This window comes from Hungatella effluvii, from assembly GCF_003201875.1.
Classification (GTDB): domain Bacteria; phylum Bacillota; class Clostridia; order Lachnospirales; family Lachnospiraceae; genus Hungatella; species Hungatella effluvii.
Genome location: NZ_QJKD01000020.1, coordinates 1 through 108,274, shown reverse-complemented (window position 1 = coordinate 108,274; position 108,274 = coordinate 1). Strand labels below are relative to the sequence as shown.

82 protein-coding genes and 1 pseudogene are annotated in these 108,274 nt (G+C 48.5%); 20 read left to right on the top strand and 63 right to left on the bottom strand.

Annotated elements, in window-relative coordinates:
• The 8 genes from DFR60_RS26165 to DFR60_RS26115 all read right to left on the bottom strand — a co-directional run.
• Positions 1–6,458 (bottom strand): InlB B-repeat-containing protein (locus DFR60_RS26165; RefSeq protein WP_146218634.1); only part of this gene is annotated, 6,458 nt, incomplete at its 3' end.
• Positions 6,459–6,473: 15 nt separating this feature from the next.
• Positions 6,474–7,373, bottom strand: a complete 900-nt coding sequence (locus DFR60_RS26160) for a hypothetical protein (protein WP_243005187.1) — start codon at positions 7,371–7,373, stop codon at positions 6,474–6,476.
• A gap of 1,182 nt (positions 7,374–8,555) precedes the next feature.
• Positions 8,556–10,010 (bottom strand): IMP dehydrogenase, encoded by a 1,455-nt coding sequence (guaB, locus tag DFR60_RS26150; protein WP_025529642.1) that lies wholly within the window; start codon positions 10,008–10,010, stop codon positions 8,556–8,558.
• A gap of 517 nt (positions 10,011–10,527) precedes the next feature.
• The gene (locus DFR60_RS26140) at positions 10,528–11,385 is read right to left on the bottom strand and encodes a CPBP family intramembrane glutamic endopeptidase (protein ID WP_110325774.1); all 858 of its coding nucleotides are present in this window, start codon (positions 11,383–11,385) and stop codon (positions 10,528–10,530) included.
• Between the two features lie 634 nt (positions 11,386–12,019).
• Positions 12,020–13,018, bottom strand: a complete 999-nt coding sequence (locus DFR60_RS26130; protein WP_110325772.1) for a hypothetical protein — start codon at positions 13,016–13,018, stop codon at positions 12,020–12,022.
• A 617-nt stretch (positions 13,019–13,635) separates the two neighbouring features.
• Positions 13,636–14,145, bottom strand: coding sequence for a DUF6106 family protein (locus tag DFR60_RS26125; RefSeq protein WP_110325770.1), 510 nt, complete (start codon positions 14,143–14,145; stop codon positions 13,636–13,638).
• Positions 14,146–14,385: 240 nt separating this feature from the next.
• Positions 14,386–16,005, bottom strand: a complete 1,620-nt coding sequence (gene groL / locus DFR60_RS26120) for a chaperonin GroEL (protein ID WP_110325768.1) — start codon at positions 16,003–16,005, stop codon at positions 14,386–14,388.
• 71 nt (positions 16,006–16,076) lie between these two features.
• A complete protein-coding gene (locus tag DFR60_RS26115; RefSeq protein ID WP_110325766.1) occupies positions 16,077–16,367 on the bottom strand; it encodes a co-chaperone GroES in 291 nt (96 codons plus the stop codon).
• 265 nt (positions 16,368–16,632) lie between these two features.
• Here DFR60_RS26115 and DFR60_RS26110 point away from each other — a divergent pair, with 265 nt between their 5' ends.
• Positions 16,633–17,247, top strand: coding sequence for a hypothetical protein (locus tag DFR60_RS26110; protein WP_002602647.1), 615 nt, complete (start codon positions 16,633–16,635; stop codon positions 17,245–17,247).
• Positions 17,248–17,436: 189 nt separating this feature from the next.
• Here DFR60_RS26110 and DFR60_RS26105 read toward each other — a convergent pair whose 3' ends face one another.
• The 5 genes from DFR60_RS26105 to DFR60_RS26085 all read right to left on the bottom strand — a co-directional run bounded on the left by DFR60_RS26105 (position 17,437) and on the right by DFR60_RS26085 (position 23,369).
• Positions 17,437–18,966 (bottom strand): hypothetical protein, encoded by a 1,530-nt coding sequence (locus DFR60_RS26105; RefSeq protein WP_110325764.1) that lies wholly within the window; start codon positions 18,964–18,966, stop codon positions 17,437–17,439.
• A gap of 14 nt (positions 18,967–18,980) precedes the next feature.
• Complete coding sequence (locus DFR60_RS26100; protein WP_110325762.1) at positions 18,981–20,510, bottom strand: tripartite tricarboxylate transporter permease; 1,530 nt, start codon at positions 20,508–20,510, stop codon at positions 18,981–18,983.
• Between the two features lie 10 nt (positions 20,511–20,520).
• Entirely contained in the window at positions 20,521–20,964 is a 444-nt protein-coding gene (locus tag DFR60_RS26095) for a tripartite tricarboxylate transporter TctB family protein (protein WP_002602644.1), read from the bottom strand.
• A gap of 20 nt (positions 20,965–20,984) precedes the next feature.
• The gene (locus tag DFR60_RS26090) at positions 20,985–22,070 is read right to left on the bottom strand and encodes a tripartite tricarboxylate transporter substrate binding protein (RefSeq protein WP_110325760.1); all 1,086 of its coding nucleotides are present in this window, start codon (positions 22,068–22,070) and stop codon (positions 20,985–20,987) included.
• A 135-nt stretch (positions 22,071–22,205) separates the two neighbouring features.
• Positions 22,206–23,369, bottom strand: coding sequence for an ROK family transcriptional regulator (locus tag DFR60_RS26085; RefSeq protein WP_110325758.1), 1,164 nt, complete (start codon positions 23,367–23,369; stop codon positions 22,206–22,208).
• 417 nt (positions 23,370–23,786) lie between these two features.
• Here DFR60_RS26085 and DFR60_RS26080 point away from each other — a divergent pair, with 417 nt between their 5' ends.
• Positions 23,787–24,701, top strand: a complete 915-nt coding sequence (locus tag DFR60_RS26080) for an aldose 1-epimerase family protein (protein ID WP_110325756.1) — start codon at positions 23,787–23,789, stop codon at positions 24,699–24,701.
• Here DFR60_RS26080 and rhaD read toward each other — a convergent pair.
• From rhaD to rhaB, 4 genes are all read right to left on the bottom strand, one after another.
• Complete coding sequence (gene rhaD / locus DFR60_RS26075; protein WP_110325754.1) at positions 24,661–25,488, bottom strand: rhamnulose-1-phosphate aldolase; 828 nt, start codon at positions 25,486–25,488, stop codon at positions 24,661–24,663. The genes DFR60_RS26080 and rhaD overlap by 41 nt on opposite strands.
• Before the next feature lie 86 nt (positions 25,489–25,574).
• Complete coding sequence (locus DFR60_RS26070) at positions 25,575–26,825, bottom strand: L-rhamnose isomerase (protein WP_110325752.1); 1,251 nt, start codon at positions 26,823–26,825, stop codon at positions 25,575–25,577.
• Between the two features lie 40 nt (positions 26,826–26,865).
• Positions 26,866–27,180 (bottom strand): L-rhamnose mutarotase, encoded by a 315-nt coding sequence (gene rhaM / locus DFR60_RS26065; protein WP_110325750.1) that lies wholly within the window; start codon positions 27,178–27,180, stop codon positions 26,866–26,868.
• A 13-nt stretch (positions 27,181–27,193) separates the two neighbouring features.
• Entirely contained in the window at positions 27,194–28,648 is a 1,455-nt protein-coding gene (rhaB, locus tag DFR60_RS26060) for a rhamnulokinase (protein ID WP_110325748.1), read from the bottom strand.
• 172 nt (positions 28,649–28,820) lie between these two features.
• On the opposite strand from rhaB, the gene DFR60_RS26055 reads away from it, so the two are divergent.
• The 8 genes from DFR60_RS26055 (at position 28,821) to DFR60_RS26020 (ending at position 37,729) form a co-directional block, all read left to right on the top strand.
• Positions 28,821–30,515 (top strand): sensor histidine kinase, encoded by a 1,695-nt coding sequence (locus DFR60_RS26055; protein ID WP_110325746.1) that lies wholly within the window; start codon positions 28,821–28,823, stop codon positions 30,513–30,515.
• Between the two features lie 300 nt (positions 30,516–30,815).
• Positions 30,816–31,592 (top strand): response regulator transcription factor, encoded by a 777-nt coding sequence (locus DFR60_RS26050; RefSeq protein WP_110325744.1) that lies wholly within the window; start codon positions 30,816–30,818, stop codon positions 31,590–31,592.
• A 159-nt stretch (positions 31,593–31,751) separates the two neighbouring features.
• The gene (locus DFR60_RS26045) at positions 31,752–32,858 is read left to right on the top strand and encodes an ABC transporter substrate-binding protein (protein ID WP_110325742.1); all 1,107 of its coding nucleotides are present in this window, start codon (positions 31,752–31,754) and stop codon (positions 32,856–32,858) included.
• Positions 32,859–32,885: 27 nt separating this feature from the next.
• Positions 32,886–33,977 carry an ABC transporter ATP-binding protein gene (locus DFR60_RS26040; RefSeq protein ID WP_055653764.1) on the top strand — a complete coding sequence of 364 codons (1,092 nt, stop codon included), beginning with the start codon at positions 32,886–32,888 and terminating at the stop codon, positions 33,975–33,977.
• Positions 33,967–35,622 carry an ABC transporter permease gene (locus DFR60_RS26035; RefSeq protein ID WP_110325740.1) on the top strand — a complete coding sequence of 552 codons (1,656 nt, stop codon included), beginning with the start codon at positions 33,967–33,969 and terminating at the stop codon, positions 35,620–35,622. Before DFR60_RS26040 ends, DFR60_RS26035 begins: the two co-directional genes overlap by 11 nt.
• Positions 35,623–35,932: 310 nt before the next feature.
• Positions 35,933–36,292 (top strand): GntR family transcriptional regulator, encoded by a 360-nt coding sequence (locus DFR60_RS26030; protein ID WP_110325738.1) that lies wholly within the window; start codon positions 35,933–35,935, stop codon positions 36,290–36,292.
• Positions 36,293–36,348: 56 nt separating this feature from the next.
• On the top strand, positions 36,349–37,065 hold the full coding sequence (locus DFR60_RS26025; protein WP_243005186.1) for an ATP-binding cassette domain-containing protein: 717 nt from the start codon (positions 36,349–36,351) through the stop codon (positions 37,063–37,065).
• The gene (locus DFR60_RS26020) at positions 37,058–37,729 is read left to right on the top strand and encodes a hypothetical protein (RefSeq protein ID WP_110325736.1); all 672 of its coding nucleotides are present in this window, start codon (positions 37,058–37,060) and stop codon (positions 37,727–37,729) included. Before DFR60_RS26025 ends, DFR60_RS26020 begins: the two co-directional genes overlap by 8 nt.
• 48 nt (positions 37,730–37,777) lie before the next feature.
• On the opposite strand, the gene DFR60_RS26015 is transcribed toward DFR60_RS26020, so the two are convergent.
• The 8 genes from DFR60_RS26015 to DFR60_RS25980 all read right to left on the bottom strand — a co-directional run bounded on the left by DFR60_RS26015 (position 37,778) and on the right by DFR60_RS25980 (position 48,398).
• Positions 37,778–38,782 carry an AraC family transcriptional regulator gene (locus DFR60_RS26015; RefSeq protein ID WP_110325795.1) on the bottom strand — a complete coding sequence of 335 codons (1,005 nt, stop codon included), beginning with the start codon at positions 38,780–38,782 and terminating at the stop codon, positions 37,778–37,780.
• Positions 38,783–39,070: 288 nt separating this feature from the next.
• Positions 39,071–40,036, bottom strand: a complete 966-nt coding sequence (locus DFR60_RS26010) for an MORN repeat-containing protein (RefSeq protein WP_110325734.1) — start codon at positions 40,034–40,036, stop codon at positions 39,071–39,073.
• A gap of 3 nt (positions 40,037–40,039) precedes the next feature.
• Positions 40,040–41,500, bottom strand: coding sequence for a MocR-like pyridoxine biosynthesis transcription factor PdxR (gene pdxR, locus DFR60_RS26005; protein ID WP_110325732.1), 1,461 nt, complete (start codon positions 41,498–41,500; stop codon positions 40,040–40,042).
• Between the two features lie 251 nt (positions 41,501–41,751).
• Complete coding sequence (locus DFR60_RS26000) at positions 41,752–43,449, bottom strand: glutamine--tRNA ligase/YqeY domain fusion protein (RefSeq protein WP_110325729.1); 1,698 nt, start codon at positions 43,447–43,449, stop codon at positions 41,752–41,754.
• Between the two features lie 437 nt (positions 43,450–43,886).
• Complete coding sequence (locus tag DFR60_RS25995) at positions 43,887–44,168, bottom strand: GNAT family acetyltransferase (RefSeq protein ID WP_110325727.1); 282 nt, start codon at positions 44,166–44,168, stop codon at positions 43,887–43,889.
• 3 nt (positions 44,169–44,171) lie between these two features.
• On the bottom strand, positions 44,172–44,615 hold the full coding sequence (locus tag DFR60_RS25990; protein ID WP_110325725.1) for a MarR family winged helix-turn-helix transcriptional regulator: 444 nt from the start codon (positions 44,613–44,615) through the stop codon (positions 44,172–44,174).
• Positions 44,616–44,808: 193 nt separating this feature from the next.
• Positions 44,809–46,671 carry an ABC transporter ATP-binding protein gene (locus DFR60_RS25985; RefSeq protein WP_110325723.1) on the bottom strand — a complete coding sequence of 621 codons (1,863 nt, stop codon included), beginning with the start codon at positions 46,669–46,671 and terminating at the stop codon, positions 44,809–44,811.
• Positions 46,671–48,398, bottom strand: coding sequence for an ABC transporter ATP-binding protein (locus DFR60_RS25980; protein ID WP_110325721.1), 1,728 nt, complete (start codon positions 48,396–48,398; stop codon positions 46,671–46,673). The genes DFR60_RS25985 and DFR60_RS25980 overlap by 1 nt, the downstream gene beginning before the upstream one ends.
• A 242-nt stretch (positions 48,399–48,640) precedes the next feature.
• On the opposite strand from DFR60_RS25980, the gene guaA reads away from it, so the two are divergent.
• Positions 48,641–49,948 (top strand): glutamine-hydrolyzing GMP synthase, encoded by a 1,308-nt coding sequence (gene guaA / locus DFR60_RS25975; protein WP_110325719.1) that lies wholly within the window; start codon positions 48,641–48,643, stop codon positions 49,946–49,948.
• A 228-nt stretch (positions 49,949–50,176) separates the two neighbouring features.
• Here the strand turns inward: guaA and DFR60_RS25970 are convergent, their stop codons facing one another.
• The 5 genes from DFR60_RS25970 to DFR60_RS25945 all read right to left on the bottom strand — a co-directional run bounded on the left by DFR60_RS25970 (position 50,177) and on the right by DFR60_RS25945 (position 58,252).
• Complete coding sequence (locus tag DFR60_RS25970) at positions 50,177–51,916, bottom strand: L,D-transpeptidase family protein (RefSeq protein ID WP_110325717.1); 1,740 nt, start codon at positions 51,914–51,916, stop codon at positions 50,177–50,179.
• A gap of 668 nt (positions 51,917–52,584) precedes the next feature.
• On the bottom strand, positions 52,585–55,104 hold the full coding sequence (locus DFR60_RS25960; protein WP_167437738.1) for a histidine kinase N-terminal 7TM domain-containing diguanylate cyclase/phosphohydrolase: 2,520 nt from the start codon (positions 55,102–55,104) through the stop codon (positions 52,585–52,587).
• Positions 55,097–56,755: a GH3 family acyl-acid amido synthetase gene (locus DFR60_RS25955; RefSeq protein ID WP_110325715.1), complete on the bottom strand. Its 1,659-nt coding sequence runs from the start codon at positions 56,753–56,755 to the stop codon at positions 55,097–55,099. Before DFR60_RS25955 ends, DFR60_RS25960 begins: the two co-directional genes overlap by 8 nt.
• Entirely contained in the window at positions 56,745–57,335 is a 591-nt protein-coding gene (locus DFR60_RS25950; RefSeq protein ID WP_110325713.1) for a hypothetical protein, read from the bottom strand. The genes DFR60_RS25955 and DFR60_RS25950 overlap by 11 nt, the downstream gene beginning before the upstream one ends.
• Positions 57,332–58,252, bottom strand: coding sequence for a DegV family protein (locus DFR60_RS25945; protein ID WP_110325711.1), 921 nt, complete (start codon positions 58,250–58,252; stop codon positions 57,332–57,334). The genes DFR60_RS25950 and DFR60_RS25945 overlap by 4 nt, the downstream gene beginning before the upstream one ends.
• A 270-nt stretch (positions 58,253–58,522) precedes the next feature.
• On the opposite strand from DFR60_RS25945, the gene DFR60_RS25940 reads away from it, so the two are divergent.
• Positions 58,523–59,020, top strand: a complete 498-nt coding sequence (locus DFR60_RS25940; protein ID WP_110325790.1) for a hypothetical protein — start codon at positions 58,523–58,525, stop codon at positions 59,018–59,020.
• Between the two features lie 40 nt (positions 59,021–59,060).
• Here the strand turns inward: DFR60_RS25940 and DFR60_RS25935 are convergent, their stop codons facing one another.
• From DFR60_RS25935 to DFR60_RS25890, 10 genes are all read right to left on the bottom strand, one after another.
• Positions 59,061–59,588, bottom strand: coding sequence for a transcription repressor NadR (locus tag DFR60_RS25935; protein WP_110325709.1), 528 nt, complete (start codon positions 59,586–59,588; stop codon positions 59,061–59,063).
• Complete coding sequence (locus DFR60_RS25930; RefSeq protein WP_110325708.1) at positions 59,588–61,351, bottom strand: ABC transporter ATP-binding protein; 1,764 nt, start codon at positions 61,349–61,351, stop codon at positions 59,588–59,590. The genes DFR60_RS25935 and DFR60_RS25930 overlap by 1 nt, the downstream gene beginning before the upstream one ends.
• Positions 61,342–62,115, bottom strand: coding sequence for an energy-coupling factor transporter transmembrane component T family protein (locus tag DFR60_RS25925; RefSeq protein WP_110325706.1), 774 nt, complete (start codon positions 62,113–62,115; stop codon positions 61,342–61,344). Before DFR60_RS25925 ends, DFR60_RS25930 begins: the two co-directional genes overlap by 10 nt.
• Before the next feature lie 33 nt (positions 62,116–62,148).
• A complete protein-coding gene (locus DFR60_RS25920) occupies positions 62,149–62,751 on the bottom strand; it encodes an ECF transporter S component (RefSeq protein ID WP_110325704.1) in 603 nt (200 codons plus the stop codon).
• Positions 62,744–63,508, bottom strand: coding sequence for a nucleoside phosphorylase (locus DFR60_RS25915; RefSeq protein WP_110325788.1), 765 nt, complete (start codon positions 63,506–63,508; stop codon positions 62,744–62,746). Before DFR60_RS25915 ends, DFR60_RS25920 begins: the two co-directional genes overlap by 8 nt.
• A gap of 308 nt (positions 63,509–63,816) precedes the next feature.
• On the bottom strand, positions 63,817–65,217 hold the full coding sequence (locus tag DFR60_RS25910; protein WP_110325702.1) for a L,D-transpeptidase family protein: 1,401 nt from the start codon (positions 65,215–65,217) through the stop codon (positions 63,817–63,819).
• Between the two features lie 148 nt (positions 65,218–65,365).
• Positions 65,366–66,913: a helix-turn-helix domain-containing protein gene (locus DFR60_RS25905; protein ID WP_167437737.1), complete on the bottom strand. Its 1,548-nt coding sequence runs from the start codon at positions 66,911–66,913 to the stop codon at positions 65,366–65,368.
• A gap of 361 nt (positions 66,914–67,274) precedes the next feature.
• Positions 67,275–67,973 (bottom strand): peptidylprolyl isomerase, encoded by a 699-nt coding sequence (locus tag DFR60_RS25900; protein ID WP_110325698.1) that lies wholly within the window; start codon positions 67,971–67,973, stop codon positions 67,275–67,277.
• A 92-nt stretch (positions 67,974–68,065) separates the two neighbouring features.
• Positions 68,066–69,088, bottom strand: a complete 1,023-nt coding sequence (locus DFR60_RS25895) for an aldo/keto reductase (RefSeq protein ID WP_110325696.1) — start codon at positions 69,086–69,088, stop codon at positions 68,066–68,068.
• Between the two features lie 104 nt (positions 69,089–69,192).
• Entirely contained in the window at positions 69,193–69,957 is a 765-nt protein-coding gene (locus DFR60_RS25890) for a Crp/Fnr family transcriptional regulator (protein ID WP_110325694.1), read from the bottom strand.
• 267 nt (positions 69,958–70,224) lie between these two features.
• On the opposite strand from DFR60_RS25890, the gene DFR60_RS25885 reads away from it, so the two are divergent.
• Genes DFR60_RS25885 through DFR60_RS25875 form a run of 3 tightly spaced genes read left to right on the top strand, consistent with a single transcriptional unit; the run spans position 70,225 to position 74,553 of the window.
• The gene (locus tag DFR60_RS25885) at positions 70,225–71,592 is read left to right on the top strand and encodes an MFS transporter (protein WP_110325692.1); all 1,368 of its coding nucleotides are present in this window, start codon (positions 70,225–70,227) and stop codon (positions 71,590–71,592) included.
• A 14-nt stretch (positions 71,593–71,606) separates the two neighbouring features.
• Entirely contained in the window at positions 71,607–73,184 is a 1,578-nt protein-coding gene (locus DFR60_RS25880; RefSeq protein WP_110325690.1) for a sulfatase family protein, read from the top strand.
• Complete coding sequence (locus tag DFR60_RS25875) at positions 73,177–74,553, top strand: sulfatase family protein (RefSeq protein WP_110325688.1); 1,377 nt, start codon at positions 73,177–73,179, stop codon at positions 74,551–74,553. Before DFR60_RS25880 ends, DFR60_RS25875 begins: the two co-directional genes overlap by 8 nt.
• 93 nt (positions 74,554–74,646) lie before the next feature.
• Here DFR60_RS25875 and DFR60_RS25870 read toward each other — a convergent pair whose 3' ends face one another.
• Entirely contained in the window at positions 74,647–77,148 is a 2,502-nt protein-coding gene (locus DFR60_RS25870; protein WP_110325686.1) for an FAD-dependent oxidoreductase, read from the bottom strand.
• A 79-nt stretch (positions 77,149–77,227) separates the two neighbouring features.
• Positions 77,228–78,127, bottom strand: a complete 900-nt coding sequence (locus DFR60_RS25865) for a DMT family transporter (protein WP_110325684.1) — start codon at positions 78,125–78,127, stop codon at positions 77,228–77,230.
• Positions 78,128–78,658: 531 nt separating this feature from the next.
• Between DFR60_RS25865 and DFR60_RS25860 the strand changes: the two genes are divergently transcribed.
• A complete protein-coding gene (locus DFR60_RS25860; protein ID WP_167437736.1) occupies positions 78,659–79,261 on the top strand; it encodes a nuclear transport factor 2 family protein in 603 nt (200 codons plus the stop codon).
• Between the two features lie 87 nt (positions 79,262–79,348).
• Positions 79,349–80,155: an alpha/beta hydrolase gene (locus DFR60_RS25855; protein ID WP_110325680.1), complete on the top strand. Its 807-nt coding sequence runs from the start codon at positions 79,349–79,351 to the stop codon at positions 80,153–80,155.
• A 236-nt stretch (positions 80,156–80,391) separates the two neighbouring features.
• Here the strand turns inward: DFR60_RS25855 and DFR60_RS25850 are convergent, their stop codons facing one another.
• A complete protein-coding gene (locus DFR60_RS25850; protein ID WP_110325678.1) occupies positions 80,392–80,862 on the bottom strand; it encodes a MarR family winged helix-turn-helix transcriptional regulator in 471 nt (156 codons plus the stop codon).
• Positions 80,863–81,043: 181 nt separating this feature from the next.
• Between DFR60_RS25850 and DFR60_RS25845 the strand changes: the two genes are divergently transcribed.
• The gene (locus DFR60_RS25845) at positions 81,044–82,360 is read left to right on the top strand and encodes a hypothetical protein (protein ID WP_243005185.1); all 1,317 of its coding nucleotides are present in this window, start codon (positions 81,044–81,046) and stop codon (positions 82,358–82,360) included.
• 445 nt (positions 82,361–82,805) lie between these two features.
• On the opposite strand, the gene DFR60_RS25840 is transcribed toward DFR60_RS25845, so the two are convergent.
• Positions 82,806–84,176, bottom strand: a complete 1,371-nt coding sequence (locus tag DFR60_RS25840; protein WP_110325676.1) for an MFS transporter — start codon at positions 84,174–84,176, stop codon at positions 82,806–82,808.
• A 12-nt stretch (positions 84,177–84,188) separates the two neighbouring features.
• On the bottom strand, positions 84,189–85,007 hold the full coding sequence (locus tag DFR60_RS25835) for an alpha/beta hydrolase (protein ID WP_110325674.1): 819 nt from the start codon (positions 85,005–85,007) through the stop codon (positions 84,189–84,191).
• A gap of 222 nt (positions 85,008–85,229) precedes the next feature.
• Between DFR60_RS25835 and DFR60_RS31535 the strand changes: the two genes are divergently transcribed.
• The gene (locus DFR60_RS31535) at positions 85,230–85,649 is read left to right on the top strand and encodes a YibE/F family protein (protein WP_167437735.1); all 420 of its coding nucleotides are present in this window, start codon (positions 85,230–85,232) and stop codon (positions 85,647–85,649) included.
• Positions 85,650–85,752: 103 nt separating this feature from the next.
• On the opposite strand, the gene DFR60_RS25825 is transcribed toward DFR60_RS31535, so the two are convergent.
• The 16 genes from DFR60_RS25825 to DFR60_RS25750 form a co-directional block, all read right to left on the bottom strand.
• The gene (locus tag DFR60_RS25825) at positions 85,753–86,793 is read right to left on the bottom strand and encodes an NAD(P)H-dependent amine dehydrogenase family protein (protein WP_110325786.1); all 1,041 of its coding nucleotides are present in this window, start codon (positions 86,791–86,793) and stop codon (positions 85,753–85,755) included.
• A gap of 320 nt (positions 86,794–87,113) precedes the next feature.
• Positions 87,114–87,968, bottom strand: a complete 855-nt coding sequence (locus DFR60_RS25820) for a MerR family transcriptional regulator (RefSeq protein WP_002602594.1) — start codon at positions 87,966–87,968, stop codon at positions 87,114–87,116.
• Positions 87,969–88,148: 180 nt separating this feature from the next.
• On the bottom strand, positions 88,149–89,894 hold the full coding sequence (gene rsgA, locus DFR60_RS25815; RefSeq protein WP_110325784.1) for a ribosome small subunit-dependent GTPase A: 1,746 nt from the start codon (positions 89,892–89,894) through the stop codon (positions 88,149–88,151).
• Positions 89,895–90,347: 453 nt separating this feature from the next.
• Entirely contained in the window at positions 90,348–91,775 is a 1,428-nt protein-coding gene (locus DFR60_RS25810; protein WP_110325672.1) for a deoxyguanosinetriphosphate triphosphohydrolase, read from the bottom strand.
• Positions 91,776–91,960: 185 nt separating this feature from the next.
• The gene (locus DFR60_RS25805; RefSeq protein WP_110325670.1) at positions 91,961–93,226 is read right to left on the bottom strand and encodes an MFS transporter; all 1,266 of its coding nucleotides are present in this window, start codon (positions 93,224–93,226) and stop codon (positions 91,961–91,963) included.
• Between the two features lie 9 nt (positions 93,227–93,235).
• Positions 93,236–94,186: a BadF/BadG/BcrA/BcrD ATPase family protein gene (locus tag DFR60_RS25800; RefSeq protein WP_110325668.1), complete on the bottom strand. Its 951-nt coding sequence runs from the start codon at positions 94,184–94,186 to the stop codon at positions 93,236–93,238.
• 9 nt (positions 94,187–94,195) lie between these two features.
• Positions 94,196–95,272 (bottom strand): SIS domain-containing protein, encoded by a 1,077-nt coding sequence (locus DFR60_RS25795; protein WP_110325666.1) that lies wholly within the window; start codon positions 95,270–95,272, stop codon positions 94,196–94,198.
• Between the two features lie 17 nt (positions 95,273–95,289).
• The gene (locus DFR60_RS31040) at positions 95,290–97,755 is read right to left on the bottom strand and encodes a helix-turn-helix transcriptional regulator (RefSeq protein ID WP_110325664.1); all 2,466 of its coding nucleotides are present in this window, start codon (positions 97,753–97,755) and stop codon (positions 95,290–95,292) included.
• Position 97,756: 1 nt separating this feature from the next.
• On the bottom strand, positions 97,757–99,496 hold the full coding sequence (locus tag DFR60_RS25785; protein WP_110325662.1) for a glycoside hydrolase family 9 protein: 1,740 nt from the start codon (positions 99,494–99,496) through the stop codon (positions 97,757–97,759).
• Between the two features lie 32 nt (positions 99,497–99,528).
• Positions 99,529–100,368, bottom strand: a complete 840-nt coding sequence (locus tag DFR60_RS25780; protein WP_002602584.1) for a carbohydrate ABC transporter permease — start codon at positions 100,366–100,368, stop codon at positions 99,529–99,531.
• Positions 100,369–100,379: 11 nt separating this feature from the next.
• Positions 100,380–101,246 (bottom strand): carbohydrate ABC transporter permease, encoded by an 867-nt coding sequence (locus DFR60_RS25775; RefSeq protein ID WP_002602583.1) that lies wholly within the window; start codon positions 101,244–101,246, stop codon positions 100,380–100,382.
• An 86-nt stretch (positions 101,247–101,332) separates the two neighbouring features.
• On the bottom strand, positions 101,333–102,694 hold the full coding sequence (locus tag DFR60_RS25770; RefSeq protein WP_110325782.1) for an ABC transporter substrate-binding protein: 1,362 nt from the start codon (positions 102,692–102,694) through the stop codon (positions 101,333–101,335).
• Between the two features lie 147 nt (positions 102,695–102,841).
• Positions 102,842–104,446, bottom strand: coding sequence for an FAD-dependent oxidoreductase (locus DFR60_RS25765; protein WP_110325660.1), 1,605 nt, complete (start codon positions 104,444–104,446; stop codon positions 102,842–102,844).
• Between the two features lie 467 nt (positions 104,447–104,913).
• Positions 104,914–105,384, bottom strand: a complete 471-nt coding sequence (locus DFR60_RS25760; protein WP_110325658.1) for a low molecular weight protein-tyrosine-phosphatase — start codon at positions 105,382–105,384, stop codon at positions 104,914–104,916.
• 239 nt (positions 105,385–105,623) lie between these two features.
• Positions 105,624–105,692 carry a hypothetical protein gene (locus tag DFR60_RS31035; protein WP_490393325.1) on the bottom strand — a complete coding sequence of 23 codons (69 nt, stop codon included), beginning with the start codon at positions 105,690–105,692 and terminating at the stop codon, positions 105,624–105,626.
• Positions 105,693–106,098: 406 nt separating this feature from the next.
• Positions 106,099–106,674, bottom strand: a complete 576-nt coding sequence (locus tag DFR60_RS25750; RefSeq protein WP_110325656.1) for a hypothetical protein — start codon at positions 106,672–106,674, stop codon at positions 106,099–106,101.
• 224 nt (positions 106,675–106,898) lie between these two features.
• On the opposite strand from DFR60_RS25750, the pseudogene DFR60_RS31530 reads away from it, so the two are divergent.
• Positions 106,899–106,979 (top strand): annotated as a pseudogene (locus tag DFR60_RS31530) (group II intron maturase-specific domain-containing protein); the annotation flags it as partial.
• 102 nt (positions 106,980–107,081) lie between these two features.
• Here the strand turns inward: DFR60_RS31530 and DFR60_RS25740 are convergent.
• Both DFR60_RS25740 and DFR60_RS25735 read right to left on the bottom strand, forming a co-directional pair.
• Entirely contained in the window at positions 107,082–107,300 is a 219-nt protein-coding gene (locus DFR60_RS25740) for a hypothetical protein (protein ID WP_110325652.1), read from the bottom strand.
• Positions 107,301–107,443: 143 nt separating this feature from the next.
• Positions 107,444–107,977 carry a hypothetical protein gene (locus DFR60_RS25735; protein ID WP_243005184.1) on the bottom strand — a complete coding sequence of 178 codons (534 nt, stop codon included), beginning with the start codon at positions 107,975–107,977 and terminating at the stop codon, positions 107,444–107,446.
• Positions 107,978–108,274: the final 297 nt, after the last annotated feature.

Here is a 108,274-nt window from a genome sequence, read left to right as displayed (position 1 = left end):
CTATAACCAGCTGGTACTTTACTGCTGTCCGCTACTGCTTTGACTACCGGATCTGCTACTAACACTTCCTGGTTCTCAAGCTTGTCAAATGCTGTGTTATTTCCATTTACATAGTACTCGACACTGTATTTCAGCTTCTGTGTTTCATCTACTCTGTAATATACCTTAATGACGTTAGCTGTCTCACTGATCGTTGTCGGCAGCTCCGGTAATACGCTGTCTCTTGTATAGCCGGCAGGTACCTTACTGCTGTCCGCTACTGCTTTGACTACCGGATCCGCTACCAGTACTTCCTGGTTCTCAAGCTTATCGAATGCTGTGTCATTTCCATTTACATAGTACTCAACACTGTATTTCAGCTTCTGCGTCTCGTCTACTTTGTAGTATACCCTGATAACGTTGTTGGAACTGCTGATCGCTGTTGGAAGCTTCGGAGATACATAATCTCTTGTATAACCAACCGGTACTTTACTGCTGTCCGCTACTGCTTTGACCGCAGGATCCGCTACCAACACTTCCTGATTCTCAAGTTTATCGAATGCTGTGTCATTTCCAGTTACATAATACTCGACACTGTATTTCAATTTCTGCGTCTCGTCTACTTTGTAGTATACACGTATAATGTTGTTGGAACTGCTTATCGTTACTGGCAGCTCCGGAGATACAGAATCTCTCATATAACCAGCCGGTACCTTACTGCTGTCCGCTACTGCTTTGACTACCGGATCGGCTACCAGTACTTCCTGGTTCTCAAGCTTATCAAACGCTTTGTCATTTCCAGTTACATAGTATTCGATACTGTATTTCAGTTTCTGCGTCTCATCTACTTTATAGTATACCCTGATGACGTTATTAGTCTTGCTGATTATTGTCGGCAGTTCCGGCGTTACAGAAGCTCTTTCGTAGCCTGCAGGCACCTTATTGCTGTCTGCTACTGCTTTGATCACAGGATTTGCTACAAGAACTGTCTGATTTCTAGCTACATCAAATGCTTCCATCTCACCAACAAGATAATACTCTATATCAAACTTCAATTTTTGAGTAGTATCAATACGGTAATATACTTTTATGATATTACTGCTTTCTGTTATCGTTGCCGGCAGTTCTGGAGATACAGAATCTCTTCTATAACCAGCCGGTACTTTACTGCTGTCCGCTACTGCTTTGACTACCGGATCCGCTACCAGCACTTCCTGGTTTTCAAGCTTATCGAACGCTGTGTCATTTCCATTTATATAGTATTCTACACTGTATTTCAGCTTCTGTGTTTCATCTACTCTATAATATACCTTAATGACATTAGCAGTTTCACTAATCGTTGCAGGCAGCTCCGGTAATACGCTGTCTCTTGTATAGCCGGCAGGTACCTTACTGCTGTCCGCTACTGCTTTGACTATTGGATCCGCTACCAGCACTTCCTGGTTCTCAAGCTTATCGAATGCTGTGTCATTTCCATTTACATAGTACTCAACACTGTATTTCAGCTTCTGCGTCTCGTCTACTTTGTAGTATACCTGGATGATGTTGTTAGAAACGCTAATCGTTGTCGGCAGTTCTGGCAATACGTGGTCTCTCGTATAGCCGGCAGGCACTTTACTGCTGTCCGCTACTACTTTAACTATTGGATCGGCTACCAGCACTTCCTGGTTCTCAAGCTTATCGAATGGTGTGTCATTTCCATTTACATAGTACTCAACACTGTATTTCAGCTTCTGTGTTTCATCTACTCTGTAATATACCTTGATGACATTAGCTGTCTCGCTGATCGTTGCAGGCAGCTCCGGTAATACGCTGTCTCTCGTATAACCGGCAGGCACTTTACTGCTGTCCGCTACCTCGCTGACTACCGGATCGGCAACCAATACTTCCTGATTATCCAGTTTATCAAAAGGTGTATCTTTTCCATCTATATAGTACTCAACGCTGTATTCTAGTTTTTGTGTCTCATCTACTTTATAATACACCTTAATAATATTATCTGTATCTGTGATTGTCATTTCACCATCGCTTACAGTCTGGCCGCCAAACTCTACCTTATCCAGAATATAACCACTTGGCTTATTATATGTTTTATTTACATCTGCATACTTAACTGTAGGAGAAGCAACAAGAACACTCTTATTCAGATTCCCTATTTCCTTATTCGGCTGTTCGCTCTTGTAGTATTTTATACTATAATTTAACTTCTGATTTACATCTACTGTCCACTCAGCCTTAAAGGAAAGATTTCCACGGGAACCTGTTTCAATTACTACATTTTTTGAGTCATACTCTCCACTTTCAATGCTTCCTTTAACCAATTTCCAGCCCATAAATGTATATCCAACACGGTCTGGATTTTTAAGAGTAAAGGAATTGGTACGAATACTGTATTTTGTAGGATTTGTATTGCCATTTTCCCAAACAATATCATTATAATCTACATTTTCATATGTAATTGTGTACTCATTTAAGGTCAAAGTAAACTTAATTATATTTTCACCTGTAGTTAACTTAACATTTTTGTACGCTTCCTTTACCTTATATCCAGTCAGCTGCTCTAAGTCAGTGTTCGGATAACAACGGAAAGAACTTAATTTCGATGCAATATTTGCTTCTTCGGCAACCATTTTATCTTCATACCAATACTGTACTGTATATCTCAATGATTCCGGACTTGAATAGATAAATCTTATAACATTTTTATTGGGATCGGCATCTAAGCTTATGGATGCTGTAGCCTTATCAACAATATAATCTTCATATCCAGCTATTGTTGGAACAATCGCATTGGCCTGAATTGTATCTCCTATGACTCCATTGCCCGTCACAGAATCCGCTACCGGATCACCTTCGATTGTAACGTATAATATCTGATAGCTGGTAGTTGAATGCATGCTCCAACCTGCATAAAGCTCAAAATCTGATTTCACTTTTCTCTGGAAATCATATCGCTGCGTACATGCTTCATCTATATACCAGCCAGTAAAGCTATAACCAGCTTTTTCTGGTGTGGAAATTGGCGAAACCAGCTCCCCGCTGTTTACTTCTACTGTATCTAATACCTCCTGACCATCTTTAAATGTCACATCATAAGCAGCATTGTTCCAGTGTGCATATAAAACGAGATTTCCTTTTGGCATGGAACCCGATGTATACTTTTCTGTAAAGCTGGAATCAATATACCACGCATCAAAAGTTGCATCTGACGTAGGCTTAACCGTCGGAGCTCCAAGATATTTGCTTATATCAGATTTATAAGGAATGTCTTTTTTTATGTTTTCATTCGTTCCATTTATAAGTGTCAAATCATATTTAGCACGTGTGTAATAAAACTTAGATGGGTTTTTAAATTTACGATTATAATCAAAGTCTATATTACTATAATACCGCTCATATCCATCAATAACGTAATACTCTTCATCCAAAGTTGGGCTCATAGTTGACGAAACATATATAGTGGTTTTTGTATAAAGTGAAAATTTATAGCCTTTATGCAAAGGATCAGATATATTACCAGATGGATCTTCTACATAATATTCAAGTACTCTTTCTGTATCCCCATCCTTATAATAATCAAGTACCTTTACTCCACCTTTAGTATAAGGCATGATATCCTGCAATCCTGTGTACTTACTTTCACTACGATTCCACAGCCAATAATGTCCGCCATAATTTTCCAACCACTGTTCTCTGATATTAGCCTGATATTTAGCACTTATATCTCGAGTATAACAAGTACTGTCATGCTGATGTTCAGTTAAACCACAAATTGTGTGTGACATATCATAGCAACTTTCGTCATGACTATGCCATCTATTACATGTACGTTCATAACAATTGCTTAATTTATGCGTGTGATTATTCTTCCTGCATAAAGTAGGAGATTTATCCTGGAACCTAATCGTATAAATATTTCTGGAATATCTTACAGTAACGATTGATGTCCCATCTGCCTTTAAAGCTTCACTTGTTGAATCCTTAAAAGTAAAGGCATTTTTCTCCAGTTCGCCCCAATTTGTTGGATTAGCAGTTTTTGCTGTTATCTGCACATTATCTCCTGTTTTACCAGTTTTTGCATCTGTACACAGCAGCGAATAATTGTTATCATCTGCATTTTCAATCAGATAAACCACCTTATACCCAACTGTTCCCGGATTCCATTTTGCATATAATATCGTATTATCTTCTAATATTATATTACCGGATACCCTGGTGCCCTGAGAGAAATTCTTATCTGTATACCAGCCATCAAACACATACCCAGCCTTGGTTGTGCTCTTCGCTACCGTCAGACTCTCTCCATACAATCCAGTCTGTCGTTCAACATATTCTCCGCCATCAGTACTATATGTCAGATCATATATATTTCGATCGTAGAAAATATCAACAATATTCTCTTCTGTAGCAGACAGTTCTTTCTGGCTAATTTGCTTCGGAGTAAAGCCTGTAACATTTTGGGCAACTGCCGCACTCAATTCTCCGGCTTTCCCTGATTTTGTTTCAGACTCTTTCACCTCATAAGATCCATCCAATTTCTGATAATTATGCCTTACCACATATTCAACTGTATCTGCCATATAAACAATTACAGCCAGGTATTCCTTATCTTCAGAGAGATTTGCTGTCAAAATATTTCCATCAAGGGTAATTCCAGATGCCGAATCCATCGTATCCAGTACCGGCTTATAACCATCTAAATCACCTAACTCATAGGTTAACTTATACTTCTTTGTGTTTTCATCATATAAAGCAGCTACACTCTCTGTATCCTTCGCAATCGTTCCGTTTTCATATACATATTTAATATTGACGACTGACTGGCCTACAGGTTTAATAACTGGGTCATCATCATCCAACTCTCCGACAAAAATAGATCTCAAATTCGCTCTGTTATCATAAATCCTGTATCCATCTGCAACTGCATACTCCAGAGTAATTTCAGCTTCAGTCCCTGATTTAAAAGCATCTTTTGTCAAAACTAAGCTCTGGCTAGTTAATACAATTCCCTCACGCTTGAATTCCAGTTTATCAGTATTATATTCTCCGTTGTCAAAATCATTATCAGTAATTGTTACAGTCTCTATTTTTTCATAATCAATCCAGTTATCACCATGAAGCCGATGAGTTACTGTAATTTGGTACTCATTCAGTGGTTGCTCAATATTTAAAGCATCCAGTGTAATAACATATGCCCTGGCATAAGAAGATTCATCCAAAATTACATTGCCATATACTTTCCCGTTTACTAAATTGGCTACGGAAGATGATTCCTTCGGATCTGACTTCCCGGAATTGCTGTATTCAGAGTTACTGGCAGTTGCCAGTGTAATTTTTTCGTTTTTCTCATTAGCTGACTCTAACACTGTCACGGTTGAATCTGCCGCCATCAACACAGCCGAAGAATTACGACTAATTGAAACTACGGTATTCTCTTCCGACATTGCCGCGTCTTCATTATCCGATTCACCTTTTGATGTTCCGTTTTCTTCCGGTGTTACCACTTCAACTTCCGGCGTTCTGTTTTCTTCTGGTGTTGTCACTTCTACTTCCGACGTTACGCTCTCTTCCGGTGTTGTCACTTCACCTTCCGGTGATCCGTTTTCTTCCGGTGTTGTCACTTCGCTTTCGGGCGTTCCACTTTCTTCCGGTGCTGCCACATCACTTTCCGGTGTCCCGTTTTCTTCCGGTGTTGTCACTTCACCTTCCGGTGTCCCGCTTTCCTCCGGTGTTGTCACTTCTCCTTCTGGCGTTCCATTTTCTTCCGGTGTTGTCACTTCACTTTCCGGCGTTTCACTTTCTTCCGGTGCTACCACTTCACTTTCCGGTGTTCCGTTTTCTTCCGGTGTTGTCGCTTCTCCTTCCGCTGTCCCGCTTTCCTCCGGTGTTGTCACTTCTCCTTCCGGCGTTCCATTTTCTTCTGGTGTTGTCACTTCACCTTCCAGTGTTCCATTTACGTTACCTGGTACTTCTGCTTCTACCAGTTTCGAATTTCCTTTGACTGCAATCCTTTCAGTTGCATATCCATCAACAATTGTACGAAATGATATTTTCCCTTCTGAGTCATTAATATAAAGAAAAATAATCTCCTCTTTTCCAGTCAGGCGATACCCCTCATAATCATCCTTTATTCGGACAAATACCCTGAGATCAGCACCATCTGCATCTTCATCATCGGACATATTATATGACGGAGCAATCTCATACACTGATCCATTACCGAATAATTTTTGATAATCTTTCGCATTGTCCTCCGATTCTTCAATGCCTAAATCCTCAAAATGGAATGTACTGCCACTATCTATGGCAGCTTGAGCAGAATCCCTGAGATCCTCTCCATTCATGATAAATGTGGCATTCTCTTTTTCAAACGCACTCGCCACGTCCGCCCACGACACCATATTAAATGATGTCATCGTCAGCACGAATGACAGAAAACCTGCCAGCCCTCGCCTGAACTTTCTTCTTAGTCCTTTCATACTTTCTCTCCTTCCTTACCCTTCCTTTATGGTCTTTTGTCTATTGTCAGTATAATATCTATCTTCACACTCATTTTCCCTTCTTCCGCTTTCCAATGCGGAGGCCATCAGAATTATCATCTCCAGAAAGCTTCTGAAAGCCTGTTTTTCGCCGGTTTCCCGCCAGCATATTACGCCCTGCCAGGTTGAGTGTTCCCTGTACAGGATCTTTATTACAAAGGTGGCTCTTCTGCCGCCTTTCCGGTAGGTACCCCAAGTTTCTTCTGAAATGATCTTGCATTCTCCCGGGGCTATCCCGGAAGCACTCCTGCCGATTCCAACCTCAAATAAATGGACCATAGCATCAGCCAGGCCAATGGTTCCTTTGAATTCCTCCAGATGATTGATAAATGCGTTCTGTACACTTCCTTCCAACAGTCCGCTGTCATAGGAGTTTACAGCTACCTGACATGTTCTTGCGCCTTTTCTCGGATCTTTTATTCTATATCTTCCGATAAGAATTTCGTCTATCAGCTGTATCATCTGTAATATGCTTTCAAAGTGCTCCGTCCGTTCTCCCTCCAGCCAGGTAATATTTCCCTGCCAGCTGGCGTCATATCGGAATTTTACGTATATCTGAAATGTTGCTAATTTTCCCTTATATGCTTTCTTGCATTTTTTTACTTTCAGTGCCGGATAATCAGTTCCTGAAAACTGCCGGAATTCCATGGTCTGTTTCGGACACGACATCCGGTCGAATATTTGGTTCATCTGGAGTACTAATTCAAGAAAGTTACCATAACGGATACAGAGGGGTTCTCCAGCGTGACTAATAATTCCCTCCATACACTGCCTCTCATACCGGTCTACTGTTACGGTAAAATAGCGATATGAGTTATCAAGCATGCTCATTTTTGCTATCGACAAATTTCTCACCTTCTTATAATTTGTTTTAAGTAATCCAAATTGATCTAAACTTCCTATTCTTTCTAAAAAAATCAACAGTTTATTTTGTTTTCCTTACAAAAATATTAATTATAGATGCATTATACATCTTCATGGTAACAGAATGGTTACATTTCAACTTTTTTCCATTTTATTCTTTGTAATTTTTTACTTTTTTTTATTAAAAATGCTGGGTTTTATTTTCGAAATTGGTAGATAAAACAAATTATACGAACCATTTTATCAGTTCTATTAATATTTTTTTATATATAGACAGTGATTTTATCATTTATATACTATAATATTACATTTTTTATTACATTCTTCAATAAATGAAACACTACATTTTTCTTCTTTTATCATTGTTCAAAATTCACGTTTTTTTTCATAAAAAAAAGGAAAACCTGCTCTCTTTAGAATAACAGCAAGTAAAATCAAGCCGCCGCTCGATACTTTTATAATGAATATTGGAGGTGAAAAAGAGAATACACAAATGGTAGAAACAACTTCAGGTGATTGTTGATATAATTGACAAAGATATAAAAGGCTGTAACAAAAAAAACTCACACCCCCATCTAAATTATGGAGAAAAAAACAAAAATAGCTACGTCTATTAGCGAAATGGATTGTACCAAATGCGAATTGAACAGAACTCGTAACGGTTGCACGGAAACGATAGGCCGGCCTTTTGGCATCGAGTGCATAATTGCGTTATGCTTAGAAAAGAGGATGAATGAACTATGTGAATTCAAAAGGAATTTAAAGGCAGCATTTTATGCACTTAATATAGAAGATATGGAAGAAATCACAGGACTTCACATACTGAAAGGATCTCTCATCTACCTTGAATAGCTTTGCCAAGGAGATAAACTTAAATCAGTGATAAACTGCAGAAGAAAACGGGGCATATAAATGGCATATGAACAGATATATCGCAGCCAACGCGGGCGTTAGTGGCAGACGCGGGATTAGAAAGCCATGAGAGAATCTGTGAATATCTTCCGGTATAGAAAAAAAGCCGGTAAAACCCGAAACTACGGGTTATACCGGCATATAAAGACTCTTATCTAAAGATCATCAGACACTGCTTCAGCGTCTCATCAAATACATTTATTACTTATGTCAGCCCTCATCCACCGATCACTCTACTGCTTCCCAGATCTGCGGCCCCGCCTACTCATCAATACTGTAGTTCGGAGCCTCTTTCGTAATATGAATATCATGCGGGTGGCTTTCCTTCAGGGATGCTGCGGTAATCTTTACAAATTTAGCTGTTTCCTGAAGTGTCTTAATATCAGAAGCACCACAATAGCCCATTCCTGCTCTAAGTCCGCCCAGCATCTGGAATACGGTATCTTCGACGAGACCTTTGTATGCAACACGGCCTTCCACGCCTTCCGGAACCAGTTTTTTGGCATCAGACTGGAAGTAGCGGTCCTTGCTTCCGTTCTCCATGGCTGCAATAGAACCCATGCCACGATATACCTTATACTTTCTTCCCTGATACAGCTCAAAAGTTCCCGGGCTCTCATCACATCCGGCAAACATACTTCCCATCATGCAGACATTACCGCCCGCTGCGATGGCCTTTGTTAAATCTCCGGAATACTTGATACCACCATCTGCGATAACCGGAATTCCATATTCTTTCGCTACCGCATAGCAATCCATAACAGCTGTGATCTGCGGCACACCGATACCAGCAACCACACGGGTTGTACAGATAGAACCAGGTCCGATACCGACCTTAATCGCATCTGCACCGGCCTCAATCAGGGCCTTTGCCGCGTCTCCGGTCGCTATGTTTCCAGCGATGACCGGAAGATCCGGATATGCTTCCTTAATCATGCGTACACAGTTTAAAACGTTGGCGGAATGGCCATGAGCGGAATCCAGGACAATCACATCGACCTTGGAAGCGACCAAAGCCGCCACACGATCCAGAACATTAGCAGTAATTCCGATGGCAGCACCACACAGAAGTCTTCCCTGACTGTCTTTTGCAGACAACGGATATTTGATCTGCTTTTCAATATCCTTAATTGTAATGAGTCCCTTTAAATTAAAATCATCATCAACGATCGGAAGCTTTTCCACTCTCGCCTTGGCAAGAATCTTCTTCGCTTCTGTCATGGTAATGCCTTCCTTCGCCGTCACCAGATTTTTGGAAGTCATACACTCTTTTATCTTGCGGGAAAAATCTTCCTCAAATTTTAAATCACGGTTGGTAATGATACCAACCAGTTTTTTGCCTTCTGTAATCGGCACACCGGAAATACGGAACTTCGCCATCAGCTCGTCCGCATCCTTTAATGTATGTTCTGGGGAAAGATAAAATGGATCCGTAATGACGCCATTCTCCGACCTCTTTACCTTATCAACCTCATCTGCCTGCGCCTGAATCGACATGTTCTTGTGGATAATACCGATACCTCCCTGTCTTGCCATGGCAATTGCCATACGATGCTCGGTAACCGTATCCATACCAGCACTCATCAGGGGAATGTTCAGCTTGATGGTTTTTGTGAGGCAGGTCGTCAAATCAACCTGATTGGGGATTACTTCTGAATAAGCTGGAACTAAAAGTACGTCGTCAAAAGTAATGCCGTCGCCAATAATTGTACCCATTAAATTTTCCTCTCTTTCTTGTCCTTTTTATTAATGTAACTAATATATTTTTGCTTGTTAGTTACATAGTTTAACAAATTTTGCGTCACTTGTCAACGGACAATTTCAATCTGTTTTCCGTGTGTGAAAGACATAAATTCCAGCGTATTTAATATATTCATCGCGGCTAATAAATTTACATTATTTGGGAGTTTGTGAGCAATACTTTATATTTCTTTTGTTCAGCCTTTTGTTTTTACGTTGCGGCTTTATATTTTATATGCTAATTCCTGACTCCCTGTACTTCACCCAGGTTTACGTTTCTAGCAGCCATGTTTTAAACATGTTTCCACAATATTTGTTTCCTATATAAAAAACTATCTTCAACTCATAAAAGCCAGGATAAAGACAGAATAAATTCTTCCCGTCCAAATGCGCATAATCATCAAACGGGCAATGCATAAGTATGTAAACAAATGCACTGCCCGCAATCATAATTTCTCATATAATGATGCCATTCCCGATTCAATACGGCCGACTAATTTTCGGAGGGAGCACTGCCTGAATCAATCTTCTTCTGTTTCCAGATATAGAAAACAAGAACCAACAGGAATGAGAGACTTTGAGCAATAGTGATTCGCACAAACATCAATTCATCAGCGCCTGTATAGGAAGTAACGTGTAAAATATTTACGATTGTATTATTGACAAAATGATCCCCCATAGCCATGTAAAGTGAACCGGTTAATTTCGTTATCATAGCCGCTTTAAAACCGACAAGACCGCTTGTGATTACCAACATGAAAATGTTGGCCGCCATCCCTCCCATGCTGCTCAGACCGTCATAATAATTGCGAATCGGGCCTATGACATGCCACACACCGAATAAAATGGAACAAATAATTGCCGCTGCAATAAATTTGTATTTCTGTTGAAGAATTTTTTGAAAAAGTCCTCGGTATATGCCTTCCTCCATCCATACATTAACGATGTTGCCAACAATACAAATAAGGAAGAACAGGATACCGGTCTCATTTCCTATATTTTTATCCACAGCATAGCTGCTGACATAAAATTGAAGGGACTGGAAATTCCCCTGCGAAACTGCAATCAGGATTTCTGTCCCATATGCTGCCGTAAACACAGAAATACCAAACAGTAAACCGAATGCAAAATTTTTGAATATACCTTTACGCTTAAATCCAATATACTCGAAATCAGCAGATAGCATTTTTATTGCAATCCAGAGAATTATGATGCCAGCAATCTTATGTATGATTGCTTCTCCTAATAAGGTCTGATCTGTACGAATAATAAAATATTCTATAATTCGAAAGATAAAACACAGTATGTAAATTGCGAGCACCGATAACAAGGGACTTCTTAGCTTTTTCATGTAGAGCTCCTTCTGTCGTTCGACTTTGGATTTATTTGGCCGTCTCACCTGGTTTTGAAACGATATGTTTCTTATACTTTATATGTTAATATAGGGCCTGTCAAGCTATCTTACTTACTCTTAGTTTGTATCTATAAAATTATAGGAGATGCCATTGAAACAGTCGATCTATATTCCATCACTCTTATTTAAATATCAGTAAATGTCAGCACGTAAAAACATTTATTATTTATGATTTGTATCTGATTAATTTAGAAGTCTCCTGTTATTGTAAATCGCTATTCTCTAATTTATGTCTTTATGATTCAAAATAAAAATAGGAGCTTATGATCGAAAATGCAGCCTATTTCGGTACATTTGCCGAAGTAAGCTGCATTTGTTTACTGTTTTCTTTTCTAGTACAGCATTGCGTAAGTTTCGGTGAATTATGTGCTTGATATTTGCGTCAGGGGCACGTCCGCGAAGCGACGGCGTAGTGGACCCTACGGTTAGCTTCGCGGGCGTGGTCCTGGCGTGAATAGCGAGTGCAGAATTCACTAGAACTTATGCAACGCTGTACTAGTTATAGTAAGCTCTGTTGGATTACTGATATTTTCTTCATAATTTGCTAATTTCTCGTATCTTATGATATAGATCACATATTTACGGCTCTTTTCAGCTTCTTTACATCATCTTCAAGTATGCTGACTCGAATTCTTGTCATTTCGATACTTCCTGCTACTCTTATCGCCTCATCCAGTTTTCTGTTCAGAATGAAATGTGATTCTGCAATAAGAGCAATACTCGGGCGGATTTCATTTTCAATGGTAAAACGAATCCCCTTCACATTTTCATTTAACTGTTCCATCTTAGCATCAATTCTGCCTTCCATGGTGTTCATATCATTTCTCTGGTCTATGATATCAGTCTTTACCACAGCCATATCGCTCTTCAGTTCTGTTACATCGCCCTTTAATTCCACGATATCGCTCTTCACCACAGTCATATCGCTCTTCAGTTCTGTTACATCGCCCTTTATCTCTATGATATCGCCCTTTATCTCCACGATATTGCTCTTTACCACAATCATATCGCTTTTCAGTTCTGTTACATCGCCCTTTAATTCCACGATATCGCTCTTCACCACAGTCATATCGCTTTTCAGCTCTGCTACATCCTCCTTTAATTCCACGATATCGCTTTTCAGCTCTGCTGCATCACTCTTTAATTCCACGATATCACTCTTTACCACGGCCATATCGCTCTTCAACTCTGCTACATCACTCTTTAATTCCATGATATCGCTCTTCACCACAGTCATATCGCTCTTCAGCTCTGCTACATCACTCTTTAATTCCATGATATCGCTCTTCACCACGGCCATATCGCTCTTCAGCTCTGCTACATCGCCCTTTAATTCCACGATATCGCTCTTCACCACGGCCATATCGCTCTTCAGCTCTGCTACATCACTCTTTAATTCCACGATATCGCTCTTCACCACGGCCATATCGCTCTTCAGCTCTGCTACATCTCCCTTTAATTCCACGATATCGCCCTTTATCACAGCCATATCATTTTTCATCTCAATTACATTATCATTTATACTCTGAACATTCCCACAGAGTAAATCCAACTTTTCATCTATTGTCATTCTACTCCTCCTATCTTTACTTTTCACGTCATTCAGATGTTTTTATTATACTGTAAAAGCTTTGCCATTACAAGACTTTTTCTCAATCAATCATACACATCACCAACTCTCCTGAAGCTAAACATAGGATTTTTTTGCGGAAACCGCATTGAAACAAAGAATTTTAGAATTTCACAGACAAGAAAACGCTGTGGAACTTGTTTCCTATCTTACTATATTCGAATCACACCTGTCAAGCTTCGATGTTAGGTTTTACAAAGATTTCATCCTCTTCACCAATCCAGGCGTTTTAACTTCACTTCTCCTCCCCCATTCCCAAAGAGCAAAAAAAAAGGCCAAACACACTCCGCGTCCTAATCCGCATCATGTATCTGTCCTTTTCATTTTACCTTTATAAAACTTATCTTGAAACAAATCCTCAAACAACGTTCAAAGAAGCTCCTTGTTTCAATCCGCGCACGATAATTTCACTGTATGCGACTACATCTTATAGATGCGCGGCTTGACTTCATGTCAGTGGGGGATACCGATTTCTCTCCGCCCCCCACTGCCGTTAAGCTTGTTTTTGGCGTTTCATCTCTCCACCTATAAAGGTGGGAGAATTCTCTCTTATTTTGTTAAACGCGGTCCACGATCTTTCGTGGAGCCGTCATCTTCATGCAGTGAAGAAGCTTATCGTTCGGCTCGAAAATAATCTTCGTGGATTCACTGCCGGACTGGCTGATTAATGTATAAGTCTTGACGTCCGGTGTGCGGGAAGAAAAATCCAGAACCTTCATATTATTTGTTTCGTGATCTTTCGCTTCCGTGGAACCGGTAGGCGCAACGATCTGAATTTCATCCATGGAACCTTCCCAGGCCTTTTTTCTCTTGGTCTTTCCGTAAATCCGGTCGATGGTCAGCTGATTCGTCACATAGAGATACTCAAATTCAACTTCGCTGTTGCGGAAAACAAAGTAAGCTGCCCCCGCTGCTGCAAACAGAACAAGAATACCAAATATTCCGAGCAGCGGAGAGACAGCGATAAAAAATGCCACCACACATACCAGAACCATCAATACCTTGACAAGCATCATATAAGCTGGTGCTTTCCGTTTTACAAGCCATTCTGCATACATTTCATTCATAGACTGATGTCCTTTCTTCTGTGAAGGGAGATGATGAATAAAGAGTCTGGCGCACCAAACTCCCGTGCCGGAGTACGGCTGCTTCAGCAGCCTTACTTCCCTGGTGCGAAGTACGCCTCTTACCCGGATGGTTTATTATTTCACGGAACTTGTCGTCCCATCGAAAAACAAAAGAGGATCTGCAATGCAAGCACTGCAAATCCTCTTTCCATTCCGCATGCGTCGCTTTTGCTTCCGTTATTACATCATATCCATTCCGCCTGGAGCCGGAGCTGCAGGTGTTTTTTCTTTTATATTAGCAACAACTGATTCAGTTGTCAATAAGGTAGATGCAACACTGTTCGCATTCTGTAACGCACTTCTTGTAACCTTGGTCGGATCTAAGATACCGGCCTCGATCATATCAACATATTCTTCCTTATAAGCATCGAAGCCTGTGCCAACCGGTGCCTCTTTTACCTTGCTGATAATAACGGCGCCTTCCAGTCCTGCGTTTGCCACAATGTGGTATAACGGAGCCTCCAGAGCCTTTAAGATAATCTTCGCACCTGTCTTCTCTTCGCCTTCCAGACCATCAATAACTTTCTGAACATCTTTCATAGCATGGATATAAGCGGAACCGCCGCCGGCGATAACGCCCTCTTCTACGGCTGCTCTTGCTGCGGATAAAGCATCTTCCATACGAAGCTTGGCTTCCTTCATCTCGGTCTCAGTTGCCGCACCTACACGGATAACAGCGACTCCGCCGGATAACTTCGCAAGTCTTTCCTGTAATTTTTCTTTATCAAAATCGGAGGTAGTCTCTTCGATCTGGCCCTTAATCTGGCCGATTCTGGCTTCAATCTCATCTTTGCTGCCTTCGCCGTCTACGATAATGGTATTTTCCTTCTGAACCTTAACGGATTTTGCACGTCCAAGCATATCCATTGTGGTGTTCTTTAATTCATAGCCTAATTCTTCGGAAATCACCTTTCCGCCTGTTAAGATAGCGATATCCTGAAGCATCTCTTTTCTTCTGTCGCCGTAGCCAGGAGCCTTAACAGCAACTACATTAAAGGTACCTCTTAACTTGTTAACGATTAAAGTGGTCAGAGCCTCGCCCTCGATATCTTCTGCAATAATTAAGAGTCTTGCGCCAGACTGTACAACCTGCTCTAATAACGGAAGGATCTCCTGAATGTTGGAAATCTTCTTATCTGTAATAAGGATATACGGATCGTCTAAGTTGGCTTCCATTTTCTCCATATCGGTGCACATGTAAGCGGAAACGTATCCTCTGTCAAACTGCATACCTTCTACTAAGTCTAACTCAGTCTTCATGGTCTTGGATTCTTCAATAGTGATGACACCGTTGTTGGAAACCTTCTCCATAGCATCTGCTACCATCTCGCCAACTCCGTCGTCTGCTGCGGAGATCGCTGCTACTCTTGCGATGGAAGCTTTGCCCTTGATCGGCTCACTCATCTTTGCAATCGCTTCTACAGCTGCCGCAGTGGCTTTTCTCATACCTTTTCTTAATTCGATCGGATTAGCGCCTGCTGCCACGTTCTTCATACCTTCGTTGATCATCGCCTGAGCCAGTACAGTCGCTGTGGTGGTACCGTCTCCGGCTACGTCGTTGGTCTTTGTCGCAACTTCTTTAACAAGCTGAGCGCCCATGTTCTCATATGGATCTTCCAGTTCGATCTCTTTCGCAATGGTCACACCGTCGTTGGTGATGAGCGGAGCACCAAAGGATTTGTCAAGAACAACGTTTCTTCCTTTCGGTCCCAATGTTACGCGAACTGTGTCTGCTAACTGATTTACGCCGGCTTCCAGTGCTTTTCTGGCGTCTACACCATATTTAATCTGCTTTGCCATGATTTCATTCCTCCAGTTTCTTTCTATCTATCGTTTTTGTTATGATTTCGGTATTGCCCTAAGGGTTCGGTTTATTCGATCACAGCCAGGATATCGTTCTGTTTAACGATAACCAGCTTATCATTCTCATTTTCGCCTTCCACTTCGGTTCCTGAATACTTGGAAAAGATTACTTTATCGCCGACCTTTACCTGCATGGTTACTTCCTTGCCATCAACCAAGCCGCCTGGTCCAACTGCGATTACTTCCGCCTGCTGCGGTTTTTCTTTTGCCTGACCCGGTAAAACGATCCCGGATTTTGTCGTTTCCTCTGCAACCAATGGTTTTAATACTACCCTGTCAAATAATGGTGCTAATTTCATTGCAATTCCTCCTCATACTGTTTCTGTTGATTCTTTCTTTTTGTTTCGCAAATGGAAACTTCTTTTAACCACATACTAAGTTATATCACTCATTATTAGCACTGTCAATAGTTGAGTGCTAATTTTATATTTTTTTTACAATTTAGTTCCATAACTGAGAGCATTTTCCCGTTCCTACATAGTTTATAGAAATTTTCTTATTATATACCTTTATTTTTTTCTTTATTAGTATTACAATAAGAAGCAAACGAAAGGAGTGTTTCACATGGCAAAAAAGGGTAATGGTTTTGGGAAATTAGTGGCTTTCGCCACCATCGCGGGTGCCGTTGCGGCCGGTATCTCTTATTTTACGAAATATAAATCTTTCCATAAAGAACTGGAAGAAGATTTTCATGATTTTGAAGATGACGGGAATGATGACATTTCCAAGATTGACAGCACAATGAACAGGAACTACGTATCCCTTCACGCAGACAAAGATGAATTCAAGGTAGCCGCCGCCGATATGGCCGACGCAGCCAAGGATGCAGCTTCTGCCGCGAAGAACCTCGTGAAAGACGCAGCCAGCATCGTGAACAGTACGGCAAGGGAAGCCGCTTCCGCAGTTGCCGATACCGCCAAGGATATGCTTGATTCCGCCATGGACCGTTCAGAGGACGACGAGGAAGAAGAAGATATTACCGAAGACGGCGGGCTCGACTACGCAGCCGGCGCCACAGAAGGGTTCAAAGAAGAACCGGAGCAGGCCGCAGATACAGAAGATAAAGAAGCAGACTCAGAAGAAGTCGAAGAGATATATGAGGGAACCGGAGATGCATTGAAGAAATTTGCCGCAGAGGAATCCACTACGATTGTGGAAGACACGGCAGACGAACCATAATGAATCAAAGTCAGCCAACCGGTAATCAGACGGCGCAGAGTGGTATTCCATTCTGCGCCATTAAATTTACATTTTAAGTTCACAATTTAAGTTTACATATTAATAAGAAAGAGTACCGAAAAGTGAATGCCACTCTCACGATTCCATTTCCAGGAATCCGCCTTCACTTTTCGGTACTCTTTTTATCTGTTATTCCCGCACAAAAATCGGTGAAACCCAGGCGGTGTCACCATTTCTCAAATGCACCCGGAGCCGGTAGCAGCTTCCCGCCTCCAGTGTCACCTTCTTTTCATACTTCATCGTATACGCCTCTTCCGGCACTGCCTGGCGGATTCTGGTCTTATAGGCGTTGTGCCAGTAGAAATCATCGCGGTAGTGTTCCACATTTCCAAAGACCTCTGCGGCCAGATCCATGCTCTCCTGATACTGGGCAAGAATTCTTGAGGATTTCATCAATTCCTTAAGCGTAAAGCGGTAGACGTAGCGGTCCACCTTCAGCACGATCTCATCCTCCGGCTTTCCCTCCACTTCAAACACAAAGCCTTCCTTTACGACCGTACTCGGTCCCATCCAGTGGCCTGTGGTGGTGCTCATATAGGTAGTCATATGGAATTCACAGGATTTCTCCGTCACATTGCAGAGCTCCTGACCAAAGCTGTTAAAACATTTCTGCACCAGGCAAAGACGGCCCGGAACTTCCAGAGACCCATCCCATGTTTTCGTCAGGCGATCCTTATAAAACTTGGGATTCGGCCCCCAGCCAAACTCCACTGCAAATTTATACTTTCTTACGCCGGTATACTGAGTCTCTTCCCAGGTACCCGCATGAACCGCCATGGTATCCAGAACATTGTCCCGAAGGATCTCTACCCGGTCAATGGCGTCCGCCGCCTCAATGGCAAATGCAAGCGTTCCCTCTCCCGGCTTCACCACAGCCCCCATCGGGCTACCGTTTATGGTAAAATCAATATCCATACGGCTTCTGCTGACGCCATATACCCGGCGGTTTAGCAGGCCTTCCCAGATCGCCTCCTTTGAGCCGTCCGCTGCCAGCACGCACATGGTTCCATGATCGTGAACCGCCGGTACATTGTGGTTGTCTCCGGAAGCAATCATGCCGACCAGATACCCCTTTTCAAGCCCCCTCTCATAGCAGGTCTCTCCGGTTCTCGGCCCCATGTGGAGATGGCGCTCCATATCAAAAGGTCCTGTATCGTTTTCACTGCATCCATGGCTGGAGTAAATCTCCGCAAACGGCGAGAAATCTTCCCGGTGCGTCTCCCAGTTTTTCCCCCTGCTGCCCAGCTGGTAGGCTACATGGTGGGGGATGGCTATCGCCGACCTGTCCTTATACGCCTGATAGAGTTCCTCGTACCGCATGGGATGGAGCATCGGCTGCTCATTATCCAAAAAGAACACATTATGGTCTCCATCATCTCCGGAGCCCTGCCACTCATAGCCCATAAACATCGGATAACCGGCTTCGTTTTGCTGTTTTACCGCCTCGCGGAGCTGTTCCCAGTCCTGTTCGATCTGTTCCCTGTCATATAAATCCTCCAGGCCTGCCCCTGTTTCGGTACGCTTCATATAGAAGGGATAGTAGGCAACCGGCCAGAAATCAACGGTCTTTTTTGCGTGTTCAATCCATTGGTTCAGCTCTCCCATCTGATTGTGATGAATATTGCTGTGTAAATCCGTCCATAGTTTTTTGTAATGCATAGTGGTTCCTTTCCTTACTTCTCCGTATTTTCTCCGTATTTTTTCAGAAATTCTGCTTCCATGCTCCGCTGCTTTTTGTCGTTCTTCTTTAAAAGCCAGATCAGAACAAAGGTCAGAATTATAAACGCCAGACAGATTGGGCGTTTAAAGAATATGGTCCAGGAGCCGTCTGAAAGGACCAGGGAATTTCTTAAGTTGGCCTCTGCGATGGGGCCAAGAACGATTCCGAGAATAATCGGAACGGGAGGCAGTTCCACCTTCTGCATGAAATAAGCGATACAGCCGAAAATCAGCATGACCCTCACGTCAAAGGAAGAATTCGCCAGTGAAAATGCTCCCGTACAGCAGATAACGACCAGGAGCGCCGTCAGAAGCTCCTGCGGAATATGTGTGATTTTTACGAACAGGGGAAGCAGATATTTTCCCTGTAAAAACATCACAATCTGAGAAATCACGCATCCGATCAAAATGGCGTAAACGACCGGCCCCGAAGTGGAAAACAGCTTTGGACCAACCACCAGCCCATGCATGGTGAATGCGCCCAACAGCGTGGCCGCCACCGCATCTCCCGGAATTCCCAGTGTAAGCAGCGGAATCAGCGTGGCCGCGGTCGCCCCATTGTTGGCGGACTCCGGCGCGGCGATTCCCTTTAATTCTCCCTCCCCGAACTTCTCGCCCGGTTTCGCGCAGCGTTTGGCCTCGTTATAAGCGATATAGGAGGCGATCGCCCCGCCTGTGCCCGGAATGGCTCCGATAAACGCTCCGATCGCGGAGGATTTCAGCATGGTGGGAACGGTACTCTTTAATTCGCCGAGCGTCAGACGGTCCGAAGGATCTGCCTTCTTCAGTTCTGTGCCCGCTTCCTCTTCTTCCGTGCCGTTTACACGGCTGATCATCTGTGCAATCGCGTAAACGCCCAGTAAAACCGCCAGCATTTTGATTCCGTTATACATCTGAAGACTGCCGAAGGTAAAACGGGTGACGCCGCTGACAGCGTCAATACCCACAGTGGCAATCAGTACGCCAAAGGCGCCGCTGATCACTCCCTTTAAGATGCTCCGTCCGCTGACTGAGGCGATAACGGACAGCCCGAATACCGCCAGGGCAAAATACTCCGGGGCTCCGAAATAGACGGCGATTTTGCTGATCTGGGGTGCGAAGAACAGGAGGCACAAAGCGCTCACCAGTCCGCCAAAGGTGGACGCCGCCAGGGCCATGTCCAGGGCCTTCCTGGTCTTTCCCTTTTTCGACAGGGGATATCCGTCCAGCAGTGTGGCTGCCGCTGCGTTCGTTCCCGGCGTATTGATCAGAATCGCCGTTATGGAGCCTCCGAAATTCGAGCCGAAAAAGATAGCGGTCAGCATCAGCAGGGCTGGAACACTGCCTAATTTAAATGTAAATGGAATCAGAACGGTAATGGCCAGATTGCCATTCAGCCCTGGTATGGAGCCGAAAATGATTCCTATAAAAATCCCCAGGTTTACAAATACAAAGTTCTCCAGAGTAAACAGCTGGGGCAGTGCCTGAAATATAATTTCCTTCATTTGCGGCCTCCTACTTCAGTCTCACGTGAAGTACCTGCGTAAACAGCAGATACAGGACGAAAACCGTGATAATTACGATCATATAATACAGCTTCTTTTTACTCTTTGTAAAAAGCAGGGTTGCGGCTCCCAGGAATATGGAAGCCACAATAAAGCTGTAGTCAAACAGGATCACATAGATCCCAAATACCGCCATGTAAAGGAACGCCTTGCCTTCTTTTGCAAGATTCAGTTCCCGGACCGTGTCCTTCTTTAAAATAAGGCTCTGGACGATCAGCGCGGCGCCGCATACGATAAACAGAATGGCAGCTCCGCCGGGTACGGCCCTGGAAGTCAGACTGTTTCCTGACGAATATTCTGTACCTATCTGGGCCGGAATCAGCCAGAGGACTGCCAGGCCGAAGATCACGCTTACGATTCCGGCCCACAGATTTGTCCTGTACTTCACTTTCATATCGCTTTCTCCCTGCCTTGTTAGTGATAATACTTTTCGTAGATTTCCTGGCACATTTTTGCAGAATCCTCAATCATGGCACGTACAGTCTCGCCGTCGGCAATATCCGGAACGTATTTTGCGCTCTCGGCCAGTTTCTTACATTCCTCTGTTTCCGTATAAGCCTGAATCATGTCATGAATCTGATCCAGGGCTGTCTGATCCGCTCCTTTTTTCGCCATCAGGAAGTTGCAGGATTTGAATTGGATATCATATCCCAAATCCACGACAGACGGAACGGTTAAGCCTTCGAATCCCTCATAGGCGTCCTCTGAAAATACCGCAATGGGAACGGCCGTCCCCTCTTCGATAAACTGCTGACAGGCGCTGGCATTGCCGATGGCGCAGACTACGTCTCCGGAGGTCAGGGCCAGCATATCCTTATTCGTTCCGTCCGATGTCACGGCCTCCGCGTTTAAGCCCGCTTCTCCGAACAGCGCCGTGCCCAGCATATGAGTCGTTCCTCCAGGTGTATTGGAGCCGAACAGAATCCGCTCTTTCTCTCCATAGGCCTTCAGTTCCTCCCAGTTATGGATGCCGCTCTTCTCCGGGTTCACACAGAGTACAAAATCCTCAGATACCATGCCGGAAACAATGGCGAAATCGTCAAGGCTGACCTTAATATCCTGATTAAAGAGAGGCGCCAGCGTAAAGAGCGCGATTCCTGACGTCATCAGCTCGCAGGGGTCTGCGTCCTTGGCAAGAAGATCATTGGCTGCTATGGCTCCGGACGCTCCGGTCAGATTATTAATCATAACCGTCGTTCCCGTGCTCTGCTGAATTCCCTGTCCCAAAATCCTCGTGATCGTGTCCATGGTTCCCCCTGCTGCATTGGGAACACGGATTGTAATGTCATGGTCCGGCTTCCAGCTGCCGGCCGGCACGGCGGCGCTGTCGGCGGCTCCACTCTCATTGTCCTTGGACACACTCTCATTGGACGCTTCCTCTTTGGCGGCCTCCTTCTGTGTCTCAGACGGATTCTTCGCTCCGCTCTGGCTGGCGCATCCCATAACCGACGCCGCCATAACTCCCGCAAGTACCAATGCCATCAAATTTCTTCTTTTCATTTGCTGCCTCTCCTTTTCATATAATTTCATTTTGAAATTAATTAGTTAAATTTTTAAGACACACCCCGTTGTCTTTTTATCATTATATCACATCTCTATATTATTTCAATATGAAATTATATTTTTTTATTAAGTTTAGACAATAATCTCCAGAGCCCGTTCCACAGACAGTCTGGCAATGCTATCCTCAATGCGGACATTTTTCGTCTCTCTCACCATCCAGCAGTTGTCGGCAATCTCCTCCGTAAAGGCCAGTTCCTTCGTCTTCTGCTTCAAACGCTCCAGAATCCCATCGACGCTCTCGAACAGATCGCCATACAACACAAGCGTTCCGGGGTTCACAACCAGAAGAATCTGATTAATGCCGATCGCCAGTTTGTCAATGGCATCCTTAAGGACCGCGGCTGCAGCCTTCTCCCCCTCGCCAGCCAGTCTGCATATCTCCGGCAGCTCCAGCCGTTTCCCGCTGGCTTCGAAGTACGCCTCTTCCATGGCCGGCTTTGAAACATACGATTCCAAATGCCCTCTTTTTCCGCAGGCGCACCGTCTTCCTCCGCTCTCCACGAGGATGTGGGCGAACTTACCTGCCATGCTGTTCTCTCCGTCGATCACCTGGCCATTGCAGATAATGCTGCCTCCGACGCCGTCGGAAATGTAGAGATACACCAGATTCCGGTTGGTGCCGCTCAAGTCCAGATACTGCCCTTTTAAATCGGCAATCACGTTGTTTTCCACGAGAATCTCGCAGTCATACCGCATTCCCATGTATTCCTTTACATGGATTTCCTCTCCTGAGTCAGGTGAATAGATTACGCTTCCTTTTCCTTCGTTTACCGTTCCGCGGGAGGCAATACCAATGGCAAGAAGGTGTTTCTTCTCAATGCCTGCAGTCTCTAAGCAGTCCTGGACGGCATGTTCCATCAGGCTTAAGAGCTGATCCCCCTTCGTTTTCCCTAAAAGCCTTATTTCACCGGAATGCACCGGTTCTCCTCCCAGGTTCCTGATACAGTAGTAAAGCCTCGATCTGCTTAAATTCATTCCGACGCTGTAATAGGCATTCTTTTTGACGCAGAGCATAACCGGACGGCGCCCCATATGGGTCTGTTCGGTGCCTTCCTCACAAATAAGCCCCTCCCGCAGCAGTTCCTCCACCACCCGCGTGACGGACGGCGCAGAAAGGCCCAGGCGCTTCTCCAGCTGTTTTCTGGAAATGCCTTCATGATTTAAAATTTCGCGAAATACGCGAACCCTGTTTCTGGATTTCATCTGAGATTTTCCGGTGTTTTCAATGCGAAGCATAGAACAAGCCTCCTTTCCTGACTAGAGTACTCCCGGGAGCACTATCACTATCATACTCGATATTCCTGTTTCCGGCAAGCAAAAAGGATGGTATAGTATCTGTATCAATTTACAGCTTACCGCCCCCGGCTCGCCTCAACCGCCTGGTCTGCTCTGCCGGATTGAGTTCCGTTTCTGGTTCCGGTTTCGGGGATAAGAAGTTCTAAACGTGCAGAATTTTTCTAAAAACCAAGAGAAATGCCCAAACTCGCTGCGCTCAAACAGGTGGGCATTTCCCTTGAACGAAAAACCCTACGCGTTAAGAACTTCTAATCCCCTGCAAAGTCACAAGAAACGGAACTCAATCCGGCAGAGCAGACCAGGCGGTTGAGGCGAGCCGGGGGCGGTAAGCTGTAACTACAGAAATGGGGAAGATTTATGTTGACTACAATTAGAAATTCAGAATTGACCGCGGTGATTGACAGCACAGGAGCACAGCTTGTTTCTTTAAAAGACCGCAGTGGGAAAGAATACATCTGGCAGAGGGATCCGCGCTTCTGGGACCGCTGTTCCCCGCTCCTCTTTCCCGTGGTTGGAGGCTGCCGGGACAACCGGATCGTAATAGACGGAAGCGAATACAGCCTGCCAAAGCACGGTTTCTGCAAGGATATGGAGTTTCACAGGATAACACAGACAGACTGCAGCGTGTCCTTCCTTCTTCAGGACAGTGAATACACAAAAACCATGTATCCCTGGTCCTTCTGCCTGTCGCTGACCTATGAGCTGCAGCATGGGAGCCTTCTCCTGAAATACCGGGTCGCCAACAAGGACTCCTCTGCCCTGTATTACTGCATCGGAGCCCATCCTGGCTTCTGCTGTCCTATGGAGGAAGACGCTGTCTTCGAGGACTACTGTCTTATATTTGAGAAAGAGGAATCCACCTGTGCCATGCCCTTTGACCGTTTTCTGGGAGAATATCTCTCCGGCGAAAGCGGATACGAACTGCACGGCCGCATCATTCCCCTTTCCAGGGAACTCTTCCAGGACAATGCCCTTTATTTTCCCGAAATCACTTCACGCCGGGTCTCTCTCGTTCATTGGGAAAGCGGCCGTGGCGTCGAGGTTTCCTATCCGGACTTTGAGACGATTGCATTTTGGACCGTGTACCCGGATAGGGCGCCGTTTCTCTGCATCGAGCCATGGAACGGTTCCGGAGCCCGCACAGGAGAAGGGGACGAGCTGATTCATAAAAATCATGTCCGAAGACTGGAACCAGGCGCCTCCCACGACCTCACCATGGCAGTCAGGCCTCTTATTTCTCGTACAGAAATTCTTCCGGAAGTGTTACCTTAAAATCCTTTGCCAGATCCCTAAAATTCTGCGGCGTAATGGTCTGCAGCTTATCCGGACGGATCGACAGAACCTTGACCAGGATTTCAGCGGACTTCTCTACGGTATGCATCAGGCCGAAGGTCAGATCAAAATCTTCGCCGGAAGCAAACAGGCCGTGGTGAGCCCATACGGCAACGTCGTACTTCTTCATCAGTTCGCTGGTGGCCACGGCGATGTCGCGTCCGCCCGGAACCATCCAGCCGACTACGCCGACGCCATCCGGAAATACGACCGGACACTCGGTAGCCATTTCCCATAATTCTCTCGTAAATACCTCGTCTTCCAGCGGAAGAACGAAGGTCAGGGCGATGACATTGGTCGGATGCGCATGGTAAATAACGCGGTGCTTTCCACCGGTAACTTCTTTCTTCACTTCATGGTTCATCAAATGGGATGGAAGCTCGCTGGTTGGGCGTCCGCCATTCACCAGGCCCCAGCAGATGCGGTAGTTCACGCCTGCTTCGTCTACCTCGATGATGCAGCTGTTGGCCGCCGGATCAAGGATTACATTGCGGAAGTATTTTCCGCTTCCCGTTACCATGAAATACTCGCCGGCCAGCTTCGGAACGCTGGTTCCGATCGGCTGCCATGGATTCGTGTCTGTTAATTCTTCCTTCACGGATTCCACTTCTTCCGGTTTGATGCGGTAGCTCAAGTTGCCGCCGTTTCTTTCATGCCAGTTCTGTTTGAAACCGTCGTCACAGAGACGGATAAAGCCTTTTACAAATTCTGCTTCTGTTACCTTCATTTTATATACACCTGTTCTTTCTGTTCTTGTAATTTTTATTCTCGTTTTTTTCTATTCCATAACGGCACGGAGGCCGCATTGCCTCCTTAACTTCTCTTTGCGAGAACGTCGACCTCATACCTCTTTACTTCCTCAAACCATGCTTCCTTCACCGGGGCGCCGTTCTGCTGGCAGAAGTAATCCCATACATCGCCTAACGGATAGGTCTTCATTTCCTCGGAAAGCATCATTAATTCCGTGAACTGCCTGTTGTTCTGAAGTTCCGCCATCTTGCCGTTCGGAAGAAGCAATGCGTTTAACAGCGCTTTCTGCATATTGCGCATGCCTACAACCCAGGCACTGATGCGGTTGATGCTGGCGTCGAAGAAATCGAGGGCCAGTAAGACGCGGTCTGCCCCTCCGCGTATGATTTCCTTGGCGATCTCTCTCGTCTCATCGTCAAATAAGACTACATGGTCGCTGTCCCAGCGCACCGGTCTCGTCACGTGAAGAGCCACCTTGTCAAAGAACAGAAGCATGGAAGAAATCTTGTCGGAAACGACCTCTGTCGGGTGGTAGTGACCGCTGTCCAGCAGGCATAAAATATCATTCTTGGAAGCGTAATTCATATAGAACTCATGGGAACCGACTGTACAGCTTTCCATACCGATTCCGAAAACCTTGGACTCAACCGCCACAAACACGCTGGACTTGTCGTAATCGATGGAAAGGATCTGATCCAGGGAATCCTTCAGTCTCGCTCTCGGTGCCGTGCGGTCCGCCGGAATGTCCTTGAATCCGTCGGGAATCCAGATATTCATGGTACATGGCGTCCCCAGCTCCTTTGCAAAATACTCGGAAATGCGGATGCATGCCTTCACATGGTCGATCCAGAATTTGCGGATCTCTAAAACTTCACTGGATAATGTGGCATTTTCCGCCTTCGCGTGGGAGAATAAGGTCGGGTTAAAGTCAATTCCGAGGCTCCTTTCCTTTGCAAATTCCACCCATTTTGCAAAATGCTTCGGCTCCAGCTTGTCTCTGTCTGCCCACTCACCCTCTTCAAATACGGCATAGCTTGCATGAAGGTTGATTCTGTGTTTTCCCGGAATCAGGCTGAGCGCCTCGTCCATATCAGCCATCAGCTCTTCCGGTGTTCCTGCGCGTCCCGGGTAGTTTCCGGTCGCCTGAATCCCGCCGGAAAGTGCGCCTGCCCCGTCAAATCCAATTACATCGTCTCCCTGCCAGCAGTGCATGGAAACCGGAATATTTTTCAGGGCCTCCAGGGCGGCGTCCGTATCCACACCGACTGCACGGTAAATTTCCTTTGCGGCTTCATATCTCTCTTTTACTGTCATGATATCATTCTCCTCTTTCTGATTTTATCTGTACCGCCGGTCAGTCCAGATGGAATACCGGCTTTAAATCCACACTCACCGGGCTGTTGTCCGGGTTTGTATCCATGATGTCGGCCATATAATCCCACCATTTGCGGTTGATGGCCGTGTCGGCTGATTCCGCCCATTTGCCTTCCTCTTCAATCTCGATATAGCCGTAGAGCACATTCGTCTCGCTGTCCAGAAAAATAGAATAGTTATGGCCGCCATACTCATGGATCATGTCCTTCATCTCCGGCCATAGAAGGTTGTGCCGTCTCTCGTACTCTTCGGCCATGCCTTCATACAGATGCATTTTAAATGATTTATGTATCATCCTCGTTCCTCCGTTATACATATGTGCTGATCTCAAATGAATGGTATACGGCCGCTCTCGCTTCCGCAAGCCCCTGGAATTCTTCGGCTCTGATCATCTGAGCCAGAAGATTGCCGATGGCGGTTGCCTCGCCCGGACCCGCGTATACCGTTTTCCCCGTAGCCTTTGCGGTCAGCCGGTTTAAATACTCTGCGTTGGAACCGCCGCCCACAATATTCACAGCCTGATACGTCCTGCCTGTGATGGCTTCCAGTTCCTCCACCGTCTCCTTGTAACACTGAGCCAGGCTGTTGTAGATAACCGCCGCCAGCGCGCCGGCCGTCTCCGGTACTTCCTGGCCGGATTCTCTTAAATACGCTTTTACCGCTTCCGTCATGCTCTCCGGTGCGAGAAATACGTCGTCGTTGCAGGGCACAATGGATTTTATGGTCTCCTTGGACGCCATGCGGCAGAGTTCGGCGAAAGAATATGCTTCTCCGGCCGCAGCAAGTTCCTTTTTTACAGACTGAATCATCCACAGGCCCATGATGTTCTTCAAATAGCGGAAACGATAATCATAACCGCCTTCGTTTGTCAGGTTGGCCTTCCTGCTTTCTGCAGAACAGTCGGCCTCGCTTAACTCGGTGCCCATCAGGGACCAGGTGCCGGAACTGATGTATAACAGACCGTCGTCCGTATCATGTATTTTTTCAGTCTCATGGCCTTTTCTTTTCCCATTCTCCGGAACCGGTACGGCCATAACCGCGGAACCGGTGTCATGGGTCGCAGGAAGAACCACCTCGCAGTTAAAGCCGACCTCGTCCTGCACGGCTTTCGTCAGTGTCCCTGCCACGGTTCCCGGCATGGACAGCCCGGTAAACAGTTTTTCAGGATATCCGAGCTGACGAATCAGCTCATAGTCCCACGTCTTCGTCACCGGACTGACCAGCTGGGTGGTCGTCGCGTTGGTATATTCCTGTCTCTTCACGCCGGTCAGCATATAATGAAAGTAATCCGGAATCATCAGCAGGGACTCCGCGCAGGAAAGTGCCTCCGGCTGTTCCTCTTTCATCGCCATCAGCTGATAGATGGTGTTGAATATCTGCTTCTGGATTCCAGTCCTTTCATACAGGGCCTCCGGAGAAATGACTTCGTATACCTTTTCGTCCATGCCCTTCGTCCTGTCATCCCGGTAGCCGACTGCGTCTCCCAGCCTCTGTCCGTCTCTGTCCAGCAATACAAAATCCACCGCCCAGGTGTCGATTCCCATACTGCACGGAATCTTTCCCAGCGCCGCGCACTGCTTCATTCCCATCTTGATTTCGTGAAACAGGGATTCCACATCCCAGCAGAGATGGCCGTTTCTTTTCACCATGCCGTTTTCAAAACGGTAGATCTCTTCCAGACTGATTGTTCCGTCCTTCACTGTGCCGAGGATATGACGGCCGCTGGAGGCGCCAATGTCCACTGCAAGGTAATAGTTCTCCATTTGTATCACCCTCCGATATTTTCTAATCATATTTTATCGAATTACCAAGCAGAAAAAAAGGTCTCGGTTTATTAAAAAATGTGTCCTTATTTGCAGTCTTGTGCTATACTGCATGTATGAATATCTGTCTGCGGACCGTTACTGTCCGCAGGCCCTTCGATGGGAGGCCGTCATGGCATTAAAACAGAAACGGGAACAGACTATTTTTCAAAAACAGCTGGAAAAAGCGGCAACCAGAAATATTGTTTTCCTGGTTTTCATCGGATGCCTGTTTTTTTCAGCCGCTATTTTTGGGATTAACTATTTAAACACCAGGTTTAATGTGCAGGAACACATTGAATTCCTGACCAGCACCTTTCAAACGGCTTATTACGCCACGGATTCCTACTTGAACGACACGGAAAATGACTCCGTTTTTACGCGGTGCATCGAGGATGGGACGGACGGCAGCGAGGTGCATTACTCCTTAAGCAAGTACAATGTAGACAGCCCGATCCGCCTAAACTTAATTCTGGCAGACCGGAACCGGAATATCGTCTATACCAGCTACGGCGCCGATGATATGAACCTGCACCGGATCGCATTTAACGGCATTGTCTGCGACAACGCAGCCGAAAATGGCCCGAGCCTCTATCACACCGTCTACTATTTTACCGGGGACACCTCGGAATACGTCTTCTCTAAGCCCCTTTACCGCGGCGGCGAACTCATCGGGTTCGTGGGCGCCTATTTAAACGGCCATGACTGGGCCCGGCTGTTTTCCGATTATCAGTACGACAACATTATCACCACCACAAACGGGGATATCATCTTCTGCTCCCGCGAGGGATTTCTGCCGGAGCGGAATACCAATAAATTCAGAAATGAATCACAGGAGCGCATGGTCTTCCTTCACGGAAACCGGTATCTGCTTTCGTCCCATTTTATGAAGGACGAGGGCGTGTTTCTCTATTCCTTTATCTATTACCCGAAAAATGTGCTCTATCTTACCATCGGTATCCTGACCATCGTGTTTCTGGGCGTGATCTGGTTTATCATGACCTTGAGGCTCTCCAAACTCATGGCGGAAAAGAATGCCCGGTCGGTCGGCATGCTGGCCGATGAGATGAGAATCATACGCCACGGCGACAGCGGCCATGTGATCGAAATCCATACCGGAGATGAATTCGAGGAGATCGCCAGCCAGATCAACCGCATGGTTAAGAGCATCAACGAACTGAACACGCGCAACACCGATTTAATCCGTTTAAACAGCATGATCGAGATCAGCAACTTACAGACCCAGATCAATCCTCATTTTATCTATAACACGCTGGACACCATCAAGTACCTGATCATGTCGGAGCCCGACAAAGCCGCTCACCTCATCGAGAAATTCACGCATATTCTGCGCTACAGCATCAACAACACGAAGCAGGATGTCATATTGCTTGAGGATATGAGATACATAGAAGACTACCTCTATATCCAGCGGACCCGGTTCGGAGACCGTTTTCTCTGCGAGACCGCCCTCGCGGACGAGTGCATGAGATACCGTGTTCCAAAGCTGCTTTTACAGCCTATCATCGAGAACAGCATTAAATACGGTTTTAAGAAGAAGATGGAAATCCGTGTCGCCATACGCGGATGGTGTGAGGAAGACTACCTCTATCTGAGCGTCGAGGACGATGGCCCAGGCATTCCCCGCGCCACTCTGGAAACCCTGCGGGCCATGTTAAAATCGGAAGAACTGAAAACAGAGCACAACGGCCTCCAGAACCTGGCCCGGCGCATTGTGCTGGAATACGGGGACAACAGCGAGATGACCATAGACAGCCGGGAAGGGGAATATTTCCGGGTGGATATCAGATTAAAAAATAAGCTGTAGTTCCCGGTCCCGTTGGCGTCTGCGTCCCGGTCTGCCCCGGCTGGCTCATGCCGCCTTTCCAGTTCCGGTTTCGGGCATAAGCACTTCTAAACGTGCAAAATTTTTCTAAAAACCAGGGGAAATGCCCAAACTCGCTTTGCTCAAACAAGTGGGCATTTCCCCTGAACGAAAAACCCTGCGCGTTAAGAATTGCTAATCCCCTGCAAAGTCACAGGAAAGGCGGCATGAGCCAGCCGGGGCAGACCGGGACGCAAACGCCAACGGGACCGGGAACTACAGCAAAAATAAGGAGAGGAAACCTTGTACAGTGTAATATTGGTAGAGGATGAGGACATCATCCGAAGAGGAATCAAAAACTCCGTGCCATGGGAGGAATTTAACTGCAGTGTCGTCGGGGAGGCACGAAATGGGGAAGAGGGCGGCGCTCTGATCGCAGAGCAGAACCCGGACATTGTCATAACCGACATCAACATGCCGGTGGAGGACGGACTCCAGATGATCGCCAGGACGAAATGTACCTATGATTACGTCGCCATCATACTGACCGGCTACTCCGACTTTGAGTATGCCAGGGAAGCCATACGAAACGGCGTCTCCTACTACGTATTAAAACCCCTGGATATGGAGGAAATGAAGGAGGCGCTGGAACGGGCTGCCCTGGAACTGAAAAACATCGGAATTCTCCGCCGGGAGATGGAGGATCGGGAAAAGCTGAAGCATTCCGTTCTGATACCGGAGCCGGACTCCATGGGCGGCATGGACCCGGTCGCCTCTCAGATTCTCGATTTCATCGCCAGAAACTACGATCAGAAGATCGCGCTGGCCGACTTAGAAGAAGAGCTGCATTACTCGGAGCGCTACTTAAACCAGCGGTTCCAGAAGGCGTTAGGCACCACCGTAATCGAGTATCTGAACCGGTACCGCATCCAAAAGGCCCTGGCCATGCTGACGGACGAGGGGAATGCCATTTCCGATATCGGATGGAAATGCGGGATCGGGGACTATAAGTATTTCAGCTACGTCTTCAAAAAATACATGGGTTGCTCCCCTAAAGAATACCGTTCAAAGATTATATAAAGGCATTTGAACTTGTACACAGAGGATACCTACGAAAATACCGAACAGATTTCACAGATGTGTTCGGTATTTTTGCTGTTTGTTCGGAAATTCAGGTATTATCTTTTATGCATATTTACTAAAATAGAGATACAAACAACAATCGAAGGAGGATTTACTATGAAAAAAACAATTGCATTGGCAATGGCGCTCACGATGACGGCAGCGGCTCTGGCGGGCTGTTCTTCTTCCTCTTCCACACCGGCGACAACGGCGGCTCCGAAGGCAGAAGCAGGCACCGAGGCGGCGGGCGATACAAAGGCGGCAGAGCCGGAAGCGAAAAAGGGCGGCGGCAAGCTGGTGGTTTACTCTCCCAACTCCGAAGGTCTCATGAACGCCACAATCCCGCTGTTTGAAGAAAAGTACGGCGTTGACGTGGAAGTGATCCAGGCCGGCACCGGAGAACTGGTCAAGAGAATCCAGTCCGAGAAAAATGATCCGTACGCCGACGTACTCTTCGGCGGTTCCTGGTCCCTGGCATTTGACAATGAAGACCTCTGGGAACCATACATATCTCCTAACGATTCCGGCGTACTCGACGCCTACAAGAATACCTGCGGCTTCATCACCGGCAACGTACTCGATGGCAGCTGCTTAATCGTCAACACCGATTTAATCGGGGATATCAAGGTCGAGGGCTATGCCGATCTGTTAAATCCGGAATTAAAGGGCAAGATCGCAACGGCCGACCCGGCCAACTCCTCCTCCGCATTTGCGCAGCTGACCAACATTCTGCTGGCTATGGGCGGATATGAGGACGACGCAGCCTGGAAATACGTGGAAGATCTCTTTACCAATATCGACGGAAAGATCATCGAGAGCTCCTCAGGTGTATACAAGGGAGTCGCGGACGGCGAGTATCTGGTGGGCCTTTCCTATGAAGATCCGTGCGCGCAGCTTGTAAAGGACGGCGCTCCGGTCAAGATCATTTATCCGACGGAAGGCAGTGTTTATCTTCCGGCATCCGCAACCATCGTAAAAGGTGCGAAGAACATGGATAACGCAAAGCTGTTTATCGACTTCATCATCAGCGAGGAAGTTCAGAATATCTGGGGAACAACCCTGACCAACCGTCCGGTATTAAAAGACGCGAAAACCAGTGATTTCATGACACCAATGTCTGACATCTATGTGATCGAAGAGGATATCCCGTATGTGAGCGCTCATAAGAAAGAGCTCGTGAACAAGTATACCGATATTTTCACAAGCATAGAGTCATCCAAGTAGAGCAAATGAGAGGGCCGGAGGTTAAAGATGAGTAAAATTATTATAAAAGACGCAGTTAAGAAGTATGGTAATAACACAGTCATCCCGGACTTAAATGCCACCATCAGGGACGGGGAACTCTTTACCCTCCTTGGGCCTTCCGGCTGCGGCAAGACCACACTTCTTCGTATGATCGCGGGATTCAACTCCATTGAGGGCGGTGATATCTATTTCAATGACACCCGTATCAATGATATGGACCCCAGCAAGCGGAATATCGGCATGGTTTTTCAGAACTATGCCATATTCCCCAATATGACGGTACGCGACAACGTTGCTTTTGGCTTGAAAAACAGAAAGATTGAAAAAGAAAAGATTAAGACTGAGACAGATAAATACTTAAATCTGATGCAGATCATGCAGTTTGCCGAGCGTATGCCCAACCAACTCTCCGGCGGCCAGCAGCAGCGTGTTGCGCTGGCCCGGGCGCTGGTCATCACCCCGGACGTTCTGCTGATGGATGAACCACTGTCGAATCTGGATGCCAAGCTTCGTCTGGAGATGAGAAGCGTGATCCGCCACACCCAGAAGGATGTCGGCATCACCACCGTCTATGTCACCCATGATCAGGAGGAGGCGATGGCCATCAGCGATACCATCGCAGTCATGAAGGACGGCGTCATTCAGCACGTCGGCACTCCCAAGGACATATACCAGAGACCAAAGAATGTCTTCGTCGCCACCTTTATCGGCAGAACCAACATCATTCCCGCCCGTGTGGAGAACGGCGCCATCGTTTTCGGCAACGGATACCGGGTGGAGATGGACTGCTTAAAACAGACGGCCGGCCAGGAGGTCTTATGCTCCGTGCGCCCGGAGGAATTCGTCATCTCCCCGGATGGAACAGAGGGTATCTCCGGAGTCGTGAAGGAATATACGTATCTCGGTTTAAATACACACTATTTTGTAGAGACTGACGACGGGCAGAAGACGGTGGAAATCGTCGAGGAGTCTTCCATCGAAGACGAACTGAAACCGGGACAGAGAGTACTGCTCCAGGTGAAAAAGCATAAGATCAATGTCTTTAACAAGGAAGGCAGTGTAAATCTCGTAAGGAGTGAGGCATTCTATGAAGGATAATAGCAAATTCCGGCTGGACATATGGGGAATCATCACGTTGTGCACCATCGCAGTTTATGCCCTGTTTCTGATTTATCCTATGGCCCACTTAATTCAGCAGTCTGTCATAGATGCCGAAACAGGCCAGTTCTCCATGGCCAACTTCACCAAATTCTTTTCTAAGAGTTACTATTTCAACACCCTGTTCAACAGCTTTAAGGTATCCATCGCGGCGACGGTTCTGTCCATTGCGATTGGAACGCCGTTAGCCTATATCTTCTCTATTTATAAGATAAAAGGAAAATCTCTGCTGAACATCCTGATCATCGTGGCATCCATGTCCGCACCGTTTATCGGCGCTTACTCCTGGATCCTTCTGTTGGGCAGAAGCGGTGTCATCACTACATTTTTCAAGAATATCGGAATCACCATACCGGATATCTACGGCTTCGGCGGGATCGTGCTCGTCATGACGCTGCAGTTGTTTCCGCTGGTATTCCTCTACGCCAAGGGCGCGCTCAAAAATATCGACAATTCCCTGGTGGAGGCGGCCAATAACCTGGGCTGTTCCGGCATTAAGTGCTTTTTCAAGGTGGTCATTCCGTTAATCATGCCAACGCTTCTGGCCGCGGCCCTGCTGGTATTCATGCGTTCCTTCGCGGACTTTGGAACACCGATGCTGATCGGCGAAGGGTACCGGACCTTCCCGGTCGTCCTTTATACGGAGTTCATTAACGAGGTGGGCGGCAACGACGGATTTGCGGCGGCCATCGCGGTTATCGCCATCGTCGTCACCACCGTCGTCTTCCTGGCGCAGAAATACGTGTCCAATAAGAACGCATTTTCCCTAAACGCCCTGCATCCCATTGAGGAGAAGGCGCCGAAAGGGCTGGCCGGCTTCCTGGCTCACGGGGCCTCCTATCTGGTCGTGGGAATCGCGATTCTGCCCCAGATATATGTCAGCTACACCTCCTTCAAGAAAACGGAAGGAAAGATCTTCGTCCCCGGCTACTCGCTGGAAAGCTACGCTTCCGCGTTTGGAAAGCTGGGACGCAGCATCCAGAACACCATCATCATACCGATCTGTGCGCTCGTCATTATTGTACTTCTGGCGATCATGATCGCCTACTTAGTCGTCCGCAGAAAGAACGCGCTCACCAGCACGGTGGATATCATTTCCATGATTCCTTATATCGTGCCCGGCACCGTTCTCGGTATTGCGCTTCTTACCGGCTTTAACAAAAAGCCTGTCATGTTAAGCGGAACCATGCTGATCATGGTCGTCGCCCTCGTAATCCGGCGGCTTCCATATACGATCCGCTCCTCGGTGGCGATCCTGCAGCAGATTCCGATGAGCATCGAGGAAGCAGCCATCTCCCTCGGCGCATCGAAGATGAAATCATTTTTCAAGGTTACCGTACCCATGATGACGGCCGGAATCGTCTCCGGCGCAATCTTAAGCTGGGTTACCATGATCAGCGAGCTGTCCACGGCCATCATCCTGTATACAGGCAAGACAAAGACACTGACGGTCGCCGTTTACACGGAGGTGGTACGAGGCAACTACGGCATAGCGGCAGCGCTGTCCACCATACTGACGGTTCTGACGGTCGTTTCATTGCTGATCTTCAACCGGGTAAATGGCGGAAAGGATCTGAGCCTGTAGATGACAGACGGTTGTCTGACAGGGTGCCAGGGCGTGCAGATGGCAGGAATGAATATACAAACAGACTCCTGGCCTGATGTGAAAAAATCTAATCCCATGACAAAGCCATATAGTTTCCCGGCCGGCTCGCGAAGAAGTGATGAGCCGGCCGGGAACTATTTTTTTGCCCCTCTGCTATGGACACAGGAGGATTATTTTTTGATTCCGTCATATTTCCTGCAAACTTTGAGCCTGATTCAAACTTGACAGCTCCATCTTTTTTCGCTATACTGTTATACATATATATAACAGTATAACAGGAGGCCTCTCCATGGATTTTCAAAATGACCAGCCGATCTATATCCAGATCGGAACCTTCATAAAAGAACAAATTATAAACGGAACCATACAGCCCGGAGAGAAACTGCCTTCCGTGAGGGAATATGCGGTGCTTTTCGAGGTCTCCCCCCTCACGATCCACCGGACTATCCAGTATCTGGAGGCGGAGGGAATCATCGGGACCCGGAAGGGCATTGGCAGCTTTGTCCGAACTGAGATACAGGAGAAGCTGTCGGAAGACATGGTAACGGGATTGATACAGGACTTTATAAGCCGCATGAGAAACTGCGGGCTGACAAATGACCAGATCAGAGACGCGGTTTCACAGGAACTGGAGGGAGGCCCGAAATGAGGACTGAGGATATGAGGACTGAGGATATGAGGACTGAGGATATGAGGACTGAGGATATGAGAAAAGAAGATATAAGAACTGAAGATATAACGGCGGCATTGACCTGTCTGCTGCGTTTACAGGATGTCACTAAAAACAGAAATGGCTGGAGAGTCTTGGATCATGCCTCCGTCACGGTCCATGAAAACCGGATTATCGGAGTCGTGGGCGACAACGGAATCGGAAAATCCACGCTTTTAAAATTGATGGCTGGTCTGCTCCGGCCGGATGGCGGGCAGATCATCCGCGAGGAAGTGCCCCCTTCCTACATTCTTTCAGGGAGTCACTTTTACGAATGGATGACCGCGGACGACTGCGCAGGCTTCTATCGGGATTTTTATCCCGACTTTGATCGGGAACGCGCCCTGATGCTGCTGGAGCAGTCGAAGATCGACCGCAGGACACGGCTCTGCCGCCTTTCCAGAGGAAACCAGGAACGGCTCTGCATGATTCTGGGGCTGTGCAGGAAAAGCCGCCTCTATCTTTTCGACGAGCCCTTTGATGGAATCGACCCGTATTTCAAAAAGGATATGAAGCGCTTCCTCCTGGAGAATATGGCAGACAACAGCTCCATCGTCATGGCGACTCATCTGCTGAAAGATCTTGAGTCTCTGTTCGATGAGGTCATATTCCTCGCTGACGGGCGTGTCTGGCAGATGGAAACGGAAGAAATCAGAATGAGGCACCACAAATCCGTGGAACAGTATTATCTGGAGGAGATCAAACATGATTAAAGTATGGAAATCTATAAAATGGCAGCTTCAGGCAGTATTTTATGAGATACGGACAGCGGCGGCATTTTTCCTCATTCTGAATGGGCTGCTTTTGATTCTCCCGCTTTCCGCCTGCCGTGTCATCGATAAAAAAGCGGGATTACTCGTCCTGCTCATCAGTATCTGTTACGCAGCTTCCCTGCTTTTGGGACTGTTTTACGGGATGAACCATATGCTGGAAAAGCCGGACGCCCGGCAGAATGAGCTCTGGCGCCTGGCCGAGCCCAATCCGTGGCTGCGGATATTCTCGCGTCTGACTGCAGTCGCGGCCGTCATGGCGGTTTCCTTTTTCAATGGGCAGGCCGGCACCATCCTGATGCGGAAATTCGCGGACGCAAACCATTCCTATTTCAGAATGCAGATGAAGGATGATATTCCCGGCGCTTTCCTGCAGTTTGCGCTGCTGCTTCCACTCCTTTATCTCTTTTTGACACTGTTTTCCAACAGGAGGCAGAACGGCCACGGAAAAGCCCTTACGCTGATCGCCGCACTGTTCATCGGCCAGATGGTAAGCGATGCGTTAAAGAGCCTCCCCCTCATAGCCGGTGTCCCGGCAGGAATTGCGCTTCTCTTCTTCCTGCTCTGGCAGTCCGGTAAGCTGGAGGATGAGAGAGATGTGCCATAATATAAAACAACGGCCGGGGAAGGCGCTCCCTTCCCTCAAACCGTTTCCTCACAGCGCCCTGTTATTCTTCCGATACTCCTTCGGCGACATCTGGTACCGCTCCTTAAAAATCCGATAGAAATAACTGGTATTGTCATACCCCACAGCCAGAGCCACATCCGCTACTGCCAGTCTCGTATTTAAAAGCAGGAACGCGGCCTGGTTCAGCCGTTTGATCTGCAAAAGTTCCTTGTACGTCCTTCCGGTCAGCCGTTTCACCATCCGGCTCAGCCAGTAGATATCGTATCCCAACATGGAGGACAGCTCCGTCAGTTCTCCGTCCCGGTAGTTCTCGTCGATATATCCCAGCACCTGGAAGATCAGCCTCTGATCGAAGCCCTCCCGGGTGTGGCTGATCTTATCCGTATAGTGCATCAGCTGAAGAAACAGAAGTCCCATGGTGACCTGGTTGATGCTCCGCTTATTAGGCTGGTCATTGAGCAGCGTCCAGACCATGTTTTCCACCAGATTCTGCACCGGGAGCACATCAGCCACCTTGAAATGCAGAAAGCTGGCGTACCGGGTATCATTGCACAGGCAGCCCACCAGGAAATCCCTCAGCAGATTTTCCTCCTCCCCCATCATCTCAAAGGCTGTATCAAAAAACTCCGGCAAAATGATGAAGTTCACAGCGACATCGCCCTCTCCGGCAGGCAGAATCTCCTGGGTGGCATGCTGGTTTAAAAAGAGCAGCTCGCCGGTCCTTAAGATAACCGTCTCCCCGTCGATCATGTGGGTCGTCTCCCCCTTGCACATATAGATCACTTCAATGTAGTTGTGTTTGTGTTTCGGAAAGTGAACGAACCGGGTATGAGGCCGGATTCGGATCAGCTTGCCGTGCTCCAGCATCTTCCCGCTGTCAATATGGAAAGCCTCCCTCACCTCCGTTTTGCGGGAGGTGATAAGCTCATCGCCCTTTGTGTACCTTGTCCTGTCAATCTCAGTGCGCCCGTTTAAGATTTCCCGCTCTTCTTCCGTGATCACACTGAGACGTTCCAACATTTCCTGATTCACTGCACCGCCCCTCTCTTCTCTAGTGCCGCCGGACTTAAATGCGTACTGCATAGTGCGTGATATCTGCGTCAGGTGTGCGTCCGCGAAGCGACGGCGTAGTGGACCCTACGACTAGCTTCGTGGGCGTGCTCCTGGCGTAGATAGCGGGTGCTATGCAGTACGTATTTAGGTCCGGCGGTACTAGTATAACGTATTGTAAGTCCTTGTGTGGATAGCGGGTGCTATATGCACAAGGACTTATGATACGTTATACTAATGCTGCATTTTTCGCGGCTCATAGTTCTTCCGCTACTCTCCCCACTCAATCATATTCTTCCAGCGCACTTCCTCCATGGCATCGGCCTCCACCACATAGGCGTGGACATCGTCCGTATCGGCCATCAGCCGAAAGACAGGCGTTCCATCATCGGAGGTGTCGGAAATCCACCTTGCGTCCGGAACGATCACCCCATTTTCCACTGTCATGGTCCACGAAGTCGATTCCCCATTTCCGTTGACGCTGGTATAGGTAATCTCTCCCTCCATCAGATCGTCTGCAAAGTTTCCTTTCTTCACCGTCTTTTTCGCCCCGTCTCCGGTCACGCCTTCATAGTAATCGTATCCACACTCTCCGGCGCCGTTCATGACGCCATCCGTCCACGTACCGACGGAATAATCGTAGCGGACGCCCTCGTCCAGCGTAATCGCCTGAAGGGCCACACACTGGCCCGATGGCTTTCCGTCCTTAAAATCGCCGTAGAATATGGTTCCCGCGCGCTGAAATACGAGGCCGTGGCCATCCGCCTCATCCTTCATCACGCCGCCGGTATGCGGATCATCCCCCTGGGCGTCCACCGTCGAAGAATGCGGAAGGCCCCCCTCACTGTCGTTCACCGGGATATACAGACACGTCTCATCCGCCAGCTTTTCAAAAAACAAATCCTGAAATGCCGTATCATTCTCGTTCAGTACTCTCGCTGCGCCCTCCAAATCATTGGCGTGCATCTTCCCCTCCAGCAGATTTAAGAGCTGTTCCTCTGTATAAGTGAGCGCGATCTCGTGGACCGCGGTCTCTTCCATCTTCGATTCCTCGATGGATTCCTGTACCTCTTTGCTGGCTATCTCACTTTCGACCTGATGGATGGATTCCTCCATGCTGGCCTTTAAGTAACCGGATATCCGGACATTTCCAAGAATGCTTAAAACAAGCAGCAAAACCGCAATCACGGCGGCAGCTCCGGCGGTCCTTAGCGGAAAGTCCCTATTATTCTTCATAAACTACTCCTCCTGTTCTCCATCTGATGACCAGGCTGTCTTAAGCAGCCGGATTCCCTCTTTAATCGCATCTTCACTGAGCATCGCATACCCCAGGATTACAGTAGGCACCACCACGGCCTTCCCCTCCCTGATCAGATAGGAAGACAGGCCGTAAACCTTTACCCCCGCCTGTTTCGCAGACTCTACCAGCCACTCCTCCGTCCTGTTTTTCTTATCGGTCAGAAGCAGATGGAGGCCCGCATACTCTCCTTTTATCGTAAATTGTTTTTCAAATGGCTTCAGCGCCCCGATCAGCGTATCGTGCTTCGCCTTATACACGGCCCGCATCCGGTTTAAATGGCGCTCATAATAGCCGCCCATCATAAACTGGTACAGGATATTCTGGTCGATTCTCGAAACCGTGGATGTATAAAAATTCACCCGCTCCCGGTAGACCGCCAGCAGCGGTTTCGGCAGCACCAGATAGCTTACACGGATAGCCGGTGCTACGGACTTTGAAAATGTTCCGCTGTAAATAACCCGTTCCCTTCCATCCATTCCCTGCAGGGCCGGAATCGGTTTTCCCTTATAGCGGAATTCACTGTCGTAATCATCCTCGATCAGATACCGTCCCTCTTTTTTGCAGGCCCAGGAGAGCAGCTCCTGCCGCCGTTTTACCGGCATCACAATTCCGGTCGGATACTGATGAGACGGCATCACATAGGCGATATCCGCCCCGCTTCTCTCAAGCAGGGAAGTCTCCAGACCGGAGCCATCCATCTCCACGGGTACTACCGGATAGCCCAGGCTCTTAAAGACGCGGTACGCCTGCTTGTATGTGGGATTTTCCATGGCTATGGTATGATCCGGCCCCAGAATACGGGAAAGCAGCATCAATAAGTATTCCGTTCCCGCACCGACGACGATCTGCTCCGCAGTGCAGTTCACGCCTCTGGCCGAATGGAGATAGCCCCGGATCGCCTCACGAAATGCCGGCTCCCCCTGGGGATCTCCGGTCGCAAACATCTCCTTGTTGTCGTCCACCAGCGTAATCTTCGTGATCTTTCTCCATGTATTAAAGGGGAAACTGTCCAGATCGACGCCGCGCGGTGAGAAATCCACCTTGTATTCCGCCTCTCCGGCCGCCGCCGGGTGACTGTCCCCCGGTACTTCCCACGGATACGTACCGAAAAACGGGCTTTCTCCCCCGTTCTCCTGCCCCGTGACCACCAACTCCTCGATACGCGACACAAAGTATCCTTTGCACGGTACCGATTCGATATACCCTTCCGACAGCAGCTGCTCATAGGCCATCTGCGTCGTGCTCCTGCTGACCTTTAAATGCTCCGCCAGAAGACGGGTCGAGGGAATACGGGCGGAGGACTTTAAATTCCCCTTTTTAATCTCTTCTCTGATATATTCGTATATCTGTTCATAATAAGGCATCTCTGAATGGCTGTCCAGAGGGATCATCAGTTCCACGTCTCCGCCTCCTTAAGACTGGTGTTCGGACACACGCCAGCGTACTGGTAAAGCATATCGCAGGTATAAAAAGTGCCGCGGGATCAGGTTATTCCAGCCCGTCACCGCAGTACGGTCCGGCCAGGTCAAACATCATATCCCCCGCGGCATTTCTAATTGCCTGTTTATCAATATAGTATCATTATTTCAAACACTCTGTTCTATCTTATTCGCTTCACAGCCCTGCTATTCTGTAAATTCCGGCGAAACCTTTATTTCGCAATCTTAAAGGAACTCTTTAGGGACACGATCCGGTTAAATACCAGATGCTCCGGAGTGCTGTCCTTGCAGTCGGCACAGAAAAAGCCATTTCTCACAAACTGGTAGCTGTCGTACGGCTTCGCCTCGGCCAGTGCCGGTTCCACATAGCAGTTCTTTATAATAGTAAGAGAATTCGGGTTCAGGTTCAGACTTCCGTCCTCATTTAACTTGCCCTTTTCCTCATCCACGATGTTCTCATAGAGACGGCACTCTACTGTAACGGCAGTCTTGGCGGCTACCCAGTGGATGGTTCCCTTTACCTTTCTGGCTGTAAATCCGGAACCGCTCTTCGTCTCCGGGTCGTACGTACAGTGAACCACGGTTACATTGCCGTTCTCATCCTTCTCGCATCCGGTACAGGTCACGAAATAGGCGTTCATCAGACGGACCTCGTTGCCCGGGAACAGACGGAAATACTTTTTAACCGGCTCTTCCATGAAATCTTCCCGCTCGATGTAGAGTTCTTTTCCAAAGGGCAGTTTTCTCTCTCCCAGCTCCGGATTCTCTAAATTGTTAGGAGCGTCCAGATATTCTATCGTGTCTTCCGGATAGTTATCGATTACCAGCTTCACCGGATCTAAAATAGCCATCATTCTCGGCTTCTTCAGCTTTAAGTCCTCGCGGATACAGTATTCCAGCATGGCGTAATCCACGGAGCTGTTCGCCTTGGACACACCTACCAGGTCCACAAACATGCGGATGGCTTCCGGCGTGTAGCCTCTTCTTCTCAGAGCGGCGATGGATACGAGACGCGGGTCATCCCAGCCGTCCACAATCCTGTCTTCCACCAGCTTCTTGATATAGCGCTTACCGGTTACCACGTTCGTCAAATACAGCTTGGCAAACTCAATCTGGCGCGGCGGATTCTCAAATTCACATTCTCTCACCACCCAGTCATACAGCGGTCTGTGATCCTCAAATTCCAGCGTACAGATCGAATGTGTGATGTGCTCCACTGCATCCTCGATCGGATGGGCGAAATCATACATCGGATAGATGCACCACTTATCGCCTGTGTTGTGATGGCTCATACGGGCCACCCGGTAGATAACCGGATCACGCATGTTGATATTCGGGGAAGCCATATCGATCTTGGCGCGGAGCACCTTTTCTCCGTCCTGATACTTTCCTTCCTTCATCTCCTCAAAGAGCTTTAAGTTCTCTTCAATGCTCCGGTTCCGGTAAGGGCTTTCCTTACCCGGCGTCTTAAAATCGCCGCGGTATTCACGAATCTCATCCGCGGTTAAATCACAGACAAATGCTTTGCCCTTCTTAATTAAGAAGACCGCGCACTCATACATCTGCTCGAAATAATTGGAGGCAAAAAACAGCCTGTCCTCAAAATCAGCGCCCAGCCACTTCACATCCTCCATAATGGACTCCACGAATTCCGTCTTCTCTTTCGTCGGATTCGTATCGTCAAAACGAAGGTTAAACTGTCCGCCATACTTCTTAGCCAGTCCATAGTTTAAAAGAATGGACTTTGCATGTCCGATATGCAGATATCCGTTTGGTTCCGGTGGGAATCTGGTCTGAACATGATTATAAACGCCCTCTGCCAGATCCTTATCTATCTCCTGCTCGATAAAGTTTTTAGAAACAACCTCTTCTTTTTCCGCAGTTTCTAATACTTCTCTGTTTTCTTCCATCTTGTTTCCTCCATATAAATAGTCCCAATAATATGGTATCATATCATATTTGGGAGAAATAGGAAAGGGGGAATGAGAATTTTGTGCTACGCCCCAGTGATTGCGGAGAGGGCGAAGGAGGCCGGGGAGGAGGAGCGTACAGCTTCTTGTTTCCTCGGTGGCAGGAACTAAAGCGGGAATGCAGGAAAAAGGGGCGGATCGCGCAAATTCCGGAGAACTCCTGAAGGACTTCTCCTCCATGTGCACTCGAAAGTTGGCTTTGAGGCCAACTTTCGCCACCCCTTTTTCCTGCATTCCCGCTTAAGTTCCTGCGAACCTCGGAAAAGGAAGCTGTACGCTCCTCCTCCCCGGCCTCCTTCGCCCTCTCCGCAATCACTGGGGCTGTGTACTGGCTTTATAGGGGGAAAAAGAGACAGCGTGTTCTACTGCCTCTATTCTCAATAACGGGCGGCGGAGTCCCATTCTGATTTACGGGAGTCGTATTGGTCGTTTAACCAGTTTACGACGGATTCTCTGCCTTCTTCGGTAAAGGGGAAGGTGTTCTTTACCTTGTTCTCGTCCGGGGTTGCCTCAAAACAGTAGGGTTCCGGGTAGACGACTGCCTCGAACTGGTCTTCGGCTTTTACTACGCGGTAACGCATTCCCTTAAAGCTGCCTGTGTAGGCCTCTTTCTTGAAGAAGGCCATGGGCACAAATGTTTCCTTTTTTATTACTCCCATACTTTAAATGCCTCCGTTTTCTTCTTCGTTTCGCAGATTATCGTAAATTCTGGAGACCAGGGAGATGATCGTGTCCATCTCTTCGTCGGAAATGCCTTCCATCATCTCTTCCTCCAGTCCCTCGAAGGTCTCTTTTACCTTTACCGCCATCTTCTTCCCAGCCTCTGTCAGGGAAATTAAGAAGGAACGACGGCACTGCGGATTGTCGTTTCTGATAATATATCCCATGGCTTCCAGACGGTCCAGCGCACGTGACAGCGTGGCCGGCTCGATACAGCACGCCTCTGCAAGCTCTTTCTGTGTGATTTTATCTTTGATGAACAGCTGGCTTAACACCCGGGGCTGCCCCGCGATCAGCCCCATATCGGTCCATACCGGATGAATCCGCCTCTTCCTGGCCATCTCGGTACGGAACATTAAGTCCCTGACCTCCTGCTTTCGGTCCATTTTCTCTGTTACCGCCTTTCTTATCGATCACAATCCAACGCCACTTATTATGCCTTTTTTCTCGCCGGATTTCAAGATTTTATCCATATTTTTTTGTAAAATCCATGTAAAACAATTACAGTTCACAGCCCTTTGTCCGTTCCCGCCGTCCGGTCCGCTCTGGCGGTTGGCGGAAACGGACAAAGGGACGTGCTCATTCCAGTTCAAACTGGCCCGTATAGAGCCGGTAATACCGTCCGCCCTGTTCCAACAGCTCCTCGTGGCTTCCGCGCTCCATGATCTTCCCGTGCTCCAGGACCATGATGGCCTTGGAATTACGCACCGTGGAAAGACGGTGTGCGATGACGAACACCGTTCTGTCTTCCATCAGCGCGTCCATGCCCTTCTCAATCAGGTGCTCCGTCCTCGTGTCGATAGAGCTGGTCGCCTCATCCAGTACCAGCACAGGCGGAGAAGCCACCGCGGCCCGGGCGATGGCCAGAAGCTGCCTCTGGCCCTGGGACAAATTCGCGCCGTCGCTTTCCAGAACCGTCTGGTACCCCTCGGGCAGACGCCGGATAAAGGAATGCGCATTGGCGATCTTCGCCGCATTGATCACTTCCTCCTCTACCGCTTCCAGGTTTCCGTAGCGGATATTCTCCTCGATGGTCCCGGTAAATAAGTGGGTATCCTGGAGGACAAACCCCAGGGAGCGGCGCAGGTCCGCCTTCCGGATCTTTGTGATGTCGATTCCGTCATAGGTGATCACGCCGCCTGAAATCTCATAAAACCGGTTGATCAGATTGATAATGGTCGTCTTCCCGGCTCCCGTGGAACCCACAAATGCGATCTTCTGCCCCGGCTTGGCAAAGAGGCTGATGTCATCAAGAATCTTTTTCTTATAATTGTAGCCGAACACCACATGCTCAAAACGAACGTCGCCCGTCAAGGGGATAAGGGTGTTGTCTCTTCCTTCTTTATCCGGCATCTTCCAGGCCCAGAGGCCGCTCTTCCGGCTGCATTCGCAGAGGCTGCCATCCGGCTTCTCCTCCACACGGCACAGTGTCACGGTTCCCTCATCCACCTCCGGCTCTTCGTCCATCATTTCAAAGATGCGCTCCGCGCCGGACAATGCGGCCAGGATGAAATTCACCTGCTGGGTGCATTGATTGATCGGCATGGCGCTCTGCCGGACATAGACCAGGTAGGAAGCCAGGCTTCCGATGTCCATGAGTCCTGCCAGTGCGAATAAACCGCCCACGCAGGCCGACACAGCATAGTTTAAATAGGAAATACTGACGACTACCGGCACCATCAGGCCGGAATACGCCATCGCATTGGTGGACGCCTGACGAAGCCGCTCATTTCTCCTGCAGAATTCTTCAAAATCCTTCTTCTCATGGTTGAAGACCTTCTCCACCTTCTGTCCTGCCACCATCTCCTCGATAAATCCGTTGATCTCGCCCAAATACTTCTGCTGTTCCATGAAATATTTCCGGCTCCGTTTCCCATTGAACCGGATAAACAGGAACATGAGCGCCATACAGCCCAGCACGATAAGCGACAGCCGGAAGCTTAAGATCACGATCATCACCATGGTGCCGACCGTCGTGATAAAGCTCTGGATCAGCAGTGTGAAGCTGTTGTTCAGCGCCTCGGCGATCGTATCCACATCGTTGGTGAAATGGCTCATCAGCTCTCCATGAGTATGGGCGTCAAAATACGCCAGCGGCAGCGTCTGTGTGTGATTGAAAAGATCCTTTCGTATCTCCTTTACGATCTTCTGTGACGTTTTCACCATCAGCCGGTTATACCCCAGCGTGGCCGATGCTCCCACCGCATACAGGATCCCCATAAAGAGCAGTGCCTTCACGAGTCCCGGAATATCCTTCGGGATGATGTACTGGTTGATAATCGGCTTCAGCATATACGTACCGAATACGCTGGCAAGGCTGCTGACAATCACCAGTATTCCCACGACAAACATGGAAATTTTATGTCTTCCCATATAGGAAATGAGCCGCAGCAGCGTCCTTTTCGTGTTCCTCGGTTTCTTGTAACCGATGTATTTCGCCATTATAAGCCCACCCCTTCCTGCTGAGAATAATAGATTTCCTGGTAAATGGGATCTGTCGCCAGCAGCTCCTCGTGACTGCCTGATGCGTGTACCTTTCCGTCGTCCATGATAATGATCTGGTCTGCTCCCGAGACGGAGGTGATCCGCTGGGCTATGATGATCTTCGTCATGTCAGGAAGGCTCTCCTTAAGACCGCTCCGGATTCCCGCCTCAGTAGCCGTGTCCACGGCGCTGGTAGAATCGTCGAGAATCAGGATCTTCGGCCGCTTTAAGACAGCCCTTGCGATACAGAGACGCTGCTTCTGGCCTCCCGATAAGTTTACGCCGCCCTGATCGAGATACGTATCATAACCCTCCGGGAAACGTTCCACGAACTCGGCCGCCCCGGCGATATCACACGCCCACGCGATCTCCTCTTTCGTGGCATCCTCTTTTCCCCATCGCAGATTATCTTCAATCGTCCCGGTAAACAGAGTGTTCTTCTGCAATACCACAGCTACCGCGTCCCGCAGATGCTCCAGCGGATACGCTTTCACCGGCTTTCCATCGATGAGTACTTCCCCCTCCGTGGCTTCATAAAGCCTCGGAATCAGCTGGACCAGCGTCGTCTTGGCAGAACCGGTGCCGCCGATAATCCCCACCGTCTGCCCCGGTTTGATGTCGAGACTGACATCGGACAGGACGTACTCCTTCGCGTTCTTCTTATATTTAAATGACACGTGATCGAAGGTAATTCCGCCTTCTTCCACGGTAAGTGATTCTCTGCTCTCATCCTGAATCTCAATTTCCTCATCCAGGACTTCCAGAATACGTTTTCCGGAGGCCATGGACCGGGTCACCATCATGAAGACATTGGAGATCATCATCAGGGAATTGAGGACCTGAAGCACATAGCTTAAGAATCCGGTGAGTTCCCCCACCTGCATTCCTCCGATAAAAATCAGATTGCCGCCGAACCACAGAATGGACACGATGGTCGCATACATCACGTACTGCATGGCGGGCATATTCATACATGCAAGGCCGAAGGCCCTCTCTGACACGGTCTGCAGTTCCGAGTTGACCGCGTCGAATTTCTCCATCTCGTGGCCTTCCCTGACATAGGCCTTGACCACGCGGACCGCCGTTAAATTCTCCTGCACGATCCGGTTGACCAGGTCGATGCTCTTCTGCAGCCGGGAGTATAGAGGCCTCACATGGCTGATGATGAGAAACAGGATAATCCCCAGAAGCGGAGCCGCCACCAGGAAGATCAGCGCCAGCCTGGCATTGATGGAAAATGACAGACAGAGAGCCGTCACCATCATCACAGGTGCACGCACAATAGGCCGGAGGCCGGTAGTCACCGCGTTCTGAATTACCGTCACATCGCTGGTAAGCCTCGTAACGAGAGACGATGTGGTGAAATGATCTGTATTGGAAAAAGAGAAGCTCTGGATCTTCTGATATTCCGCCTTCCGAAGCTCCGCTCCCAGCCCCTGGCCGCACAGCGCCGCAAATCTGGAATACGCGGCGCCAAGTCCCAGCGCCATAAGCGCCAGTATGCACATCTCGATTCCCTTTGTAATAATATACCTTCTGTCTCCATTTGCCACGCCGACGTCAATGATATCCGCCATGACGAGCGGAATCACCAGTTCGAACATAACCTCCAGCGCCACACAGGCACAGCTGAAAAGCCCGTATTTCCGGTAATCCTTCATGTAACCGTAGAATCTTCGAAACATGTCTGCCTCCATCTCTTCACTTGCAGTTTCAACTGTTGCAATCGCAACAATTTATCATATACTATACGGCTAATTTCTGCATTTGTCTACTGAAAGTCTGCCAAAATCATGAAAAATTCATTTACCTTCGATTCATTTTCTGCTACACTATATTACAGGGTTGCAATTACAGAATTACAATCACAGAATAACAAGTTATGTTATGAAAAGGAATACATCAGAGAAGGTCAAAGGAGGCACTTATGAAACAGGATATGATAGTCATTCTGGATTTGGGAAGTACAGATAATACAAGGCTGGCGCGGGAAATCCGTGCGGTCGGCGTCTACAGCGAAATTTATCCCCATGACATTACCGCGGAAGAGCTCAAAAAACTTCCCAATGTCAAGGGCGTGATCATAAACGGAGGACCTAACCATATCGTGGACGGCGTGCGGATCGACGTACTGCCGGAGATCTACGAGGCGGGTTATCCAGTCATGGCCGCCGGCCACGAACCGGCATCCTGTGAGAACAGCGTAACCGAATGGCCAGAGGACGAAGAGACAAGAGTATCACTGGTAAGAGAATTTGTATGTGACACCTGCCATGCGCAGGCCAACTGGAACATGACGAATTTCATCGCCGACCAGGTAGAACTGATCCGCAGCCAGGTAGGCGATAAGAAGGTTCTTCTTGCACTCTCCGGCGGTGTGGACAGCTCTGTTGTGGCCGCCCTTTTAATCAAGGCCATCGGCAAACAGCTCACCTGCGTCCATGTCAATCACGGCCTGATGCGCAAGGGAGAGTCTGAGTCCGTTATCGACGTATTCAAGCATCAGCTTGACGCTAATTTAGTCTACGTGGACGCTGTCGATCGTTTCCTTGGCAAGCTGGCCGGTGTTGCCGATCCGGAGCAGAAAAGAAAGATTATCGGTGCGGAATTTATCCGCGTTTTCGAGGAAGAAGCCAGAAAACTGGAGGGAATCGAATTCCTGGCACAGGGAACGATCTATCCCGATATCGTGGAGAGCGGAACCAAGACGGCGAAGATGGTCAAATCCCATCACAACGTAGGCGGTCTCCCGGAAGATTTACAGTTCCAACTGGTAGAACCGCTGCGTCAGCTGTTTAAGGATGAAGTCCGCGCCTGCGGCGTAGAACTGGGACTTCCAGCAGAGATGGTATACCGCCAGCCGTTCCCGGGTCCTGGTCTGGGCGTGCGCTGTCTCGGAGCCATCACAAAAGAACGTCTGGAAGCAGTCCGCGAATCCGACGCCATCCTGCGCGAAGAATTTGCCAATGCCGGACTGGACAAGACCGTATGGCAGTATTTCACCGTCGTGCCTGATTTCAAATCCGTCGGCGTCCGCGACAATGCCAGATGCTTCGATTATCCGGTCATCCTCCGCGCCGTCAACACCATCGACGCCATGAGCGCATCGATTGAACAGATCGACTACGCCGTGCTGTTAAAGATTACAGACAGGATCTTAAAAGAAGTGAAGAATGTAAACCGTGTGTGCTATGATCTGAGTCCGAAGCCTACGGCTACGATTGAGTGGGAATAATACAAAAAGATACCGATTTTCTAAAATGGCAGGCAATCCTTGTGATTACCTGCCATATCTGCATCATGACCTGTTTTTCCCGCAGATCATGACCTCCGATACAAATGCCGGATTACCGAAAGAATGGACCGCCGCACGAATAATCAAGCACATTCGTGCTATGGTCCATTCTTCATACTCTGACAGTTTTCACAGCATAAATCCCATTGTCGTATCTTCCGCAAGACGTCATGAGACGCCCGGTCCAATCTCTTTATTTCCTGAACTCCCAGTTGGAACTCCAGGTCCCTTCTCTCCGCTCTCTGGTGAAGACGCCGTAGTCGAAGCTTCCGTCTCCGGGGCCTTTGTAGGGGCAGCCGTCTGGCTCTCTGTCGGCTTGGGCGCAGGAGCCTCAGACGGGGCTGTGGTCTCGGGAGACGCCGTCGTAGCCGCCGGGGTAGTAGCCGCCGGAGTGGTGGCCGCCGTTGTCTCCGGCGCCGCGGTCGTCGGCTGTATTGGCTTGCCCGCCGGTGTTGAGGTGGTCTTCGACTCGGTTCCCTCCAGATGGTAACAGAGTACCGGAGTACCCGCCGAGATGTTCTCAAATATCTTCTGTGCTACGGAATGCGGCAGGTTGACACAGCCGTGAGATCCGCCGTTCTTATACAGCGTACCTCCAAAGCTGGAACGCCATGTCGCATCATGGAGACCGATCCCGCCGTTAAACGGCATCCAGTAATCCACCGGCGTCTTATAATCTTCGCCCTTTAAAACCGCGTCCTTCTGCTTATAGGTCAGGGGATAAACTCCCGCCGGAGTCGCCCAGCCCTTAGCTTCATTGCCCGACACAAAGTCAGATTCCACCACAAGACTGCCGTCCTTATAATAGAAAAGGTGCTGCGCCGTCAAGTTGATCTCCACATAGGTGCTGCCATAGTCATTGGCCCCATGGCTGACCGCCTTCTGCTTGTAGACCGGTTCTCTAGTCTGACTCTCGCCTGAACGGATTATGGCCGCCAGTTCATCCGCCTCCGCAGACTGGTCGATTCTCCAGCCATAGCTTCCTCCCGTAATCCTTACGGTCTTTCCATAGGAGGTATTGAGGGTCTTCGCTTTATTATAGGTGTCATATTTGGACGCCAGGCTCTTTACATACTCCGTGACCGCCCCGCTGCTGACATAGGCGTTTCCGTCGTCTCCGATGCCGATCCAGTCCTTGATGGTGTCGCCGCTCAGCACCTCCCGGCTGTCTCCAAAGGTATAAGTCACTCTGACATTCACAAATTTGTTAAGCGCCTGTACGCGGGCGAGGAGATCTGCATCGTCACTGGGAACTCCCGGCTTCACGTAGGCATCCAGTTCCTCCAGGGACAGCTCTCTCTGTAAGCCATTTACCGCCTCCGCGATACCGGCCATCACCTTCTCTCTATCCAGTTCGCTGCCCTCTACCGCAGGAATCACACTATATCCCTGGCCTGACACATACTCTGACATCACCGCATCCTGTGGTTTCACCACCTGCGCCTCATCAAAGCAGTTCAGCGCATCCACCACGCCCGTAAGCTTCTCATCACTAAACTGGATCATAGTATCGATCTCAAAAGTCTGAGTCGCCTTCCGATGGCGGAACCAGTCGTTGGGCTCCTGTTCCTCCAGAAGCCTCTCAAGGCTGCCGTCAAACACCGATTCCAGGCCGATTTCATCGCCCGATATCACTTCCTCTGCGCCGCCCCGCTCTTTGATGGTCAACGTATATCCGTCGATGCCCGAAGCGATCAGCTGCTTCACTTCATCCACAGTCTTCTTCGATGCATCGATGCCGTTAATAGTCGTATTTGGGAAAAACACAGTACGATACTGCTTTCCCGTCTGTATGTACAGCACGGTAACCGTGGCGGCCGCCGCCACGGCGATACCGCCGCAGACAGCTGCCCAGAACTTTACGCCCAGCCGCTTTTTCTTTCTGCTGCGTGGTTTTTCTCTTTCCATTTAATTCCTACCTCTTTACTAGCAATTAGTTAATGTGTTTATTATAACGCATGGCCATGCATGATGTCCAACCCTTTTCTGATAAGATTTTATGACATTTTTATTACGATCCTCTCTCATATAAAAACAAATTTTATTTTCAATCCCCCGCTTCCAACTTTTACTTTTTTGTTTTTCGCTCATCGCTTTTCATTTTTCGTTTTTCGCTTTTCGTTTTTCGCTTTTCGCTTTTCGCTTTTTCTAAATTCAAAGCTTCGCGCACAGAAAGGTTCTTCCCCGCCTCCGGGTGCGTCCCGGCACAGGGGGAGTTGATATCCCAGTGTGCCGCCATCTGGATACCAGTGCCTCCCGACGTAAATACGCCAGCATATAGCACCCGCTCTCCACGCCAGGTGCACGCCTGCGAAGCTAGTCGTAGCGCCCACTACGCCGTCGCTTCGCAGACGCACACCTGACGCGGATATCAGGCACTATATACCGACATATTTACGCCGGGAGGCACTAGTCATAAAAATGAACGTGACTGGCGAACACACGCATTATGTGTCCGCCAGTCACGTTCATTTTTATGGCGAGTAGGAAGCAAGGCGGACACGGGATATCAACTCCTCCTGTGCCGGGACGCACCCGGAGGCGGGGAAGAACCTTTCTGTGCGCGAAGCCACCTTTTATTCCTCTTCCGGTTTGATTTTCCCCTTCCGGACCGCCTCCACAAACAACGGTGCCAGCTGCGGATCAAACTGCCTTCCGGCCTGTTTTAAGATCTCCTCCATGGCAAATTCCAGGGAGCAGCAGTCCTTGTAGGACCTTTTCGACACCATGGCGTCAAAGGAATCCGCAATGCAGAGAATTCTTGCGGAGAGCGGTATATCTTCTCCCGCGATTCCCCTTGGGTAGCCCTTGCCGTCATACCGCTCATGGTGGCCGATAACGGCCGGTATTACGTAGTCCAGAGACGGCAGGTTACGGATGATGCCGATGGCCGCTTCCACATGGCCCTTCATGGTCTCATACTCCTCCGGCTCCAGCCTTCCGGGCTTGTTTAAAATATGTTCCGGAATCCCGATCTTTCCGATATCATGAAGAAGCCCGGCCTCCCTCACCAGCTCGATGAAGTCTTCACTCATGCCGTACTCTTTCGCCAGAATCCCCGCGTACTCCGCCACATGCCTGGAATGGCTGAAGGTATAGTGGTCCTTGGCGTCGATGGCCGCAGTCAGCGCATAGATGGTGGACTGGTACGAGGTATAGACATCCTCTCTCACCAGTGGTTCACCGCCCTTTGCATTTCCGTCGATGTGGGATCCGATGTCATAGACCATGACGCCGTTTTTCCCCTTCCGCTTCACGGAAAACACAGCCATGTCCGCATTCTCCACCAGCTGCTTAATGTTGCTGGCTGAATATGGGATGGTACAGATCCCGCAGCTCACAGTCAGCACCTTCAGGGCGTAATCCGTGGCCCTCTTGTTCATATTTAAAATCTGCATCCGTATGGATTCCGCGATATTCCTGGCCGCCAGCACATCGAAATCAGGTAGCGCTGCCGCAAATTCCTTTCCGCTGTAGCGTGCCACATAGCCGCGCTCTCCCACCGTGGCGCTGATAATCTTCGCCGCATTCTGAAGGGCAGCGTCCCCCTCCTTCATGCCGTAGAGCTGGTTATACAGCTTAAAGTCATCGATGTTGATGATGATCAGGGCCAGCTCCTTGTTCGGCTTCTTCTCATACTGCTGATTCAAAAGCTCATAGAAATACTTCCGATTTAAAAGTCCGGTCAGCTCATCCGTCCGGGCCTCCATGCAGGCCTTCTCATACAGCCTGGAGTTGCGGACCGCGATAGACGCGATGGAACTGACTGATTCCAGGAAATTCAAATCATCGTAGCCGTAAGATTTCCCCTTCTTTTTGGAGGCCAGAAGCACGATTCCAGCGAGGCTTTCCTCGTCCTGCAGCGGAAGCATGCACTGAATTCCCAGTTCCCGGATCAGCTGCTTCTCCTCCTCCCACATGGACTTAAAAAGCACGGTCCTGCGGAATTCCGATATCTGGATACACCGCCTGTTCTGGCGCATCCACTCCACCATCGGGTTGTCCCCCCGTATGGTAATGTTTACGCCGCTGATAGGACGGGACCTGTGCGCCGTCTCATAATTCTCTCCCGCCTGGTCGGCCAGGCAGATATAGATAGTCTCTACCGCCAGCGTCTCCTGGATAACCGTCGAGATCTCCTCCACGATATCTGCCACCTCAAGGCTCTTTGACACTGCTGTGCTGAATTTCTTTAAATTCTCCGTCTGGACCAGTTCCCCCTTAGTAAACAGAATATCGATAAATGTCTTCACCACCGACGACAGTAAGAATGTAACCAGCGCGAAGCACACCGCTACAATCAGCAGACTGCTTTTCGCAAATACCGGCATGTTTCTCTGAATAAACTCCTGAAGCGGATTAATGTAATTGGCAAACAGCAGTGCCACCAGCAACGTGCTGATTCCGTAGACCACCCCCCTGGAAACCAGGAGCGTCAGCCGGAATAAATGCTTTTTATATAATGCATAGAACATGAATCCCGCATTAATGATGCCTGAAAGGACATCTGTCGGGAATCCGCGGAACACCGGCACCAGAGTTCCCGCATGGCCGATAAACAGAATTACGATACCCGCAAAGATCGGCTTCAGCTGATTTCGTTCCACCGTGTTCTTCCTGTACGACTTATGCACCAGGTAAAACATATGGATGATCGGAAAAGACATGGTGATAAACAGGATAATAATGGGCCAGCCGATATGGTACACGAATCCGGCTGATCCGTTAACCAGTCTTATCACTTCCGGGCACGGAATATAGAAGCCCCATTTGATGTTGGCCACATTGTTGACGACTGCCAATATGAGCCACGACCACCACAGGATGGTGTCATCCGAATCCACCAGCGCGTAGATAAAGTTAAAAAATGTAAAGGGCAGAATAATCAGGCCCACTATGGAAAAATGGAACCAGAATTCCACACCAGGCCACAACTCCATACGCATGGCAAGGGATCCGCCTGTCCACAGTAAAAATGCGGCCAGCACTACCAGAAATGAGTGGATGATTTTCGTCTTCTGCGCAGCCATGAACGCCACAAATAAGATCATGTAGCAAAACAGAGCCGTCACGGAGATAAATGAGTAGTTATACACTTCTCTCAGGCCTCCTTCCAAAAGCGGAAACCAGTTCCTGACTCTTTAAAAGTTCTCCGATCTCATACTGGGTGGGATTGATCCGCCGCATCTTCTCCTTACCCCCGCGGTAATACGTATCAAACGTACCGCACCGCAGAATCGTGATCTCCAGAGGGTCGATTCCAAGTATCTTCTTCAAGTCCTTATAGTCCTCGTCGACGTATTTGAAATAGACTCCCATGTGCTCCTTTAATATGTTGACGGTTACAGCAGATGAAAACAGGCACTCCGGCTCCATCTCCACATACATGTGCAGATATGGCCGCTTATTCTCCGTAATCTCCTTGGCCGCCGCCCAGTCCTTCACCTTCAGTCCGGACAGGCCGATGACGCGGCCGATGGAATTCTCCGTGATTCTCGTAAATCCGGCAATATCGATCACCGTTGGAATCCGGTCTATGTATTCGAATCTGGGGAATCGGACCTGATCCCGCTCATTTTCCAGGGCGATACAGCGATAGACATCCCCCACACGGTAACGCATGAAGACGCCGCCTTTCAGCACCGAGATCACAAGTTCGTACTTCTCGCCCTCCTCCACCTCATTCATGAGGCAGGTGCGCGGTTCATAAGATGAATCCGCCAGACTCCGCTCCATCTCCTTTTCCGGGATAAACTCATAAAAGCAGGCATCCGGGAAAAAGTACATGCCATCCCGGCTCCAAATCTCCGTTCCGATACACGTCGGCTCCGTTCCGGCAAATATCTCCATGGGGCGCACGCCCCACAGCTTCTCCAAATCGTCGCGGTAGAGTCGGTTGTCCGTTCCGGCGCACATAAAGCCCTTCAGACGGAACAAATCCTTTGGAAGTAAGTCTCTCCCCTCTTTCCTGCACAGATGCTTCGCCTTAAGCAGCCGGACCACCATAGCCGGACTGATGGAAATCTTCTTTTTTCCGTCTCCGCCTCCCGAACCGCTTCCGCTTTTATGTCCGGAACCGAGAGACGCGATGCTGAGACTGACGTAATACGTGACGCTTCCGACGCCAAAGAAGAAGTCAATCCCTTTCTTTAAGCCCATTTTAAAGCCCTTTTTATTCCGTTCGCTGAACGACATCTTCTGGGCTTCCTTGACCGGTGGAAGAAATTCGATGCTGATCGCATCGTTGAGAAGCAGAGGGAAGATTCCCGTCGCATAGGGAAGTGGTGCAAGCGCGTAGAGAATGGTATCCTTCGGATTGACATCGAAGTCTCCCCGCCCGCTGCTGGTGGACAGCATCAGGCAGCCAAGCATGTTATTCTGGTACGTCTCCAGCATGCTCCGCGTATAGGGCGCCAGCTTAATCGTATGCCTTCCACCCTCCCATGTCGTCTGAATCCAGACCACAGGATCGTCCGGAAGTATGGATTTGTCCTTTAAGGACAGGCTGTCTGCATAGTCTTCATAAGAGGTTAATGGCACCATTTTCCGGAACTCTTCGATCGTCTCCGGATTCCGGCCCTTCAAAATCGTCTTACCGATCCCGCTGGTCCTCCATTTACGAATCTGTTCCAGCATAAGTCGGTTCTGAATCGCCATAAACTCATCTATGGTTAAATCCAGAAAACCGCAGTATTCCTTCCAGAGTTCCCAATCCTTACGCTCCTTCAGTTTTTCTTCAAATTTCATCCCCGTCCTCCTCCATTGTCCGGAAGTACCCGGCACATTTGCGGATACTCTTTCCGCTGGGTATCAGAAATGGCGTTTCCCTCTGATACGCCTCATAGCCTGAAAGCGTCTTCTTAAATGTAACCCGGTCCTGAAACCAGACATACAAAACATTGAGCCCACTGTAACAGATACACACAGCCATCATCAGTCTCTGCCCGGTTAAAAGGGCAAGAAAGAGATACAGAAAGAAAAACCACACCACCCCCGGGTGTCTGCAGAGGGAATAAACGCCCTCTGTGTACACTGGCGGGTTTTCTTCCAGCCTGGTATACGTTTTCTCAAACGGCAATGCAAAAAACAGTGTGTAGATCAGCAGTGCTGCCTGGCTTACGGCCAGCGCACCAAAAATCACAATTCTCCAGACCGGCGCGCCGTACGCCCGGATCAGCGTGACGAAACAGGCGGCCGTAGACGCCAGCAGAATCACGTTCCCGATCAGGAAAAAGGTGTGCAGAATGCGGTTTTTCCAGGTAAAGCTGTTCAGATCATAGAGTAAAAACATACCAAAAGCAATCACGCCTGCTGCAAGATAACTCATTCTCCCTGCCTTTCTTTTTTATGACGTCTGATAATTCCGATTCCCAGCGGATACGGCCCCGTGTGAACGGCAATCGTCGCACCAATCTGGTTGATCCAGGCATCTTCCATCTCATACCCCCCGGTTCTGAGCGCTGCAAGCACCTGTTCCTTAAATAAAACCGCCTCGTCACGGTCATAGCCAAAGCCTATGGTAAACCGGTAGCTGCTCATGGGCCGCCCGTTTTCCTTCAAATAATCGAGCAAAAGAGCGATCACCTTATCGATCGATTTTCTCCTGCTCCTCGATATTCCGCTTGGAAATATCTCTCCCTGCTTCAGGGTAATGATGGGCCTGATCCCCAGCACAGAAGCCGCGGCTCCGGCCACTTTCCCGATTCTTCCGCCGTGCTGCAGATAATCCATGCTTCCGATCGTAAAGAAAATCCGGCCGCTCTCCTTGATCTCGTCGAGTGCCGCAGCAGCCTCCGTAAGGGTCATCCCTTCCTCTCTCATCGAGACGGCCTCCAGCACAAACAGTCCCTGAAGTACGGTGTTCACGGTTGCGTCTATCACTTCAATCTGCGCATCCTCATACTGGCTCAGCACCATTTCCTTTGCATTCAGCGCGGACTGCATGGAACCGCTGAATTTCGTCGTGATGCAGATACACAGAACAGGAATACGCGCCTGTGCAAACGGCTGAAATACGTCGACATAATCCTGAATCGACGGCATGGAAGATTTGGGATATACACCGGGCTGTTCCACCATCTCCCGGTAAAATTCGCGAATGCCGATTTCCGTTCCCTCTTTTTTATAGGTTTCTCCGTCAAAAGAAACATAGAACGGCACCACCGTGATCTCCTTCGCTGCAGTCAGCTCATCGGGTAAATCACAGGAGCTGTCACTGATCACTGCAAACCTGCTGTTTTCCATGTCTGATTCTCCTCTCATCCGTATACAGCTGTCACGCATCTCACAAAAAGACTGAAAATATTTACGCGACACTTCCATTATACTAAACCTATCACAACCTGTCCATTGTAATTTATTCGATATCTGACAAAATTTTAGTCACATTTCGCCATTTTTAGCATTTTTCTAAATATTTTTGTAACCTAAAATTTTTTCATATTTATTCCGTTTCACGCATTGCCGTCCCATTTCATATTATAAAAAGAAAAGTGTATGCATAAGGAATATCACATGGCACAGTTTACACCGGTTTATGGAACCATCACCTCCATCACCCCCATGCAGGCAGCAGACAGCACGCAGGACTGCACTCTTTTATTTTTCGTCATGACGCAGGATATCGGCCCTGTTACCTTTACTGTCACCCCCCTCACCTATGTGGAAGGCCAGGAGACGTTAAAGCCCGGAGACCCCATTGTCGCGTTCTACGACAATTCGGTTCCCACACCTCTTATCTATCCGCCCCGCTATCACGCAGTTCTGATTGCAGAGACGGATGACGGTCTCTTCGCCGCCTTCGACTATTTTGACGAAAATCTGGTTAATTCAGATGCGACTCTCAAATTAAACCTGTCGGAAAAGGGCGGGACCGAAGTACTTATGGCCAACGGACAGATCTACTACGGCACACCGGCGAATCACTACCTGTTGGTACTCTACAGTACCACCACGCGCAGTATCCCGGCCATGACCACGCCGGAAAAGATCATTGTATTCTGCAGCGAATAGCCTGAAGGCTGCCGCCAGCCGTCAAAAAGGGATATCCGGTCTAGACCAGATATCCCTTTCTTTGGAGATCCATCTCTATCATATCCAGATTCTTTTCCGAATCCGCGGCCACCGTGTGGTAATGGCAGCCGCCGGTCAGGGCCTTTAACGGCTGATCCCTGCTCATCGCCATCTGATTCACGAATTCCAGCGCATCCAGCCGGTTGTTGATAATTAAATCCACGCTGATCTGGCCGTAAAGTGCGTGTTCAATGGATACGTCCAGAATTCTTCCTCCGTAATCCACGATCGTCTGAAGCTCGTCCAGCATGTGCTCCGTGTCGTGATTCACCCGGAAGACACGGACGCGCGCCTTCCCCGCCCCCTGCTGGGGTTTATAGAGAACATAGCCCTTATTTGTGGACATGATCTCCTTATTCTCGGCCCGCAGAAGGGCGATATCCTGAACCACGACCTGACGGCTCACTCCCGCCCGCTTCGCCAGCTCCGCTCCGGACACAGGAGACGTCTCCTGATTCAGTATCTCCATGATCTGCTGTCTTCTCTTATCTCCGTCCACTCGATCCATCACTCCTGTTCCGCAGTCCCATCTTTTCTGTCGTTTATATCATTCACTGTCATAAATGCCCCCTCATACCCCAGTTTCCGGCAGAGGGCCGCCGTGTGGGGCTGTTCCAGCTTTGCAGCCGCCAGGGCATCTGCCTCATAAAATACGGACTCCTTCGGTCCATCGGCCAGCACCTTTCCATGTGCCATCACGATGACCCGCTCAAAATACTCCGCCACGAAATCCATATCATGAAGAATCGCCAGCACAAACTTTCCGGAATTACTCAGTTTTCTTACAATCGATCCTATGACTGCGCGTCCTCTTGCATCCTGGGCAATGGTCGGCTCATCCAGAATCAGAACCTGTGTATCCATGGCCACAACAGACGCGATTGCCACCATCTTCCGCTCCGATAAATCCAGATCATAGGGATTTTCTTCCGCCGCATCTAAGAGTCCTACCATGGAAAGGGCTTCTCTTGCCCGCTTTTCCGCTGCCTCCCGGCTCATGCCGATATTAAGGGGGCCCACCATGACTTCGTCCATCACACGGTTTTTAAAGATCTGGTCATCCGGATTCTGGAATACATACCCCACACTGCCGGCCAGCTGTGCCACCGTTCGCTCCGATATATCCTCATTACTAAAGAGGATCGTACCGGAAACCGGCTTCAGCAGCCCCTTTAACAGCTTGACCAGCGTCGTCTTTCCGGCACCGTTCTGGCCGATCACCGCGGTGGGTCTCGCATCCAGCTTCATAGTAAGGCCTTCCATAACCGGAACATGCTCCAGATAGTGGAACGACAGGTCTTTTATGCGGAAGATTTCCCCAGGCAGTCCGTCAGCGGCAGCTGGCTGGCTTTCCATCTCATGAGGCATCCTTTCCGCTTCACCGCCCAGCCTTTCTGCTCCCATTCTCTTTCCGCTTAGCCCCGCCGGAAATAGATCCCGCAAAGCCATGGTCTGCTCCATCGTCACCGGATAAAGGCGCTTTCCCTCCTCTTTTCTGCACACGGAAAGCTTCCGGCAGACTCTTGTAAACACAGGCGCTTCCACGCCCAGTTCTTCCAAATCATCTCTGGAGAATATCTTCTCCGGCGTATCGTACGCAATCTGTTTCCCATCGTGGAGAAGCAGGATTTTATCGCAGTAGGAGGCCAGTTTTTCCATCTTATGCTCCACCATAATAATGGTGATTCCGGTTTTGGACAGCTTATCCACCACCCGGAACACCTCCTCGCTTCCCTGGGGATCCAGCTGGGAGGTCGGTTCGTCGAGCACAATAATCTCTGGCTGCATGGCCAGAATACTGGCAATAGCGACTCTCTGCGTTTGTCCTCCCGATAAATCGAAGGGGTTCCTGTCGCGATACTGTTCGATGTCGAGCAGCCTTAAATTCTCTTCCACCCGGCGCACGATCTCCTCCCGCGGCACACCTAAATTCTGCAGGCCGAAGGCAATTTCTCCAAATACCGTATCCTTCGCCCCGGAAAGCTGGTTAAATGGATTCTGAAAGATCAGTCCCACCTTCTGACAGAGCAGCGCCACCGGTGTTTTGGCAGCTTCCTGCCCGTCGATCACGATCTTTCCGCCATAAGCCCCCTTGAACATCGTGGGGACCAGGCCGACGAGAGCCTGACAGAGCGTGCTCTTGCCAGCCTTGTTTTCACCGACAATCCCGATAAAGCTGCCCTTTTCCACCTGGAAATCAAGGCCGTCCAGCGCCAGCTTTTCCGTATGGGGGTAACGGTATTTCAAATTTGTCACTTCAATCAGAGCCATCTTATCACCCTCCATACGATAGAACCTGCGATCAGGAGGACCATCAGAGCCATAAATGCCCGGTCACGTCCCTTGATCTTATGATCGCTTAAAAACGTTTTCTTTGTCTTCGAATCAAAGCCCCGCACCTCCAGCGCGATGGCCCTCTCCCTGGTATTGATGAGAGAACTGCTCACTACCGGTGAAATCAACGGGATAAATGCCTTCGCCCGCACGAACAGGCTTCCTTCCGTCTCCATCCCTCTGCTCCGCTGTGCATCCATGATGGTATTCATCGTTCCCATCATCTGCGGGATGATCTGGAAGACAGAGCTGATCATATATCCAAAGCGCGGGGAAAATCCCGCCTGCTCTAAATCATCCACCAGCGTAGCCGGCTTTGTGGTCAGCACAAACATGGCGAATGCCAAAAGCATGTTTAAGATGTTAAGCCCGATCCTGGAAGCGTAGAGAAGCCCTTCCTTATAGAACTTAAGCGGCCCTAAGGCCGCCAGGACATTCTGATTCTCCCGGTTGAACAGGCCGTGGATCAGGAAGACCGTGATGATGATGGTAAACGAAAAAGCGATCAGCGGAAAGACCTTTTTAATGATTTTTCCGCTGATGAGCAGTCCCAGGCTGACTGCGATAAACACGCCGAACATCCACAGTGTGCCCGTGATTAAGGGCACACTGATGGCCGCCACGATGTAAAGCATCTTGGCAAAGGGATGCAGCCTGGTCAAATACGTATCTCTGTCCACAAAAAGGCTGATACTTTTCATAAAACGCTCCATCCTTCATTTAAAATTTCATGATTAATCGAGGCTTTCCACCTCATCGCCCATCTCATAGAGGGAGGTCAGCTTCTTCGGCAGTCCCTTGATGATGGCAAACACAATTAACAGTGTAATCAGCTTATCCGGAACATCGACGATCACTTCGTCCAGGAAGGAGCCCAGAGCTACCGGAAGGCCGGAAGCCTGAGACCATGCGAATACTGCGTCGCCCCAGAGGTTACCGGTTGTACCGCCCCAGAACACGATGTTGAGCGGTGTGGAAATAAGAACTGCTACAAATCCGGCCACACATGCCGTTAAAACAGCGCCGGAAAACTTCTTCATGCGTCCGAGTCTTGCCATGATTCCGACTGCAACGCCAATACCGAGACTGGTCAGCGCATAGACCAGGGTGATGGAATCACCCGTGGTAAAGCCGTAGATTAAGTTGTTCGCCGCACCGCAGATTCCTCCGATGATCGGACCTCCCAGCACCGCGCCGATGCAGGTTCCGATGGAATCCAGCCATAACGGCAGCTTTAAAACTGACGCGAACAGCTTCCCTAAATAGTTGATCCCGATACAGGCCGGAATCAGAACGATACATGCTGCATTCAATTTGGTCTTAAAAATATTACTCATACGAATTGCCTCCCTGTTTGTTTTTATCTATTCGTACAAACGCTTCAAGCGCTGTAAGAATCTCCATCCGTTCCCCCTGCATCATGGCGGACTCTCCGCCTGTATAGCTGTTAATGTTATCCTCCAGAGAATCCTCCCATTCCACGACCGTGTTTAAGATCGAGGCCGTCCTTACGCCCCGCAGCCTTCCGACGACAAACAGCGCCGCCGTTTCCATATCGGAGCCGAGCACGCCCCTCTCCCCCCAGTAGGTACTGACCGCCTCCTCGTCGTCGATATAGAAGCTGTCATGACTTCTGGCGATTCCCACATGGGACTTCGCCCCCAGCTCCTTTGCGCTCTCCATACATGCCGCTAACAGTTCCGTGTCCGGTATGGCCGGGTAAATACTGTCCACATAAGTGACCGAGGCACCGTCATCCCGCACGGCGCCGTTTACCAGAATTAAGTCCCCCAGCCGGATCCCCTTTTTTAAAGCGCCGCAGCTTCCGATCCGTATCATCGACTTCGCACCGATTCTTGCCAGTTCCTCCACCGCTATGGTGGTGGACGCTCCGCCAATCCCCGTGGATACCGCCATGACCGAAACGCCCTTGTAGAGTCCTCTCAGGCTCCGGTATTCCCTGTTATAAGCCAGTTCTTTCACTCCTTCAAGGCATTCCGCTATCCGGTCCAGCCTCTGCGGATCTCCGGGCAAAAGCACATAGTCCGCGGCCTGTTCCCTTGACAGCCTGATATGAGGCATGATCTCATCCATGTTCCCATCTCCCTTCTTATTTCTCATTTCTGTTATCTGTTTTCACGTTCAGAAAGGGCTGTACTTCCTTTATCTCTCTGACACTTTCGCCAAAAACAGTACTGCCCTTTTGTTTAAATTTACCATAATCCATCTGTCTTGTCAATCAAAATGGCAGTTGACAAGACAGTTCATTTTTTAAGATCCTCTTACCTGCGTTCGACGGAATGCCGTGAGGCAGAATAAAGAGTCCGGGCCTGTCGGACACACTGACGGTCAGCGTGTCCGGCAGGCCCGGACTTTTTAATATTCAAAAATATTCTATTCAACTAATTATAACAGATAACCGGTATGCCGGTGTAAACCATATCGTAAAGAGTCTGCGCCTTCGCCGAAGGCAGGTTAATACAGCCGTGGCTTCCGCCGTACTGATAGATCGTGCCGCCGAATTTACTTCTCCAGCTGGCGTCATGAAGGCCGATTCCGCCGTTAAACGGCATCCAGTAATCTACGTGGCTCTCATACTCATATGTGCCGTCAGCCTTCTTCTCCCCGCGGAGAATCCGATCCGTCTGCTTATAGGTCAGGCTGTAGATTCCCTCGGGAGTCGTGTAATTCTTGGAGACATTACCTGTGACGCAGGGTGCATCCCAGGCTAAAGCGCCGTCCTTATACATATATACGTGCTGGTTCGTCAAATCAATCTCCACATACGTATTTCCCCAGTCCGTGGTCCGGTCCTGAGCTTTCTTACTGTAAACCGGCTCTCTTAGCTGGCTCTGTCCGGTCCGGATCATGGCGATCAGCGATGCCGTCTCGCCCGCCTGGTCAATCTTCCATCCATAGGGGCCGGTAAGATTCAAATCTTTTCCCGTTGTCGTATGGAACGCCCGCGTCTTTCCTGCCGTATCAAACTGATCTGCCATGGATTTTACAAACGCCGCGGCCATGTCGTAATTCACATCCACAAGCCCATCCTGGGTGCTTCCGAGAATCCAGGTACAGATGGTTTCACCTTCGAGCTTTATTGTCTGCTCTCCAAACTGATACGTAATGACCATATCCCTGCACCGGTTCATGGTGTCGCAGAGATCCTTAAGCGCCGCGTCCTCCGCGGTTACACTGACAGTCACATAACAGCCGGTTGCCGCTAAATCCACTTCACTGCTGCCTGATTTCACAGCTTCCCTGATAAGAGCCAGAACCTTTTCCTTATCCACGTTGTTCCCCTGCACCTCCGGGATAATCGTAAAGGGAGTTCCCTCCTGATATGCCGTAATATGGGCATTCTGTGTCACTACAATATCTGACCCGCTGATGCAGGAAAGTCCATTCACCGCATTCGTCAGAGTTCCTTCATCAAACTGTACGCTCATATTCACGCTGTGGGAATTGTCCGCCGAAGGTCCGGACACACGCCCCGAGGCGTTCTGTTCGTCGAGAATGGCCGAGAGCCCTTCCGGGGCCGCCGCCTTGTATCCGACGTCGCCGCCCTTTAAAGTCTCTGTCTTACCATCCTTCTCCTTTATCGTCAGCTTGTATTCTGCACTGTAAAAGCCTTCTATCTGTGTTTTCGCTTCCTCCACGGTAAGTCCGCCGATCCCGATGCCGTTTACCTTTGTTCCCGGTACGAATCTGGTCGTGTCATCTGCCAGTACAGCCTGTGCCGACATTACGATAAATACTGCCGCCAGCAGGGCACCTCTTACAAGCATTCCTGTTTTCTTCATTCTGATACTCATTCACCTTACCTTAAAACCTTTTAAGAATTGAGCGCCGTCCGGTTAAAAACTTCCGCCGACTTCTCTTTCTATACCTTAACACCATATAGAGCAAAAGTACAACCCTTTTTTTTAAGTGTAAGAATTACTTAATACTTTATTTCTCTTTTATTCCCTTTTCCGTCCCGGACAGGCGGTATTCTCCGCTGCCCTCCAAATAGACCCACTGAATGGTACTTTCCTCCAGCGCATCTGTCCGGTACAGATTCCTCTGCTGCCAGGATGCTCCATACAGGCTGCTCTCCAGCTCCCCGCGTCCGGCGCGGACCGCCTCCTGGCCTGTCATGGACTTTAAGTCCACCAGTATACTCTGAAACTCCTCTCCTCCGTCGGATATCATAACGCTGGTTTTCCCCCATTCCACGGCAGACGCATACAGAGGCATTTCCACCTGCCCCATAGATTCAAAAGACTCGTCTAACCCCAGGACAACCGTCTTCCATTCCTGCGGATACCCATACTCCCCCACCGTTTCCGCTATGGAATATACAACCGCCCATTCCGGGCCTTCCGGCAGCGCCGTCTTCTTAAGCTCCGCGCGCCCGCAGAGCCGCAGATCCATCTCCTTCACCAGTTTTGTTTCTCCTGACTTGAGATCCAGCTCTCTGATTCCGTTTGGAGCTGCAAGATAGTAGGAGTCCCTGTCCAGCCATCCGGCTGACCGGATCCCTCCGTCCTTTGTCAGATTTTCATAGTATTGACTCCACTGTACGGAAGCCCCCTGCTGCCCATCCGCGGCGTCCATTGCCGATATACAGAGCCGGTCTCCTTTATAAAATCCCAGATTGAGGCCGAACAGAAGCCCCTTGAACTTCTGCGTGACAGCCACAGGTTCTCCTTGATACGTAAATGCATCTATGAGAAGTGAGTGCTTCTCGTCAGGCAAAGTTACCGCATTTACCTGCCCCGACTGAAAATCGTACCGGAACAGCCGCGGAAGAAATCCCTGGGGATCCGCCCCAATGGCCTCCTGATAGACCCGCTCCGTCCGGTCCTCGTTGTCCATGCCGTCAAACAGAACGTAAAGGCAGTCGTCGTCCATTTTAAGCAGAGGCGCCCGGTCTAAATCCATCCCAGCCTCTTCCAATACAAACAACTCCCTGGTACTTCCGTCAGTTGTGACCTCCATCACATGATAGTTGTTCCTGAACTGCCCGGCAGGCTCCTTATAAATAAAACAGCTCTCAGGCTTCTGTTCCCTTTTCATCACAATCTCAAACTCGCTGGTATGGTACGACGTCTCGTATTTTTCAGAGAACCGGTCCAGCGCAAAATTGATCATGGTCCTTCCATAGAGGACAGTCAGGACCGCCAGAACAATTACGGTGCCCAAAAGAATCAAATAGCGCCTTCGCACCCTTTTCTCTTTTTTCAGGGAATCGCTCATAGTGTCCACCAGAAGCTCTTCTACGGCGTCTTTTCGGATACTCTCCTCCTTCCTCTCCCCGCAGAGAAGTTCCACCACGCTGACGTCAAGCTCCTTCGCCAGCTGCTCCAGCATCGAGATATCCGGAAGGCTCAAGCCCCGTTCCCATTTGGACACCGCTTTATCCGTCAAATGGAGCCGTTCCGCCAGCTGCTGCTGTGTCATCTGTCTTTCCTTTCGCATGGACCGCACGAACTGCCCGAATTTTTCATTATCCATAAATTCCCTCTTTTCCTGTTTTTTCAGAACATGCCTGAAAAATGGTATGTTCCAGATACGCGGAGTACAACCGGTTGGAACCATTTTTCAGTCGTTATCCAGCAAGTGCAGTGTACAAAATTTGGAGAAATATTGCAACCGACTGTCAGTAGAATTACGAGTTTTCGCCGGCTGTGCACCTGAATTCGGTATTTATCCCGAGGGGACGGGTAAAGAAATGGCTCTGAAGGGAATATCCATCAGAAAAAGCAGCAGGGACGCCAATCGAGTTTAAGACGTCCCTGCCGCTTTTGATTTTCATTAAATAAACGCTTATTTTATCGCTGGTAAAGAATCACTCGTTTCAGTCTGCCGCTTCGTCTCAGTCTTCCACTTCAATGCTCTCAATCACCGGCTGATTTTCCTTTGCCACCGTTCCGTTTCTGTCTGTCACTTTCGTGTCCTCACAGATCTTATCAACGATATCCATCCCGTCTGTCACGTAGCCGAACACCGCGTAATCACCATCGAGGTGGGGGCTATCCTGATGTACGATAAAGAACTGGGAGCTTGCGCTGTTCTTATCCTGGGAACGCGCCATGGAAATGGCTCCGCGCGTATGGGAAAGCGGGTTATCCACTCCGTTGCTGGAAAATTCACCCTTGATGGTGGTATCGGAACCGCCCAGCCCTGTACCCAGCGGATCTCCTCCCTGAATCATAAAGCCGTCGATGATGCGGTGAAACGTAAGTCCGTCATAGAAGCCGGACTTCGCCAGAGACAGAAAATTCTCGACGGTAATCGGGGCGTACGTCGGGTCGAGTTCCACTGAAATGGTACCGTAGTCCTTTACCTGAATCTTTACATGATGCTTCGCTGCTTCCCCTGTGCCGTCCGCTGTTCCGGCGTCTGTTTTTGTCTCTGCAGTACCTTCTGCAGTACCTTCATCTGTTTTTGTCTCCTCCGCAGATGTCTCTGTGGCAGCGGAGGATTTTGTCTGGTCTGCCGCGCCCGCTTTTCCGGAACATCCGGCCAGTACGGCCGCGGTCAGAACCATGATCAGCATGATACGTTTTTTCATAATTCATCTCTCCTGTCATAATATCGTGTTCTCTGCTAACGTATCATATTATAAAGCCGCATATGTAAAATATCAAATGAATTTCTTGTGTCCTAGTAAGCCTTTCCGCCCAGAATCTCCTCATAATCCTTTAGATTCCGCTCCAGAAGGGACGGCGTATCCAGGCCATAGGGACATTTGCTGCTGCACTGGCCGCAGTGCAGGCAGTCTTTGATCTTCATCATCATATTCTGTGACGCCTCCGTTAAATGGCCCGCGGATGGTGACCGGCGGATCAGGAGCGACATACGGGCGCATGTGTTGATCTCGATCTCAGCCGGACACGGCATACAGTATCCGCAGCCGCGGCAGAACTCCCCGAGCAGTTCCTTTCTGTCGTGTTCGATTACCGCCTCCAGTTCCTCTGTCATTACTGGCGGATTATCAATGTAGGAAAGAAATTCATCGAGTTCATGTTCCCGCTGAATCCCCCAGATTGGCAGCACATGATCGAACTTTGCCAGATAGGCATAGGCCGCGGCGGAATTTGTGATGAGTCCTCCTGACAGCGCCTTCATCGCGATAAATCCCATGTCCGCCTTCCTGCACGCTTCCACCAGCTCCAGTTCCTTTTCTGATGCCAGATAGGAAAATGGAAACTGCAGCGTCTCATAAAGACCCGATGCGACAGCCTCGGCCGCCACATTCAGCCTGTGGTTGGTAATGCCGATGTGACGGATCTTCCCATTCTCCCTTGCCTCCAGCATCGCCTCGTAAAGACCGCTGCCGTCTCCCGGCTTCGGACAGACTGCCGGATTATGAAACTGGTAAAGATCTATGTAATCCGTCTTCAGAAGCCGCAGACTCTCCTCTAAATCCCGCCGGAACTCCTCCACCGTTTTTGCCGCTGTCTTCGTGGCAATGAATATCTTTTCACGAATCCCCTCAAAAGCCAGTCCCAGCTTTTCCTCACTGTCACTGTAGGCCCTGGCCGTATCGAAAAATGTAATTCCATGATCAAACGCCTTTTTTAACAGCCTCCCCGCCTCTTCCACCGAAACCCTCTGAACCGGCAGCGCACCGAAGCCGTTCTTGTTCACCGTAATCATGGTTCTTCCCAGTGTTACCTCCGCCATATCCACTCTCTCCTTTGTATACAAATAGATTCTGTTTCATTTCTATAAATTGTATCACACTGTTATGGCCAAGGGTACATTTTTCAGGATAAAATCTCAATCATTTACATGAGCGTACTATTTTCAAGGAAGGCCGGCAGCGCTGTGACTGCCTTTGCATTTTGCAGATAGGACCTGATCTGTTGTATTTGCTCATAGGTAACGCAGATATTGCCGGCAGCTATGGAGATGAAATGGTCTGTTTTCAGTTTGGCGACCGCGCGATAATACGTCCTTATGCTGACGCCAATCTCATCAGCAATGCGGGTATTGGGAACTGCTATCGTGTACTTTGTCTGCTGTCTGTGATTGGTAATCCAGTGATCCATGATATAGATCATGAGTTTTGTACATGGATCGTAGAAGAGCGTATGGTCATAACGGAAAGACGTCTGAAAAAACTTGCTGCAGATCGAGTACAAGACCTCATAACACATCTCGCCGTTTTGTTTCATACTCTCTAAAAAATATTTCTGATCAATATTAAGAACCAGACAGTCCTCCAGTGCAAGATTATCCGCAAAATAACCGGTGAGGGACAGTACGGTAAAGTCAACCCCTAAAAATGTTGGAGCCTTTTGAATTCGAATCGTATTTTTTCCGTCAACAGAGCTTCTTATCATGGAGAAAGATCCTGACATGACATAGTAGACTTTTTTTATGGGCGTAAGGACTGTAGTAATATAACTGTCTTTCGGCACCATACGTACGGTGAGCATACGATTGAGAAATGGATTTATAATATCACTGGTCAGCGGATTCCCCTGTCTGTGCTGTTCCTGTACGAACTGCATGATTTGATACAGAGTATTTTCGGTCGTATTAATCATAGCGTCTTCTCTCCTTGAAAATGTTTGTTATAATCATTATAGCACTTTCTGTCGAAAAAACGTGACCGCGATCATCGATTGCAGAATCGTATAGCAAAAAAATGCCGTATAGTAGAAGTGCACAAATTCAAGTCTTCAAATTACACAATATACACAATATATTTCCAGTGTGCCAAATGGCATCATAACTGCCCGGAAAAATCCGATAAAATGGGTTTCAGCGAAAGCAATTACACAGCACTGGAAAGGTAAGAGGAGGATATTTTAATGGGGAAACAAGCAGGGAGTAAGACATTTGGAAGGCCGGATTATTTTAATTTCGGAAAGTACGCGGTAGGCGGCATTGGATACAGTATGACCAATCAGTTCATAATGGTATATCTCACATTCTTCTGTACCGACATTTTCGGTATCAGTTCTTTGACAGTGGCAGGTCTCATGCTTGTTACCAAGGGCATTGATGCCATAACAGATCCGATCATGGGCTTTCTTGCGGATCAGACCAGGACGAAGCAGGGACGGTACCGGCCATACTTGATCTATGGAGCGCCGGTTTTGGGAGCACTGATCTATTTACTGTTCAGTGCGCCGGAGCTTTCTTCCACCATGAAAGTGGTATTTATTTACGTAGTCTACATACTCTACTCACTGGCCTTCACCGTAGTCGGAGTTCCGTTTACCTCACTGGTTCCGGTTCTGGCGAAGGACTCCACGGAGAGAACCATGGTCGTATCATGGAAAAATGTCATGATTCAGGTGGGCCGTTTTTTCATTACAACATTCGCCTTGCCGTTAGTCGAGGTGTTTGGCGGCGGAGCCACCGGCTGGGGGCGATTCGGAGCATTGGTGGGCGTTCTCATTACCCTGTGCTTCTGGTGTGTCGCGTGGGGGCTGAAGCCGTATGATACCATCAATTTAAAAATTGAAAGGCCGAAGGTTAATCTGCTGAAAGAGACGCAGCTGATTACCAAAAACAAACCGCTGCTCATGCTGATGTCGGCTTTTGGTACGGATATGATTGCAAACTCCGCACTTTTAGCAGTCAATATGTACTATTTTAAATACGTCCTGGGAAGAGTGGATTTAGTTCCCATCACTTCCGTGGCATTGACCGTGACAGGCGTCCTGTCCAACCTGGCGATCCCGTTTTTAACAAAAAAGGTTGGAAAAAAGAGACTTTACTGGTATGGAAGTCTTTTCTCCATCGTCCCGCTGGCCGTACTGTTTCTAAAACCAGTGGTTCCCAGCGCCGCATTGATCGTGCTGATCACCCTGTTTGGCCTTATTTCCACGGTTCCGAGTGCGCTGGCCTGGGCGATGCTTCCGGACTGTGTGGATTATGCGGAGTATGTCACCGGTGTCAAAGGAAATGGCGTTGTGTCCTCCACGTTTTCTTTTATGAATAAATTCTGCGGCGCCATAGGCGCGTTTCTGGCCAGCTATCTGCTTGGTATATTTGGATTTGCCGCGAATCAGGAACAGACACAGACCGTATTGTTCATCATCGTTGTCTTAAGATTCGGAATCCCGATTCTGGGATATACTGCGTCGCTGCTTTCGATGCATTTCTACGAGCTGACAGACGAGAGAAACATGGAAATCAGGCATGCTTTAGACGAACGGGCAGAGTTATAAAGAGGAGACAACGGATGAAAAGACCAAATATATTACTGATTACCACAGATCAGCAGAGATACGATACCATCTGCGCCATGGGATATGATTTTATGGAGACCCCCAACTTAGATCTGCTGGCCGCGGAAGGCTGCTGCTATCCCAATGCATTTTCCAGCAATCCCGTCTGTATGGCGGCCAGGCACCAGATCATCACCGGCCTGACGGCCAGGTATCACGGATTTGACGACAACTATTTTGAAAGTGATCCAAAGATGATCCCTTACGATCTCCCGACGCTTCCGCAATTGCTGTCCGATGCAGGTTATGATACGATTGCGATAGGAAAGATGCATTTTCAGCCGTGCAGAAGGCATAACGGATTTACGAAAATGGAGCTGATGGAAGAAATCCCGCGATACTTAGAGGATGATGAATACACGAAGTATTTAAAAGAAAACGGGTATGGACATTTGCAGAGTCCCCATGGAGTGCGCCATCTGTTATATATGCTGCCTCAGAGGTCCCTGATTCCGGAAGAGCATCACGGCAGCACATGGGTGGCAAAGAGGAGCATTTACCATCTGCAGGAAAATGCGGGAAAGAGACCATTTTTCCTGTGGAGCAGCTTTATAGCGCCTCATCCGCCCTTTGATGTACCGGAAAAATGGGCGGATCTCTATAAAGGAAAAGAGCTTCCTCCGCTAAAGGAGTCGAAAACGCCGATTTCCGAGATCGCGGAATGGAAAAAGTATGTTGCAGACTATCCCAATGAATCTTATCTTCAGAGAGCAAGGGAACTCTATTACGCGTCTGTCTCATTCGCAGATTATAATATTGGTAAAATTCTTCAGCAGCTGAAGGACATGGGAGAATATGATAACACCCTGATTCTCTTCACAAGCGATCACGGAGAAATGTTAGGGGATCACGGAACCTTCCAGAAGATGCTTCCGTATGACGGCTCTGTAAGGATTCCATGGATTATGAGGTATCCGGACAAGCTAAAAGCCGGAAGTAATGACGATAGATTCGTTGATATCAACGATATTCTTCCTACTGTTCTGGACGTGGCGGGAGTTTCCTATCCAAATCCTGAGAGATTGCCGGGCGAATCAATTTTTGCTGAGGATGGGCGAAAGGACAGAACGGTGGAATATGTGGAACACAGCCACGGAAAGCTGCGCTGGATAAGCCTTATAACGAGGAACTATAAATACAATTACTACTATGGAGGCGGTAAAGAAGAACTGTTTGATCTGGAAAATGATCCGGATGAAACGACAAATCTGCTTTATCATGCCCCGGACGCCAAAACACTCGTGGTCAAAGAGAAGTTAAAAGCTCAGCTGACCGCATTTGAGGCGCAGTATGGACTGAAAGGTTACGTCGAAAACGGCCAGTTTGTGGAACAGGAAGAATTCAAGCGGTTTAAGTATCATGAAAATAACCCGCCGCTGTTTTCAAAGAGACAGGAAGGTGACTATATGAGCCTGGAAGAGGAAGTAAAACGGGCGGTGGCTCATGAAAGCGTCGTGAAGCTGGAAGAGCTGGATATCCCTTATTATACGGAACGGGGTGTTCTTAAAAGAGAGGAGTTATTAGATGAATAAAAATTTGTTATTCCTGATGGCAGACCAGTTTGCCTACGATGCACTGGGTTACATAACTCCAGGCATTCGGACGCCCTGTCTCAATCAATTGGCAAAAGAATCCATACGGTTTACGAACTGTTATACAAACGCACCTTTGTGTATGCCGGCACGGGCGTCGCTGGCGACGGGCCTCTATCCCGGAGAGCTGGGGATTGATGACAATTTCTGTGCCGGTCTGACGCCGGAATCGAAGACCTGGATGCAGAAGATTCGGGATACAGGATATGAGACCTCTCTTTTCGGAAAAGCACATCTTCATAAATTTGCCTCTGATTTAAGAGACATGGAATGGCAGACGAAAGGGTATGGCTACGACATCGTAGATGAGCTGCCGGGGCCGCGTACATATGGGATTAAAAAATCCAGCTACTACGATTACCTGAAGGAAAAGGGGCTGCTCGAGTGCTATTGCAGGGACATGGAAAAACGGTATGAAAAAGGCCACGTATATGACTGCAGTCCAACACCTTTGGAGGTAACCGATTATGCAGACGCGTATATCGCGGACCGTGCGGTCGAGTACCTGGAACAGGTTTCAAAGGAAAGCCCCTGGTTCTGCACCGTTGGCTTCGGAGGACCGCATGATCCCTGGGATACGCCGAAAGAATATGCGGATCTCTATCGGAATATGACGCCGCCGGCGCCCTTAAAAGCACCGTATTCCTTAAATCCCAATCGCCCGAAGGGAGTATATGATGAGATTTTAAATGGAAAATACGATCCCGGTCTCACGGAAGATTTGCGGAATATGACGGAGCAGGATATCATTGGACTGCGCCGCAGCTACTATGGCCATGTCACACTGATTGACGGCCAGATCAGACGGATCATCGGCTGCCTGGAAAAGCGCGGACTTCTGGAAAATACAGTGATTGTGTTTACCGCTGATCATGGGGAACAAAACGGCGATTACGGACTTCTTTTTAAACAAACCTTTTTGGAAACCTCCGTAAGGATACCGCTGATGATCTCCATTCCCTCACAAAAAGGCCAGAGCATCCATACTCCGGTCGAGCTGATGGATTTAGGAGCTACACTCTGCAATTTACTGGGAATTTCCCAGGAAACAGGACATTCCAGCTCCCTGCTGCCGCTTATGAGCGGCACCGGAAATGCCAAAAAGCGTGTGATATCACAGCTCTTCGGTGAGACGATGCTGTTGGAAGATTCATTTAAAGCAGTATTTAATCAGGCGGAGGAGATTTATCTGCTGTTTGATTTAAACAAAGATCCGAAAGAACAATTTAATCTGGCAGGTACACGGGAAGCTGGGGAGATAGAGAAAAAGCTTCGCTGCTCTTATGATGAGTGGAAATGGGAGAAATGAGAAGTAAAGGATACTGTTTAAAAACTGCAAAAGGATCCCGTGAGACCTGTTCCCTGCCTTCACGGGATCCTTTTGCAGTCAACCAAAGTTTTGTTAAATAAAGAGGTTCACATTCGAGTTTTCCGCATCGCCCAGATACGTCGCCACACCGGCAAACTCCACGCCGTCGATGATTTCTTCCTTCCGGATTCCCATGACATCCATGGACATGGTGCACGCTACCAGCTTTACGCCATTTTTCATAGCCTGGTTCATCAGTTTTTCAAGGGAATCCACATTTTTATCTGCCATGACCTTCTTCATCATTCTGGTTCCCATACCGCCCATGTTCATCTTAGAAAGCTTCAGCTTTCCGGCGCCCTGCGGCATCATGGCTCCGAACATCTTTTCAATCAGAGACTTCTCCACTTTGCGTTTCTCCGGTTTTCTTAAGATATTTAGCCCCCAGAAGGTAAAGAACATGGTGACCGGACTTCCCATGGCGACTGCGCCGTTGGCAATGATAAATGCAGCCAGCGCCTTATCCATGTCGCCGTCAAATACTACCATCGTTTTTCCTTTAGGTGCGTGTAAAACGGCGGGATTCGTCTCCTGCTCATCTTCCCGGTTCTCCATTCCCTTTCGGATCAGAACAATGCTCTCCTGCCCCTTCCGTTCTGTCCCCACCAGGGTGTTGCCGGTCTGCCTGCACCAGGATGCGATATCACGGGAAAATCCCATATCTGTGGCGGAAACCTCCAGAATATCGCCATCTTCCATTTCACGGATCGATTCATGAACCTTCATGATCGGGCCTGGGCATTGAAGGCCGCAGCAGTCTACAATTTTCACAGATTTTCTCATCACATCCCTCTCTTCCACCTGCTCTTCCACCTTCTCTCCCTGATCCGGTTCTTCCCGGTCCTTTTCCTCGAAATCGCGGTGATGCATGGACTTATAGAAGGAAATACCGCCCTCCAAAACCTTCACACTTTCAAATCCATTCTGTGAAAGGATTCTCGCCGCGTTATAGGATCTGACTCCAATGGCGCAGTATACCACAATCTGCTTCTCCCGGTCCAGCTCTCCCAGGCGTTCCCGAAGCTGCCCCAGCGGAATGTGGTGCGAACCCGATATATGGTACACCATCCGCTCCACCTCCTCGGTCACGTCGAGGACCAGCGGACGGTCACTCTCCGCCTCAGAGGCCGAGAGGCGGTCCAGCTCGTCACAGCTCATAAATGATACGTAATGATTTAAAACATTTTCTGCTGTGAATCCCAGCATGTTGACCGGATCCTTGGCCGAAGAATAGGGCGGCGCGTAGGCCAGCTCCAGCTCCTCTAAATCGTAGATGGTTCCTTTCATGCCCATAACCGAAGCGATGGTATCAATTCTCTTGTCGGCCCCATCCTGCCCCACGATCTGCGCGCCGTAAACCTCTCCTTTCATTCCAAATATCAGCTTCAGGATCAGGGAAACGGCTCCCGGATAGTAGCCCGCATGGGATTTCTGGTTAATCAGCACGGTTTCATAATCCGTCCCTTTCACCTTTCCCATGGATTTAAGCGTCTTTTCATTCACGCCGGTGAGCGCCGCCGTATAGTCAAAGATTCTGGCGACCGAGGTTCCCATGGTTCCTTTGTATTCCTTCTCGTCTCCCACCAGAATATCGGCGCAGATTCTCGCTTCCTTGTTGGCCGGCCCCGCTAACGGAATCATTGTCTTTGTTCCGAGAACGTAGTGCTCCACCTCGATCACATCTCCCACCGCATAGACATGATCCGCAGAAGTTCTCAAATGAGAGTCCACCACAATGCCGCCGCGCTGATTTAAGGTAATCCCGGCCTCTTTCGCCAGGCTGCTGTTGGGGCGTACACCGATGGATAAAAGCACCAGATCCGCTTCTACGGTTTTGCCGCTTCCCAGTCTGATGACCGTATGGCCGTTATTACGCTCAAACGAGGACACACCGTCTCCCAGAACCAGTCTGACACCGTTTGCGGTCAGATTCTCATGAAGCAGTTCCGCCATCTCAGGGTCGAGAGGCGCCATCACCTGGTTCTGCATCTCGATCAGCGTCACTTCCACCCCTGCATGGACCAGGTTTTCCGCCATCTCCAGGCCGATAAAGCCTCCTCCGATGACAGCGGCACGCCGCGGCTTCTTTTCCGCCAGCACCTGCTTGATCTGATCCGTGTCCGGTATGGTCCACAGAGTGTGAATATCCGGTCCGTCAATCCCCGGAATGGGCGGTACCAGTGGTGATGATCCCGTGGCTATGACGAGATCATCGTACGATTCCTCGTACGTCTCCCCTGTCTTCTTATCCTTGATTTCAACGGATTTTCTGTCTGTATGGATGGCCGTCACTTCGCTCGAAGTCCTCACATCGATATCGAACCGGGCTTTCATGACCTCCGGCTTCTGTAAAAGAAGGGAATCCCTGTTTTTTATCACATCGCCTATATAGTAAGGAAGTCCGCAGTTCGCGTAAGAGATGTACTCCCCGCGCTCCAGCAGAATGAGCTGCCGCTTTTCATCACGCCTTCTTAAGCGGGCCGCCGTCGTGGCTCCGCCCGCCACACCTCCGATAATTACTGTTTTATTTCCCATCGCATGGTTCACCTCTCTGTTTTTATCATGAGGTAATTATAGCGGGGAGGCAAAATCATTTCCGTGATAAAGTCACATATCACGTTTTCTCCTGTGCTTCACTGTGCGATTCAACTCTCGAGTAAAGCAGCACACCGCCAATCGTCACGAATCCGCCTGCCACAGCCAGAATTGCCGGAATCTCGGCAAATAAAACCGCTGCAAATACGGCCGCCACCACCGGTTCGCACAGCTTGGAGGCTGATACGAAGGACGGGGACAGGAATTTTAGACACCAGCTGAAAATACTGTGCCCAAGAAGCGTGGAAAATACCGCCAGTAAAAGTCCCACCACCACGGAGGCCGCGCCGTAACCCGTAAAGGATAGGCCGCTGACCGCCGTGGAAATGCAAAGCGCCAGCGCACAGAACACGTATACAATGTACGTATAAACGGTCGTAGACATATGCTTTCTCGCCTCTCTGCCGATCAGCGTATAGACAGCGGAGAACACGGCCGCCGCCAGAGCCAGCCCGTCGCCAGCCAGATGATTACCGCCTGCGGAATAATCAGACAGCGCAATGAGCAGGCTTCCCGCCACCGTAACCGCAATACTTCCTACCGCGGCCTTTGAAAGCCGGCCTTTTAAGAACACGCAGAAGCCGAGTGCCACCCATATGACCTCGGTGCAGACGATCGCCGTGGAACTGGCTACCGACGTCTGGTTTAACGACTCAAACCAGGATGTAAAATGCAGTGCCAGGAAAATACCGCTGACCGCGCAGAGTGCCACTGTCTTCTTATCCGATCCCGCCAGTTCCCGCCTGATCTCCTTCTTTCCCAATACCACCGGAGTCATAAGCACCACCGTCCAGAGCAGCCGGTAAGCCGCTGTCACCACCGACAGTGCCTCCGAATATTTCACAAAGATCGCCGACAGGGATATGCCGATGATGCCGATCACAATCATAATCATGGGATGCTTTTCTAAAAACTTCATTTTTAATCTCCTTTGTATCAAACGTATGCTTCATACTACTTTAAACGGGATCCATGATTTCGTCAGCGTCTAAAAGTTATTAATATCGTTCCTGACCATACAAATTTCATTATACATAAGTTCATTTACATTGTCCATCATAAGGAGTCTGTTCTCAGCGCCGAAAGGCACATTTCATTGTATTTCGCAGATCTTTCACCTGGTTCAATCGTGCCTGCAATCCAGGATAGTAATACTTCCGGCTTTTCATTAAGGCTATCGCAGGTTCTTTTTCAACCTTTTAGCAATCTTAATTCTTTTCTCTTCATGTAAGCTCCTTTGCAAAAAAGTTTTGTATAGTTTGACATGGTATTGCCTTGTCCACTTCCACCATTCATTGTAAAATTAATTTTTAAAGCACGAAAAATATTAACAACAACAACTATTGACAAAATCAATTATTTGTAATATTATAGAAATTAGTTAAACTAAATGGTTTTTAGTAAAACTCAAAGACACGATATTAATAAAATTATACTAGGAGGTGATTATATGTTATTTCCACTCCCCCATACCGGGACAATCCAAGAAGTAATTGATAAACACGCAGTAAAAGAAATAGTAGAATATGAACGATTTTGCCGTGATCAACATTTGTGGGAGCAAATGTATGACTGCTATGCGAATGATTCAAGCGTAAATGTATCTTGGTATCATGGAAGCGGACATGGATTTGTCAAGGCATCCAGTAAAATGGATGTATCGGCTCCACATAAACTGCACAATACCATGGTTTGGCTCTATGAAAATAAAGCAATTGCTATCACAATGGCATCTATTCAAATAAGAAAGCAAATCGAGAATCATACGATGGATTTAACCTCATATGTACGTTTACTGTATAAAATAAAAAAAGCTGGAGGCGATTGGAAGATACAATCAATGGATTGTATTTATGAAAAAGATAGTTTGGTTCCTGCCATACCAGAATTTCTTTCTGAAAGTAATAATTCAGCATACCGGGCAAGCTACCATAATCTCGCTTCTATATTGGGACAGGAAGGTTACCAAATTAATAGCAATTTACCGGGTGATGATATCCTCGAATCGGTGGACTTGCTATATGCAAATGTGGAACAATGGCTGACCGAATGAAGCCTGGTGCTAAACCAATCTAATTCAAATTATCAGAACTCTTATGCAGTGTATCAGTACTTTTAGAGAGAAAGGAGTTTAATCAAAATGGCACTAATTCAAATGTCAATGTTTTCGGAATCATTGCAGGTAAATACCGATGTTAATATCATGATTCCAACCCCTAATCCCATCGATCCGGAGGAATCAGACCAGGCATATTTTCAGGAAGGTGTAGAATACCCGGTATTGTATTTGCTACATGGAACCCACGGCGATCGAGGCGATTGGCACCGTTACACATCAATTGAACGATATGCCCAAAAAGCAAAAATAATCACGGTCTGCCCATCAGGTAACAATTCCTTCTATCAAGATATGGTTATCGGTGGAAGATATTTTAAGTTTCTCACCGAAGAGCTGCCGACATATATGCGTATAATGTTTCCGGTGAGTAAGAAGAGGGAAAACACATTTATCGGTGGCTTATCTATGGGAGGCTACGGTGCTATGAACCTGGGAATCCGTCGACCGGACTTGTACGGTTCCGTTATCTGCTTGTCCGCAGGCATGGGTAGTTATGCAATGGTAGGAACAAATAAATATAAGCATAACCCGTACGATATTACGCCTTGGCCTTTCGAGGCTATTCTACCACCTCCCTTTGATGGAACTGGAAGTCCCTTGGATGATCTCCCTATCCTGACAAAACATATGGAAACAGGGACCAAACTCCCACGTATCTATCTAGCCATCGGTACAGAAGATTTTATTTATGAAGCTGCTCAAAAAACCCGGAAAAGCATGGATGATCTGGGTGTTAACTACACCTATGAAGAAGGTCCTGGCTGTCACGACTGGATATTTTGGGATTCTTATATCCAACGTGCAATTAATTGGTTGCAAGAGCGGTAGAGAGTAATGGATAATATAAAACCGGTTCCGTTTTGGAGCCGGTTTTGACTGTTATAAAGAAATAGTATTCTTAATGGTAAGATTTTATCATGAAACAACAGATTTGGTAAGCCCCAAAAAACATTCAAGTTTGCACTGTAATATGACGGAAGTAGAACTGGATATCCTAAAGTGCAACCGAGCATCTTCAAAAATTCTTTTTGGTTGGGAGCAAAATCCTCCATGTTATAGTATTTTCAGTTTTCAGGCAGTTCCTTGATTCTATGCAGTACCAGGTTTGTGTCAATTTTGATTGAGATCTCTCGCAGCTTAAGCAGTGTATTTACTATATTATGAACCTCTTCATCTGTAAGACTCTCAAATAATGCATTATTCCATTGTTGCATTATTGTATCCAGCGTTTCTTTATTGACACTTCCCAAATCCGTTGCATAGGTCTTTTTTGTTCGTTGATTGTTAACATCAATCTCTCGCCTGATCAGTGTCCGAGATTCCATCTGTTTCAAGCATCGGGCCACTGCAGCAACATCCAAAGCAAGATTATACGCAATCTGTTCCTGTATCGCTCCGGGGTTCTCGCAGACATTGATTAGAATGATACCTTCCAAAAAGCTCAGGCCCATTTCTTTAAACGCAGCTGTCATATAAGTTTGGCTCTTTCGAAAGAATACACCACCATAACTGGCAAAGTGTGTGATATTTTGCATTATATTTCCTCCTGTTATATGCTATAAGTTCTCGGAATTCTGAGCCCTTATTTTTCAAGGCTTTTCATCCCTTTATTATAAAAATCACCCACTTTTTTCGCCAAATGGCTTGACAAATCATCCAAAATTTGCGGCGAAGACGATTGAATATATTTATTTTCATCGACTGGAGACGATTTTTATGTTACCTTGTAACATCGGCGGCCATGCCGCCTATCAGGATTTTATCCTGTTTGAAATTTTTTATTTCTACCCAGATCCTTTTTCTCTTTCTAAGGATACCTGGGAAACCATGATTGAATTTTGGCATCTTGATTTGTCCTTAACTGATTCACTTATGATGGATCTCTATTCCAAACTGGGACCTGAGCCCAGGCTCCCTTCCTGTATGCTTCGTTCCTATCTGTTATCTATTAAATTTAAGATTACTTCCGTTACCCGCTGGGGTGCTCTCCTGAAGGAAAATCCTTTGTATGCTATTCTTAGTGGCTTCTCCTTTGGGGATGTTCCCGGTATTGGTACCTTTTATGATTTTTTCTCCCGTCTATGGGACTCTGATTCTAATAACCTTTCCCCTAAGGAACGCTATCTGAAGACCAAACCCAAAAAAGGAAAAAAGAAAGAGGATAAAACTCCTGTTGATACGGAATCTGTTTCTTCCAGACTGCTTCCGTTTTTTCAGCGGCATCCCATAAAGCCCTCCCATGCGTTTTCTTTTATTTTCCAGCTCTACCGAATGCAGTTCCTTGATAATGCGATTAAAAATGGTCTCATTAACCCGGTAATGCTTTCTCTTGCCGGTGATGGCACTCCGGTAAAGACCTCCTCGCTTTTTTCTCAGCCAGATACCAACTCCGGCTGGGACTCTTCGAGAGAATGCTATTTTAATGGATACCACCTTTTCATGTTCGTGGCGTCCGATTCCTTTAGTGATCTTCCTGCTTTCCCTTTACAGGAGCGTGCTTCCAGACATGATATGTTGTCTTTTCTGCACACCTTTTTCAGCATGAAATCCTACCTCCCTGATTTCCATCTGGAAAAACTTCTTCTTGACTCTGCCATGGACGCTATCCCTGTCTATGAGTACTGTAAGGCCGAAGGAATTCAACCTTTTATTGATCTAAAGAAAACGAACAATGGGAACTACAAGTACAAAGATACTTTTACCATTGACCCTGATGGGGTTCCCCGCTGTAAGCTGGGCTTACGTATGCATCACGATGGATATGAGCCTAAGAAAAACCGGTGTAAATACCGGTGTCCAAAAGCAAACCGCCAAAAAGGCTGCTTCTGTGATACACCTTGCTCACCTGCTAAATATGGGCGAACTGTACATACACAATTAAAGGATAATCCCCGCATTTTTAACATACCGCCAAGAGACAGTAAGGAATGGGGGAAGGAATATGACAGAAGAACTTCTGTGGAACGCTCTAACAAGCGTGAGAAACAGGACTATAAATTAGAAGACGGCAAACACCGCTCTACGAAGATGTGATATTGCCGCCTCTATGACATCATGATGTGTCAGCACCTTGATGCCTGGAATATGCCCTCTGTTGAGGACTTTCAAAACGCTATCTAACACCTATTAAGTTAGATATGCAACACCTATTTTAACGCATAGCTGCCGCTATGTTTACTTTTCATGCACAAAAATATCTTCTTTTCTTCAAAACTGCCAATATTCAATTTTCAATCTGCATTGGAATTAGATTTATCTAATTCCGAGAACTTATTGCTTTTATTGTAATGTATCCATACTATCACGCTCTGTTAATTAAATCAACTATTGATAAATTTTAGATTCATGAAAAACATCGCCATATTTATACTTTATATGGATACAAAGGCCCATGCCAATAAAGCATAGACCTTTTAATTGCTATTCATGGACGATTATCTTCGCACCACGATTTATTCATTTATAGGATTAGCTCCGTCTATTCCTCCACTGTATTACTCATTCTCTGTTCAAGCTCAGTCATAATAACAGGATACTCCTTATCCAGGTGATAAAAGTGAATCAAGATAAATACTATACCATAGAACAGAAAAGGCATCCACACAAACATACCATTAATGGCACCGATCGCACTTGCAGATTGTGTTTCTACCATGCCATTAAATCCAGCAAATGCAAGAATCCAACCAATGACAGCACTGACCACGCCGGTGGCTATTTTCTCTCCCATGCTCTTTGCACTCATCAATACTGCTTGTGAACGCACCCCCGTCTTCCAATGACCATATTCGATACTGGCAGACATCATAGCAGCACAAGTCATACTAATGGATGCGTAAGCCATTCCTTTTAGTATCATGCCCGCCATGATAACAGGCAGGGTAGTTGGAGCAAAAACAATCACCGCCTGTCCTACAAGACCGACAACCGCCATAAAACGAACCAAAGATCTTCGAGAGATTCTTTTCAGCAGAGGGCCAATAACCATGAATGTAAATATTGGCGGCAGCATAAAAGCAGCAGTTATAGGACCCACAAGCGTAACATCATTTAAAATATATTGGGCATAGTACGCATTCACAATCCCCATAGCCACTTGTACACAGGACGTTATGCAGCCAATTAATGTAGTATAAACCCAATATTTATTTTTAAAAATGGAGCGAACGGCATCCCATATACTCACATTTTGACCACCAGTCATCTTATGTAGATTCACACGTTCACGCGTAAATAAGAACATACACAGCTGCGAAACCATTCCGATAACGGCAAGAATACCAGACAACATAAGCCACGCATTGCGATCTCCTCCAAGCATCGAAATCCAATTCATCGCAAAGCTGGAAACAATAAACCCAGTTACCGCTACACCGATATACTGAAACATAATCAGAGTACTAATGCTGTTTTGATCTCGTGTTATGTATGTGGGTAAGCTATTACCCGAAGCACCTTGCATGGTAAAGCAGATGGTAGTAAACAAATTATAGGAAAAAAACACATATACATATTGAAGGAAACCAGGATCTGTCGGAACCATGAACAATAGAATAAAGGTCAATGCCATAGGAACCGTATTCCACAAAACCCAGGCACGAGCCGCTCCAAATCTGGTTTTCGTTCTGTCAACAATAAAACCGGCTACAATATCAGAAACTCCATCTAAAATTTTTGATACAAAGATTATTGTACCTACAATACCTATGTTTAACCCAATTACATTCGAATAAAAATAGAGCAAGTACATAGAAAGGACTATATATGTCCCAATACCCGACTCGGCACCAATAAGCATACCCATTTTGTCGCGTAAACCAATACGATCATTGCTAGTTTGTTCTTTCATCTTCACCTCTCGCTAAATGCCGATTGATTGGCCAGCATATTTTTTAGCTGCTGCTTTTATATGAGCTGCTAAATCCTCCGGACAGGTCAATTCAGGATGATGAGCACAATGAAGCCAAGTAACTGGACAATCACCCCTTTTAGCCGTTTCAAGATTAGCAACTACTAACCATGAAGGTGTCCAGGTTCCAACCGTAAACTCAACAGGCGGCATTTTCTCAAAATCCTCTACCATATAGCGATCCATGTCTACTTTCCCCCGATAATATTGCAACCAAAACTCATGATTCTTTTCCATACGGTTATGCATTTCGGGTGTAACCGTTTCAATCCCTGCCTTATTACCAACTCCCCAAAGTTCGTCCGGTTGAACTTTACAACCTTGCATGAGTGTTCTAAATGTCTCAATGTTATCAAAGAAAATAAATCCTGCACCTGGCAAGGGTGTGTCCGCTTGTAATGCTGCCTCATGCGGCAATATGCAGTTACATAATTCGGGGTGTCGTTTTCCCAAAGCCAGAACTGTTTGTCCTCCAGAGCTACACCCATAGGCTGCAGCAACCGGACCTAAATTTAATTTTTGAATGATACCGGCAACATCATCAGCGAGCCGGGAAGGAGTGACCGCTTCAGGATACGGATCAGAGGAACGAGATCCTCCCCTCATATCGAAAGTAATTACTGTGTATTCGTCAGATAGATACTCCATCAGTTTTTCAAAAGGGCCACAATCGTTGCAGCCATCAGGAACCAACACAATTGCGGGGCCGCTACCACCCATTTCACAATAAAAGTCTATTCCGTTTACATGCACTGTTAAGTTTTTTTTCATACTTTCTTACATCCTTTCCAAATGTTTAGGTTACCTGTAACAATTTACTACTTTGTGTTACTTTATCCTATCATCTATAGTTGATTTTGTCAATAGTTATTATTAATAATATTTAGGCTTATATTTTTTTACTAACTAGCAAATTCAAAGTATGGTATATTTGGTATATACTGACCTGAATTTGGCAGAAATCTTTATAACAGAAATTTTTATTGCTTGTTCATGTGTGGTGTTATGATGGATGTAACTGTAGACATTACTTCAGCAATACATGAAGTGATTCAGGTCAACTCGGAGAGGGAAAGGGGAGAGGCTATTCAGGCGGGGCTTAATATTGGTCGAGCGGTATCGGCTGGGAGCTTTGTTTTGATCACTGTCGCTCCTTTCACTGCTGAGTCTGTTCAATCTCAGTCATATGATCTAATGCTCCATCCAGCCAGTAATCATAATTCCAGTGCTGAATATTTTGTCAGTCTGCAAGGCGGAGTAGGGAAGCGGAGTGGTTCCTCCGCTGACCGACGACAACGCGGCAGATGGCAAAATAGGCAGTGCTGGAACTATGATTACTGGCTGGATGGAGTACTAGTACAGCGTTGCATAAGTTCCATTCCAGTTACCACAGCAGGGATAGAACATGTATAAGGAGAACATTTCCACGCGGCGTCCGGATATCTGGTAATTAAAAAGGGATATGCCACACTTTCTTTCCACGCGGCATATCCCATGTATTCATACCATTATTCTGTTAATTATCAAGATACATCTGCATCGGATAGGAAAGATACCGTAATTCTTCCAGCTTCTCCACCGTTACATATCCGGCCGGTGCATTTAATATAGTAGGAATTCTGTTGACCACAGTTGCACACGTATGCTCCACAGTCGCCGGTTTTGTTACATAGAATGTGGTATCCGGCTCACCGATGATCTTCCAGTCACACATATCTCCGTCATCTGGTCCGTAAACCTTGCCGATACACTGTGTCTCAATCACCGGTCCCTGGAAGGTTTCCGTGGTAACGACTGCGCTCATGCCGATGCAGTTGCCCTTCGGAATCGTCTTTCCAAGCGTTGCGGAATAAAGGTCGGTATCATAGAAATACGGTACACATTTCTGGCTCTGGGATTTGATGGTCCAGCCCATCTTGTTGCACAGCGCCTCGTTGGAGTTCCATACGTAAGCCGGTTCCAGAGTCGTCGGGTGTGCGATCTGGGCTTCAAACTCTTCCGGTGTGAGTCCTGCTCCGTGAGCTTCCGCCAGGGCCAGACCGTAATCTTCCACGTTATAGCTTACCGCGCCCTCGATCTTATCGATGCGGTGCACGCCGCCTGCTACACAGCCGATCATGTTGATCCAGTAAATATCCTGCATACCGGCGCCTACGATGGTGCAGCCGTTTTCTTTTGCAAGCAGATCCAGTTTATTGGTAATGGAGGAAGCGGTTGTCCACGGGTAGATCGCTTCTTCACACGTAGTCACAACGTTAATGCCTCTGGAAACACACTTTTCAAAATGAGCATAACAGTCATCCATGAAACTGAAAAGCGTCACTACCGCGATATCAGCGTCGCACTCGTCTAAAACCGCATCCGCATCGTCTCTGATTGTCACACCAATCTTAAATCCCAGTTCTGCGAATTCGCCGACATCCATTCCAACTACTGCCGGATTCACGTCGATAGCACCTACGATTTCCGCGCCCTTCTCGTATAAATAACGCAGGATGTATTTTGCCATCTTGCCGCAGCCATACTGTACTACACGAATCTTCTCATAATTCATCATAAAAACGCTTCCTTTCTTATAAAAAGTCGACAGTTTCAGGGCCATGCCCCATTTGTTAGTGCCTCCCGGCGTAAATACGTCGATATATAGTGCCTGATATCTGCGTCAGGTGTGCGTCTGCGAAGTGACGACGTAGTGGGTGCTACGACTAACTTCGCAGGCGTGCTCCTGGCGTGGATAGCGGGTGCTATATAGTGGCGTATTTACGCCGGGAGGTATTAGTTACATTATAAGGCTTATATACGGTATCAGGTCAATTGAGCAGTATCACCAAATCGGATCTGGCTGAAATGCCGGATTCATGCGCAGTTTCCGCAGTCTTACCCCATCCGGATCGGCACCTGGAGGCGCAGAAACATCCCGCGCTCCGTGTAATCCAGAGGCATTTCCACAATCACCTCGCAGATATAGTCTCCGGTCACGGTATAATGCTTCTCTTCGATCTCTACCAGCAGCCGGTCGATGTACTCCTTTTCCTTCTCAAACCGGTCACAGTAGATGCAGAGATAAGGGCTGGGCGGGATCACCGTTATGAGTTCCTCGTCCACGTACTCCCGGTCTACAAACACGAATACCTCCGCGGAATAGAGACGCCGCTTCATGAAATTCTCTCTCCGCAGGATGGTACCCGCGTTGGCGAAGAAGAACGGCGAGATGGCGTGTGCAGCCATATCCTCTTTCAAATCCCGAAGAATCCGCTCATACTCATCAATTTCATAGTCATAAAAGTTCACATTCGTGTTCTTTACGTACATCTGGCGCTTTGGAATATATTCCAGCACGATCGAACCGTCAGGCGGAGCCGCCTCATACCGCTCGTAACTGTCCAGAGTCCGCTCAATTGCCCTTTTCTGTAAATTCAGCTCCTCGATTCTGCGGTCGATGGCATCCCGGTTTTCCACCAGCAGCTGTTTTAAACGCCCGGTGTCCCATTTTTTCATATGGACCCGGATTTCCTTCAGCGGCATCCCCAGAGCCTTCATATACTGGATCATATCCAGCTGGGCGCTCTGGCGGATGTCATAATAGCGGTAGCCGTTTTTTTCGTCCCGTCCCAGAGGGGAGAGCAGGCCCTCCCGGTCGTAAAGCCGCAGCGTCTGCTCCGAAATATGGTTCATTCTGGCCATCTGGCCAATCGTCATCTTTTTCACATCCAGATTTGTCAGTTTTATCATTTTTCACAATCCTTATTAAAAATTACGCCGTGATCTATCTTTATTATACAAAGCAAACCTTATACCTGCAATAATGTTTTTGATATTTTCCTGACAATCTTTATCATATTTGTGTCTGAACGGATCGGAATCCTACGACTGGCTGCAATGGCTTATTCGCCTCGACGCCACGGCCTCCGGTCAGTCCGCCGGTTCTTTTCTCAGCTGCCATAAAGGAAACGGCGGCGATGCCAGCGGCCGCATTGCGATGGACAGGAGCAGCGTTGTGTTATCGGCGGCGGCCACCGGATCAGATGATAAGGTACCACAAGATCGGCAGCGGTGAATGATCTCCCACCGTCCATCATCTCTCGCCCACACACCGACTGGCTCCAGAACACCTCTGCATAGCGATGCCCCGTCTCCCGGCCGGTCCTCATCCGTGTGAACACCGGACAGGCAGCCAGGACAATGCCTGCGTTTTTCTCCGTCCAGGTTCACTGGGGAGCCGCATACCTGACAGCGGCTGTTTGCCTTTGCTGCTGATTCTGCGCTTCTCGTTCCCTCTTCTTCCGCCTCACCCGGCCGGCAAAGCGGCGCATGCAATGGCTTCATTGCAATCTCCATGAGCAGATACATGTTATCATCCGCGGCTATCCGGTTCGAGCTTAGGGTTCCGCAGGATCTGCATTTGTGAATGATCGCCCATTCGCCGTTCTTTTTCACCCACACACTCACGGGCTCCATCCTTCCCTTACAGAGCGACGCCCTGTCTCCCGGCTGGTTATCGGCATGAATGCTGGTCAGGCAGTGCGGACAGTGGTTGCGGTGGCTGCTTCCCGCGTCTTCCGGTGAGATCAGCCTTCCGCAGGCCCGGCAGGTAAATGTCTCCATGCACGGTTCGATTCTGTAATCTGCATTTCTTCCTGACTTCTGCATTTTCGAGATGCTCTTGTGCCACTGGCGTTTTTCCTTCAGATAGCCGGCCTTATCGTCGGCAAACCGCGCTTCCGTAAGCAGCTTCAAATAGCTTTCCCACCGTTTTGCAGGAAGTTCGCTGCTTTGGATGGCCGCCTTGACTGCACAGCCCGGTTCACTTTGATGGCGGCAGTCATTGAATCTGCAGCGCCCAAGATACTGTTCCACATCGGCGAAGCTCTGCCCCAGCCCTTCGCTGACATCCCACATGCCAAGTTCCCGCATCCCCGGTGTATCAATAATTATAGCTCCATCCTTTAAAAGGATCAGCTGCCGGTGACTGGTCGTATGTCTGCCGCGCCCGTCTTTTTCCCGGATCGCTCCCGTTTCCATAATCGCTTCTCCGGCGAGGGCATTGACCAGCGTCGACTTTCCCACCCCGGAGGAACCAAGGAAGACTGTGGTCCGGCCCGGCTTCATATATTTTGAAAGTTCGGAAATCCCCTGTCCGGTTTTCGCACTGACCGCATATACATCGACACCGGCGGCTATTTTTTCAGCCGCAAGTACGTGGACAGCCGGGTCTTTTGCTTCGTCCGCCTTCGTGAGAATCACCGCAGGGGTCGCTCCCGACTGCCATGCCAGTGTCAAATACCGTTCCAGCCTCCGCGGGTTAAAATCCCGGTCCAAAGCCTGCATGATAAAGACATAATCAAAGTTGGCTGCAATGGCCTGTTCCCCGTATCCCGACGAGGACGGATCCAGACGCGCAAAATACGTCTTTCGCGGAAGCGTCTTTAATATCAGACTTTCACTGCCCTCCTGCCAGTTTACGAGCACAAAATCCCCTGTGGCGGGGACATTCTCATTACCGCCGTAGTATTCTCCCATCTTTAAACGAGCCAGTCCCGTTCCCCAGTCACAGACGATTTCAAAATGGGAGCGGTGAACTGCTGTCACTCTGGCGGGAATTCCTGTCCCGCAGTCAATCGTATCCGCTTTCTTGTATCCATATTGTTCTATACTCATTTCTGTCAGCCTCCGTATTACTTCGTTTCTCATAAAAAAATCCATTCTCTCTCATTGTTTTTTCTCCTTCTGATGCTCATAACTTTCCTTAAAACAGATGCAAAAATCCCGCGAAAACAAACCTTCCAGTCTGTCTCCGCGGGATTATTCTGTCATGCCGCCCGTTTAAAAATGGGTACAAAAAAAGACACGCCAGACGTGTCCTGCAAAGCGCACAGCGCGACAGTATTCACGAAAGGTAGTGGATCACGCCACAAAGACACCGGTATTCTCTCCGGTTTCCTGCTGCGCTCCGCAGTATTCTGTTTTAGAGGAAAGCTGCCTTTTCTACCGATAACATACACTACACTCCTTCTAATCTTCTTTCATAAGAATTATTTTTTTCATCATACATGATATGATGGGAAAAAGCAAGGACTTTTTGGATTCAGTCCCTGCTTTAGTCCCTGCTTTTTACGCAATCCCATTCAACTCCTGATACAAGTCCTTCGCATAACTGTCCGTCATCCCGCACACATAATCGGTAACCAGCAGAAGTCTCAGATACAGCTTCTCCTCCTCGCTCTTCCCAGCCGAACAAATAAAATACAGCTTCTTGTAATTATCGGAGATGAGCGAGACCAGTTTCTCCTGTACCGCGCTCTGCTTTCTTACCGTATCAAAATAAAGCACTGCATCTACAAACTTATCCAGGAGGAAATTGAAAATAGTCTCCGCCGCAATTTCCAGCTTCAGGATCGGTTTGGACACGAACGCATACCGGTAGGCGATGTCTCCCAACGCCTCCATGAGAAGCTGCGCATCCGTTCCCGCGGTCAGCTCCTTCTTATACGTTCCCGCCATAATCTCTTGATAATTGTTGGTAAAGCCTTCCGTGGCCCCGCCGATCATCTGCCCCTGCATGGTGACCACCCAGTTCTGGACCGCATATAAATCCGGGCGGCTGTAGCCCTTGCTCACGGCCCGGTTGTATTTGTCCGTCAGCCATGACACCATATCGCGGTACCGTTCATTCTGACACTCTTTTTTATACTCCGTCAGCTCCCGGACCAGCTGCTCGAAGGTCAGGCAGTTCTTCTTCACCGCATCCTCAATATCCGCGGTGGCATAGGCGATATCGTCGGCCGCCTCCAGAATAAATGCCAGCGGATGTCTGGCCCCGTTCGTCCCGCAGGAAGCCTGAATATCGTCAAATGCTTCCCGGTCAGCGTAGAAATACCCCATCTTCTTGGTCTTGATATTTCCGCTGTGCTTATCCACCTCCAGAGACGATCCCGGATACTTTATGATAGAAGCCAGAAGCGCCTTCGTTAAATTCATGCCGTGCTCGTCCACCAGGAAATGCAGTTTGGTCACCACCCGGAGCGCCTGGGTATTTCCCTCAAAATGATAGAAATCTTCCACCATCTGGCGGTTCAGCACCTCGCTAAGCGGCCGCGCCTCCTCCTCTCCGCTCCTCTGAAAGCGCAGCTCCGGAAGCCTCCTCTTAAACCAGTCCTGAATGGCGGTCTCTCCAAAGTGACCGAAAGGCGGATTTCCAATATCGTGAATCAACCCGGCACACTGTAAAATATCGCACATGGCCAGTGCATGCTCCGGCAGAAACGACTCGTCCTTAATCACGGTCCGGATGCTGGCGGAGATGTTCTGCCCCAGCGACTTTGCAAATGACGATACCTCCAGCGAATGCGTCAGTCTGGTCCTGATAAAGTCGCTTCGGTCCAGCGGAAATACCTGCGTCTTATCCTGCAGGCGACGAAATGACGCGCTTCCGATGATGCGGTGGTAATCTTTTTCAAACTCCGTCCTTAAATCCGTTCCCGTCGGTCTCTTCACCAGACTTCTGATTCTGTCCTCACATAACAGTGTGCTCCATTCCATGGTATACCTCCTAAAAAAATAGCCACCCGCCGACAGGCTCAGTGACTATTTTTGTTGATTTTCCGTAACAGTTCAGACGGCAGATGTCTGAACTGTTACGATTTCCAACTTCATTTCACGTTTCCGAAATGAACCTTTTTCTGCACTTATTATAATCGTATACAGAATCAGCTGTCAACTCTATTTCAGGATCTTCCTGCCGCCCTTTCTTCCGCCGCACAGCGCCATAAAAAAACGAGCGATGCCGCCGCCATGACCGCAACGGTTCCGGCTGCCGCCGGCCATGATACTTCCATGAGTTTCACCATAACCGGCGTTGCAAAAAATACCCCCGTGTAGTACAACAGGTTTACAACCGCCATATAGTAGCCAACTGACTCCTTTCGCTTTGCGATGGCGGGCACCATGCAGAAGATGGAGGTCATCACAAGTCCGCCTGGGAATACAGCGCTGGCCAGCACATGAACCACGTACGTTCCGGGTGTCAGGATCAGCATGGTGAATCCGGCAATAACGGTTCCCACGGCTCCGGCCATGGCCGCGCGGCAGGGATTTCCGGTCTTTTCCGCCAGAATTCCACATACGATACAGGCCGGAATGCCGAACAGGCCATTCAGGCTGGAATAGAAGTTGGCCTTCTCCGGCGCCAGATGGTAGTAGCCGGTAAAAAGCAGCGGATAACAGGTTATAAATCCAAACAGGATAAACGCCATAAGCATCTGAGCTGCGCCCAGGCTCATGAGACGCTTGTCCCGAAACGCTTCACGCACCATAGCTCCCGTGGAAGACGCGGACGCATTGCTGCCTCTCTCCCGGTTCCTGCATCGGTCCCAAATTGGCTTTTCAGCCAGGATATGCCTTTCGTCCGGAATTCGCTTTTCAGCCGGAATTCGCTCTTCATCTGGTATAAACGCCAAAACCAGTATAAAATCCACAGCCGCCAGCGCCGCGCCGATCCACCACAGCGTCCTCACATTCCATCTCTTAACTACCATCAGCGCGCCGTTCAGCGTGATAAAATTGCCTACCGCTGCAAATGTATTGAAAATTCCCGTGGCGGTTCCCGCGCCGCCGTGGGGAAACCAGGTGTTGATCAGATCGATGCCAACCATGATGATCATGGCGTAAGCCACGCCTTCCAGCAGCCTTCCGGCCATCAGCAGGGGATAGGACCCTGCCGCGGCCCCCACTGCATTTCCGGCAAACAGACAGGCCATTAAAAGGAGCAGGAGGCGCTTTGCTCCCATCCGCTCCATCAGAGCCGCTCCGGGTATCGCCAGCACGATGCCGGCAACCGTGAAAAATGACATCAGTCCGGCGGCAGCGCCCATGGAGATGGAAAAGCCCTGGGCCACCTGCTCCATAACTGCCGCGACCTTTAGCTGGGACACGCTGACGGTCACGGCGCAGCACTGGAGGATCAGAAAACGAAACCATGGATTCTTCTTCATAGCCGCCTCCTAAAACCGGTAAATTCCGGTTTCACCGCCCAGAATATCGAGGGCAATCCTGCATGCCCCGTATGCCGCGTCCCGAACCGCCACCGTCACCGTCACATTAGAGTATTTCTCCAGAAACCGTTCCTTAAAGAGTTCAAAATGATACGGATTTTTCACGATAGCGCTCCCCCATGCTCCGACTGTGAACTCCGGTTCCCGCCAGATTTCAAGCTTCTGCACCACCGAATCCGCCAGTTCAAAGGTCAGATCCGCCTCGGTGCGGGTGATTTCTCCGGCATTTTCATCGCCTTCCCGCAGCGCCTTCATCACAATTGGTCCCAGTTTTAAAAAGCCGGTGTTCTCCCGTTCGATTCTCTGGCAGATGCGGATTAAATCCTTTGGCCCGCTGATTCCAAGTTCCTGATTCAGCAGGTCGTAGAGCAGCGTTCGCTCTTTCCTTCCATCCAGGACGCGGCTCATGTACTCCAGCGCTTTCAGATTCAGCCATGCGCCGGAGCCCTCGTCCCCGAAGATGCAGGGAGGCCATCCGCCGCTGCGCTCCGTCCTGCCGCCGCCATTCCGCCCAAATGCGATGGAGCCGGTTCCTGAGATTACTACGACGCCCGTTCCTCCGGTCACCGCATAGAGGGCCACCTCGGCATCATTGACACACAGGGCGGAACAGGAAAATCCAGGAAGCAGACGGTAGATCTCCTCCACCTCCTGCCGGTCCTCTTCGCTGTCAATGCCGGTGGTCCCGCAGACGATCGCCCGGCAGTCCGCTTTAACCAGCCCGGCCTGACCGATGCACCATTCCAAATTGTCCTGAATGGTGCGAACCGCCTCATTTCTGGAAAAGCGGTACAGCCCCGCCGGATGCCCTTCGTACTCCGCCAGTTCCTTTCCGTCCATTCCCACCGCTTTCACAAGAAATTTTGTTCCCCCAGAGTCAATTCCTAATACGTAATCCATATCGTCACCTTATTTACCATTCCTGTATTTTGTTGGACAGAGCGCTGTATACTCGTCGTACAGGGGCGAACCGTCCACGATTCCCAGATATCCCTGGACCACAGCGGCAAGGTACTGGGGAATCACCACGATTTCGAAGACTTCCGTATACATGGCTCCCGTCTTTCTGATCCTTAACGTCTTTTCGTCTGAATCCCCCTCCTCGTCGGTAATCAGGAAGGTGTATTCGGAGTACTTGCTCTGACACTCTGCCAGCCGCTTGAAACGCTCCCGCTCTCCCAGCTTTCCTGAGAGAAAGAGAAATGCCCCCGTGTGATCGTCCACCGCGAGGATCGGACCGTGTAAATACTCCTCAAACTCATAGCTGAATGCGGGATATTTAATGGTTTCCAAAACCTTTAGGCAGCCTTCCTTTAATGCGGCCGCTCCCGTTCCATGGCCGATAAAGATGTACTTTTCAATCTCCTTAAGCTTCTCCCTATGATCGGCCGCCCATCCGGAAATGGCCTCCATATTGTACCGCATATGGGAAATCCCTGCTAAAAGTCCGGCGCGGACAGCAGCGTATTTCTCTTCCCCTATGATCCCGACGGCCCTCGCCGCCTCCATGGCCATCAAGTACAGGATCATGACCGACGCCGTATAGCCCACAGTCTTCGGTCCTACCGGCTCTTCCCCGCATCCGATAATCATGTGGTGAGGGCTTCGCGCCGCGATCTCGCACGTCTCTTCCCCTGTAACCGTAATATACGGATATGCCGCCATCTCCTCCATCGCCTTTAAGGTGTTGGTCGAGGAACCGCCCTGAGACAGAAACACCAGCAGCGGCCGTTCTCCGCGGATATTATGTACGTAGGACGACGGCATGGAAATCACATCGATATCCAGCATCTCTTTCATAAAGGAGACTGCCGTTTCCTCCGCATTTAAGGAAGTGCCGCTTCCCACCAGATATAAGTGGGTCGGGCTGACCTTCTTATACAGCTTTACGAAGTTCTCCGTAAGCGGCAGGCTGTTCTTTAAACACGCCTCCAGGACCTCCGGCTGTGTCTTCCAGTATTCTACAATATGCGCATTGCTCTCCATAATGGGTTTCTCCTTTATTAAATAAGATTTAGATCTTTCGCTTTTCTTAACGCCAGTATTTTGTTGTTCACATCCATTTTCTGGTAGATATTTTTGACGTGGTACCGCACCGTGGCGATGGAAATATAGATCTCACCGGCGATTTCCTCGTGGGTATAGCCCTCGTCCAGCAGCTTTAAAATCTCCAGCTCCCGGTCCGTCAGCGATACCTCGCAGGCGTGAAAAAGCTTCAGCTGGCTGCTGTACCGCCTGCAGGCCTCCAGCACCTCCCGGATATAGGGATTCTCTTCCCGTTTTAACAGCGCCTCCAGCATCAGCCTGACATGGCCCGTATTCTCGGCAAATGGCATGATGAGATGGTCTTTCTCCGCCAGCTTAAGCGCTTCTTTCAAGATCTCCCCGCCCCTGGGGCGGCTCTCTAAATAGCTCTTCGCAACAGACTCATAAATCAGGAAATAAATCCGGATCAGGTGGTACTGGAACGGCTTTAAGAAGGTGGAAAAGGATTCGCAGAGAGAGTCCAGTTCAATGTATTTTTTTTCCAGCAGGAGGCATTTTCCATAGACCACGTAGAAAAATCCGGTTCCCTGAAAGAGGAAATTTCCCTTTTCGATATCCCCTCTCCTGATCCACTCCGGAATGCTGTCCACCCTTCCTAAGCATCCGTTAATATAGGCGCCGCACAAATCAAAGGTGGTGTTTAAAACCGGGTTGTTGGCCGCGATCACCTCGTCCTTTAACGTGCTGTTCGAGAGGATCCGGTCCCTGCTGCTCCCCTGTATCAGATTCAGACGGTCCAGCACCAGCTTGGAAGAAATCATAATGCCCAGCTGCTCCGCCGCCTTCGCCTTAAAATACGCCTTATAGGCGTGAAGCTCCGCCTGCTCCCATGCTCCCGTCTCCAGCGCCGCCTCGGACGCAGCCAGCGAGTCGCAGCCAATTCCGCAGCCGTCGGTAGATTCCGCAAAGCTCATCCCCTGGGTGCAAAAGGCGTCCCGCACCTCCGCCACACTTCCCGGCTCTTTCACGTATCCCATCAGCATACAGGGAAGCCCGTAGGTAAATTCCGTCTCCTTGGTCACGATGCAGGAACAGCCGCCGCCGAAATATTCCGCACCCTTTCTGGCATATTCCGCCATGACCGCGATGTCGTTAAAGGAAATCCGGCTCCGCACCATGCAGATTTCTCCCAGAACCATTTCCCGCATCTCGTCTCTGCATTCAGAACCGCGGCAGTATTCCTCCAGCCGGTCGAGGCAGAGCTTAACCCGGGGAATGTAGTTGCGCTCCCTGTCCATGGCACAGGCCAGCAGATATTTTAAATAGGCGAACGGATACCGGTAGCACAGCTCCCTGCCGGCCTTTTCAAACACCTGGCGGATATTTCCGCTGCTCCAGATTCCCTTGTCGTTCTGGGTATCCTGGTTTAAAATGGAGAGAATCTCCTCCAGCTCTCCCGCCCGGTACAGGCATTCAAAGGCTTTGGAGTACTGGCCGTCGGCCAGCAGCCACTGCCCGCTCTTTCTGTAAACCTCCGTAAAATCCACCCGGTCGATCAGGGCGCGCTCGTAGATGTAGTCTCTTAATATATTTCTCAGCCGGTACGTGTGGCCGGGTTCATGAAAGACGAAAAATACACTCTTGCTGATGAGCATTTCGAAGGCGTCGTAAAGCTCCGAATTATCCAGCACTGCGGCCGCCATGCGCTTCGTAAAGGATGACAGGACCGACAGCCGCCACAGAACCTCCTTTTCCGCCGGGCTTAAGTCATGGTAGAAGTTTTGTTCAATGATGTCATCGGCAGTGGCACTCTTGCCCACCGGAAGTCCCTGCTTGATTCCCTTTGCGGTGATATAAAGCATGGATTCCCATCCGTCGGTGATCTGGTAGACCCGCTCCCGTTCTTCCTCGCTCATCCGGCATTCCATGAAATCCAGGTACTGGAACACCTCTTCCCGGTTGAATTTTAAGGATTTCTCCGTGATAGTGAAGCACAGCTGCTTCTGGTATAAATCCGCCGCGTCCAGTTTTGCCAGTTCCCTAGTGATGAGCACGATATGAAGGCCGGAAAGCCGCTCCCGGACAATGGCCTTTATCAGCTCAAACACGTTGTTTTCCTCAATCGTGTGAAAATCATCGAATACGAGAATCAGATGGTTTTTATAATCATAGTCCATGAGAACGTCTAAGAGCGCGTCGGTTTTAAAGCAGTCATAGGGAAATCCAATGGCAGAAAACCGCGCCGCCAGTTCCTCATTCACCTCGTTTAAGGCATCGCACAGTCTCGCCCACAAATAGTCGGCTTCCCCCTCCGAGCCTGCCAGGGAGACCCAGACGCAGTCCGCCTCAGTGGTCTCTAAATACTCCCGCACCGCCACAGTCTTTCCATATCCCATGGGGGCGTGAACGATGGAAAGAGGATACCGCTCGATATTCTCCATTTTCACTAATATTCGTTTGCGTTCAATATATTTGGAAGCCATATCATTTCACCCGTTTCAGTTTCCAGCCCATGGCATTTAAATACCAGCAGGCATGGGGAAGCCACTGCTCCGCCCATCTCCAGTTGTCGTCACATTCCGCGGTGGGGGCCATGATAAATTCAAGCCCCTTGTCATCCGCTTCCCGCGACGTGATTCCGTTGCAGATTCCCCCCGGACTGTTCATGAAATCATACTGGTTCCGAAAGAAATACTGAATGTTGTTTCTGCCGAAGCCGTCGATCATACAGCTGTCGAAGGGATTGCATCCCATGATCCAGTCCAGCTGGTGCCCGGCAAACTTACGGAGCGCACCGGACATTTCCGCCGCTTCCTTCAGACAGGAAAAACGGAGTGCCGCCGCGGCCAGAGATGCGATTCTGGCGTTTTCCCCCTGCCACCAGGGCGCCGCCTTCGTATCATGAGGAAAGAAGTACCGGCTGGTCTCTGTCTCCCCCATCTTCTGTGTAAATGCCGCGTATCCGAACGGTTTTCCGCTGATGGAAAGCACGTGGACAAACGCCTGTGCCACCAGGTCCATCGCCTCTTTTCCCCGCTTTTCATCCGGTTCCAGACTGCCGTATTTCATCATGGCAATGAGAGGAAATCCCTCATCGGAAGGATGGAAATACAGCTCTCCCTCTCTGGCCGTGAACCAGACGCCCTGCTCCATAGAGACAGCGCTGTCCTTCATCCCGCGGAAAAATCGTCTGCACTCCTCTAAGTATTTTTCAGAGCACGTGGCCTCATACAGCTCGGCTGCCGCCGCCAGGGCACAGTACCGGTCCAGGAAATTCCAGGTTCCGTCGCTGGAATACTGTTCGTTGTGCTCCGTCATATACTGAAAGGACTCTTCCGCCGCCTGCAGATACCGGCCGCAGGGATACTCACCCGAAGCACCGCTATGCCGGGCAGCGGAGGCCAATACCGCGGCCGCCAGTCCGGCTCCGCTTCGCATACACGTCTCATAATGCTTCTCTTCAATGGTCTCTGCCAGGTAGCTTTCATCCTCTTCATGCCCGCTGAACCGGAAATACTCATAGTCCACCGAACGGCGCTGTTCCTCGGAAAACGCCTCCCCCCGGTCCACCGAGCGGATAAATCCGCCGCCTTCGCGGTGAAGTCTCATCGCATAATCCGCGCCCCAGTACGCCTCGTCGAGAAGCTCCTTCTTTAAGATTCTGCAGTCTCTTAGCTCCTCTTTTTCCATCCGGTCCGCAATATCGAAACAGACATAGGAAGGCAGAAGGGACTGCATGGGGTTATAGACAGCCGTGTGGGACAGCTGGGTCAGATGGATTCCAAAGTCACCGGTGGCGTCATACCAGCCTCCGTGTAAATCCAGAGTCCCCTCTCTCGCTCCCGCAAACGGCACGTTCCGATCGGCCTTCAACCACTCACCGGAAGACCGCTCCCCCTTTAAGTAGGCTCTGGAGGCATTCACCATGCGCAGGTTCAGGAAATCGCCGGTGACCGTGATGATCTCCGATCGAAATGCCTTGCCATCGGCATAACCGGCAAGCCTGTACAGCCCCTCCCGTCTGACATCGGAAAAGTCCAGGACGTAGTAGCAGCCCTCCGACCAGTCCGGAATCCGTTCCGGGCCGCTGACCGCCACGTGATGCCGTTCCCCCTTGTCCGTCTCCAGCCAGGCGGTTATCTCCGCCGCCTCCTGTTCCAGCTCCAGAACCGCAGTTTTATAATCTGTCTCGTCGAATCCAATGTGATTGACAAATACTCTCATCCAAACTCTCCTTTTTTCACTGCAGTACCGGTTTATCCTTTCACCGCTCCCGCTGTCAGCCCCTTGATGACCATTTCCTGGGACATCATATAGAGGATGAGTACCGGAATCACCGTGATAAAGATGGCCGCCATCATGGCGCCGTAATCCGTGCCATGCATGTTGCTGACCATGGTCAGTATCACGCAGACAGGCTTCAGCTTCTGATCGGATATGTAGACCAGGGACGTAATCAGGTCATTGTAGGACCAGATAAATACCATGATTCCCACCGTAGCAAACATGGGCTTCGACAGCGGCACCGTAATGTGCTTTAAGACCTGAAACGGTCCCGCGCCGTCGATAATGGCCGCCTCATCCAGTTCGTTTGGAAGGGAGCGCATATAGGACGACAGAAGCATGATAGCGAAGCAGAGATTGCCTGCCACCTGGGGTACGATAACCGCCAGGTACGTTTCCCGGATCGGAAGGCGGCTTACCGTAACGAAGTTGGGGATCATAGTTGCAAATGCCGGAACCAGAAGACAGGCTACCATACCGGCCTCGACCACCTTTCCGACTCCCGAATCGAACCGGCCCAGACCGAACGCAGCCAGGCCTCCGAAACAGACCACTCCCGCCACCACGCCTCCGGATATCAGGAAGCTGTTAAAGAATGAACGGAACATATTCACATCCGGATACGAAAAGATGGAACGGTAATTGGAGAAATCCAGGCTTTTCGGAAAAGCTACTCCATTTAACAGAATTTCTTCCGAAGGCTTAAACGAATTTTCAAATACCCACAGAATGGGAATCACGGTGATCAAAAGCCAGAAAATGAGAACCGCGTATAACAGGATACTGCTGATTTTTAGTTTTTTATTTCCCATGCCGTCTCTCCTTACTCTTCGACATCGGCCTTCAAAAGCTTCCGAAGCCCGATGGTCAGCAATACGCCGATGATAATCATCACCACCGCGATGGCGCTGGCGTATCCGCCGTTGTATTTCTCAAAAGCAGTCTGGTACATATAGGTACTTAGCAGCTGGCTGGAATTCATGGGGCCGCCCTTGGTAATCACGTAGATGGTGTCAAATACGCGGAAACATCCGGATACGACCAGAACCACGGTGGAAACCAGCACATCTTTCAACATCGGGATCGTAATATAGAAAATCTTCTTCACCGGGGTAATGCCATCCAGCATGGCTGATTCATAGATGTCCTCTGGAATCTTGGAGATACCGGTTAAGAAAATTACAAAATAGAAGCCGATATACTGCCACAAAACAGGGATCAGGGCCAGATAGATCGCGGTCTTAGGCGTAATCCAGACCTGCTTGTCATATCCCAGAAGTGTGACAAAGTAATTTAAAAGTCCGTATTCATACTTGTAAATCAGAGTGAACATCAGGCCGATCGCCGTACCGGAAATGACGATCGGGAAGAAGTAAACCGTCCGGAACAGTTTAAATCCGTGATGGGCGCTGTCCACCATGATCGCCAGCAGAAGCGCAAATCCCACCTGGAAAATCAGCACACCCGCGATCAGAATCGCCGTATTCTTAAACGCCACGGGCATGACCATGTCCGAGAAGATCCGCTTATAATTGTCGAGGCCAATCCATTCACTGGTAAGCGCAAAATTATACCAGGAAGAAAAGCTGTATATTACCGTCTTTATGAGTGGATAGATCAAAAACGCCATAATCAGGATCATGGCCGGCGCGATGCAGATCCAAACATATTTTTTACCTTTCAGTGCCACGTTTTTTCCTCCTTGTTATGAGCACACGGAGGCTATACCCGTTCGAGCACAACCCCCGGCTTTCATCACTGTCTTTCCCGGCTGCCTTACTGACCGGACTCATTCAGCTGTTTGGCCTGTTTGAGCACCTCCGCGCTCGTCATCTGGCCTTCGCAGACGTACTGGATTCCATTGTTTAAGGTCTCATACGCCTCATGATTCACCTGAGAGTCGAGAGCCGCATCCTGGTACTGCGCCTTCTCCAGCATGGTTACCGCGCTCTTTAAGAGTTCGCTGGAATTCTCCGGTGCGTCGCAGACGATGGCAGGGCTTCCGCCGTAGGCGATGAATCTGGCCATGGTCTCCGGTGATGTCATATATTTTAAGAATTTTAAAGTCTCTCCGCTTCTCTCATTGGCCGCTTTTGTCATATGCCATCCGGAGGAAAATCCCGCGATCGCACAGTTTTCGCCGCCTGTACCGCCCGGAAGCGTCGGCATGGAGATGATTCTCATGTCTGGATTGCCCTGAAGGCTTTCCGTACACCAGGAACCGTTGATCATCATAGCCGCTTTTCCTTCTGAGAAGAGCAGTCTTACATCATCCTCTGAGATAGTGAAGGTGTCCTTTGGCAGTCCGCCTTTCTGGTAAAGCTCTGCGATACAGTCGATGGCAATGCCCCAGCTGTCGTCAAAGTAATTTCTGTGGTTTTCCTTGCCTGAGGCGCCCATAATGAAGTTTTCCGTGGTGATATACGGCATTCCCAGGGACATGGACAACGTCACGATATCGTTCTGGGAAAATACTTCGTTTGCCTTCATGATATTTTCCCATGTGGTCGGCTCTTCCAGTCCATACTGTTCAAACAGCGCCTTGTTGTAGAACATTCCTTCATAATATCCGATGAAGGGAAGTGCGTACTGCTTTCCCTGATACTGAACATTTTCCAGCGGGGACTCCTTGAAGTTTCCTGCCCATTCCGGGTCTGCCTTCAAAATGTCTCCGAAATCCACGAACAGCCCTGAGTCCTCGAAGGTCTTCGTATAAGCCTCGCCCGTATAGTAAAGAACCAAATCCGCCGGATTGCCTGCTGCCAGATCGGCCTGAACCTTCGTCTTGAATAAATCGTTGCTTCCTGAAGTCGGCTGGGACTCGTCAACGATGGTGATGCCCGGATGGTCCTTCATGTAATCGGCGCACACCTCTTTCCAGACCGGTGCGTAGGCATCGGAACCTGCAAAATATGTTACGACACGGATATCTTCTTTTACAGTTCCTTCCGCAGCATCTCCCCCGGCCGCTTCCGTCTTTGCGGAATCCTCTGCGCTCTTACCAGCTTCCGTCTTTCCCGCTTCGGTCTGCCCCGCTTCCGTCTTGCTGTCCGCCGTGCCGCCCGCACAGCCCCCCAGCAGTGCTCCGGTTACCGCCAGAGCCGTCATCAGTACTACAGCTTTTCCTGCTTTTTTCATGATTTCTTTTCCTCCATTTTCATGCGACTTTGCGCAGTTTTTGGTATTTTGCATTTCTTGCATTTCTTGCATTTTTGCTTTTGCATTTTTGCTTTTGCATTTTTGCTTTTGTATTTTTGCTGTTTCTTTTTAATGTATGCTGATCTCTTATTGGTTCTCGTATACCGCACTTTCCGCGGCGATTCTTCCGTATACCAGGGCCAGAGAATGGCTTAACCCCGGCACAGTCAGCGGATAATCCACTGCTACCCGGTTTCCCTGAACATTGCCTGCTGCGTAAAGCCCCGGAATAACCGCTCCCCCGGTGTCGTAGCAGTGGGCGTCCTCATCACTCTGAATCCCCCCCATGGCTGCGATCATTATCGCCGGTGTGAACTTTGCCGCGTAGAACGGTCCCTGCTTCACTGCGAAGAGGCGATCCTTCCTCTTGCCGTAGTCCGTATCTTCCCCCTGGTCACAGAGGCGGTTGTACTCTTCCACAGACGCCAGCGCTGTCTCCAACGGAAGCCCTGTTTTCGCAATCAGCGCTTCCAGCGTCTCCGCTTCCAGAAGAACGCCGTCCTCCACCGCTTTTCGAATATATTTAGGCGCTATATAATTATCAATAAAGCAGAGTTTATCGTAAATATTTCCGCTCTCCAGTTCTTCATCTTCTGTGACGAAGCACACAGATCCATGATTCGGATACTCCTTCGGTATATAGCTTCTCCAGTTCCCGTCCACGATCTGCCACGCTGTTTTGTCCGGCAGATTCTCAATCTGACTGCCCAGCTGCTGTCCCGGCGCGTCCTCATTGACAAACCGTTTACCGCGGGTATTGAGAAGCAGGAAATCGGCCACGCCAAACACGCTTCCCATATGGTGGGCGCAGGGCGCGTGTGGGCTGTCCTGAAGCTTCGCTCCCGCCCAGAGCGCCATCTTATGGCCGTCTCCCATGTTGGACGGCTGCCGGTCCATGTCGTAGCTGGTCCACTGCTTCGGCGTCTCCATCATTCCGGGCAGGAACCGTCTCAGCATTGCTTCATCGCTCATGTAATCTCCCGTAGCCAGAATGACACCCTTTGATGCGTAAGCCTTTATAAGGCCGCCTTCCCTGGTCCCGGCGATTACGCCTTCCACCCGGCCGTCAACATTTTTCAACAGCTTTTTTACCCTTGCATTGAAGTAGGAGGTCACATTTCCCGTCTTCTCCGCCAGTTCAAAATTGCCGCGGCACAGGGCGATATGGGATGGACGAATCCATGCAGTCACCTGGTAGCATTTGAAATTCTCCCGGGCGTTGTCAAAACTTTCCGGGAGAGGCAGACGCCTCGGCTGTACATAGCATTTTACGCCTTTTGGCGGGACCTGATCGGTACGGTCCAGGACCGCAATATCTTCCAGTCCCTCCAGGTACCAGTCGAACGCCTTTCCAGCTTCCTCCGACCAGCGTTTCAAAATATTCTGACTGGCCTTATAGGCCATGTCGTGCATCAGATTGTTGACAATCTCTGTTTTATTCAGATGATCCCGTCCCCAGCGCTTCGCCACCTTGCTGTCCATGACGGCGAAGTCTCCGGATCTGGCCTGAACGCATCTGCATTTTTCAAAGAGAAGAACCTTTTGTCCCATCTCCGCCGCCTGCCTGACGGCCGCCACTCCGGCCAGACCGCCGCCTACTACAATAATATCCGCGGACACTGTTTCGGTTATGTTTTCTTCCCTGATCCGTGGCTCTTCTCCCAGCCACGCTTCCCCTTTATATTGATTCAAGGCTGTTCACTCCGTTTCTTTTTTCTTATTATATAATGCACAATTTATATCCACAACTATCACAACTGATAGTATATTTTCACAACAAAATAGAGGGGTGCTTTGCTTCCCCTCTCTTCATATCCGACCAGTCCGCAGCCCATGTGCTGGATTCCTGCGAAGCGTATCTCGTTTCCTCGGATCAGAGTTATCTCAGTGAAACCATCGACGAACCGCCCAATGAATTCCTGGCAGACGGAATCACCGGACTCATAGGTACTGGTATCATACGACCCATTGATGATTTTAAGAAGGCGGTGGTGGACATCTTTGATACTCTGGTCGAATGCCCTATTAACTATCTGTCTTATCACGCAGCAAAGGTAAAACGGTTGTCAGCCCGATTTTATGCCGAATTGGGCCCCCTGTCTCCCGTAATCATGAGACAGGGGGGCTTATCAGTGTACCAACTTGTCAGATTGTCATTTTCAGCGGCATTCGGACTCGTGCCGGTTGATATAGTCAAGCAGAGCCTCGCATCCTTCGCATATATCCCGGCAGGTGGAATCAAAATCTCCGGTATACCACGGATCGTCGATATCCCTTGGATTGGGACCGAAGTCCAAAAGCCTCGAGACCTTCCCCTCCGGATCACTCCCCAGAATTCTCATCATATTGGAGATATTCCACTGCTCCATTCCAATGAGATAATCATACTTGTCATAATCAGCCTTCGTCATCTGTACTGCACGCTTTCCTTCTGTAGAAATGCCGTACTGGCGCAGTTTGTTCCTCGTCCCATGATGAACCGGATTGCCGATCTCCTCGCGGCTGGTGGCCGCGGAAGCAATGTAAAAGCGGTCGCTCTGATGACGTTTTTCTACCATGTCCTTCATGATGAACTCGGCCATGGGGGATCGGCAGATATTGCCGTGGCAAATAAATAGTATTTTTATCATCTTGATTATATCCTTTCATAAGCCTTCAAGCCCTGATATTACGGGCTTTTGGACACTTTTTTCATATTATGTGCTTATCCCTGAATCTACGCAATTCTTTATAAATCTACGCATATTCACGGGCAAATGGAGTAGTAGAATGTCCTATCACATACTGCAAGGTCTAAATATCCATACCAGCATTTGCCATATTCGTGCAGAACGTATGACCGACTTTAGTATTATAGCGGCCCCCTGTTTCAAACTGATATACCGTTCCCAGAATACAGCCACTTTCCACGAATATCTGTGTATCGGTACTGATAAATCAGGTCTTTTCTCTGGCTCTCTCCTATTCGCAGGAGCTATCCTTTATTATCTTTATGTTTCTCGGACATTGTCAAACTTCTTTCCATAATGGAAAAAGCCTTGATATGACACATTTATTGTATCATATCAGGGCTGCTTTTTATATCACTAAATTTCAGAAAGAATACTCCTGTTCCATGTATTGATCGAACAAACGGCGTTTAATTATCACGGCAGGAAGCGCCGGTTGCCGGAGCGTTCAAAAGGAAGGAAAGGGCATTGGACATGCCGCCGAACACGCACTGGCGGTGGCAATCATCTCCGACATTTCGATGATCGTGTGGGCATGGCAAGTATGAATGCTCCATTTCCCTGTTTCAATTCTCGCAGTTTCTTTACTTTCTTTAACATTTATTCCCGTATCTATCAAAGCTCTAAACCGTAAGCCTGCACTTTCCAGCCATCCTCCTGTTTTATAAACTCTATTGTCAAATACTGGAACGTATCACTCTGAGCATTAGGCTTAAATTCACAATAAACGGGGTATATGTCCCCTATCTTGGCTTCTTTTATCGCAGCCAGCCCTTTTATAGATATATCTGATATTTCATCTGTGGAATCAAGCACCCTAATAACATCTTCATAAGAACTGGCTAAATATTTTTTTATCTCATCTATATTTCTCTCAAAGTACGCTGTACAAAACACCTCCGTGATACTTTTAACTTCTAGAGCATCTTCCGAAAGTTCTCCTGTAGATTCCTCCATTGTTAATGTTTCTTCTGGTGCTTCCGTCACGATAATTGGTGAATCTTCCGGCTTTTCGACACTACTCTCCTGGCTTTTCGTTTCCGCAGCATCAATAGACAGGCTTTGCTCCACGGAGTTCTCCGCTGTTTTTGTCTCCGCCGGCGAACAGGCTGACAGTATCACAGCCATCATTACCACAAAAACCGCCACTTCCCTTTTCTTCCCATTTCCTGCTACTATAAATTTTCTCATTTTCACAATCCTCTCATATAGTCTTACTGTTTTGGTTTCATTATTATACAATAGCCATCCATGTTTTAAAAGAAATAAATTCTGAATAAATTCTTAACTTATCGGTGGGGCGCAGCGCCCCGCCTTTCGGTGGTGTACAACTGCGCCTTTGTTTCACAAAGGGGATTCCGGCTCCGCCGTTTCCCTCCTTAGCCGTTTGTTTAATTCTTTTCGCCCATAGCATTAAGAAAGGAAAGGGCATCTATATCCGGGTTCATAGAAAGTCATGGAAGAAAATAAAGTCAAAACTGAAAGAGCTTAGTTCCTGAAGGTCTGTAAAGAGAAATTTGAATATGCTTTCTATCAATTTTGCCTTTACATATTCCCCGATGTCAGCTTGTCCCCCGCTGCACGCTTGTACAAGCGTATCATAGAATATCTTGAAAATAATTTAGGAATTTCTTCTTTCTTATTTCTTCGGATTCTTTTTGTTTTTCTTCTTCATCAAGTTCTTGAACCACCTGTATATCACCTGTTCCCAAAAGAGCTTCAAGTAGCTTGCGTATCTCATTTTGGGCCAGGGAACCTGAACCCAAGGACAAACTCACCATTAAGATGAGAAATAATTTATATATCTTTTCTTTCAATACATATTCCTCCAATTCAATCTCATAATAAGTATGTGGCTTATACTCACTATCTATCTGCATACAAAAAGAAAGCCATTATTTGATTCTGAAAATGGCTTACAACCACTAGCACACTAGCAATGATTTGAAAAGGAGTTGATTCAATCGTCCAGACGTACCTTTTGATTAATTAATGTCCATTCATCGGGCAATAATCTAAATAAGGTCAAAAAGAAATAAAGAAAAACTATAATAAGGAAAAAAAGCAGGCTGAATCCTTTTGGGATAGCTGCAATTATAGGTATTGGACATATATTCTTCGTTATAGTTTCAGTATGAGAATTATTATTGCTCAAAAATGAAACCTTAAAATGGGTAGTATCATCATCGTCTTCACTGCAAACAGTATTTTCCGAAATTTCCCACGTTTTAGTTACAGTTGTCTTATCTATTAATTCATAAAGATTATAATTACTACAAAAGAGCACATTCATAGTTAAGCTGGCAGCAAAAAGAAGCATAATGAAAAAAATCAAAATAAAAGATACATAATTTTTCTTATTATTTATTTCCATTACAATTCCTTTCTTAGCTGCCGCTACGTTTAATTTGGTCAACTTTAACTTCATTAATTTTAATTCTATATTAAAAGTTGGAAAATTCCAATTTGCTATGTAATTTTTTATTTTATCCATAATTTTGTCATTCAAAGCTCTAACCCGGGAGTTTGACACCCCCAATCTAAAAAAAACACCGCTAAGCCGCTACTGGCTTATATTTTTTTGTCAAATTTTTTGTTTTTATATATAGGCTTTTTAGCTTTTTTATGGTATAATAGGGGGAGGGAGGTAATAACTTATGAAGGTAAATACATCAAAATCAAAGAATGCTGAATCGTTTTACATCAAGCAGTCCTTTATAGATGGCAACGGAAAATCTACGTCCAGAACCATCCGCAAGCTTGGAACATTGAATGAATTATTAGTGGAACA

Bases quoted from the DNA above. Each gene is read 5' to 3' on its own strand.
- DFR60_RS26080 (WP_110325756.1), top strand. From the start codon at position 23,787: ATGTTGACTACAATTAGAAATTCAGAATTGACCGCGGTGATTGACAGC.
- DFR60_RS25835 (WP_110325674.1), bottom strand. From the start codon at position 85,007: ATGAAAAAAAACTTAACAGTGCATGTAAACGGAATAGACTTTTATTGT.
- DFR60_RS25795 (WP_110325666.1), bottom strand. From the start codon at position 95,272: ATGGAGAGCAATGCGCATATTGTAGAATACTGGAAGACACAGCCGGAG.
- DFR60_RS26100 (WP_110325762.1), bottom strand. From the start codon at position 20,510: ATGAAGGAAATTATATTTCAGGCACTGCCCCAGCTGTTTACTCTGGAG.
- DFR60_RS25750 (WP_110325656.1), bottom strand. From the start codon at position 106,674: ATGAGAAAATTTATAGTAGCAGGAAATGGGAAGAAAAGGGAAGTGGCG.
- DFR60_RS25990 (WP_110325725.1), bottom strand. From the start codon at position 44,615: ATGGACCGAAAGCAGGAGGTCAGGGACTTAATGTTCCGTACCGAGATG.
- DFR60_RS25950 (WP_110325713.1), bottom strand. From the start codon at position 57,335: ATGAGTTATCTTGCAGCAGGCGTGATTGCTTTTGGTATGTTTTTACTC.
- DFR60_RS31535 (WP_167437735.1), top strand. From the start codon at position 85,230: ATGTGTGGTGTTATGATGGATGTAACTGTAGACATTACTTCAGCAATA.
- DFR60_RS26020 (WP_110325736.1), top strand. From the start codon at position 37,058: ATGATTAAAGTATGGAAATCTATAAAATGGCAGCTTCAGGCAGTATTT.
- DFR60_RS25900 (WP_110325698.1), bottom strand. From the start codon at position 67,973: ATGAAAAAACGTATCATGCTGATCATGGTTCTGACCGCGGCCGTACTG.
- DFR60_RS26000 (WP_110325729.1), bottom strand. From the start codon at position 43,449: ATGGAAGAAAACAGAGAAGTATTAGAAACTGCGGAAAAAGAAGAGGTT.
- DFR60_RS26140 (WP_110325774.1), bottom strand. From the start codon at position 11,385: ATGAAAAAGCTAAGAAGTCCCTTGTTATCGGTGCTCGCAATTTACATA.
- DFR60_RS25870 (WP_110325686.1), bottom strand. From the start codon at position 77,148: ATGGGAAATAAAACAGTAATTATCGGAGGTGTGGCGGGCGGAGCCACG.
- DFR60_RS25875 (WP_110325688.1), top strand. From the start codon at position 73,177: ATGAATAAAAATTTGTTATTCCTGATGGCAGACCAGTTTGCCTACGAT.
- rhaD (WP_110325754.1), bottom strand. From the start codon at position 25,488: ATGAAGGTAACAGAAGCAGAATTTGTAAAAGGCTTTATCCGTCTCTGT.
- DFR60_RS25840 (WP_110325676.1), bottom strand. From the start codon at position 84,176: ATGAAAGAACAAACTAGCAATGATCGTATTGGTTTACGCGACAAAATG.
- DFR60_RS25905 (WP_167437737.1), bottom strand. From the start codon at position 66,913: ATGGATAATGAAAAATTCGGGCAGTTCGTGCGGTCCATGCGAAAGGAA.
- rhaM (WP_110325750.1), bottom strand. From the start codon at position 27,180: ATGATACATAAATCATTTAAAATGCATCTGTATGAAGGCATGGCCGAA.
- DFR60_RS25810 (WP_110325672.1), bottom strand. From the start codon at position 91,775: ATGGAATGGAGCACACTGTTATGTGAGGACAGAATCAGAAGTCTGGTG.
- DFR60_RS25935 (WP_110325709.1), bottom strand. From the start codon at position 59,588: ATGGATCGAGTGGACGGAGATAAGAGAAGACAGCAGATCATGGAGATA.
- DFR60_RS25880 (WP_110325690.1), top strand. From the start codon at position 71,607: ATGAAAAGACCAAATATATTACTGATTACCACAGATCAGCAGAGATAC.
- DFR60_RS25885 (WP_110325692.1), top strand. From the start codon at position 70,225: ATGGGGAAACAAGCAGGGAGTAAGACATTTGGAAGGCCGGATTATTTT.
- DFR60_RS26045 (WP_110325742.1), top strand. From the start codon at position 31,752: ATGAAAAAAACAATTGCATTGGCAATGGCGCTCACGATGACGGCAGCG.
- DFR60_RS25945 (WP_110325711.1), bottom strand. From the start codon at position 58,252: ATGGAAAACAGCAGGTTTGCAGTGATCAGTGACAGCTCCTGTGATTTA.
- DFR60_RS26035 (WP_110325740.1), top strand. From the start codon at position 33,967: ATGAAGGATAATAGCAAATTCCGGCTGGACATATGGGGAATCATCACG.
- DFR60_RS25985 (WP_110325723.1), bottom strand. From the start codon at position 46,671: ATGGCGAAATACATCGGTTACAAGAAACCGAGGAACACGAAAAGGACG.
- DFR60_RS25770 (WP_110325782.1), bottom strand. From the start codon at position 102,694: ATGAAAAAAGCAGGAAAAGCTGTAGTACTGATGACGGCTCTGGCGGTA.
- rhaB (WP_110325748.1), bottom strand. From the start codon at position 28,648: ATGGAGAACTATTACCTTGCAGTGGACATTGGCGCCTCCAGCGGCCGT.
- DFR60_RS25855 (WP_110325680.1), top strand. From the start codon at position 79,349: ATGGCACTAATTCAAATGTCAATGTTTTCGGAATCATTGCAGGTAAAT.
- DFR60_RS25850 (WP_110325678.1), bottom strand. From the start codon at position 80,862: ATGCAAAATATCACACACTTTGCCAGTTATGGTGGTGTATTCTTTCGA.
- DFR60_RS25825 (WP_110325786.1), bottom strand. From the start codon at position 86,793: ATGATGAATTATGAGAAGATTCGTGTAGTACAGTATGGCTGCGGCAAG.
- DFR60_RS26115 (WP_110325766.1), bottom strand. From the start codon at position 16,367: ATGAAATTAGCACCATTATTTGACAGGGTAGTATTAAAACCATTGGTT.
- DFR60_RS25890 (WP_110325694.1), bottom strand. From the start codon at position 69,957: ATGATTAATACGACCGAAAATACTCTGTATCAAATCATGCAGTTCGTA.
- DFR60_RS25930 (WP_110325708.1), bottom strand. From the start codon at position 61,351: ATGGCTCTGATTGAAGTGACAAATTTGAAATACCGTTACCCCCATACG.
- DFR60_RS25780 (WP_002602584.1), bottom strand. From the start codon at position 100,368: ATGGGAAATAAAAAACTAAAAATCAGCAGTATCCTGTTATACGCGGTT.
- DFR60_RS26110 (WP_002602647.1), top strand. From the start codon at position 16,633: ATGGCAAAAAAGGGTAATGGTTTTGGGAAATTAGTGGCTTTCGCCACC.
- DFR60_RS25980 (WP_110325721.1), bottom strand. From the start codon at position 48,398: ATGTTTCGAAGATTCTACGGTTACATGAAGGATTACCGGAAATACGGG.
- DFR60_RS26070 (WP_110325752.1), bottom strand. From the start codon at position 26,825: ATGACAGTAAAAGAGAGATATGAAGCCGCAAAGGAAATTTACCGTGCA.
- DFR60_RS25865 (WP_110325684.1), bottom strand. From the start codon at position 78,127: ATGAAGTTTTTAGAAAAGCATCCCATGATTATGATTGTGATCGGCATC.
- DFR60_RS25915 (WP_110325788.1), bottom strand. From the start codon at position 63,508: ATGGATGAGATCATGCCTCATATCAGGCTGTCAAGGGAACAGGCCGCG.
- DFR60_RS25820 (WP_002602594.1), bottom strand. From the start codon at position 87,968: ATGATAAAACTGACAAATCTGGATGTGAAAAAGATGACGATTGGCCAG.
- DFR60_RS26105 (WP_110325764.1), bottom strand. From the start codon at position 18,966: ATGCATTACAAAAAACTATGGACGGATTTACACAGCAATATTCATCAC.
- DFR60_RS31040 (WP_110325664.1), bottom strand. From the start codon at position 97,755: ATGGCTTCCAAATATATTGAACGCAAACGAATATTAGTGAAAATGGAG.
- DFR60_RS25785 (WP_110325662.1), bottom strand. From the start codon at position 99,496: ATGAGAGTATTTGTCAATCACATTGGATTCGACGAGACAGATTATAAA.
- DFR60_RS26095 (WP_002602644.1), bottom strand. From the start codon at position 20,964: ATGAAAGTGAAGTACAGGACAAATCTGTGGGCCGGAATCGTAAGCGTG.
- DFR60_RS26130 (WP_110325772.1), bottom strand. From the start codon at position 13,018: ATGACAATAGATGAAAAGTTGGATTTACTCTGTGGGAATGTTCAGAGT.
- DFR60_RS26025 (WP_243005186.1), top strand. From the start codon at position 36,349: ATGAGAAAAGAAGATATAAGAACTGAAGATATAACGGCGGCATTGACC.
- DFR60_RS26085 (WP_110325758.1), bottom strand. From the start codon at position 23,369: ATGCTTCGCATTGAAAACACCGGAAAATCTCAGATGAAATCCAGAAAC.
- DFR60_RS25735 (WP_243005184.1), bottom strand. From the start codon at position 107,977: ATGGATAAAATAAAAAATTACATAGCAAATTGGAATTTTCCAACTTTT.
- DFR60_RS25805 (WP_110325670.1), bottom strand. From the start codon at position 93,226: ATGAAGAAGAATCCATGGTTTCGTTTTCTGATCCTCCAGTGCTGCGCC.
- DFR60_RS26040 (WP_055653764.1), top strand. From the start codon at position 32,886: ATGAGTAAAATTATTATAAAAGACGCAGTTAAGAAGTATGGTAATAAC.
- DFR60_RS25860 (WP_167437736.1), top strand. From the start codon at position 78,659: ATGTTATTTCCACTCCCCCATACCGGGACAATCCAAGAAGTAATTGAT.
- DFR60_RS25845 (WP_243005185.1), top strand. From the start codon at position 81,044: ATGTTACCTTGTAACATCGGCGGCCATGCCGCCTATCAGGATTTTATC.
- DFR60_RS25925 (WP_110325706.1), bottom strand. From the start codon at position 62,115: ATGAAAAGTATCAGCCTTTTTGTGGACAGAGATACGTATTTGACCAGG.
- DFR60_RS25910 (WP_110325702.1), bottom strand. From the start codon at position 65,217: ATGAAGAAAACAGGAATGCTTGTAAGAGGTGCCCTGCTGGCGGCAGTA.
- DFR60_RS25995 (WP_110325727.1), bottom strand. From the start codon at position 44,168: ATGGGAGTAATAAAAAAGGAAACATTTGTGCCCATGGCCTTCTTCAAG.
- DFR60_RS25970 (WP_110325717.1), bottom strand. From the start codon at position 51,916: ATGGAAAGAGAAAAACCACGCAGCAGAAAGAAAAAGCGGCTGGGCGTA.
- DFR60_RS26055 (WP_110325746.1), top strand. From the start codon at position 28,821: ATGGCATTAAAACAGAAACGGGAACAGACTATTTTTCAAAAACAGCTG.
- DFR60_RS25800 (WP_110325668.1), bottom strand. From the start codon at position 94,186: ATGGATTACGTATTAGGAATTGACTCTGGGGGAACAAAATTTCTTGTG.
- guaA (WP_110325719.1), top strand. From the start codon at position 48,641: ATGAAACAGGATATGATAGTCATTCTGGATTTGGGAAGTACAGATAAT.
- DFR60_RS25940 (WP_110325790.1), top strand. From the start codon at position 58,523: ATGGCACAGTTTACACCGGTTTATGGAACCATCACCTCCATCACCCCC.
- DFR60_RS25920 (WP_110325704.1), bottom strand. From the start codon at position 62,751: ATGAGTAATATTTTTAAGACCAAATTGAATGCAGCATGTATCGTTCTG.
- DFR60_RS26030 (WP_110325738.1), top strand. From the start codon at position 35,933: ATGGATTTTCAAAATGACCAGCCGATCTATATCCAGATCGGAACCTTC.
- DFR60_RS25955 (WP_110325715.1), bottom strand. From the start codon at position 56,755: ATGAAATTTGAAGAAAAACTGAAGGAGCGTAAGGATTGGGAACTCTGG.
- DFR60_RS25895 (WP_110325696.1), bottom strand. From the start codon at position 69,088: ATGGCGGAGGTAACACTGGGAAGAACCATGATTACGGTGAACAAGAAC.
- DFR60_RS26125 (WP_110325770.1), bottom strand. From the start codon at position 14,145: ATGAATGAAATGTATGCAGAATGGCTTGTAAAACGGAAAGCACCAGCT.
- DFR60_RS26090 (WP_110325760.1), bottom strand. From the start codon at position 22,070: ATGAAAAGAAGAAATTTGATGGCATTGGTACTTGCGGGAGTTATGGCG.
- rsgA (WP_110325784.1), bottom strand. From the start codon at position 89,894: ATGAGTATAGAACAATATGGATACAAGAAAGCGGATACGATTGACTGC.
- DFR60_RS26010 (WP_110325734.1), bottom strand. From the start codon at position 40,036: ATGAAGAATAATAGGGACTTTCCGCTAAGGACCGCCGGAGCTGCCGCC.
- guaB (WP_025529642.1), bottom strand. From the start codon at position 10,010: ATGGGTACAATTATTGGCGACGGCATTACTTTTGACGACGTACTTTTA.
- DFR60_RS25760 (WP_110325658.1), bottom strand. From the start codon at position 105,384: ATGATAAAAATACTATTTATTTGCCACGGCAATATCTGCCGATCCCCC.
- groL (WP_110325768.1), bottom strand. From the start codon at position 16,005: ATGGCAAAGCAGATTAAATATGGTGTAGACGCCAGAAAAGCACTGGAA.